This is a genomic window from Streptomyces sp. NPDC054757 (assembly GCF_053612185.1).
Map to the genome: position 1 here is coordinate 1 of NZ_JBSHBW010000027.1, position 106,740 is coordinate 106,740.

A 106,740-nucleotide genomic window follows, 5' to 3' on the forward strand; every position below is an offset into this window, starting at 1 on the left:
CGGGGGCCGCCCGCTTGCGGCCGGCCCCGCGGGGGCCTTCCGACCGAAGCCGTCCCCACGCCGGCCGCGCGCCCCCGCCCGGTCGCGGGCGGGGGCGCGGCCGTCAGCCCGGCAGGCCCGGCGGGGTCTTCGCCGGGGTCTCCTCCAGGGCGGCGAGCGCGATCCTGACCGCCTCGTCCAGCTGCGGGTCGCGCCCCGCCGCGTGGTCCTGCGGTGCCTGGACCACCTCGACGTCCGGGTCGACCCCGTGGTTCTCCACGCCCCAGCCGTAACCCTCCAGCCAGAAGGCGTACTTGGGCTGGGTCACCAGGGTCCCGTCGACCAGCCGGTACCGGCTGTCGATCCCGATGACGCCGCCCCAGGTGCGGGTGCCGACCACGGGTCCGATCCGCAGTGCCTTGATCGCCGCGTTCACGATGTCGCCGTCCGAGCCGGAGAACTCGTTGGCGACGGCCACCACAGGGCCGCGCGGGGCGTCCTGCGGATAGCTGGACGGCCGCATCCCCCGCGGCAGGTCCCAGCCGACGATACGGCGGGCCAGCTTCTCCACCACCAGCTGCGAGGTGTGGCCGCCGCGGTTCTCCCGTACGTCGACGACCAGGCCCTCCCTGGCCACTTCGACCCGCAGGTCGCGGTGGAGCTGCGCCCAGCCGGAGCCGACCATGTCGGGGACGTGCAGATAGCCGAGCCGGCCCCCGGACCGCTCATGGACATAGGCCCGGCGGTCGGCCACCCACGCGTGGTAGCGCAGCGCCTCCTCGTCCCCGGTCGGTACGACCACCACATGGCGGGGGTCGCCCCCGTCCGCGGGTGAGACGGTGAGCTCGACGGGCTTGCCCGCCGAGCCGGTGAGCAGCGGTGCGGGGCCGGTGAGCGGGTCGACCGGCTGGCCGTCGACGGCGAGCACGGTGTCACCCGCGCGGACCGCGACGCCCGGCGCGGCGAGCGGTGAGCGTGCCGCGGGGTCGGAGGTCTCCGAAGGCAGCACCCGGTCGATACGCCAACGGCCGTCCTCCGTACGGGAGATGTCGGCGCCGAGCAACCCCTGCCGGGTGGTGTCGTCGCGCCAGCCGCCGAGCGGTGTCACATAGGCGTGCGAGGTGCCCAGCTCGCCCTGGACCTCCCAGAGCAGGTCGACCAGGTCGTCGTGGGTGGCGATGCGGTCGAGGACCGGCCGGTACCGGTCCAGGACCCCGTCCCAGTCCACACCGGACATGTCGGGGCGCCAGAAGTTGTCCCGCATGATGCGCCCGGCCTCCTCGTACATCTGCCGCCACTCGGCGGCCGGGTCGAGGGTCCGGCGGATCCGGGAGAGGTCGACGGAGACACTGCGCTCGCTGTCCTCGTCCGCCTCGGGCTTGGAGACCCGGCTGTCCGAGGGGACGACGCGCAGCTTGCCGTCCGTGTGCAGCACCAGCCGCTTGCCGTCGCCGCTGACCTCGAAGTGGTCTACGTCCGGGGCGAGTTCCTCCTCGCGCAGCTTCTCCAGGTCGTACCGCTCCAGGACGGTACCGGGCCAGGGGGCGTCGGGGGTGGCCCCGCTCGTGCCGAGGACCCCGCGCAGCGGATGGCGCAGCCAGAGCAGTCCGTCCCTGGCGGCGCGCAGCGTCGAGTAGCTGCCGGCCTCGACGGGCAGCGGAACGATCCGGTCGGCGAGACCTTCGAGGTCGATCCGGGTGACGGGCAGCGCGGTGGGTGCGTCGTGCTCGTCGGCCTCCTTGTCCTTCTCGGTCGCGCGGCCGTGCCGCTGCGGCCCGAAAGGGGACGGTGTGGTCGCGGCGAGCGTCAGCAGATGCGGGCGGCAGGTGCCGATGAACGCCATGTCGAAGACGTGCGCGTCGTAGACCGGGTCGAAGGCGCGCTCGGAGAGGAAGGCGAGGTGCTTGCCGTCGGCCGTGAAGGCCGGGGCGAAGTCCCGGAAGCGCAGCGGGGTGGCATCGGCGACGGAGAGGTCGGCGAGGTGCGCGAGCTTGAGCTGGCGCAGCGGCTCCGGGCCGGGGTGCGACCAGGCGAGCCAGGCGGAGTCGGGTGAGAAGACCAGGCCCGACACGTCACCGTCGGCGCTGCGGTCCACCTCGTGCACATCGCCGGACTCGCGCTCGACGACCAGCAGCCGTCCGTCGTGTGCGGCGACGGCGAACCGGCTGCCGTCCGGGGCCGCGGCGAGCCCGAGCACCCGGCCGATACGGCCCTGGGCGATACGGCGCGGGGCGGCGGCCGGGCCTGCCCCGGTCGCGGGCGCGCACTCCAGGGCGTCCTCGCCCTCCGCGTCGGTGACCCAGACGACCTGCTCGGCGCCGTCCGCACGGAAGGTGCGGGGCAGTCTGGCCCGTACGCCCGGTTCGGCGGCCAGCGCGCGGACCGGGCCCTCGCGGTGGGTGACCCAGTGCACGGCGCCGCGCGACTCGACGGCGCTTCCGCGTCCGGTGCGGTCGGGGGAGACCGTGCCGATGTGGTGCCCGGCGCGCACGGAGTGCGGCTGGAGGTCGGTGCGCTGGCCGCCGAGGCGGACCTCGATCCGGCGGGGTCCGGCGCCTTCGAGGTCGTCGACGATCCACAGTTCACCGGCCGCCATGTAGACGACCCGGGTGCCGTCGGTGGCGGCCTGGCGGGCGTAGAACCCGTCGATGGGGGTGTGCCTGCGCAGCTCCGAGCCGTCCGGGAGCGAGGAGTAGAGCGCCCCGGTGCCCTCGTGGTCGGAGAGGAAGGCCACCCGGCCGCCCACCCAGAGCGGACACTCGATGTTGCCGTCCAGTCCGGCGTGCAGCCGTACGAAGTCGCCGCCGGTCTCACCGGTCCACAGCTTGCCCGCGGTGCCACCCCGGTACCGCTTCCAGCTGGCGGCCTCGCGGCCCATCGTCGCGGAGAGGAGCAGTACCCGCCCCTCCGGGCCGTACGCGAGGGAGCCGACCGGCCCGTACGGCAGGGTCCGTGCCGGGCCGCCGTCGACCGGGACGGCCCGCGCCCAGCTGCGCCGCAGCGAGACCTGGCCCTGGGTGCTGATGGCGAGCACCTCGCCGTCCGGGGTCCAGCCCCGGACCGACGTCCGGGCGTCGCCCCAGTACGTCAGACGCCTGGAGGGGCCGCCGTCGGACGGGGCGATATGCACCTCGGGTGCGCCGTCCCTGGTGGAGGTCCAGGCGATCCAGTGGCCGTCGGGCGATATCCGTGGATGGCTGACGGGGCTGTTGTCGGCGCTGACACGCCAGGCACGGCCGCCGTCGAGCGGGGCCATCCAGACGTCGTCCTCTGCGGTGAAGGCGATCAGATCGCCCTGGACATGCGGAAACCGGAGATAGGAAGGCTGTGTCACAGGGATCACCCTAGGCTGTCGCCCAGTCCGGCGAGCCTGAGTTGTCCGTACTCCCGGTGCGCCAGCGGCAGCCGGTAGGTCCCGCCGCGCTGCGCGAGCACCACCGACGAACTCACCAGCGAGGCGAGCGAGGATCCGTCCGGGAAGACCGTGCGGACCTGCTCGGCGGTGAAGGGTCCGGTGAACGCCGACAGCCGGGCCCAGAGCAGCCGTTCGGCCCTGCTGCACAGCTCGTGGCTCCACTCGACGGTCTCCAGGAGCGTGCGGTGCCTGGCCGGGTCGCCGGGGCCGTCGGTGAGGACGGCGAAGCGCCCGCCGGGCGAGCGGAGCACTTCGTACAGCTCCTTGGCGGGCATCTGCCGCAGGCTCCGGGCGGCGAGGAGGGTGGAGAGCGGATCGCCGTCGAGCTGCCCGGCCAGCCGCCCGGCCCAGCAGTCCGGCAGCTCCACACCGTATGAGGCGGCGTGCTCCCTGAGCAGTCCGGCGGTCTGTTCGCGGGACAGCGGCGCGACCTCCACCAGGTCCTCGCCCGGTACGCCGAGCGGTCTGCGGCTGGTGGTCAGGATCCGCAGCTCAGGACAGCTGTCGTGCAGCCGGCCGACGAGGTACGCGCAGCCCGTCAGCACATGTTCACAGGTGTCGAGGAGGAGCAGCCCCCGGCTGTCGGCGAGCAGGTCGAGCACCGCGCGCACCGGGTCGGTGCCGGGGGCGGGCGCGGTGTGCAGCGCGGTGGCCACCAGGTACGGGACGAGCGCCGCGTCCGGGCAGCCGGAGAGGTCGACCCGGTGCACGGGCGCACCGGTGCGCGGGGCGGCGTCGCTGACTCTGCCGGCCAGCCGTGACTTGCCGACGCCGCCGGGGCCCGTGAGGGTCACCAGACGGGTGGCGGCGAGGCGTTCGGAGAGCGCACCGAGCTCCGGCTCGGGCAGGACGTCCGGTTCGGGAAGTGCAGCCATGGCCCCACTCTGACCGGCGAAAGCCCGCCGCGCGCGGGAGTGGGGCGAAGATCCGTACACCTAAATCCGCGGGCGGGATACCTAGACGGGATACCTAAGTGCCGGCCGGGCGGTGGCTACTTGCCCGGGTACTGGGTGACGGTGGCGGTCACCGTCACCGTGGGATGTGCCCCGCCGCCGCCGTGGTCCGAGGCGCGCGGCGCTGTGGCGGTGTCGTGGTGCGGGGCCGCGCAGTTGCCAAGGAGGGTGGCCCTGAAGGCCAGTTGCCCGCCGACCGTGCTGGTCAGGCTGCCGCCCACACAGCGTCCGTCGACGCTCCTGGTCACCCGGCCCTTGACCGTGATGTCCTTCTTGTCCTTGGTCCTGCCCTGGCAGTCGACCTCTGCCACGCGGTGCTTGGCGGTGGAGGACGCGGGCGAGGCGCCGCCCTCGGCGTCCGCGGTGCAGGAGAGCCAGGTGACGCCGACGCCGTGGTGCTCAAGGGCGCTGGTGGCGGTGGTGTCGGTGGTGTAGGCGATGGATGCGGTGTTCAGCCCGTCGACCGGATCGCAGGCCGTGAGGCCCGACACGGCCGCGCAGACGGCGCCGAACGCCACGAGAACCGACCGGTATCGCACATGCCTCGATGCCCCCATACGGAGCAGGGTCCCACTCAACGGGCCCGAAGTGCAGCCTCTCTTCGGCCACTTCACTCTCGCGGGTGGCTTGACCACTCCGGCGGATGGCGGGCCACTCGCGGGTTTCGCGCCGCTCCCGCGGGTGGCGGACCGCTCGTAGCTTTCGCGCCGCCTCCGCGGGTGGCGGACCGGACCACTCCCCCTGCCGGACGGCTCAGCTCCAGCGTCCCGTCCTGGCCAGCAGCAGCGCCGCCGCGGCCGTCCCCGCCGTGGAGGTCCGCAGCACACTGCGCCCCAGCCGGTACACCCCGGCCCCGGCCGCCGTGAACGCCGCGAGCTCCTCCGGTGACACTCCCCCTTCGGGGCCGACCACCAGCACGATCCCGCCCCGGGCGGGCAGTTCGGCCGCGGCCAGCGGCTCGCTGCCGTACTCCTGGTCCTCGTGCAGCACCCCCGCCAGGTCGGCGTCGGCGAGGAGCGCGGCGACCTGCTTGGTGCTCAGCGCTTCGGTGACCTCGGGAAAGCGGGTCCGCCGGGACTGCTTGCCCGACTCCCGTGCCGTACTGCGCCATTTGGCGAGGGACTTGGCGCCCCGGTCGCCGCGCCACTGGGTGATGCAGCGCGACGCCTGCCAGGGCACGATCACGTCGACGCCGGTCTCGGTCATGGTCTCGACGGCGACCTCGCCGCGGTCGCCCTTGGGCAGCGCTTGTACGACGGTGATCCGCGGGACCGGTGACGCGTCCTCGGTGCAGGCGTCCACCCGGAGCTCCAGCCGGTCCTTGCCCTCGGCCGCCAGGACCACGCACTGCGCCCAGCGGCCCGCGCCGTCGGTCAGTACGACGTCCTCGCCCGCCCGCAGCCGCTTCACGGAGACCGCGTGCCGGCCCTCGGGGCCGTCCAGGAGGAAGGTGGCGCCGGATGCCGTACCCGGTCCTGGGACCGTCTCGACGACGAAGACCGGGGCGGTCATGACGCGTCGCCCCCGGCCAACACCGCGCGGGCGGCTGCCAGTTCGGAGATCAGCACCTCGACCAGCTGTCCCGCGGGCAGTTCCCGGGCGAGGCGGTGGCCCTGCCCGGCCCAGAGCGCCATGCCCTGGGCGTCGCCCACCCCGGCGGCGGCCTTGCGCAGTCCGGCGGTGAGGTAGTGCACCTGGGGGTAGGCGGCGGGGGCGTACGGGCCGTGCTCGCGCATGAAGCGGTTGACGAGGCCGCGCGCTGGGCGCCCGCTGAACGCGCGGGTGAGATCCGTGCGGACGAAGAGCGGATTGGTCATGGCCTGCTTGTGCAGCCTGTTCGCCCCGGACTCGGGGCACACCAGGAAGGCCGTACCGAGCTGGGCCGCGTCCGCGCCCGCCGCGAGCACCGCGGCGATCTGGGCGCCGCGCATCAGCCCGCCGGCCGCCACGACCGGCAGCTGCACGGTCTCCCTGACCTGCGTGATGAGCGACAGCACCCCGATGCCCGTGCCGTCGTTCTGCGGGTCGTCGCGGTGGGTGCCCTGGTGGCCGCCCGCCTCGATGCCCTGCACACAGACCGCGTCGGCACCGCACCACTGGGCGGTCTGCGCCTCCTCGGGAGTGGTGACGGTGACGATGGTGAAGGTGCCGGCCCGGTCGAAGGCGTCGAGCACGTCACGGGAGGGGCAGCCGAAGGTGAAGGAGACGGCCGGGACCGGGTTGTCGAGCAGTACGGCCAGCTTGGCCTCGTACCCGTCGTCCGTGCTGCCGTGGACATCGCCGAGGGGCGTCTCGTACCAGGTGGACTCACCGGCGAGCTGGTGGCTGTAGACCTCGACGGCGGCCGGGTCGGGGTTGCTCTCGGACTGCGGCATGAAGAGGTTCACGCCGAAGGGCAGCGAGGTCAGCCCGCGCAGCTGTTTGATCTCCTCGTACATGCCGTCCGCGGTCTTGTACCCGGCGGCGAGGAACCCGAGACCGCCGGCCTCGGAGACGGCTGCGGCGAGCTGCGGGCCTGAAGCACCGCCCGCCATGGGGGCCTGCACGATCGGATATCGGCAGAGATCGGCGAGTACGGAGGACATGACCGCATCGTGCCACGTCCTCCGCACCGCACCGAATCGGTGGCGGCCCGAAGACGACCGCCGGGGCGTCGGCCCCCGGGTGCCCGGGCCCCCGGCAGAAGAACAACCGCGGGCTACCTCCCGTTGAACGCGTCCTTCAACCGGGAGAACAACCCCTGCTGCCCCGGCCGACCGCATCCCCCGGGGGACGACCCCCGGACCCCCGGCAGAAGAACAACCCCCGCCTACCGCCCGTTGAACGCGTCCTTCAGCCGGGAGAACAGCCCCTGCTGCCCCGGCTGGAACTGGCCGGTCGGGCGTTCCTCGCCGCGCATCTTGGCGAAGTCCCGCAGCAGCCGCTCCTGTTCGGCGTCCATCTTCGTCGGGGTGAGCACCTCGACATGCACGATCAGGTCGCCACGGCCACCGCCGCGCAGATGCGTGATGCCGCGCTGGTGCATCGGGATCGACTGGCCGGACTGCGTGCCCGGCCGGATGTCGACCTCCTCCAGCGCGTCCAGCGTCTCCAGCGGCACCTTCGTGCCCAGCGCCGCCGCCGTCATCGGGACCGTCACCGTGCAGTGCAGATCGTCGCCGCGCCGCTGGAAGACCGCGTGCGGCAGCTCGTGGATCTCGACGTACAGATCACCGGCGGGGCCGCCGCCGGGGCCGACCTCGCCCTCGCCCGCGAGCTGGATCCGGGTGCCGTTGTCGACACCGGCCGGGATCTTCACCGTCAGGGTGCGGCGGGAGCGGATGCGCCCGTCGCCCGCGCACTCGGGGCACGGGGTCGGCACGACCGTACCGAAGCCCTGGCACTGCGGGCAGGGCCGCGATGTCATGACCTGACCCAGGAAGGACCGGGTGACCTGTGAGACCTCGCCACGGCCGCGGCACATGTCGCAGGTCTGGGCCGAGGTGCCGGGGGCGGCGCCCTCGCCGCTGCAGGTCGTGCAGACCACAGCGGTGTCGACCTGGATGTCCTTCGTGGTGCCGAAGGCCGACTCGTTGAGGTCGATCTCCAGCCGGATCATCGCGTCCTGGCCGCGCCGCGTACGCGACCTCGGCCCGCGCTGGGACGACGTACCGAAGAACGCGTCCATGATGTCCGAGAAGTTGCCGAAGCCGCCCTGGCCGAAGCCGCCGGCTCCGCCGCCGCCCGCCTGCGAGAGCGGGTCGCCCCCGAGGTCGTAGACCTGCTTCTTCTGCGGGTCCGACAGCACCTCGTAGGCGGCGTTGATCTCCTTGAAGCGTTCCTGCGTCTTGGGATCGGGATTGACGTCCGGGTGGAGCTCGCGCGCCAATCGCCGGAATGCCTTCTTGATCTCGTCCTGGGAAGCGTCGCGGCGCACGCCGAGAACGGCGTAATAGTCCGTGGCCACTTACGACTCCGCCAGGATCTGTCCGACGTAACGTGCCACTGCGCGTACCGCTCCCATCGTTCCGGGGTAGTCCATGCGGGTCGGTCCGACCACGCCGAGTTTGGCGACTGCCTCGTCGCCCGAACCGTAGCCGACGGCGACGACCGATGTGGACGTCAGGCCCTCGTGGGCATTCTCATGCCCGATGCGTACGGTCATGCCCGAGTCCTCACCGAGCAGCTTGAGCAGCACGACCTGCTCCTCAAGCGCTTCCAGCACCGGCCTGATGGTCAGTGGGAAGTCATGTCCGAATCGCGTCAGATTGGCGGTTCCGCCGATCATCAGCCGTTCCTCGGTCTCCTCGACCAGCGTTTCGAGCAAGGTCGCGAGCACCGTGGAAACCGTACCCCGGTCCTCCTGTTCGAAGGACTCGGGCAGGTCCTGCACCAATTGTGGGACGTCCGCGAAGCGCCGCCCCACCACCCTGCTGTTGAGCCGGGCGCGGAGGTCCGCGAGAGAAGTCTCACCGAACGGCGCCGGGCAGTCGATCATGCGCTGTTCGACCCGTCCGGTGTCCGTGATCAGTACGAGCATCAGCCGGGCCGGGGCCAGCGCGAGCAGTTCCACGTGCCGCACCGTGGAACGGGTCAGCGACGGGTACTGCACCACGGCGACCTGCCGGGTGAGCTGGGCCAGCAGCCGTACGGTCCTGGCCACCACGTCGTCGAGGTCGACGGCGCCGTCCATGAAGTTCTGGATGGCGCGCCGCTCGGGCGACGAGAGGGGCTTGACCCCCGCGAGCCGGTCGACGAACAGCCGGTACCCCTTGTCCGTGGGGATGCGGCCCGCGCTCGTGTGCGGCTGGGCGATGAATCCCTCGTCCTCCAGGGCCGCCATGTCATTGCGGACGGTGGCCGGTGAGACACCGAGCCGGTGCCGCTCGGTGAGCGCCTTGGAACCGACCGGCTCCTCGGTGCCCACATAGTCCTGGACGATGGCGCGCAACACTTCGAGTCTGCGTTCGCTGAGCACCCGCGCACACCTCCAGCTGTCGATCCGGACCTTCCTGGCACTCGGAATGTTCGAGTGCCAGCAGCGTCCCAGTGTACGGCGGAGGGGTTCACCGCTGGCAAGGGCGGCCTGTCGCGCGGTCGCGCCGGTCTCCGCCGGGCGGGGATAACGTCGGGGTATGGACGCCACTGACCCCTCTTGGACAATCTCCTCCTGGGAAAACTCCGGCTGGGAGCATCTGGCGCCCGGCGTGGGCCGGTGCCGGCTCCCGCGCTGGGACGCCACGGCCGGGCTGGTGGCGGGCCGCTACGGCGCGCTGCTCTTCGACACGGGCGCGACCCTGCGCGAGGGCCGGGAGGTCCGGCTGCGCGCGGAGGCGGCGCTGGGCCGCCGGGTGACCCATGTCGCGCTGAGCCATCCGCACTTCGACCATGTGCTGGGCACGGCCGCGTTCGCAGGCGTCCAGGTGTACGGGGCGGTGGGGACGGAGGCGCTGCTCACCCGGGGCTCGCGCGGCGCCGACGCACTGCGCGAGGACGCGGTACGGCACGGGGTCCCGGCGGCCGAGGCCGCCGAGGCGGTGGCGCATCTGGTCGCCCCGCACCATCCCGTCTCCGGGGAGCTGACCCTCGACCTGGGCGGCCGGAGGGTCACCCTGGTGAACTGCGGCCCCGGCCACACCGGCCACGACCTGGCGCTGCTCGTCCCGGGCGGGAGCGGAGGGCCGGGCCACGGCGAGTCGGGTGGGTACGGCGGGCCGGGTGGGCACGGCGGACCGGGCGGGAGGCCCGAGGGGGCGCCGGGCGGCCGTACCGTCGTCTTCTGCGGTGATCTGGTCGAGGAGTCGGGCGAGCCTCAGGCGGGCCCGGACGCGATGCCGGGGCGCTGGCCCGCCGCGCTGGACCGGCTGCTGGCGCTGGGCGGCGAGGACGCCCTGTACGTACCGGGGCACGGGGCCGTGGTCGACGCCGCGTTCGTCCGTGCTCAGCGGCGGATGCTGGCAGCGCGCCCCGGGGTGTCGTAGCGTCTGCGGAATGCGCAGCTACAGCCCCGACTTCACGCCGCCGTGGAAGAAGCAGACACCCGCCCGCGAGGTCGCGGCCGAGCCGGATCTGGTGGTCGAGGAGATCGCCACCGGTTTCTGCGGTGCGGTGATCAGGTGCGAGAAGACGGCCGAGGGTCCGACGGTCACCCTGGAGGACCGCTTCGGCAAGCACCGGGTGTTCCCGATGGGGCCGCGCGCCTTCCTTCTGGAGGGCCGCCCGGTCACACTCGTACGCCCCACCGCGGCGCCCCGGCGCAGCGACCGGACCGCGTCCGGTTCGCTGGCGGTGCCGGGCGCGCGGGCGCGGGTGGCGCGGGCCGGGCGGATCTATGTCGAGGGGCGCCACGACGCGGAGCTGGTCGAGCGGGTGTGGGGCGACGATCTGCGGATCGAGGGGGTCGTGGTCGAGTATCTGGGGGGCATCGACGATCTGCCCGGGATCGTCGCGGAGTTCGCCCCGGCGGCGGACGCGCGGCTGGGGGTGCTGGTCGACCACCTGGTCCCCGGTTCGAAGGAGTCCCGGATCGCGGCGGAGGTCTCCAGTGACCATGCGCTGGTGGTGGGGCACCCCTACATCGATGTCTGGGAGGCGGTGAAGCCGTCGTCCGTGGGGATCGCGGGGTGGCCGTCCGTACCGCGCGGACAGGACTGGAAGACGGGGGTGTGCCGGGAGCTGGGCTGGCCCGAGAACACCGGCGCCGCCTGGCAGCGCATCCTCGCGAACGTACGGTCCTACCGCGATCTGGAGCCCGCGCTGCTGGGCCGCGTCGAGGAACTGATCGACTTCGTGACGGCACCGGAGGACTGACGCCCCTCCTGGGGGCGCCTCCCAGCGGTAGCTGGGGGAGATTGAGGAGCGGGGTCCGGGGCGGGAGCCCCGAGTGGGCGGCGCCGGCCCTCAGTCCACCAGGTCCCGCACCACCGCGTCGGCCAGCAACCGCCCCCGCAGGGTGAGCACCGCCCGCCCCGCCTCGTAGGCCCCCGCATCGAGCAGCCCGTCCCCCAGGGCGCGCCGGGAAGCGGCGAGCCCCGCCGGGGCCAGGATGTCCAGCGGGCAGCCGTCGCGCAGCCGCAGTTCCAGCAGGATGCGCTCCACCCGGCGGTCCTCGGCCGGCAGGATCTCCCGGCCCGCGCCGGGTGACTTCCCGGCCGCCAGGGCCGCCGCGTACGCGCCGGGGTGCTTGACGTTCCACCAGCGCACGCCGCCGATGTGGCTGTGCGCGCCGGGGCCCGCGCCCCACCAGTCCGCACCGCGCCAGTACAGCTCGTTGTGCAGACAGCGGCCCGCATCGGTGGTGGACCAGTTGGAGACCTCGTACCAGGAGAACCCCGCGTCGGCCAGTACCGAGTCCGCGATCAGATAGCGGTCCGCGTGTTCGTCGTCGTCGGTCATCGGCACCTCGCCGCGGCGGATCCGGCGGGCCAGCTGGGTGCCCTCCTCGACGATGAGCGCGTAGGCGGAGATGTGGTCGGGCCCGGCGCCGACCGCCGCCGAGAGCGACGCCCGCCAGTCGTCGTCGGACTCCCCCGGCGTGCCGTAGATCAGGTCCAGATTGACGTGCTCGAAGCCCGCCGCGCGCGCCTCGGCGACACACGCCTCGGGCCTGCCCGGGGTGTGGGTGCGGTCGAGGATCTTCAGGACGTGCTGCCGCGCGCTCTGCATCCCGAACGAGATCCGGTTGAACCCCCCGGCCCGCAGCTCCGCCAGATACTCCGGGCCGACGGACTCGGGGTTGGCCTCGGTGGTGATCTCGGCGTCCTCGGCGAGGCCGAACTCGTCCCGGACCGCCGCGAGCATCCGTACCAGGTCCGCCGCGTCGAGCAGGGTCGGTGTGCCACCGCCGACGAAGACCGTGCTCACCGGCCGCGGGTCGTCGCCGAGCACCTTGCGGGCCAGCCGGACCTCCTCGGTGAGGGTCGTGGCGTAGTTGTCCTGCGAGGCCAGCACACCGCCCGAACCGCGCAGCTCGGTCGCGGTGTAGGTGTTGAAGTCGCAGTACCCGCAGCGCGTCGCGCAGTAGGGCACATGCAGATAGAACCCGAGCGGCCGCTCACCCGCACCCTTCAGGGCATGACCGGGCAGCGCCCCGTCATCGGGCATGGGCTCACCATCGGGCAGTACGGAAGGCATGCCCCCATTGTCCCCCGGCCCCGGGACTACTCCGCCCGCAGCACCAGGAGCGCCATGTCGTCGTCCAGCGGCTCCACGCCGAACGCGTAGACCGCCTGCTTGATCCGCTCGGCGACGCCCTCGGCGGTCAGCCCCGCGCAGCCCGCGAGCTCGGCCGAGAGTCCGTCGCCGTCGTCGAACATGCGCGGGCCGGCCCGCCGCTCGGTGACGCCGTCGGTGACACAGAGCAGTGTGTCGCCCGGCAGCAGGTCGAAGGTCTCGCTCTCGTACGCGACGCCCTCGACCACACCCAGCAGCATCTGGGGCGCGGCGGCGGCCCGTACGGTCCCGTCGGGGCTCAGCAGGAGGGGCAGCGGGTGGCCCGCGCTGGCCAGGGTGCACCGCACTCCGGCGCCGCCGGGCAGCGGCACCAGCTCGCCGTAGAGCAGGGAGAGGAACCGGGACTGGGGGTCCTCGTGCAGCTCCTGGCCGCCCGCCACCGCGACCATCCGGGCCGCCGCCTCGGCGGTCTCCATCGCGTCGTCGAGCAGCAGCTTGTTGAGCCGGTCCAGCACCTCGGAGACCTGGTAGCCCTCGCGGGCGAGCAGCCGCAGCCAGGGGCGCGCGAGCCCGGTGACGACAGCCGCCTCCGGGCCGCTGCCCTGGACATCACCGAGCGCGAAGCACCAGCGGCCACCCGCGCTCTCGCCGGGGAAGACGTCGTAGAAGTCGCCGCCCGCGACGCCCTCACCGCGCGGCTCGTAGACAAGGGCGCTGTCCACGCCGGGGATCTCGGCGACGCTGCTGGGCAGCAGTCCGCGCTGCAGGACCCGGCTGATGGTGGCCTGCCGGGTGTACTGGCGGGCGGCGCTGACCGCCAGCGCGACCCGGCGCGCGAAGTCGCCCACCAGGGCGGTCACTTCCTCGTGGGCGCGGCGCCCGGCGTTGCGGCCGAGGAGCAGGGTGCCCAGCGGGCGGCCCGCGGTGAGCAGCCGGTAGCCGAGCACCGTGCCGTCGGCGCCTGCCGCACCGTCGGCGAGTGGCCACTCCAGGGGTACGGCGCCGCCGCGCGCCGAATCGGGCAGCTGCGGCGGGTCCTTCTCCAGTACGGCCCGCAGCTCGTCGATCCGGTTCTCGTGGGCGTGCCAGACCCGCGACAGCCTCGGTCTGCGCCCGGGGCCGCCGGCCTCCGGGTCCAGCCAGACGGCGCACCAGTCGCCGAGCCTGGGCACCAGGAGCTGTCCGGCCAGGGCGGCGATCATGTCCTCGTCGAACTGCCCGGCGAGCAGTTCGGATGCCTCGGCGAGGAAGCTGAGCGCCCCGCTGCTGCTCCACTCGCGTTCGCCGCCCTGTGCGCGCCGGGGCGCGGGGGCCAGGATCTCGGCGGCGCGCAGTCCGCGCCGGAGGCTGCCGCTGCCGGGGGCGGGCCGCGGATCGCCGCCGTCGAGCGGCAGCCGGGTCCAGACCGTCTTGAGTCCGGTCCGGTAGGTGATGCCCCAGGCCTCGGCCAGGGAGGAGACGAGCCGCAGCCCGCGGCCGTACTCCGGCATGCCGTCGTGCTGGTCCTCCGGTTCGTTGCGCACCTCCCGGGACGGGTGGTGGTCGGACACCTCGATCACCAGGGCGGGCGCCTCGTCGCCCGCCGCGCCTTCCAGCCGTACGAGCACCTCGACCGTGGTGCCGGCGTGCACGACGGCGTTGGTGACGAGTTCACTGACGATCAGGACGGAGTCCTCGGCCAGCTGGTCGGTGAACCCGGTGGTGGCGGGCAGCCCGAGCGCGGTCCAGTCGGCCAGCGCGGCCCGGACGAATCTGCGGGCGGCCGACGGGGACAGCGGGTTGCCGGGCAGGCTGGTGCGGACCACCGACGACACGCCGTCCGCCGGACCTGAGGGGCGCACGGCGGGGCCCGCTGTCTCCCTCTGTACGGGAATGGACCCCACTCGGTGGCTCCCTGACCGGATCTGGCGTTGCGCGACGACGACAACGACAGAGTGACAGACCGGGCCCGCCCATATGCGTCGAGTTACTCAAATGGGCCGTGTCGAATGGAGAAGGCACTGGTCGGCGGGGTGGCGGAGACTGGGATTCCGGTACGGCGACGGCCCCGGCCGGGATCCTGCCGCCGTCCGGAGGTGTCCCTCGGACGAGGGAACGGGAGAGGCGGGGCACGGCGTGCGGGGCGGGGCACGGCGGTGGCCCGCGGAACAGGACCGGCGGCTGAGCCTGCCACCGGTCCTGTTCCGCGCCCGTCCCGTGCGCCCCCTATGCCCCGTGCGCCCCCCTGGGCTGTGTCCGCTGGGCCGTGTCCGCTGAGCCGTGTCCGCTGAGCCGTGTCCGCTGAGCCGTCTCCGCTGAGCCGTCTCCGCGAAGTGCCGACAGGCCCTGACGCCCCGCGCTGCCGCTATGCCTCGCGCGTCCCCGCGTACATCTCCTCGATGAGCCCCTTGTACTCGCGCTCGACGACCGGCCGCTTCAGCTTGAGGCTGGGGGTCAGCTCGCCGTGCTCGATGTCCAGATCGCGGGGCAGCAGCCGGAACTTCTTGACGGTCTGCCAGCGCTGGAGCCCCTCGTTGAGCCGCTGCACATAGCCGTCGATCAGCGACTCGACCTCCTTGGACGCCACCACGTCGGCGTAGCTCCGGCCGCCCAGGCCGTTCTCCTCGGCCCAGCCCAGGATGGTCGGCTCGTCCAGGGCGATCAGGGCCGTACAGAAGTTACGGTCCGCGCCGTGCACCAGGATGTTGGAGACGAACGGGCAGACCGCCTTGAACTGGCCCTCGACCTCGGCCGGTGCGATGTACTTGCCGCCGGACGTCTTGATCAGGTCCTTCTTGCGGTCGGTGATCCGCAGATAGCCGTCGGACGACAGCTCACCGATGTCGCCGGTGTGGAACCAGCCGTCGGACTCCAGCACTTCGGCGGTCTTCTCCGGCTGCCGGTGGTAGCCCGCCATGATGCCGGGCCCGCGCAGCATGACCTCGCCGTCGTCGGCGATCCGGACCTCGGTGCCGGGCAGCGGCTTGCCGACGGTGCCGGTGCGGTAGGCCTCGCCGGGGTTGACGAAGGAGGCGGCGCTGGACTCGGTGAGGCCGTACCCCTCCAGGATGTGGATGCCCGCCCCGGCGAAGAAGAGCCCGATGTCGGGGGCGAGCGCGGCCGAGCCCGAGACACAGGCACGCAGCCGCCCGCCGAAGGCCTCGCGGATCTTGGCGTACACCAGGGCGTCCGCGGCCTTGTGCTTCGCGGAGAGCGCGAACGGCGCCGAAGCGGAGCCCGTGTGCCGGAAGTTGTCCTGAGTGACCTTCGCGTACTCGCGCGCCACGTCGGCGGCCCACTGGAAGATCTTGTACTTGGCCGCGCCGCCGGCCCGCGCCTTGGCCGCGACCCCGTTGTAGACCTTCTCGAAGATCCTGGGGACGGCTGCCATATAGGTCGGCTGGACGACCGGAAGGTTCTCGATGATCTTGTCAACCCGGCCGTCGACCGCGGTGACATGGCCGACCTCGATCTGGCCGGATGTGAGCACCTTGCCGAAGACGTGCGCGAGCGGCAGCCAGAGGTACTGGACGTCATCCTTGGTGATCAGCCCGGTGCTCACGGTGGCCTTGGCCATGTACGACCAGTTGTCGTGCGGCAGCCGGACCCCCTTGGGCCTGCCGGTGGTGCCCGACGTGTAGATCAGGGTGGCGAGCTGGTCGGCGGTGATGGCACCGATCCGCTCCTTGACCGCCCCGGGGTTCGCCGCCAGGTACGCGGCCCCGCGGGCCTCCAGATCGGCGAGCGACAGGACCCAGTCGGCCTCGTCCGTCGGGTCGGGCTCCAGGCCCGCGCTGTCGATCACCACGACATGACGGAGGTCGGGCAGCTCGGCACGGCGTTCCCGCGCCTTGGCCAGCTGCGCGGCGTCCTCGGCGATCAGCACCCGGCTCTCGGAGTCGGAGAGGATGTACGCGGATTCCTCGGTATTGGTCGACGGGTAGATCGTCGTCGTCGCGGCTCCCGCGCACATCACGCCGAGGTCGGCCAGGATCCACTCCACCCGGGTCGACGAGGCGAGCGCGACGCGCTCCTCGGGCCGCACGCCGAGTTCGACGAGACCGGCGGCGATGGCGTACACCCGCTCGGCCGCCTGGCCCCAGCTCAGGGACTTCCACTCGTCGGGCCCCTCGCCGGAGGCCGCGGGCACCGGATAGCGGTACGCCTCGGCATCGGGCGTCTCGGCAACCCGCTGGGTGAAAAGGGTCGCCACGGAGGGCGGCCGGGTCTCGATCAAAGTCTGTGTGTCGCTCACGACGTCGTCCTCCGGGCCTGCGGGCAGCTCTGCGCGACTGGCTGGTGGCTGTTATTAAACTGGCGAGTAACTAGTGATCAGAGTAGAGCGCCGCTGTCCCCCAACGTAAGAGGGAACGGCCGTGTGCTTCATAACGAACGGGCCCCCGTGCCGTAGCGCGGGGGCCCGTCTGCCGACTGCCGTTCCGGTTGCCGCCGTTTCCCGACGGTTCCTGGCGTTCTCGTACCGGTCTCGTACCGTTCTCGTACCGGCTACTTCTTCTTGCTCTCGCCGGACTCGTCGGTCGACAGCACCGCGATGAAGGCCTCCTGCGGGACCTCCACATTGCCGACCATCTTCATCCGCTTCTTGCCTTCCTTCTGCTTCTCCAGCAGCTTCCGCTTACGGGAGATGTCACCGCCGTAGCACTTGGCGAGCACGTCCTTGCGGATGGCGCGGACGGTCTCACGGGCGATGACACGGGCGCCGATGGCCGCCTGGATCGGCACCTCGAAGTTCTGCCGCGGGATCAGCTTCTGCAGCTTGGCGACGAGCCGCACCCCGTACGCGTACGCCTTGTCCTTGTGCGTGACGGCGGAGAACGCGTCGACCTTGTCGCCGTGCAGCAGGATGTCGACCTTGACGAGCTGGGCCGCCTGCTCGCCGGTGGGCTCGTAGTCGAGCGAGGCGTAGCCGCGGGTCTTTGACTTCAGCTGGTCGAAGAAGTCGAAGACGATCTCGGCGAGGGGCAGGGTGTAGCGGATCTCGACCCGGTCCTCGGAGAGGTAGTCCATGCCGAGCAGGGTGCCGCGGCGGTTCTGGCACAGCTCCATGATCGCGCCGATGAACTCGCTGGGGGCCAGCACCGTGGCGCGTACGACCGGCTCGTGCACCTTGTCGATCTTCCCCTCGGGGAATTCGCTCGGGTTGGTGACGGTGTGCTCGGTGCCGTCCTCCATGTCCACGCGGTAGACCACGTTGGGCGCGGTGGCGATGAGCTCCAGATTGAACTCGCGCTCCAGCCGCTCCCGGACCACATCGAGGTGGAGCAGGCCGAGGAAGCCGACCCGGAAACCGAAGCCGAGTGCCGCCGAGGTCTCCGGCTCGTACACCAGGGCGGCGTCGTTGAGCTGGAGCTTCTCCAGGGCCTCGCGGAGGTCCGGGTAGTCCGAGCCGTCCAGCGGGTAGAGCCCGGAGAACACCATCGGCTTGGGGTCCTTGTAGCCGCCGAGCGGCTCGGTGGCGCCCTTCTGCAGCGAGGTGATGGTGTCACCGACCTTCGACTGCCTGACGTCCTTCACCCCGGTGATGATGTAGCCGACCTCGCCGACGCCCAGACCATCAGAAGGGGTCATCTCCGGCGAGGAGACGCCGATCTCCAGGAGCTCGTGGGTGGCGTTGGTGGACATCATCCGGATGCGCTCACGCTTGTTCAGCGAGCCGTCGACGACCCGGACGTACGTGACGACGCCCCGGTACGAGTCGTAGACCGAGTCGAAGATCATCGCGCGGGCGGGGGCGTCGGCCACCCCGACCGGGGCCGGGACGTCCTTGACGACCCGGTCGAGCAGCGCGTCCACCCCGACGCCGGTCTTCGCGGAAACCTTGAGCACGTCCTCGGGCTGGCAGCCGATGAGGTTCGCCAGCTCCTCGGAGAACTTCTCGGGCTGCGCGGCCGGCAGGTCGATCTTGTTGAGCACCGGAACGATCGTGAGGTCGTTCTCCATCGCCAGATAGAGGTTGGCGAGGGTCTGCGCCTCGATGCCCTGGGCCGCGTCGACCAGCAGGATCGTGCCCTCACAAGCGGCGAGGGAACGGGAGACCTCATAGGTGAAGTCCACGTGACCAGGGGTGTCGATCATGTTCAGGACATGGGTGGTGCCCAGGTCCCCGCCCGTGGTGGGCGCCCAGGGCAGCCGCACCGCCTGGGACTTGATCGTGATGCCGCGCTCGCGCTCGATGTCCATACGGTCGAGGTACTGGGCGCGCATCTGCCGCTGGTCGACCACCCCGGTCAGCTGGAGCATCCGGTCGGCAAGGGTCGACTTGCCGTGGTCGATGTGCGCGATGATGCAGAAATTGCGGATCAGCGCCGGGTCGGTACGGCTCGGCTCGGGCACGTGGGTAGGAGTCGCGGGCACGCAGGGTCCTGATTCTTGAGACGCCGGGCGTCTCGTCTCGGGCGATGGCGGATCGATACGTAGGCTCCATGGTCCCATGACCGGGGGGCCGATCCCGTTTTGGGCCGGTGGAGGGCGGGCTGGTACCGTGGTCAGCTGTGCCTCCTGGGCCTTCCGGTCGAACGCTCCACACGGTTCGTACCGGCCCGCGCGGAGGCATCGGAATGCTCGGAAATCATCGAACCTGAAAAGGCTTTTCGTGGCGAACATCAAGTCCCAGATCAAGCGGAACAAGACCAACGAGAAGGCGCGCCTGCGCAACAAGGCCGTCAAGTCGTCGCTCAAGACCGCGATCCGCAAGTCCCGTGAGGCCGCTGCCGCGGGCGACGTCGAGAAGGCCACCGCGGCCGCCCGGCTGGCCTCGCAGCAGCTCGACAAGGCCGTCAGCAAGGGCGTCATCCACAAGAACTCGGCGGCCAACAAGAAGTCGGCGATCGCCAAGCGCGTCGCCGCCATCTCCGCCTGAAGCTGACCGATCCGGTCCGGCCGCACGGCTGACCGCTTTCGAGTGACTTCGCTACGGGGCCTTTCCAGGCCCCACCCCGTCGTCCCGGGCCCAGCGGCCCCTCTACCGCTCCGGTACGACACCCCGCGCCGCACACGGCCTGCGTTCGCCACGCGGGTGCGGCGCACCAACGCTTGAGCCGGGGCCCCGCCTCTGTCCTTCCCCAGGATGGAGGCGGGGCCTTCGGTGTGGGGAGCCTTGGGGGCCCCACCGGGGTTGCCCGCCTTAGGCGCTTACGGCCTCCGGCGTCACGGCGCCGCCAGTCTCGGCGCCCCCGCGCTCTTCGGTGTCGGCAGACCCGGCATCCGCACTTGCGACGCCGGCCCGCTCAGCGGCGCATCCGGGCGGCGCGTGCCACCATGACCACGGCCCGTTCCAGCTCGTACTCCGGGTCGTCACCGCCGCCCTTGACCCCGGCGTCCGCCTGCGCGACCGCGCGCAGTGCCACCGCAAGCCCGTCGGGTGTCCAGCCGCGCATCTGCTGCCGTACCCGGTCGATCTTCCACGGCGGCATACCCAGCTCACGCGCGAGGTCGGCGGGGCGCCCGCCACGCGCCGACGAGAGCTTGCCGATGGCCCGGACCCCCTGCGCCAGAGCGCTGGTGATCAGTACCGGAGCGACCCCGGTCGACAGCGACCAGCGCAACGCCTCCAGCGCCTCGGCCGCACGCCCTTCGACGGCCCGGTCGGCGATCGTGAAACTGGAGGCCTCGGCGCGCCCCGTGTAGTACCGCCCGACGACCGCCTCGTCGATCGTGCCCTCGACGTCCGCGACGAGCTGCGAGACCGCGCTCGCGAGCTCCCGCAGATCACTGCCGATGGAGTCGACCAGCGCCTGGCACGCCTCGGGGGTCGCGGAACGGCCCAGGGCGCGGAACTCCGACCGTACGAAGGAGAGCCGCTCGGCCGGTTTGGTCGTCTTCGGACAGGCGATCTCGCGTGCGCCGGCCTTGCGTGCGGCGTCCAGCAGCCCCTTGCCCTTGGCGCCCCCGGCGTGGAGGAGCACCAGGGTGATCTCGTCGGCCGGGGCGCCGAGATAGCTCTTCACGTCCTTGATCGTGTCGGCGGAGAGGTCCTGTGCGTTCCGCACGATGACGACCTTGCGCTCCGCGAAGAGCGAGGGGCTGGTCAGCTCGGCGAGCGTGCCGGGCTGGAGCTGGTCGGACGTGAGATCGCGGACATCCGTGTCGGCGTCGGCCGCGCGGGCGGCGGCGACCACCTGCTGCACGGCGCGGTCGAGCAGCAGGTCCTCCTGGCCCACGGCGAGGGTGAGCGGCACGAGCGGGTCGTCCGCGGAGTTCCGCTGACTCTGTTGACTCTGTTTCCGGATCATCGCGGTCCAGCATCCCATGGGGCACTGACAAGCCCTGCGGACCTCCGTGGTGCCGGGGCCCCGGCCGAGCCGCCGCCCGCCGCACCGGGGCTCCGGCCGTGCCCGAGAATGGTCCGGTGAGCGATGTGAGAGATGCGGATGTGAGACACGTATTGGTACTGCCCGACCGCGACGCCGCCGAAGAGGTGGCCGGCGAGGTGGCCGACCGCTTCGGGGTGACCGACGAGCCCCAGCTGGTCCGGGACGCGCTGGCCGGGGAGGACGACGCCGAGGACGCGCAGTGGCTGGTCGTCGTCGAGGACCCGCAGCGGCGGCTGGACCCCCGGGCACTGGACGCGTTCGCGGCCGAGTACGAGGGGTGGCTGGAGGCCCCTTAGGAGGTGTGGGGATGCGGGGGTGTGGGGATGCGGGGGTGTGGGGCTGGCCTGGACCCCTCGCCCGGAGGCGAGGGGGGGACGACAGTCCGGGGCCGGGAAGCCGGGGGGCGTCCGGCCCAGGGTCGCTACTTCTTCACGATCTGGACGTCCAGGTCGATGGTGATGCTGTTGCCGACCACCGCGATGCCGCGGGCCAGCATGGTCTGCCAGCTGACGGTGAAGTCGTCACGGCGCAGCTCGGTGGTGGCACGGCAGGCGGCGCGCACCTCCCCCTCCATGCCGTTGCCGATGCCGAGGTACTGCGCGTCGAGCGTGACGGTGCGGCTGACGCCGTGCAGGGTGAGCGCGCCGGTCACGGCCCAGCGACTGCCACCGCGGTGCACGAAGCGGTCGCTGTAGAACTCAAGCGTCGGGAAGTGCGCCACGTCCAGGAAGTCTCCCGAGCGCAGATGGTCATCGCGCATCTGGACGTTGGTGTCGATGGACGCCGCGTCGATGATGACGTGCATCGCGGAGTCCTCCATGTGGTCCGCGATCCTGACCGCGCCCGCGAAGGTGTTGAACCGGCCGTGGATACGGGCCAGTCCGATATGGCGGGCGGTGAAGCTGATCTGCGAGTGCATCGGCTCGATCTCCCACTCGCCCGGTTCCGGCAGCGAGGGCGGCTGGGCGATCTGGAGCGTGACATCGCCGAGCGCGGAGTGGCCGCCCTCGGTGACGTTGGCGCTGCCGTGGAAGGGCGTGAACCCCTCGGCGGTGACGGCCAGCCGGTACTCGCCCGGGGGAACGGTGGCGAAAAGGGAGCCGTACGGGTCGGTCTCGCCGCCGAAGGTCCTGCGGCCCATGGTGTCGGTGAGGACGAACTCCGCCTGCGGGACAGCACCGTTGACGGGGTCGAGCACCCGGCAGCTGACCATCCCCGCGTGGGCGGGCAGGGACAGTCCGCCAAGAGGGCCACCACCGCGTCCCGCGCCGGTCTTCGACCGGTTACCAAACCAACGGCTGAACACTTCTCAGAACCCCCCGTGCATCGGGCCGACCTCGGTCGCGCGCGTGGAGGACGTCATTGTCGGGGCGGCGACCCGCTGACGAATAGGCATTCGATCACTGTTGGCACGTTCTGGGCAAACGGCGCTGGTCGTGGGGGTTGACGGTCAGCTGTCACGAGTTGCGCTCTCTCGGGCGCTCACTCGCGCCTACCCGCGCCGACTCAGACACTTACTCAGAAGTAATGTCCTTCCGTACCGGCACCCGGTCGAATTCCAGCCCGAAGTGGTCGCGATAGGCGGCGAGAACGGCAGCGTCGCTTCCCAACTCCCGCTCATGCCGCTCGCCGTGCGTGGTGGTGATCAGTTTGTCGCCGCTGAGCGTGATCCGGCCGTGGTCGCTGAGCCGGGAGCAGATGAGTGACCGGGTGAAGTGGGAGGCGGGCGAGGTCCGGTGGTACCAGGCCGCCGCCTCGAAGTCGGCCAGCTCACGCGGGCGCCGCTCCAGCCGGTACTGGGGTGTTCCGTCCCGTACGACATCGAGGTCGCCGTCGTCCGCGTCCATGCCCGCCTCGGCGATCCGGAACGTGCCGCCGGGATCCCGCTGGTCGCCCCGCACACCGAACGCCAGCGGGTGGTGGCTGTGGTCGCCGAACCCGACGTCGGCGAGCCAGGGTCCGGTGCCATCGGCCGTCCCGACCCGCAGGGCGAGGTGGTCGTATGGGATGCCCAGGCCGCCGCCTGGGCTGTGCACCCGGGCCTGGAGAAGCGTCACCGGGAAGCCCAGAGCCCGCAGCAGCGCCGCGAAGGCGCCGTTGAGCTCGTAGCAGATGCCGCCGCGCCGGGCGCCGACGATCTTGTCGACGAGCGGTGCGTCCGCGAGCACGATGTCCTCATCCCGGTGAATGGACAGGTTCTCGAACGGCACCGTGCGCAGATGCCGCAGCTGCAGCTCACGGAGGGCCGACGCGTCGGGTGCGGTGGGACGTTCGGCCCCGATGCGCCGGAGATACGCGGCCACCCACGCGGGCTCGGGCGCCGTCTCCGGTGAGCCGGCTGACGGCCTGTCCAGTGATCCGCCCTGCGATCCGTCCAGCGATCTGCTCTGCGATCCGCCCTGCGATCCGTCCAGCGGTGTGCCCGGCGATCTGTCCATGCGGTCAAGTCTCGCTCCCCGCACGGACTCGCGCCATGCACCGGAACGCCTGCGGCAGACCTGCCGGGACCTGCCGGGACCTGCCGGGACCTGCCGGGACCTGCTGTAGACCTATTGAGACCTCCCCGGCCATGGGAGTCCTAGGGCCGGGCGACTAGGCCCTCAGCACGATCCCCCGGCGGCGTTTCGCCACTAGCGTGGTCGGCCATGACGAACCCGGAACCGGCGCGCAGTCGGCAGCAGCGACGGCAGGACACCATGGGCCGGCTGGAGCAGGACGTCGACTGCTGGGTGGCCACAGCCGGCGCGGACGGCGAACCCTGCCTCGTGCCCCTGTCGTTCGTATGGCACGAGGGCAGCGTGGTGATCTGCACCCGCCGCACCAATCCGACCGGCGCCAACCTGGTGCGGGCCGGACGTGCCAGGGTCACGCTCGGCCACACCAGGGACGTGGTGCTCATCGAGGGCGAGGGCGAACAGCTGACGGGCGACAGCCGCACCGCGGCGGCCGACGCCTTCGCGGCGAAGCTCACCTGGGATCCGCGTGCCGAGAAGGGGTATGTGTATCTGCGGATCACCCCGAAAGCGGTCCAGGCCTGGCGCGAGGTGAACGAGATCGCCGGCCGCGATCTGATGCGCGACGGCACCTGGCTCGACGACTGACTGCACCGGGCCACCGGCCGCGGTCGCCCCGCCCGCGGTCGCCCCGCCCGCGGTCGCCCCGCCCGCGTCCCGCGGCTGGTGGCCCGGTGACCGCGGACTCACCGGCCCGCCGGTATCGCCCGCAGCTCCGGCCCCGTGCCCGTCACCGCGATGGAGCCGTCCTTGTCCGTGCGCAGCACCGTCGCACCGCCCGCCCGGAGCGCGGCGACCGTACGCGGTGCGGGGTGGCCGTACGGGTTGTCCTGGCCGCAGGAGATCAGGGCGAGCCGGGGCCGTACGGCGTGCAGCAGGGCCGGGTCCTGGTAGGCCGAGCCGTGGTGGGCGACCTTGAGCACATCCACCGGGGGGAGCGCCGGGTAGGCCCGCAACAGCGCCTGCTGGGCCGGGGGTTCGAGGTCGCCGGGCAGCAGCAGGGTGAGGCCCGCGGTGCGGACCAGCAGGGTGACGCTGGCGTCGTTGGGCCCGTCGGCGACGGGCTCCGGGGCCGCTGACGGCCACAGCACCTCCCAGCTCAGCCCTCCGATACGGCGCCGCTCACCCGGGCCCGCCCGGACGACCGGGATCCGCGCCCCCGCCGCCTCCCGTCGTACGGACGCGCTCTGGTCCGGTGGATCCTGGAGGCCCGTCGTCTCGATCGCGCCGACCGTCCGGCCGCGCAGCACTCCGGGCAGACCGGCCACATGGTCGGCGTGGAAGTGGGTGAGCAGAAGCAGCGGGATACGGGTCACGCCGAGGGCCCGGAGGCAGCGGTCGACGAGGCGGGGATCGGGGCCCGTGTCGATCACGACGGCCGTGCCCGCACCGGCCGCGAGGACGGTCGCGTCGCCCTGCCCCACGTCGCACATCGCGTACTTCCACCCCGGCGGCGGCCAGCCCGTGACAACCCGGGTGAGCGGGGCCGGCCGGACGACCGCGAGCAGCAGCAGGAGGACGCAGCCCACGCAGACCCATGGATGGCGGCGCGCTCTGCGGGCAGCCACCGCGAGGACGACGGTGACCACGGCGAGCAGCAGCGCGCCGGACCATCCGCCGGGCCAGTCGATCTCGGCGCCGGGCAGCGCGGCACCGTGCCTGGCCACGGCGGCGATCCAGCCGGCCGGCCACCCGGCGCAGTGGGCCAGTACGGTGGCCGCCGCACCGGACAGCGGGGCCACGCCGAGGGCGGCGAAGCCGAGTACCGTCGCGGGGCCTACCGCGAGTTCGGCCAGGAGATTGCAGGGGACGGCGATCAGCCCGACCCGGGACGCCAGCAGAACGATCACGGGAGCGCAGACCGCCTGGGCGGCGGCAGCGGCGGCGATGACCTCCGCGAGCCTCGGCGGCACCCCGCGCCGCCGCAGTGCGGCGCTCCAGCACGGGCCGATCGTGAGCAGGGCACTCGTGGCGAGGACCGAGAGCAGAAAGCCGTAACTCCGGGCCAGCCAGGGGTCGTACAGCACCAGCAGCAGTACCGCGGTGGCCAGCGCCGGGATCAGTGATCTGCGGCGGCCGGTACCGATCGCGAGCAGGGTGACCAGCCCGCAGGCCGCTGCCCGCAGCACACTCGGGTCCGGTCTGCACACGACCACGAAGGCCAGCGTGAGGGCCCCGCCGAGCATGGCCGTCGCCCGCAGCGGAATCCCGAGCCGGGGCGCGAGTCCGCCCCGCTCCGCCCGCAGCGCGGTGCCCGGCGGGCCGATCAGCAAGGCCAGGACGAGAGTGAGGTTACTGCCGGACACCGCGAGCAGATGGGTCAGATCGGTGGTCCTGAAGGCATCCGACAGGTCGGGCGTGACCCGGGAGGTGTCGCCCACCACCAGACCGGGCAGCAGCGCCCGCGCGTCCGGGGCGAGCCCTTCGCTCGCTTCGCGCAGTCCGGTACGCAGCCGCCCGGCCAGCCGCTGCGCCCCGGTCGGCCCGCCGATGACCTGGGGTGGCCTGCTGCCCTCCGCACTGAGGACGGCAGCGATGTGGGGGTCTCCGGAGAGCGGCGGCTGGGGGCGGGCGTTCAACCGCAGCCGTGTGGTCGGCAGCAGCCCCTGCCATCCGGCCGCGTGAGCGATCACGAGGACCGGCGTACGCACGGTGGATGTCGTCCCGTCCGGGGCCCGCACCCGTGTCACATCGGCGTCGAGGACGAAGGACGCTCGGGTCGCGTGGTCGCCGCGGATCCGGGGGCGCGTCGGGCGGGGATCGGATGTGACGGTCAACTCCACCGTGACCCGGGCCGACTGACGCGCCAGCTGCGGCAGGGGCCCGCGCCGGACGTCGGCGGCGTGCAGCCCGCCGGACGCGGCGCCCGCAGCGGCGCACAGCAGGACGGCGGCCACCGCCGTGGCGTTCGGCCGCCGGCCCGGCCGGGCTCCTCCATCCCGGGAGGGGACCCGCCCACGCCGCCCCCGTACGGACGCGAACGCCACCGCTGCCGTGCCGAGACAGACCACGGTGAGGTAGAACACCCACCACCCCGGCACCGCGACGGACGTCGCCGCCGCGGCCCAGACGGCCAGGGCGGGCACCACAAGGCGCAGGTCTGCAGGGCCCTCCTGGCGGGGATCGGCAGCGCCGAGCCGATGCCCCGATGCCGTATGAACTGCCGCGCGCGTCATGGCCGTACGAGAGGCTGGAGGTCGGAGAACCGCCGGTCACCGATGCCGGTGACCTGCCGGAGCTCATCGACGGATGTGAACCCGCCGTGCTCGGTGCGGTAGTCGACGATGTGCCGCGCCAGCACCGGACCGACACCGGGCAGGGTGTCCAGCTGCTCCACGGTTGCGGTACTGAGGCTGACCGGCCCCGCCGTGGACGGTCCCCCAGCTGCTGGCCCTCCCGTGGACGGGCCGGACCCGCCCGTACCGCCGCCGTCGGGACCTGCCCCTGCGATGGCCGCCTGGCCTGCCGGGGAGCCGACGACCACCTGTTCACCGTCGGTGAGTACCCGCGCCTGGTTGAGCCCCGAAGTGTCCGTACCGTCCTTCACGCCTCCCGCCGCCGCCAGCGCGTCGGTCACCCGCGATCCGGCGGGCAGCCGCTGGATCCCGGGCCTGCGGACCTTGCCGCTCACGTCGACGACGATCCGGGCGGCGGTCGCCCCGGCCTGCCCGGGGCCCGCCCCCGGTGGCGGCAGAGCATCCCCGGACTGCGGCGGCCCCGGGCTCGGGCGCGGCCCGGACGGCAGGTGGTCCCCAACGGCGTTGCTTGATCCGGAGGTTGGCAGACCGGCGCTGACCACGTCGGGCGCCGGAACGGACTGCGGGCGCCCGGTCCAGAAGTGCTGGGCGGCGAGCGCAGCGGCCACGACGAGCACGACCGCGAGCGCGCCGAGCGTCCTGGGGGTGAGACCACAGCGCGCCTGCACCCAGAGCGGCAGCCGCTCCCGCAGCGCCTCCCCCGCCCGGGCCACCAACGCTCCGACACGACCGGAAGCCGCCGTCCCGCCGCCCGGCGCGTCACCATCCGGGACGTCCTCGTCCTTCGGGCCACTGACCGGCACCCCCTCGTCCTTCGCACCACCGGCCGCACCACCAGCAGACGCGGCGCCAGTCTTCGCGCCACCAGCCGGCGTGGTACCGGCCCGAGCACCGCTTCCCTCGCCCTCACCCCTGTCCCGGCCAGCCCCCGCGCGGGCCGCACCTGCCCCCGTCCCCCGCTCTGCCGGGAGACCGGGGCCGCCCGGCGCTACCGGAACGGCGGCCGACCGCGCGGGGAAGAGCGCCTCCGCACGGAGGCGCAGCTCTTCATCCGGGTCCCTGTGCCGATGCCTGAGGCGGGCGTGACGACGCGAACCGGTGGTGCGGGTGCGGCCGTCGGACGACGGAGCCCGGCCGGGGCCGCTGGTCGCGGAACGTGACGTGATGATCGTGCGGGAAGCGTGGGAAGCGTGGAGAGTCATGCCACGAGACAGTAAGGACGTCCGCGGAACCGTGCTGATCAAGGTCAATAACGGTGGAAATACCGGGTCTTGTGGATAACACGGCCACCCGAACGAGCGCGTCCACTCCCCCGGCCCGCTGCCCGCCCCGCGCCCCGGCCCGCTCCCTGGCCCATCCCCCCGACCGCCTCAGCGGGGCGAGACCACAACCGCCAGCAGCCCCGGTCCCGTGTGTGCCCCGATGACCGCTCCGACCTCGCTGACATGCAGGTCCACCAGGCCCGGCACACGCTCCCTCAGCCGCTCGGCGAGCGCCGCCGCCCGCTCGGGCGCTGCCAGATGGTGTACCGCGATGTCCACCTGGCCGTCCCCCGCCCGGTCGGCGGCGATCTCCTCCAGCCGGGCGATGGCCTTCGAGGCCGTCCGTACCTTCTCCAGCATCTCGATACGGCCGCCGTCGAGTTGCAGCAGTGGCTTCACCGCGAGGGCCGAGCCGAGCAGGGCCTGTGCGGCACCGATCCTGCCCCCTCGGCGCAGATAGTCGAGTGTGTCCACGTAGAAGTACGCGGACATCCCTCCGGCGCACTTCTCCGCCGCCGCCACCGCATCGTCCAGCGAGCCGTCCGAGCCGGCCGTCTCGGCCGCGGAGAGCGCGCAGAAGCCCAGCGCCATCGCGACCATGCCGGTGTCGACCACGCGGACCGGGACGGGTGCCTCCCGCGCCGCCAGCACGGCCGCGTCGTACGTACCGGAGAACTCGGACGACAGATGGAGGGAGACGATTCCGCTCGCTCCAGCGGCGGCAGCCGCCCGGTAGGTCTCGGCGAACACCTCAGGGGCGGGCCGGGACGTGGTCACCGAGCGCCGCTTCTGCAGGGCCGCCGCCAGGGCGCGGGCCGAGGTCTCCGTACCGTCCTCCAGAGCGCGGTCCCCCAGGACCACCGTCAGCGGCACCGCTGTGATGTGGTGCCGTGCCAGCGTCTGCGGCGGCAGGTAGGCCGTGGAATCGGTCACGATCGCGACATGGCGGGACATGAGCCGGAGATTACCCGCCGACGCGGTGGCGAAGTCGTGCGACCCCTCGTCGGCGGGACCGCAAGCGTCCGCGCCCGTGCCGGATACCCCCGTGCCGGACACCCCGGTACCGGATGCCCCAGCGCCGGACGCCCCGGTGCCGGATGTCTCCATGCCGGATGTCCCCATGCCCGGCACCCCCAGGCCGACGGCCCACGCGCCCGCTGCCGATTCGCCGACGCCCGTCACTCAGGTCGTGCTCTCCGGTCGTGCGGTCTTCTGCCACGGGTACCGCTGCTGCCGGTCAGGGTCCCTGGCCGTGATCGCGTCGGGCCCGGCCCGATGCGCACCACTCCCGCCCGCGGCCCCTCCATCGGAGGACGGCCAGGGCTTCTCATCAGCCGTCGAACCCGAACCGGCCCCTTGCCGCACCCCGCGTCCCTGCCCCCGCACATCCCCGCCGGCCGCACGCCCGCCGGCCGCGCCGTCAGCCGTACGACCATCCTCCGCCGGTGTCGTCCAGTGCCGCAGCGCGCCCGCTTCCACATCGATCTGCTCGTTCAGCGCGATCAGATCGTCGTCGGCGAACTTCCGGGCCCGGTCCCGGGCCGCCCAGCGCAGCGCGTCGGCCGAGTGTGTGATCTGCTCCGTACGCTCCCGGAGGGCCGGCAGCCGCTGTCCGAGCCCCGACTTGTCCGGCTCGCGCTCCAGCCGCCGCAGCTCCGCGTCCAGCTCCAGGCCGTGTGCGCTCAGCCGGTCGAAGAGGCGCAGCGTCTCGCGCAGTGACTCGTCCTCGGCCACCCCCGCGTGCAGGGCGTCCTGGGTGGCCCGCATCGATGTGCGCAGCGAGAGTCTCAGCTGAGCCAGCTCGCCCGCGGCACCCGGCTGGCCGTAGCTCTTCGCGCGCAGCGCGGTGTCCTCGACGGTCCGCCGGGCCTGCGAGATCGTCCGGTCGACGCTCCGTCTCGCGGCTCCCACCACCTTGACCGCCGCATACGCCCCCACGCCGAGGAAGACGAGGAACAGCAGCACCAGGATCAGGATCACGGATTCCATGGGGGCGTCCCTCGGTCGTCGGACTCTCTCATCTCCACCGTAAACGGAAAGGGCAGGCTGAGGGTTCCACCAGAACCCCCAACCTGCCCGTAGGGGAAACCCCGCGGTCTCCCGTCCGGCTCAGACCGGTCCCGTCCGGCTCAGGCCGGTTCTGTCCGACTCAGGCCGGAACGATGTTCACCAGCTTCGGCGCCCGCACGATCACCTTGCGGATCCCGGCCCCGCCCAGCGCCGCGACCACACCCGGATCCGTCACCGCCAGCTTCTCCAGGTCGTCGTCCGAGATCGAGGGGGAGATCTCCAGCCGCGCCCTGACCTTGCCCTTGACCTGGACGACACAGGTCACGGTCTCGTCCACGACGTACGCCGGGTCCGCCACCGGGAAGTCCTGGTGCACCACGGAGTCGGTGTGGCCCAGCCTGCGCCACAGTTCCTCGGCGATGTGCGGCGCCAGCGGGGCGACCAGCAGCACCAGCTGCTCGGCCACCGTGCGCGGCACCGGGCCGCCCGCCTTGGTCAGGTAGTTGTTCAGCTCGGTGACCTTGGCGATGGCGGTGTTGAACCGCAGCCCCGCCATGTCGTGGCCGACGCCGTCGATGGCCTTGTGCAGCGCGCGCAGCGTCTCCTCACCGGGCTCCGCGTCGGCGACAGCGGCCTCGCCGGTCTCCTCGTCCACGACATTGCGCCACAGCCGCTGCAGCAGCCGGTACTGGCCGACCACCGCACGGGTGTCCCACGGCCGTGAGACGTCCAGCGGGCCCATGGCCATCTCGTACAGGCGCAGCGTGTCCGCGCCGTACTCCGCGCAGATCTCGTCCGGAGTGACCGCGTTCTTCAGGGACTTGCCCATCTTGCCCAGGACGCGGCTGACCTTCTCGCCCCCGAACCAGAACGCGCCGTCCCGCTCCTCGACCTCGGCGGCGGGCACCGCGATCCCGCGGCTGTCCCGGTAGACGAACGCCTGGATCATGCCCTGGTTGTACAGCTTGTGGAACGGCTCGACCGACGAGATGTGCCCCAGGTCGAACAGCACCTTGGACCAGAACCGCGCGTACAGCAGGTGCAGTACGGCGTGCTCGGCGCCACCGACGTACAGGTCGACGCCGCCGTGCGGCTGGCCCTCGCGCGGGCCCATCCAGTACTGCTCGATGGCCGGGTCGACCAGCTTCTCGCTGTTGTGCGGGTCCAGGTAGCGCAGCTCGTACCAGCAGGAACCGGCCCAGTTCGGCATGGTGTTGGTCTCGCGGCGGTACTTCCTGACACCGTCGCCCAGGCCCAGGTCCAGCTCGACGTTCACCCAGTCCTCGTTGCGGGACAGCGGGGTCTCGGGCGAGGTGTCCGCGTCGTCCGGCTCGAAGGTGCGCGGCGAGTAGTCGTCCACCTCCGGCAGTTCCAGCGGCAGCATCGACTCGGGCAGCGGGTGCGCGATGCCGTCCTCGTCGTAGACGATCGGGAAGGGCTCGCCCCAGTAGCGCTGCCGGCTGAACAGCCAGTCGCGCAGCCGGAAGTTGACGGTGCCCTCACCGGCGCCGCGCTCGGCCAGCCACTCGGTGATCCGCTCCTTGGCGTCGGCGACGCCCAGGCCGTCCAGGGAGATGTCGTCGTGGGTGGAGTTGACCAGCTTCGCCTCGTACGAGCCGAAGGCGTCGTCCCAGGTGGCGGGGTCGGTGCCGCGGTCGTCGGACGGTTCGACGACACAGCGCATGGGCAGCTCGAAGGCGCGCGCGAAGGCGAAGTCACGGCTGTCGTGCGCCGGGACGGCCATGATCGCGCCGGTGCCGTACCCCATCAGCACATAGTCGGCGATGAAGACGGGGACCTGCTCGCCGCTGACCGGGTTGACCGCGTACGCGCCGGTGAAGACGCCGGTCTTCTCCTTGGCGTCGGCCTGCCGCTCGACGTCCGACTTCGAGGCGGCGAGGGCGCGGTAGGCGGCGATGGCCTCGGCCGGAGTGGCGTGGCCGCCGGTCCATACGGAGTGCGTGCCCTCGGGCCAGGCGTCCGGGACGATCGACTTCTCGCCGGAGATCAGCTCGTGCTCGGGCGCCAGCACCATGTAGGTGGCGCCGAACAGGGTGTCCTGGCGGGTGGTGAAGACCGTGATGGCATCGGAGCCCCCGTCGACCGCGAAGTCCACGCGGGCGCCCTCGGAGCGGCCGATCCAGTTCCGCTGCTGGAGCTTGATCGCCTCGGGCCAGTCCAGCGCGTCCAGATCGGAGAGCAGCCGGTCGGCGTAGGCGGTGATACGCATGTTCCACTGGCGCAGCTTCGCCTTGAAGACGGGGAAGTTGCCGCGCTCGGAGCGGCCGTCGGCGGTCACTTCCTCGTTCGCCAGGACGGTGCCCAGACCCGGGCACCAGTTGACCGGGGCGTCCGACGCGTACGCCAGCCGGTACTCGCTCAGCAGGTCGGCCCGCTCCACGGCGGACAGCTCGCCCCAGGCACGGCCGCCGGGGACGGCACGCTCACCACTCTCGAACTGGGCGGCCAGCTCGGCGATCGGGCGGGCCTTCTGCGCGTCCCGGTCGTACCAGGAATTGAAGATCTGGACGAAGATCCACTGGGTCCACTTGTAGTACTCGGGGTCGATCGTCGCGAACGACCTGCGCTTGTCGTGGCCCAGACCCAGCCTTCGCAGCTGGGACTTCATGTTCTCCATATTGGCCTCGGTGGAGGCCCGGGGGTGGGTACCGGTCTGTACGGCGAACTGCTCGGCCGGCAGGCCGAAGGCGTCGAATCCCAGGGTGTGCAGGACGTTGTGGCCGGTCATCCGCTGGTGCCTGGCGTAGACGTCCGTGGCGATGTAGCCCAGCGGGTGGCCCACGTGCAGCCCGGTGCCCGAGGGGTACGGGAACATGTCCATGATGAACTTCTTGGGCCTGGCCACCACGGCCGGGTCGCCCGCCAGCTCGCCGGCCGGGTTCGGTGCGTCGTACGTGCCGTCGGCGTCCCAGAAGTCCTGCCAGCGTGCCTCGATGTCGGCGGCCATGGCAGCGGTGTAACGGTGCGCCGCGGCCACCTCGGATGAGGGCCCTCCCGCGCTTGCGGCAGCGGGGGAAGAATTCGTCTCGGTCATGATCCTCAAAGCTCCATCGGTCGTCTCTGCCCGCGATCCTCATGGCTGTGGCGCCTGTGGCACCAAACGAAAAAGCCCCTCGCACAGGAGGGGGCGCCGCGCTGATGCCGACCGGGGACACTTCGTCGGTCGGGACTGATCAGCGCGGCTCACTAAGCAGGAGGCGTACGGCACGCATGGCGTCAGGGTACCGCAGGCGCCGTACGCTCCGTGCGGACACCTCGTCGCATGCACACGCGGAAGCGGGCCACCCCATCAGGTGACCCGCTTCCGTTTACCTCTTCCGAGGTCTCACTGTGGAGCTAAGGAGAATTGAACTCCTGACCTCCTGCATGCCATGCAGGCGCTCTACCAACTGAGCTATAGCCCCGTGCTCTTTGCCGATTTCCGGGGTGACCCCTTCGGCTCCGCCAACATTACCGGTCCGCCGTTGCTCCGCCAAATCCGTTCCGCACTCAGGCGGTGGCGAAGGAGTAGAACCGCTTGAGCGTGCAGTGCTCCTCCAGGAGCCGGCCGTAGATCGGCTCCCCCTCCAGCTCGCGGTAGGTCTCGATCGGGTCGCCTTTGATGATCAGCGCCCGCGCGCACTCCTCGCACCAGTACTGGTAGTCGCGGTTGACCGGGTCCATGTCCCTGACGATCGGCGTGCCGCTGCCGCACCAGTCGCATTTCCTCCTGTGTGCACCCATCAGTCAGCTCCAGCGGTGGCCGTGGGGCGGGCATACGGGACGGGTAGGGCGGCGGCCGGGGCGGGCCGGACATGCCGACGGCGAGGGGCAGTTGAGCGGAGCCCCGCGGTGGGAGCGGGTACGGGTGTCCGCCCCGCCGGTCAGGGCGTTGACGCGATCGAGCATGCTCGCGGGCATCGCGCTCTCCCCTCCCTCCGGGCCGGCGTCCCTCCGGCGCTCCGATTCTGCCATGACCCCGCAAGAGGGACAGCGGCGTCGGCGGACGCGCGGGCGGAACCGGAGCGAGCGGACGAAAAATCCCGCCCCCTGCTGGGGACGGGATTTCTCCTTGCTCCGGTGTGGAGCTTCCGACTGTGGAGCTAAGGAGAATTGAACTCCTGACCTCCTGCATGCCATGCAGGCGCTCTACCAACTGAGCTATAGCCCCGCTGTTCGCTTCGCTCGCTGCAATCTCTGCTTCCTGCGGCGCGAACAAGAAGAACTTTAGCCTGCGACCAGCCGGAAAGCGAAATCCGCTCGGACGGCCCGTTGCGGGACCCGGCGCGGCTCAGTCGTCGTCGCCGAGTACCGGCTCGGGGAGTGTCCCGGCGTTGTGCTCAAGGAGCCGCCAGCCGCGGGCGCCCTCGCCCAGCACCGACCAGCAGCAGTTGGAGAGCCCGCCCAGGCTCTCCCAGTGGCGCGACTCCAGACCGAGGAGCCGTCCGATGGTGGTGCGGATGGTGCCGCCGTGGCTGACGACGACGAGCGTCCCGCCGTCGGGCAGCGCGTCGGCGTGGCCGAGCACCACAGGGGCGGCCCGGTCGGCGACCTCGGACTCCAGTTCGCCGCCACCGCGCCGCACGGGCTCCCCGCGCTTCCACGCCGCGTACTGCTCGCCGTAGCGGGCCATGATCTCGTCGTGTGTGAGCCCCTGCCAGCTGCCTGCGTACGTCTCGCGCAGGGCGGCGTCGTACGTGATCTCCTGGCCGGTCACGGCGCCGAGCTCACGGGCGGTGGCCGCCGCCCTGCCGAGGTCGGACGCCACGATCGCGTCGGGCTTCATCGAGGCGAGCAGCCGGGCGGCCCTGTGCGCCTGGCCGACGCCGGTCTCGGTCAGCTCGATGTCCGTGGAGCCCTGGAAGCGGCGCTCCAGGTTCCAGGCGGTCTGGCCGTGCCGCCACAGGACGATGCGGCGGCCACGGCCGCCCCCGGTGCTGTTCAGTGCAGCTCACCGTCCAGGCCGGCGTCGGTGCCCTCGGTGCCGTGGAGCCTGGCGTGCTCCTCGGCCTTGCCGCGGGTCTTGACCGCGTCCTCGGGCAGGTCGATCTCGGGGCAGTCCTTCCAGAGGCGCTCCAGCGCGTAGTAGACGCGCTCCTCGCTGTGCTGGACGTGGATGACGATGTCCACGTAGTCGAGAAGGATCCAGCGGGCGTCGCGGTCGCCCTCCCGGCGCACCGGCTTGGCGCCGAGCTGCTTGTTCAGCCGCTCCTCGATCTCGTCGACGATCGACTTGACCTGGCGGTCGTTGGGCGCCGATGCGAGCAGGAAGGCGTCGGTGATCGACAGCACATCGCTGACGTCGTACGCGGTGATGTCGTGCGCGAGCCGGTCGGCGGCCGCCTGCGCGGCGGCGTTGATGAGCTCGATGGAACGGTCCGTGGCGGTCACTGGCAGGCTTTCGTCGGCGGTCGTGGAGTACCCAAGGGTCTCACGGACCGCCGACGGTCCCGCAATTTTTACCGCCGGGCCCGGACGGGACCGTCCGGATGACACGGAGAGTCCCGCCCGGCCGGACGGTAACCGCTAATTGATCTTGTAGTCCTGGCCCAGCACCACGGAGACGTCCGCGTTCGCGGCGGCCTTGCCCTTGCGGACCGCTCCGGCCGGCAGCCCGAGCGTCTTCGCCACCTCATCCGCCTTGGCCTTCTGTGCCGGGTCGCTGTAGCTGACCTGCGACGACGCGGTGACGCTCGCCTTTCCGCCGTCCACGACCGAGTAGCCGCCGTTGACGAGCGCGATCCTGGCGCTCTCGGTGGAGGCCGTCCGGCCACTGGCGTTGCTGACGCCCACGCTCGTGCTGTCGCCCTGGTCGGGCGCCTTCACCGAACCGCCGAGTACGTCCTTGACCACACTGGCGCTCGCCTGCGGGCTGAGCGTGCCGTCGCTCCGCACGGGCAGCAGTTCCGTGGTGTAGTCGCCCTTCTTGGCGTGTGCGGCGAGCTTGGCGAGCGAGGCACCCAGGTCCTTGTCGGACAGGGACGGGTCCAGGATCTGCGCCAGGTTCTTCACGGTGGTCGTCGCGGCCTGCGGGTCGTCCGAGATCTTCTTCAGGACCCCCTGCATGACCTGCCCGAACCGCTCCAGCTGCTTCGCCTCCGGCTCACCGGGCGCCCGGTAGGTGGAGTACGCGACCGCCATCTGACCGCTGAGCGTCTGGTCCTTGCCCCGGTGCACCAGCGGCTCGGCGCCCTTCTTGGTGTCCGGTACGTCGGTGTCGGTGTCGATGTCGATGTTCCCGATCAGCTCGACCAGGTTCTCCAGATACGGGGTGTCCAGCCGCCAGGTGCCGCCGATCTTGGCCCCGAGGAGGGTGTCCAGGGCCTCCCTCGTGCCGTCCGAACCGTCGTCGTCCACGGACTTGCCGAGGGTGGTCGCCGTACCGTCGTCGTTCGACACGGAGAGGGAGTTGGGCAGCAGGAGCGTGGTGCCCTTTCCGGTGGTGACGTTGTCGACGAGCAGCGCGGTGGAGGTGCCGCCGCCCTTCGTGTTGTGCAGATGGACCACGATCGCGTTGCGCTGCTGCGCCCCGGACGCGGTGGCGCCGCCGCCCGCTCCGGAGACCCCGGGCAGCTTGCCCGCGTACCAGAGGTAGCCGACGCCGCCCACGACGACGAGCGCGAGCACGACGACCAGCGATACGACACGGGTACGCCCTCTGCGTCTGGCCTCCTCGCGCCGCTCGGTGCGGCTCTCGGTGAACTTCAGCCAGTCGATGACGTCTTCGGAGTCCTCGTCGGGCTCCTCGATGAAGGAGAACTGCTCGGTCCGGTACTCGTCGTCGCCCTGCGCGGGCCGACGCTGCCCGGGAACGGCCCGCTTCGGCTGCTCCGGGGGCTGTTCGGAGCGCTCGGACTGTACGGGCTGTGCGGACTGCTCACGCTGCGGCTGCTCGGGCCGGCTCTGCTGCGGGATCCACTGCTGGGTGGTGTCCACGGCGGGCTGCTGCCCGGTCTGCCCGGTGTCGTAGCCGTACCCCTGGCCCTGGCTCTGCCCTTGGCCCTGCCCCTGGCCCTGATACGGCGAGGACGCGGGCGGGGGCTGCTGCTGCGCGTACGGGTCGTATCCGTAGCCGGGGGCCTGCTGGTGCTGCTGCGCGTACGGGTCGTAACTCTGCTGGTGGTGCGGCTGTTGGTGGTGCGGAGCCTGGTGTTGCTGAGGCTGTTGTTGCTGATCCTGCGGCGGCTGCACCTGCTGGTACACCGGCTGCCCGTACTCGTCGTACCCGACGAGCTGCATCGGCTGCCCGTACTGGTCGTACTGCACGTACGGGTTCTGTCGGTCGTTCAACGGTGCCCCTCTCCACGGCTCATGCGCCGCGGTACAGCTGGCGCTTGTCGATGTAGCGCACCACACCGTCCGGAACCAGATACCAGACCGGGTCACCCTGCTCGACCCGGGCACGGCAGTCGGTCGACGAGATGGCCAGGGCGGGCACCTCCACCAGGGAGACACCGCCTTCCGGCAGGCCGTCGTCCGTCAGGACATGGCCCGGCCTGGTCACGCCGATGAAATGGGAGAGTGCGAAGAGCTCTTCGGCGTTCCGCCAGGTGAGGATCTGGGAGAGTGCGTCGGCACCGGTGATGAAGAAGAGGTCCGTGTCGGCGTTGAGGTCGTGCAGATCCCGCAGGGTGTCGATGGTGTACGTCGGCCCGCCGCGGTCGATGTCGATGCGGCTGACCGAGAACTGCGGGTTGGAGGCGGTCGCGATGACCGTCATCAGGTAGCGGTCCTCGGCCGGGGAGACCACCTTGTGGCTCTTCTGCCACGGCTGCCCGGTCGGTACGAACACGACCTCGTCCAGCCGGAACTGGGAGGCCACCTCACTGGCGGCCACCAGGTGTCCGTGGTGGACCGGGTCGAAAGTCCCGCCCATCACGCCGAGACGCCTCTTCTGCTCTCCCATGCGTGCAGACCCTACTGGGCCGCCATCCACCCGTCAGCGCCGCGGGTCAGCGGTCGCGGTTGAAGCGGGTGGTGATCCACAGCAGCAGCAGGAGCGCGAAGAGCGCGCCGCCACCGGTGAGGTACGGGCTGAGGCTGGGGTGGTTACCGCCGTGTCCGCTCTCGGAGGCGAGAGTGGCGAGGTGGGCGGTGGTGGTGTGGAGGCTCATGGTCAGCAGGACCTATCCGGGAGTCGGAGCGGGGGCTTCGCGGACATCGTATGCGGGGCCCCGGGGCACGCTCACGCCGACTCAGTCGTTGTCGCGATATCCGCGCAGGAGGAACCAGGCGAGCAGGACAGCCCCGACCAGCAGGACGACCAGCAGGACCCGCAGGGTGTCGCCCGGCCCCTGCTGGTTCGAGGCAGCGGCGAGCAGTGTGGTCGCGTCCGGCATGACGGGTTCGCTCCTTCTCGGTGTTGGACCCCCGCCACACGGTAGCCCCACCGCATACGCTGGGGGCCGTCAGGGGGACGGGCAGGGCTCGACGAGGACAGAAGGCAGGGGGACATCCATGACGGACGGCGATTACGGGAGCGGTCGGGGAAGCCGCGACGGGGAAGGTCACGAGAACGTGCCCGGCAGGCGGCGCAGGCGCTTCCAGGGCATCTCCTCACGGGCGTACGAACATCCGGCGGACCGGTCGGCCCTGGTGGCGCTGCGCAGGCTCACCGGTTTCGACACCGTCCTCAAGGCGCTCAGCGGGCTGCTGCCCGAGCGCAGCCTGCGGCTGCTCTTCCTCTCCGACTCGGTGCGGGTGAGCGACGCCCAGTTCGCGCACCTCCACGTGATGCTGCGCGACGCCTGCTACATCCTGGACCTGGAGAAGGTCCCCGCCCTGTACGTCACGCAGGACCCCCGGCCCAACGCGATGTGCATCGGCCTGGACGAGCCGATCATCGTGGTCACCACGGGTCTCGTCGAGCTCCTCGACGAGGAGGAGATGCGTGCGGTCGTCGGCCATGAGGTGGGGCACGCGCTCTCCGGCCACGCGGTGTACCGCACGCTCCTGCTCTTCCTCACGAGCGTCGCGCTGAAGGTCGCCTGGATCCCGCTGGGCAATGTGGCGGTCATGGCGCTGGTGACGGCGCTGCGCGAGTGGTTCCGCAAGTCGGAGCTCTCCGCCGACCGGGCGGGGCTGCTGGTCGGCCAGGACCTCCGGGCGTCGATGCGCGGTCTGATGAAGATCGCCGGTGGCAACCATCTGCACGAGATGAACGTGGACGCGTTCCTGGAGCAGGCCGAGGAGTACGAGGCGGGCGGCGACCTGCGGGACTCGGTGCTCAAGATCCTGAACGTACTGCCGCGCAGCCACCCCTTCACCACCGTGCGCGCCGCCGAGCTGAAGAAGTGGGCGGAGAGCCGGGACTTCCAGCGGATCATGGACGGGCACTATCCCCGGCGCGACGAGGACAAGGACACATCGGTCGGCGACTCCTTCCGCGAATCCGCTTCGCACTACGCCGACACGGTGCGCACCAGCAAGGACCCGCTGATGAAGCTGGTGGGCGACATCGCGGGCGGCGCCGGTGACCTGGGCGGAAAGCTGCGCGGGAAGTTCACGGGCGGAGCGGGCGGCGGCGCCAGGGGCGGTACGGGGAAGGACGGCGGTGCCACGGACGGCGGGTCCGGCGACGACTCCACCGGTCCTGGCGGCTCCGCCGGTCCTGGCGGCTCCGCCGGTCCTGGCGGCTCCGCCGGTCCTGACAGCCCTGGCGGCCCCGCCGGTCCTACGGAAGGACCGGCTGCGACCTAGCGGCGAGCGTCCCGCACAGGGAGGTGGCCGGCTGCCCGGTGGCGTACGGATCGGTGCCGGCCGGGCCGCCGTTTGACGCGCGCTCCCCGGCGAGCAGCGGGCGCAGCCGGTTCGCCACGTCGGCCGTGCAGCTCTGCGGCCCGGCCTGCACATCGGCGACGGTGACCTCCGCCTGGCGCAGCCGCAGGTCCTCGGCGGCGAAACGGAAGTGCACCTCGCGGCGGACGGTGAAGAGCGAGGCGCCGTCCGCCGTCGCCGACCCGGTCCTCCCGGCCCGGGGCCCGGCCGGCCTGAGCGGATAGACGAAGGTGTGGTCGGCGACCACCTCCAGCGTCCGGTCCGCCGACTCCTCGTACCGCATGACGCCCGCCACCCGTACATCCGGGCCGGCCAGCGCCACCCGTGCGGGATCGAAGCGGACCAGCCAGCCGGTCGCCGCGTGGCGGCCGTCCGCCGACGGCGCGGCCAGACTCCGGTCGAACTGCGGGTACTGGTCGGGGGCGATCAGGTCCCTGACCTTCTGTGCCGGGCCGCCCATCAGCACGGCGGGGTCCAGCGAGGACGCCACGACGTACTGCCGGGCGATCTTCAGCGCGGCCAGTACCTCGCTGTACGCGAAGTGCGCGGTGCTCCGGGCCCCCGGCGGGTTCACCCCGTCGGCGCCGGTGCGGAAGGCGGCGGCCGGGCTGTGCGCGAAGAGGTCGGCCGGTGTGCCGCCCGGCACCGTGCCGCGCGGCGCGAGCGGGACGACCGTGGTGCGCAAGGGCTGGGCCCGGGGCACCTGCGGCGGCCGGTACGGGTGGTGGATGCCCATGAAGACGGCGGTGCCGAAGGCCACCACCAGGAGCGCCAGTGCGACGAGCAGGCGTCCGGGGCCTCTGCGCGGCCAGCCGGAGCGGCTGCGGACGGCCCGCGCGTGCCGGCCCATCCGCTCCTGCGCGGAGAACTCCTGGAGCCGGGCAGCCCGGATGAACGATTCGTCGAAGACGACGGACCGGTACTCGTCGTCGCCACCGCTGGGCAGGCCCTCGGGTGACCCCTCGGGTGGCTCATCGCGCCCCGCCATACCTTGAGACTAGGTCGTGGCGGGGCTGCCTAAACGCCCCGGTACGGGCCAACTTCGGCGCCGGTCGCGCCCCTCCGGCGCGTGGAGGCCCGCAGGGCCGTGGCCGGGGCGGGTCCCGGCGGCCGGGTGGCCCGGTCAGGGCGTGCGGGGAAGGGCGGGGACAGGTGGGGCCGAATGGCTCAGCGAGCGGTCGTCGCAGTGCCCGCCGACCGGTTCGCGGAGTGCCCGGCGGACTCGCTCGCGGAGTGCCCGGAGGGTGACGGCGATGACCGGGTGACGCTCGCGCCGCCCGGCACCGCGCCGACCCCGGTCGTCACGGGCGCCGGCACCTGGTCCTGCCGGCTGGCCGACGCTCCCCGGTAGACCGCGGCGAAGGCCAGGGCCACCATGCCGATCCCCATGACGAGGGCCAGCAGCCAGGCCACCGGCCGGTGCCAGCGCGCCCTGCCGCGGTACGGGCGCAGGGTGCCGCCGTGCAGACCGTAGGGACCGCTCTCGCCGTCGTCGGGGCCCACGCCGTACGCACCGGGGCCGCCGGGCCCGTAGAACAGGCCGTGGTCCGCGGCGTTCTCGCGGAGGAACTCGTCGTACTCGTCGAAGTAGTCGTCATCGCCGCCCGGGCCGCCCGCGCGCGCCCTTGCGGCCTCGGCCTCCGCGCGCGCCTCGGCGGCGGCCAGCAGCCGCTCGACCGCGGTCGGCTCATGGATGGTGGCGGCCCTGACGAAGTCCTCGCCGAAGACCACGGAGGCGAATTCCTCGTCCGCTCCTCCGCGGTCGTCGTCAGGCTCCCAGCCGTCCTGGAACGGCCTGCCCCCCACGTCGTCAGGCACGCCCTCAGAGTAGACCCGGTGGGGCGATTTGGGCAGGGAGAGTGCGAAGCCGACCGGTCAGGGGGTTACCGAGTGTGACCGTCTCCTGTCACGATGTACTTGGTCGAGGTCAGCTCGGGCAGCCCCATCGGGCCCCGGGCGTGCAGCTTCTGTGTGGAGATGCCGATCTCGGCGCCGAATCCGAACTGGCTGCCGTCGGTGAATCGGGTGGACGCGTTCACAGCGACCGTCGTGGAATCGACCAGCTGGGTGAAGCGGCGGGCCGCGGCCTGCGATGTGGTGACGATCGCCTCGGTGTGGCCGGATGTCCACAGCCTGATGTGCGCGACGGCGGCGTCCAGCGAGTCGACGACGGCTGCCGCGATGTCGTACGAGAGGTACTCGGCCTCCCAGTCGTCGGCGGTCGCCTCCACGACCGTGGCCTTCGTACCGGCGGCGTACCCGAGCACCCGCTCGTCGCCGTGCACGGTCACGCCCGCCTCCGCGAGCGCGTCGAGTGCCTTCGGCAGGAAGGCGTCCGCGATGTCCCGGTGGACCAGGAGGGTCTCGGCCGCGTTGCAGACGGAGGGCCGCTGCGCCTTGGAGTTGACGAGGATGGCGACGGCCATGTCGATATCGGCCTGGGCGTCCACGTACACATGGCAGTTGCCGGTGCCGGTCTCGATGACCGGCACGGTGGACTGCTCGACGACCGTGCGGATCAGGGACGCACCGCCGCGCGGGATCAGCACGTCGACCATGCCGCGGGCGCGCATCAGCTCCCGCACGGACTCGCGGGACTCGCCCGGCACCAGCTGGACGGCGTCGGCCGGCAGCCCGGAGCCGCCGACCGCGTCGCGCAGCACCCGGACGAGCGCGGTGTTGGAGGCGTACGCGGAGGCCGAGCCGCGCAGCAGTACCGCGTTGCCCGACTTCAGGCAGAGCGCGGCGGCGTCCACGGTCACATTGGGCCTGGCCTCGTAGATGATCCCGACGACGCCGAGCGGCACCCGCACCTGGCGCAGGTCGATGCCGTTGGGCAGCGTCGAGCCGCGTACGACCTCGCCGACCGGGTCGGGCAGGGCCGCGACGTCCCGTACGTCACCGGCGATGGCGCGGATGCGCTCGGGGGTGAGGGTGAGGCGGTCGATGACCGTCTCGGCCGCGCCGTCGGCCCTGGCCCTCGCGACATCCTCGGCGTTGGCCTCGACGATCTCGGACGTACGCACCTCAAGCGCGTCGGCGATCGCCAGCAGCGCGTCGTCCTTGGCCGCACGCGGCAGCGGCGCGAGGTCGGCCGCGGCGGCGCGGGACCGGTAGGCGGCCTGGATGACCGGGGACTGGTCGGAGAGCGGGGAGAGCGAGGTCATGCCCGCAGACTAATGGGCGGTCTGCGGGCGTCCGTCCGTCATCCCACGCTCCGAGACGGCGGAGGCCGTCATAAGGGATGCAGTCAGAAGGGATGCACCCCCACGGGCGCCGCGGGCGGCGGGCCGTACCCCTCGGCGATCCGCAGGTGGTAGGTCTCCCGGTCGATGACCTCCAGACCCACGATCTCCCACGGCGGCAGCCGGGACGTGGAACGGTGCTCGCCCCAGAGGCGCAGGGCCACGGCTGCGGCGTCGTGCAGGTCCCGTGCCTCCTCCCAGTAACGGATCTCCGCGTGGTCGTCGGCGTACCGGCTGGTCAGCAGGAAGGGGTGGTCGTGGGCGAGCTGTTCGAGACCGCGTCTGACCTCCTTGATCGGGGCGGGGCGGCCCGAGACGCTCAGGGTGATGTGCCAGAGCTTCGACAGGGCGGGGTTCTCGCCGGGCCGCTGCGGGCGCTGTTCTCCGTCCGCGTCCCCTTCCGGACGTTCGTCGAAGCCGGCCCCCGCGCCGACACTCGTCAGGGTCCGCTCCCCGGTTCCTCGGGGCGGCGCCCCGGGGCGGGCTCGTCTCACCGGCGGCCTCCTGTGTGCGTTGCGGCGTCTGTCCCGCGGCGAGGGGCCGGGGCAGCGGTCGGGAGGGGGCTCCCGGACAAAGTTGACCAGCCCGGCGCCCGGCGCGTGACGGTTTTCAGGAAGGTCCCTGCTGAAAGGCTGGTCTTTCAGCCGTTTCAGGGGGCCATGACAACGAGATCGTCCCTGTGTACGACTTCACGTTCGTAGGCCGGGCCGAGTTCACGGGCCAGATCTCGGGTGGAGCGGCCGAGGAGCTGCGGGAGTTCCTTGGCGTCGAAGTTGACCAGACCGCGGGCGACGGTGCGGCCCGCCGTGTCCCGCAGCTCCACCGGGTCGCCGGCGCTGAACTCGCCCTCGACCGCGGCGATTCCGGCGGGCAGCAGCGAGGAGTTCCGCTCCACCACCGCCCGTACGGCTCCGTCGTCCAGGGTGAGCGCGCCCCGGGGCGTCGACGCGTGCTGGAGCCAGAGCAGCCGGTCGGCCGAGCGGCGGCCGGTGCGGTGGAAGTACGTGCCGGTGTCCCGGCCCGCGAGGGCGTCGGCGGCCCGGGAGGCCGAGGTCAGCACGACCGGCACGGAGGCCGCTGCGGCGATCCGGGCCGCCTCGACCTTGGTGACCATGCCGCCGGTGCCGACGCCCGCCTTTCCCGCCGAGCCGATGGAGACGTGTGCGATGTCCTCGGGGCCCGCCACCTCCGCGATCCGGTGGGTGCCGGGCTTCGCGGGGTCGCCGTCGTACAGGCCGTCGACGTCCGAGAGCAGGACGAGCAGATCGGCCCGTACGAGATGGGCCACGAGGGCGGCCAGCCGGTCGTTGTCCCCGAAGCGGATCTCGTCCGTGGCGACGGTGTCGTTCTCGTTGACGACCGGCAGTGCGCCCATGGCGAGGAGCTGGTCCAGGGTCCGGTAGGCGTTGCGGTAGTGGGCCCGGCGGCTGGTGTCGTCGGAGGTCAGCAGCACCTGGCCGACCCGGACGCCGTAGCGCGCGAAGGAGGCGGTGTACCGGGCGACCAGCAGCCCCTGGCCGACGCTGGCGGCGGCCTGCTGCCTGGCCAGGTCCTTGGGGCGGCGGGCCAGTCCCAGCGGGGCGAGCCCGGCGGCGATGGCGCCGCTGGAGACCAGCACGATCTCCTTCTCGCCACCGCTCCTGACCTTCGCCAGTACGTCGACGAGGGCGTCCACCCGGTCCGCGTCGAGGCCGCCGGCCGCGGTCGTGAGGGAGGAGGATCCGACCTTCACGACGATCCTGCGTGCGTCCGCTACGAGTTGCCTTGCCTCTTGCCTTGCCTCTGTCACACGACCGAATCTATGTCAGCCCTGTCCGCCCGCGCGCGGGTATTCCACGCGCTGGACAGGGCGGGCCGAGGCCCACTTGCGCAGCCTGCGGATCCGGGTGCGGCCGGCCGCGGGCAGCCGCCGCCAGACCGGCGGGCAGGGCATGGCGTAGACGTAGTCGGGGATCCCGGCCAAGGGGTCCCTGAAGTACGGAAGGGCGAGGTGGTACGTGCCGTTGAGGCCCCGGCCGACCCGCTCGGGCTGCTTGTTCTTCTTGAGCTGGTTGAGCGCGCCGATGAGGAGGTCCGTCCGGCCGAGCGCGACGCAGTGCAGCCGCAGCCTCTCGGCCGGCTTGAGTCTCCCGGCCACGCCCGGGTTCCAGTACTCGGCCATCAGCGGCGCCGCGAGCTCCATCCGCTTCTGCTGGACCTCGGCCGTCTGCTTGAGGAAGCCGGGGCCGAACTGCGGGAGCAGCGTGACCACGAAGGGGCGCACCATGAGCTTGTCGCGCTTCACACCCGGCGGGAGGCAGCGGCCGACCAGCCCCATCAGGGCCCGCGCCGAGTCGAAGCGCAGCACGTAACTGCCGCTCTTCGTCACATGCTTGCCGTCGTCGCGCCCCACCAGGTAGTAGCAGGTGTAGTCGGAGATGACGGAAACCCCGTCACCGCGCAGATACGTCTCCAGCGTGAAGAGCGCGTCCTCGCCCGTCTTGAGGCTCTCGTCGAAGGTGAGCGCGAGGCGTTCGAGCAGGGAGCGCCGGAAGAGCTTCTGGGCGCTCAGGGTGAACTTGATCTGTGAGTCGAAGACGTCCGCGCGCTCGACGGTCTCCCTCCACATGGACTTGGGGGCGCCGCGGTTGACGCCGACGACCTTCCCCAGTACCACGTCCGTACCCGCGCGGTCGCCCATCGCGACCATGCGCTCCAGCGCCTCCTCGCCGAAGTAGTCGTCGGCGTCGAGGAAGAAGACATACCGCCCGCGAGCGAGCCCGAGCCCGACGTTGCGCGGTCCGCTGGGGCCTCCGGAGTTCTTCTGCCGGACGACTGTCGTACGTATCGCGGACCTGGCCGCGAACTCCTCAAGGTACTCCCCCGTGCCGTCCGTCGATCCGTCGTCCACGGCGACGATCTCGATCCGCTCGGCGCCCAGGGTCTGAGCCTCCACGGACTCCAGGCACTTGACGAGGTACGGCATCGCTTCATAGGCCCCGACGACCACGGTCACATCGGGCTCACTGGTGCTCATCACAACAGTGAGATGGCCGAGGACGGCATTTAGTTGCCTCACAGGCCGTACTTATATCCGCCCACTTCAAACAAGGTGCGGTCATATCACACCCGCCGGCGGGACCGGCACCCGGCCTTGGTTTCGAAATTTCCCATTCCTTCCACGGCGGGGCCAGCCGGCCGGAGCCGCGGCGCACTCGATAGGATCACCGCCCGGCGGACGGCTCTCCGGCAGGAAGCGGCACAGCGGGAAGCGGTACGGCACGAAGCGGCACCGCGCGGTCGCACGCAGTACGGAGCGGCGCGGAGCAGCACGGCACCGTACGGAGCCACGCCGGGAGAGACGGTCGAGAGGGACCGGTGAGAGGCGGGCAGCGCATTGCGGGCCCGCGGGAATTCCCCCGTCCAGCCCCTGTGGAAATCCCACAGATTCCAGATGTCCCGACAGCGGAAATGCAGACAAGGACGTGATCTGATGCGGCAGCTCGCCATCGAGGGAGCCTGGGTGCATGAGCCGAAGGTCTTCCCGGACAGCCGCGGCGGTTTCCACGAATGGTTCAGGGAGTCCGATCTGTCCGAGGCGGCCGGTCACAGCCTGCGGCTCGCCCAGGCCAACTGCTCGGTCTCCCGCAGGGGCACGCTCCGCGGAATTCACTTCGCCGATGTGCCGCCGAGCCAGGCCAAGTACGTCAAGTGCGTACGCGGCGCCGTGCTCGACGTCGTCGTGGACATCCGGGTCGGCTCACCCACGTACCGGAAGTGGGAGGCCGTCCGGCTCGACGACGTGGACCACCGCTCCGTCTATCTCTCCGAAGGGCTCGGCCACGCCTTCCTCGCGCTGACCGACGACGCCACCGTGATCTACCTCTGCTCCGCGGGATACGCCCCGCAGCGCGAGCACGGCATCCATCCGCTCGACCCGGAGCTGGCCGTCGAGTGGCCGGCGGACGTCACGCCGCTGCTCTCCGAGAAGGACGCGGCGGCGCCGACGCTCGCCGAGGCCGAGGCCCAGGGGCTGTTGCCCTCGTACGCGGACTGTGTCGCGTACACCGAGGAACTGCGGGACTGACCGCGGCGGCCCGGACGGGACGGTGAACGACGGGACGGTGAACGACGGGACGGTGAACGACTGGACGGTGAACGCCGCGTCTCCTCCGGGGGGCGGCGTTCGCGGTTCGGGGGCACTGCGATCACCGTGCGGCGCGGGGCGCGGCATCCACCGTCGGGGCGGGGCGGTCAGCCCGTGACGCGTTCGATCTGCCGACGCAGACCGGTGAAGGCCGAGCGCGGGCGGTTGAGGTTGCGGGCACGGATCAGCGCGGGCCAGAAGCCGGCGCCGAGCAGCGCCTCGGGGGCCACCGCGCGCTTGCGGCCCAGCACCTCCGCGGGGACGTCCTGCGGGTCCTCGGTGACGTACTTAGCGAGGATCGCGTCGTAGTTCTGCTTCAGTACGGTGCTCGAAGGGTCGGCGCCGAAGACGGCGACCACCCCGGTCGGCTTGGTGTCCACCTCGACCACCAGCAGGTCCGGGCGGAACCTGCGCAGCACTTCGGCGACCTTGTAGACATCGCCCGTCCACGCCCCGGTGTGCCGGTCGCGGGCCGCCTCGTCGATGTTGCGCGGCAGCATGTCGTCCAGGACGATCACGCTGTTCCAGCGGGCGTGCTTCTCGACGTTCATGAAGTCGCGCAGGGCGAACTCGAAGAGGTGCATGCCGTCGATGAAGGAGAATTCGAGCCGGGGTTCGGCGCCCAGCAGGCCCAGCGGGTCCCGGCGGGCGAGGGCCCGGAAGGGGTTGCGCCCGGTCCGCAGGTGCAGCAGCGGGTCCTTCCTGGCGAAGAACGCGTCACTCGTCTGCTTGACCAGATGCACATCGCAGCTGATCGACGTCACGACCTTGAACGCCGGGTCGACGGCGATCGAAGGCACCCGGGAAAGCGCCAGACTGCGACCGTCATTGACCCCGATCTCCAGATAGGTGCGGGGACGGTATGTGCGGTGGATGCCGCGCAGGAATTCATGACGGTTCACTGGGGAGCGCCCTTCGTCGAAATAACGACTGGTCCGATCCCCGGCGAAGCTACATCATCGGGGCGGGCCGTGAAAGGTCGGTGCTCGATTTAAACATCCATTAAATAGAGGGACTCCAGGTCACCGGAAACATCTGGTCCCCGGAAACATCGGAACAGGGTGACAGAACATTTACCGAATCGCCGCACACAGCCCCGTTCCGGCAGCTCAGGAGCGTTCGGCGGCGACCAGGGCCGGGAACGCGTCGGCCAGCGCGAGCCGCCAGTCGCGGAGCGGTTCGATGCCCGCCGCAGCCCAGCGGTCGTGCCCGAGCACGCTGTACGCGGGGCGGGGCGCGGGCCGCACGAACGCCTCGCTGGTCGTGGGCCGCACCCGCGCCGGGTCGGCCGCCAGCAGCCGGAAGATCTCCCGGGCGAGCCCGAACCAGGTCGTCGCACCGCCGCTGGTGCCGTGGTAGACACCGGCGGGCGCGGTACCGGCGAGGGCGCCCGCGCCGAGCCGCACCAGCAGATCCGCCAGATCGGCGGTCCAGGTGGGCTGGCCGCGCTGGTCGTCCACGACGTCCAGGGTGTCCTTGACGCCTTCGAGGCGGACCATCGTCCGGACGAAGTTGCCGCCGCCCGCTCCGTACAGCCAGGCCGTACGGACCACGTATCCGCGTTCGGGCAGCACGTTCAGCACGGCCCGCTCCCCGGCCAGCTTGGTCCGGCCGTACGCGCTGCGCGGGGCGACCGGGGCGTCCTCGGCGTACGGCTCGGTGCCCTCACCGGCGAACACGTAGTCCGTGGAGATCTGGAGCAGTACGGCGCCGCTCTCCCGGCACGCCTCGGCCAGCACCCGGGGGCCCGTGCCATTGACGGCGAGCGCCTGGTCCTCCTTGGCCTCGGCGTCGTCCACGGCGGTCCAGGCCGCGCAGTTCACGACGACCGCAGGGCGGTGCTCCGCCAGCGCGCCACGGACGGCCGCCGGGTCGGTGATGTCGAGCGCCGCACGGTCCAGGCCGACCGCCGGGGTGTCCTCGTCCGCCAGCCGCGCGAGGAGGTCCCAGGCGAGCATGCCGCCCGCCCCGGTGACCAGCCAACTGCCGCTCATGTTCCACCTGTTCTCTGCGTCGGTCGCGTCCGGCGGAGCCCGTCGGGGTCCGGCAGGGTCCGCCACGGTCCGACGGACGCGGCCGACGCTACCCGAGGTGCTGTCCGAACGCGGCCTTGGCCGCCGGTGCCCCGGCGCCGACCGGTCCGGCCACCGCGGCGGCGTCGGTCACCAGCCCTTCGGGGCGGCCCCGCAGCACCCAGACCGCACCGTTCCCGCCGTCCTCGTTCACCGCGGCGGACGCCAGATCGGCGTAGCCGTTGCCATTGATGTCGAGCAGCCGGACCGCGCTGCTGAACCGGTCGTCCGCCTCGGCCGTGCCAGGAACGCCCGCGGTGTCCTGGCTGAACGCCTGCGCGCCCCGGCCGGTCGGCCCGGCGGCGCTGCCGGGCAGCAGGGTCACATAGCCGGCGTCCCGGGTGGTGCCCAGATCCTCGTAGGGGGCGCCGACCGCGATGTCGTCGATACCGTCGCCGTTCACGTCCCCGGCCGACAGCGCGGCGCCGAAACCGTCGCCCGGCTCGGCGCTGCCCGGGACCCCCGGGGTGTCCTGCGTGAGGGTGGTCCACTCCCGCTCGGGGCTGAGGCCGGTGGGCGCGCCGTAGGCGACCGTCACCTCTCCGGCGTCGCCGCCGGTGTTCCCGAGGACCAGGTCGCCGCGGCCGTCGCCGTTGACATCGCCGATGGTCACGGCCGCGTGCGCGTCCGCCGCGGCCTTCACGGGGGTGCCGCGGTCGCCCGGCCCGGCGGCGCCGCTGAGGAAGAGCGCGGTGCCGAAGCCGCCGTCCCCGGTGTACTCGGTGAACGCGAGGTCGTCGCGCCCGTCGCCGTTCACATCGCCGGACGCGGCCGCGTACAGGTCGTGGTACTGCTCCCCGGTGAAGTGCGAGCTGGACGCCGGGGCTCCGGCCCGGCTGACCGGGCCGTTCCAGACCAGCCCGTCGGAGCCGGTCGGGTCGTCGCCCGCCGGGACGCCGGTACGGAGCGCCATCAGGTCGGGGTGGCCGTCGCCGTTGTAGTCGCCGGTCTGCACCAGGTTGCCGTGGCCGGGGACCGCGGTGCCGCCGGTCAGGCCGTCCGGGCCGCCCCAGACGATGACCGCGTCGGCGGCGAGCGGCCCGCCGACGGCCAGGTCGGTGTAGCCGTCGCCGTCCAGGTCGGCCGCCGCGGTGCCGGCGCCGAAGCCCTGCCCGGCGGCCGGGTCGCCCGGGACACCGGGGGTGGCCCGGCTGACGGTGAGGTGGGAGGCGGCCGATACACCGTGCGCAGAGCCGTAGAGGACAGTGACGTACCCGGCCTTCGCCCGGCCGCCGACCGTGCCGCCCGGGGCGCCGACCACCAGATCCTGGTAACCGTCACCGTTGAAGTCCTGGTGTGGAGCCGTGGCGGCCGGGGCAGCGGCCACCGCGGCGGGAGGACCGGTCAGGCCGGCGACGGCGAGCGCCGCGGCGAGCCCGGGTGCGGTCAGGAGTACGGAGCGGAGACGGGGTGCGTGCATCGCGAGCGGCCTTCCGACGGCTTGGGTTGCTCACGATGACCGGCGGGGGCTGCAGTTGGTTGTACGCCGGTTGGGTGCGGCGGCGGCCGGCCGGCCGCCGGTGAGGGCGCGTCAGACGAGCGCCGCACGCTCCTTCAGCGGCTCCCACCAGGCGCGGTTGTCGCGGTACCACCGCACGGTCTCCGCGAGCCCGTCGGCGAACTCCCGGCGGGGCTCGTACCCCAGCTCCGTGCGGATCTTGGCGCAGTCCACCGAGTACCGCCGGTCGTGGCCCTTGCGGTCGGCGACGTACTCGACGCTGGTCTCCCAGTCGGCCCCGCATGCCTTCAGCAGCAGCCCGGTGAGCTCCTTGTTGGAGAGCTCGGTGCCGCCGCCGATGTTGTACACCTCGCCCGCCCGGCCCTTCGTACGGACCAGCTCGATGCCCTGCACATGGTCGTCGATGTGCAGCCAGTCGCGGACGTTGCCGCCGTCACCGTAGAGCGGGACGGACTTGCCGTCCAGCAGGTTGGTGATGAAGAGCGGGATGACCTTCTCCGGGAAGTGGTGGTGCCCGTAGTTGTTGGAGCAGCGGGTCACCCGTACGTCCAGACCGTGGGTGCGGTGGTAGGAGAGCGCGATCAGATCGCTGGACGCCTTGGCCGACGAGTACGGCGAGTTGGGTTCGAGCGGGTGGGTCTCGGGCCAGGAGCCCTCGTCGATCGAGCCGTACACCTCGTCGGTGGAGATGTGCACGAAGGTGCCGATACCGGCCCGGTGCGCCGCGTCGACCAGGGTGTGGGTGCCGACCACATTGGTCCGTACGAATTCGGCGCCGCCGTCGATGGACCGGTCCACATGGGACTCGGCGGCGAAGTGCACCACCTGGTCGTGGTCCGCCATCACCCTGTCCACCAGCGCGGGATCGCAGATGTCCCCCTGCACGAAGGAGAATCCGGGGTGCTCCCTGACCTCGTCGAGGTTGGCCGGGTTGCCCGCGTAGGTGAGCTTGTCGAGCACGGTGACCGTGACATCGCCGGGGCCCTGCGGGCCGAGGAGCGTACGGACGTAGTGCGAGCCGATGAAGCCGGCGCCGCCGGTCACCAGAATCCTGTTCGTCATGAAGAGATCTGCACCTTGCTGTGGTCGCCGAGGACAAGTCGGTGGGCTGCCGGGCTGCGGGGAGAGGGCGTCACCTCGACGCCCCGGCCGATCAGCGAGGCCGCGATCCTGCGGACCCCGGTGATCGAGGAACCGCGCAGGACGATGGAGTACTCGATCTCGCTGTCCTCGATCCGGCACCCCTCGGAGACCGAGGTGTACGGACCGACATACGCGTCCCTGATCACCGTGGACGCGCCGATGATCGCGGGCCCCACGATACGGCTGCGGACGACCTGGGCGCCCTTCTCGATCATGACCCGCCCGATGATCTCGCTGGCCTCGTCGGCCGTGCCCTCCTCGCAGGGGTCGACGGTCTCCAGGACCGCGCGGTTGACCTCCAGCATGTCGGTGACGTTGCCGGTGTCCTTCCAGTAACCGGAGATCGTCGTGGAGTGCACGTCCTTGCGCTGGTCGATCAGCCACTGGATGGCGTGGGTGATCTCCAGCTCGCCGCGCCGGGACGGGCCGATGGAGCGGACGGCCTCGTGCACGGCCGGGGTGAAGAGATAGACGCCGACGAGTGCGAGATCGCTCTTGGGGACCTCCGGCTTCTCCTCAAGCCCGACGACGCGGCCTTCGCCGTCCAGCTCGGCCACACCGAACGCTGTCGGGTCGGGGACCTTGGTGAGCAGGATCTGGGCGTCGGGGCGCTCGGCGCGGAAGCCGTCGACCAGACCCGTGATCCCCCCGACGATGAAGTTGTCCCCGAGGTACATCACGAAGTCGTCGTCGCCGAGGAAATCACGCGAGATGAGGACGGCGTGGGCCAGACCGCGCGGTGCCTCCTGCGGGATGTAGGTGACCTTGATCCCGAAGCGGGATCCGTCCCCGACTGCCTCGCGGATCTCCTCTGCCGTGTCGCCCACGACGATGCCGACATCGGTGATGCCCGCGTCGGCGATGGCTTCGAGTCCGTAGAACAGCACCGGCTTGTTGGCCACCGGTACGAGCTGTTTGGCCGAGGTGTGAGTGATGGGGCGCAGGCGCGTGCCCGCACCGCCGGAAAGGACGAGAGCCTTCACGTGATGGTCCCTTGCGAGAAGTCGGTCTGGCTTGATCCGTCCTGTGAGATTTTATCCATTGTTGCGTTGCGGAACCGTAAGGAGAACGTCGTACGGCCGTCCGCGCGGGGTGCGCGAACGGCCGTACGAAGGGTTCTGGCCAGAGACCTGTCAGTCGCCCACGGCCGAGTCGACGCGGGTGGCGCCCGAGTCGTTCAGACCGGGAGCGCCCTCCGGTTCGGTCCCGGCCATGCGCTGGGCCACGGCCGCGTTGCGCGCGTCGGCCTTGGCCGTGAGCGCCCGTACCGCGGCGTTGAACTGCTCCATCGAGGTCGGCTCGTCGGGGCCGAGGAGGTACTCCTTCAGCTCCCGCCTGTCGTCGGCCAGCGGGTCGGTGGACGAGTCGGTGATCGCCGCGAGCAGCTGGTCGATCTCCTTGGCCTTGTTGGAGAGGATCACCGCAGCACGTACGGCGGTGTTCTGCCTCTTGAATTCCTCGGCGCCCAGTTCGGCCGAGTCGGTGACGGCGTAGGGCTTTCCGCTCGCGATGAAGTCGGAGACGACGCTGGAGATGTCCGAGACCATGCCGTCCGACTCGTTGAAGCAGTCGTAGAGATGCGGCTCGCCTCCGGTGATCACCCGGTGCTCCCAGTAGCCGAAGCTCCGCCAGTAGGCGCGGTTCCACTCGGCGCGCAGGGCGGCGGTCTCGTCCTCGCGCTCCGGGTCGGCCAGCGAGACCCGGGACTCCTCGGACTCGTCGGCGCCCGTCCGGCCGCGTTCGGCCAGCTCGGCGAGGGCGGCCCCGATGCGGGCCAGCTCGGCCTCGGCCCTGGCCCGGTCGGCCGCGCCTGCCGCCGCCTGCTCGCTCCAGCGGGGCTCGGCGGCGCGGTCGGCCGCCGCCTTCTCGACCATGGCCGTGATCCGCAGGTGCGCCGCCTTGGCCTGCGCACTGCGGGTGCCGGTGAAGGGGTGCGGCTTGTAGAGCACCCGGACCGGCTGCTCGGCGGCGAGCAGCCGCTTGACGATGTTCTCGCCGGCCAGCAGCAGCGAGGTGTTGCCCGGGTTGTCGTCCCAGCCCTCCCAGGTGGGGGCGTACAGCACCGTCGGGACGGGCTGCTTCGGGGTGCCGGTCCAGCTCTCGATGGGGGCCAGCTGGGGGCGCCCCACCTCGACGATGTCCTCGTCGCGCACCCCGACGTCGGCCAGCGCGTAACGGTCGCGGCCGGCCCGGCCCGCGGTCCACACCTCGTCGTAGGCCTTGCTGTACGGGTTGACGCTGGCGAGCTTGTCGCTGTCGCCGTGCCCGATGAAGACGTGCTTGATGGTCGGGACGCGGAGCATGTGGATGTTCTTGCCGACGTTCGCCGCGTACAGCGCGACGCGCACGGTGGAGAGGTCCATGTTCATCAGGTGCACACCGCCGGGCACGCAGATCACGGGCACCGATGTGGACGCGAGCTGCGACACGATGGCGCGCTCACGCAGGATGATCAGCGGGCGCCCCTCGGTCTGGGCCATGGTCTCCAGCCACATGTTCACCTGGTAGGCGGAGTCCCTGGAGCCCGAGAAGTAGAGGACGACGCTCGGCCGGTACTGGCGCAGCCAGCCGTCGAGCCCCGCGAGCACCGTGGCGGCCGACGGGACCCGGCGGCCCTTCAGGATGAACGGCACGAGGACGGCGATGTAGAGGATGCCGAGGGCCAGCGTGATCAGGATGCCGAGGTAGCCGTAGTCGTCGGTGCCGGTCTTGGCGGCGATCAGCAGGCCGGTCATCGCGAAGGCGTCCAGGTGGAGCATCTTCTCGGCGGCCCGGTTCAGCAGCCGGCGCGGCGGAGGCCCGGGGATCGGGATGGCGCCGAGGTCGACATTGCGGGTGACCACCGGCATGACGCGGCGGAGCCGGATGAGAGTGGTCAGCGTGCCGTGCGCGGCCTGCAGACCGTAGAAGAGCAGGAAACACGCGACGGCGGCGTAGTAGACCCTCTGCTCGGCGAGCTGAAGGCGGGCGAGCAGCAGAATAAGCAGCAGTTCGCGCAGGAGGAAGCGGATCGACAGGCCGGCGCGGACCTTGGCCAGGCGGTTGATGAGGTAGCTGCGGCGCTGGTGCAGGAACCAGTCGGACACATAGGTCACAAAGGTGGCAGCGGCGAAGAACCAGATATTGGGGATCAGCGCTGCGATCATCACGCACGGGTAGCTGAGCCCCATGAAGGCTGCGGCGATCAGCTCGGACCGGCTGCCTACGCGCGCCAGCCGAATGGCGGTCGAAATCACGAAGAACCTGCTCCAGGGGGTGCCGGTTTATTCTGGGGGTTTCTGCGGTTATTGATTCGATGGACGGGATCCGGGGATTTCACCGGATGCCTTATTTGGGGAAATTGTGAAGGCGGGACCTCACGCATTCGGGCCTCTGCGATTCGCGCGACGCGATCACAGAGGCCCGAAAAGAAACGTCTAGTTTACCAGCGAAGTATTACACATCTTCCTGACGATCCAGCACGGAGGCCAGCGCCTGCTCGAACCCGGACGCCTCCGCGCTGGCGTCGCGCGTCGGGTCCTGCTGGCGTACGTCGATGACATGGCCGGTCAGCTCGGAGAGCAGCACGTCGAGCGAGGTGCGCGCGACAGCCTCCGACGAGAGCAGGCTGCCCTCGGGCTCCTGGCCGAACGCCTTGGTGCGCATCGGGGTCGCCGTACGCTCCGGGTTGACACAGTTGACCCGGACACCGTCGCCGGCCCACTCGTCCGAGAGCGCCTGGGTGAGATTCACCATGGCCGCCTTGGTGGAGGAGTACAGGCTGTACTCGGCGCGACCGCGGGTGTAGCTGCTGGAGGTGTAGAGCAGCAGCTGCCCCTTGGTCTCCGCCAGGTACTTGTACGAAGCGCGCGCGATCTGCACCGGCGCCAGGTAGTTGACGTTCAGCGCTTCCTGGATGGTCGTGTTGTCCGTCTCGGCCAGCTTGCCGATGCGCAGCACGCCCGCGGTGTTGATCACGTAGTCGATCCGGCCGGTCTCCGAGTACGCCTTGGAGAGCGCGTCGTCGACATGCTCCGGGTTCTCGACGTGGGTACCGGTGGTGGAGCGGCCCAGCGCGTACACCTTCGCGCCGTAGGACTCGGCGATGGCGGCGATGTCCGCGCCGATGCCGTACGAACCGCCGAAGACCACCAGGGTCTTGCCGGTCAGCAGCTCGCGGTAGGCGGCCTCGTCGGCCTGGCGCGGGGCGGCGGTGGAGGCCAGCTGGAACAGCTTGTCGGTGATGAAGACATCGACGGGCTGGGTGACCTTCATGTTGTACTCGTCACCCGCGACGACGTAGATCGGCACGTCCGGCAGGTACTTGAGCACGACCGAGCAGTCGTCGGTGGCCTGGAAGTTCGGGTCGCCCTTGGCGACGTCGTACGCCCTGCGGATGGTGGAGAGCTTGAAGGCCTGCGGGGTCTGCCCGCGGCGCAGCCGGGAGCGGTCCGGGACCTCGGTGATGAACTCGCCGTCCTCACCGTGCGTACGGGTCACGATGATCGTGTCCGCGGACGGGATGGCGACGTCGACGGCCTGGTAGCGGTCCAGGGCGTCCACACAGTCCTTGATCACGCGCTGCGAGAGCAGCGGGCGCACGGCGTCGTGGAAGAGGACGTTGCGGTCCTCACCCTCGGCCAGCCCCTCACCGAGGGCCGCGATGGCGCGCTCGGTGGTCTCGTTACGGGTGGAACCGCCCTCGATGATCCGGGTGACCTTGGTGAGACCGGACTTGGCGACGATCTTCTCGATGTCCGGTACGTATCCCGGGGCCATCAGCACGATGATGTCGTCGATGGAGTCGGCCTGCTGGAAGATCGTCAGGGTGTGCTCGATGACAGCCTTCCCGGCGATCTTCAGCAGTTGCTTGGGGATCGACAGACCCACGCGCTGGCCGGTACCACCGGCGAGAACGACTGCTGTAGTCCGGGGCTTGGTTGCTTTGTGCTGCACAGACACAGACGACCTACCTTGCGATGACGAGGGAACGGTGTGATGGTCGCACTCTCCGTGACCGTCTCGCAAGGTGGACGCCAAGCCTCCACAACCCTTGCGATACCGCCTGTTCACCCTAAGGGCAGGAGGGTGACTTGGATCCCCCCAGCCACTGTGAGTGACCGACACCACAGGTTGCGAGGGTAACTCATGCCCGGCCGTCCGCCATGGCGAGGGCCGGTTCACAGTCCGGAGCGGGGTACGGCAGCGCCCCGGCCGTCCCCAACGGGGCGCCGTGGAAGCCGAGTCGGCCGCCGTCAACCCGCACCGCGCACATCGGGCCAGGCGGCCGCAGAAACGAGCAGGGGCCCGGGAACGCGTCGGCGTTCCCGGGCCCCTGCCCAGCCCGTCCTGAGCAGTTCGGACAGAGCCCGAGCGGCTCCGCTAGAACGGCTTGAACTCGTCGTACTCCTTGTCCGACTCGTCCCGCTCGGCCTCGCGGTCCCGGCGCTTCTGTGCCGCGGGCCGGGGCGCGTCGAGACGGTGGTCCTCGCCACGGCGGCCGAGCATCTCGGCGCCCGCCATCACGGTCGGCTCCCAGTCGAAGACGACCGCGTTGTCCTCGGCGCCGATGGCCACGCCGTCACCGGCACGGGCACCGGCCTTCATCAGCTGCTCCTCGACACCGAGGCGGCTCAGCCGGTCGGCGAGGTAGCCCACGGCCTCGTCGTTGCTGAAGTCGGTCTGGCGGACCCAGCGTTCGGGCTTCTCGCCCCGTACGCGGTAGACGCCCTCCTCCTCCTCGAAGCTGACCGTGAAGCCCGCGTCGTCGACGGCCTTCGGCCGGATGACGACCCGGGTCGCCTCCTCCGCGGGCTTCGCCGCACGCGCCTCGGCGATGATGCCGGCCAGCGCGAACGACAGCTCCTTCAGGCCCAGATGGGCCACCGCCGAAACCTCGAAGACCTGGTAGCCGCGCGCCTCCAGATCCGGGCGGATCATGTCGGCGAGGTCCTGGCCGTCGGGGATGTCCACCTTGTTGAGGGCGACGATCCGGGGCCGGTTCTCCAGGCCGCCGTACAGCTTGAGCTCCTCCTCGATCCGGTCGAGGTCGGAGAGCGGGTCACGGTCGGACTCCAGGGTCGCCGTGTCCAGTACGTGCACGAGCACCGAGCAGCGCTCGACATGGCGCAGGAACTCCAGACCGAGCCCCTTGCCCTGGCTGGCGCCGGGGATCAGCCCGGGGACGTCCGCGATGGTGTAGACGGTCGAACCGGCCGTCACCACACCGAGGTTGGGGACGAGCGTGGTGAACGGGTAGTCCGCGATCTTCGGCTTGGCCGCGCTCAGCACCGAGATCAGCGAGGACTTGCCGGCGCTCGGATAGCCGACGAGCGCCACATCGGCGACGGTCTTGAGCTCCAGGACGATGTCCCGGGCCTCCCCCGGCTCACCGAGCAGCGCGAAGCCGGGCGCCTTGCGGCGGGCCGAGGCCAGCGCGTGGTTCCCGAGGCCGCCGCGGCCGCCCTGGCCCGCGACGAAGGTGGTGCCCTGGCCGACCAGGTCGGCGAGGACGTTCCCCTGCTTGTCCAGGACGACGGTGCCGTCCGGCACGGGCAGCACGAGGTCGTGCCCGTCCTTGCCGGATCGGTTGTCGCCGGCGCCGGGCTGGCCGTTGGTGGCCTTGCGGTGCGGGCTGTGGTGGTAGTCGAGCAGCGTGGTCACCGCCTGCTCGACGACGAGGATGACGTCGCCGCCCCGCCCGCCGTTGCCGCCGTCGGGTCCGCCGAGCGGCTTGAACTTCTCACGGTGTACGGAGGCGCAGCCGTGGCCTCCGTTACCCGCGGCAGCATGCAGCTCGACGCGGTCCACGAAGGTGGTCATGGGTGTGCCTCCTGGGGGTCCCCCCACGCCTTCAGGGCAGAGGGGGCGTACGGAATTGTCTGCGATCGGGTCTTATCTGTTAACACGCGAAAGGCGGACCGGCTTCCCGTAAGCAACGGGAAACCTGGTCCGCCCTCGACAGATCGCTCTACGGCAGCCTTCGGCTGAGCCTGTCCGAAAGGATCAGGCGACCGGAACGATGTTGACGACCTTGCGGCCGCGGTGCGTGCCGAACTCGACCGAACCCGGGTTCAGCGCGAACAGCGTGTCGTCGCCGCCGCGGCCGACGCCGGTGCCGGGGTGGAAGTGGGTGCCGCGCTGGCGGACCAGGATCTCACCGGCGCTGACGACCTGACCGCCGAAGCGCTTCACGCCGAGCCGCTGAGCATTGGAATCGCGCCCGTTCCGAGTGGACGATGCGCCCTTCTTGTGTGCCATGTCTCCTCAGTCCCTTACTTCGCAGCCGCGGGGATACCGGTGACCTTGATCGCCGTGTACTGCTGGCGGTGACCCTGGCGACGGCGGTAGCCGGTCTTGTTCTTGTAGCGAAGGATGTCGATCTTCGCGCCCTTGTGGTGATCCACGACCTCGGCCTGGACCTTGATACCGGCAAGCACCCACGGGTCGCTGGTGACCGCGTCACCGTCGACCACGAGCAGGGTCGAGAGCTCGACCGTGTCGCCAACCTTGGCGGTGGGAATCTTGTCAACCTCAACGATGTCGTCGACAGCAACCTTGTGCTGGCGACCACCGCTGCGCACGATGGCGTACACGCGGATCTCTCTTTCGCTCGGAATCGGCCCTCTGATGCCAGCCGCTCACACGGGTCCGGGGACCCATGACGATCCGGAATGGACGAGCGGCCTCTCCCGGCGGAGCCAGGAGGGAGTTGCTCAGAGGTGTGGCGCTCAGGAAACACGCCGAGGGGTAAGGCTACGGGTCGGGCTCCGGGGGGTCAAACCGGGCCCTGGGGAGTCAGCGCGGTGACAGGCCGCACAGACAGCTGCGGCCCTCCCGGAGGAGGGCCGCACCTTGTGCCCGGCGGTACCGGCGCGGGTCAGTCCTCGGTGGAGGCCGTGACCCCGGACGCCGGCTGCTCCTCGGCGGCGACGGTCTTCTTCGTCGTCTTCTTGGCCGCCGTCTTCTTCGCCGCGGTGGTCTTCTTCGCCGCGGTCTTCTTGGCGGCCGCCTTCTTCGCGGGCGCCTTCTTGGCCGTCTTGCGCGCGGCCGTCTTCTTGGCCGGTGCCTCCGCGTCGGCGGCGGGGGCCTCGTCCGCCGGGGACTCGACCACGACGACCGCCGCGTCGGCCGCGCCCGCGGGGGCGGTGGCCTTACGGGTGGCGCGGCGGCGGGCCCGGGGCGGCGCGGCGTCGGCGGCCGGCTCGGCGGGAGCCTGCTCCTCCGCCACCACGGGAGCGGGGGCGGGAGCCTCCTCGACCACGATCTCCGCGGTCTCGTCGGCCGCCTTGGGCGCGCCGGCCGGGGCCGTGGCCTTGCGGGTCGCCCGGCGGCGCCCACGGGCCGGAGCGGCCTCCTGGACGGGCTCGGGCTCCGTGACCGGCTCGGCGGCAGGCTCCGGTGCGGTGGGCTGCTCGGCGACCGGCTGCTCCGGTTCCGCCACAGCAGTCTCCGGCTCCGGCTGGGCACCCTTCGGGGCGCCGGCCGGGGCCGACACCTTGCGGGTGGCCCGGCGGCGGCCACGGCTGCGCGTGGCGGCCGCCTCCGCCTCGGCGGGGCTGCTGTACAGCTCCTCGTCCGGTACAAAGCTCTCCGGCTCGTCCGCGACGGGGACCACGTCGACGTACTCGGTGTCCGCCTCGTGGTCGTGCGCCTCGTCGTGGCCCTGGTCCTGCGTGTGCTCGTGGTCGGCCGTGTGCTCGTGGTCGCCCGAGCCGCCACGCCCGCGCTTCTTGGAGCGCTTGCCGCCGCCACCGGAGGAGGTCGGCTGCTCCATGTGCACGATCACGCCGCGCCCGTTGCAGTGGACACACGTCTCGGAGAAGGACTCCAGAAGCCCCTGCCCGACCCGCTTGCGTGTCATCTGGACCAGGCCGAGCGAGGTGACCTCGGCGACCTGGTGCTTCGTACGGTCGCGGCCCAGGCACTCCAGGAGGCGCCGCAGCACCAGGTCCCTGTTGGACTCAAGGACCATGTCGATGAAGTCCACGACGACGATGCCGCCGAGGTCGCGCAGCCGCAGCTGGCGGACGATCTCCTCGGCCGCCTCCAGGTTGTTCTTGGTGACCGTCTCTTCCAGGTTGCCGCCCTGGCCGGTGAACTTGCCGGTGTTGACGTCGACCACGACCATCGCCTCGGTCTTGTCGATCACCAGCGATCCGCCGCTGGGCAGATAGACCTTGCGGTCCAGCGCCTTCATCAGCTGCTCGTCGATGCGGTACGTCGCGAAGACGTCGACCTCGGAGGTCCAGCGCGAGAGCCGGTCGGCCAGGTCGGGGGCGACGTGGGCGACATAGCCGTGGATGGTGTCCCAGGCTTCGTCACCGCTGACGATGACCTTCGAGAAGTCCTCGTTGAAGATGTCGCGGACGACCCGGACGGTCATGTCCGGCTCGCCGTAGAGCAGCGTCGGGGCGTTGCTGCTGCCGCCGCTCTTCGCCTTCTTCTCGATGTCCTCCCACTGCGCCTGGAGCCGCTCGACGTCACGGCGCAGCTCGTCCTCGCTGGCCCCCTCGGCAGCGGTGCGCACGATGACACCCGCGTCCTCGGGGACGATCTTCTTGAGGATGGTCTTGAGCCGGGACCGCTCGGTGTCGGGCAGCTTGCGGCTGATACCGGTCATCGAGCCCTCGGGCACGTACACCAGATAGCGGCCGGGCAGCGAGACCTGGCTGGTCAGCCGGGCGCCCTTGTGGCCGATCGGGTCCTTCGTCACCTGGACGAGTACCGACTGGCCCGACTTGAGCGCGGTCTCGATCCGGCGCGGCCCGTGGGCCATGCCGAGCGCCTCGAAGTTGACCTCACCGGCGTACAGGACGGCGTTGCGGCCCTTGCCGATGTCGACGAACGCGGCCTCCATGGACGGCAGTACGTTCTGGACCTTGCCCAGGTAGACGTTGCCGACGTAGCTGGTGGCCTGCTCCTTGTTGACGTAATGCTCGACCAGGACGTTGTCCTCAAGGACACCGATCTGGGTGCGCTCGCCGTGCTGGCGCACCACCATCACCCGCTCGACGGCTTCGCGGCGCGCCAGGAACTCCGCCTCGGTGATGATCGGGACCCGGCGGCGGCCCTGCTCGCGTCCCTCGCGGCGGCGCTGCTTCTTCGCCTCCATCCGGGTGGAACCCTTGATGGACTGGACCTCGTCGAAGCCGGTGCCGGGCTCGCGCTCCGCTTCCTTCTTGCGCGGCTCCCGGACCTTGACGACCGTACGCTCCGGGTCGTCGGCCACGGCGTCGGCGTCCGTGCCCGCGTCACCGCTGCGACGGCGGCGGCGCCGGCGACGGCGGCTGCTGCTGGATCCGGAGGCGGCGTGGTCGTCGTCCTCCTCGTCCGTGCCCGCGGCGGCGGAGGCTTCGCGGGTATCGGTCTCGTCCGCGCCCTCCGCCTCTTCGTCGTGGTGGTCGTTGCCCTCGTTGCTGTCGTTGTCGTCCGTGTCGCCGGCCTCACCACGACGGCGGCGGCGGCCACCCCGGCGGCGGCGGCGCGAGGGCCGGTCACCGTACTCGTCGGACTCGTCGCCCTGCTGTGCTTCCTCGGCGGGCTGCTCGTCGGGCTCGTCGGCCCCGGGCTGCTCGGCGACGGGCGCGGGCTGCTGCTCGGGAGCCTTCTCCGCCTCGGCGGCCTCGCCCCGGCGACGGCGGCGACGGCCGCGCGTGCCGCCCTGCGGCGCGGACTCGGCCGGCTCGGGCGCCTTCGCGCTCTGCGCTGCGGCTGCCGTCTCCTCTTCCTCCTCGTCGAGGGGCTCGGCGGGCCGGGCGGCGGCGGCCGCGGCAGCGGTCTCCGGCGTCTGGAACATCGGCTCGGCGAAGACGGGGGCCTGGAACACGGCCACGGCGGGACGCTGCGCACGGCGGCGCGAACGTCCGGGCTCCGACGCGTCGGCGGCGGGGCGCTGCGCCTTCTCCTTCTCGGCGCCGCCGGTGAACTGCGGGGACTCGGCCCTGCGGCGCTTGCGGCCACGCGGTGCGGCCTCGGTCTCATCGGCGAGCGCCTCGGCCACGGCCTCGGGCAGGCTCTCCCCCGCGGCCTCGGGCTGGGCCGCATCGGCGGCTTCGGGCTGCGGGCTGGTGGCGGGCGCGGTGGCACGGCGGCGGGTACGGCCGCGCGGCGCATCGGCTGCGGGAGCCACGTCGGCGGGCGCTTCGGCCTCGGCCTGCGGTGCCTGCGCGGCCGCGGGCTGCTCGGCCGTGGCGGGCGTGGTGGCCTTACGGGTCGCACGGCGGCGGGTACGCGCCGGGGCAGCGTCCTGCGACGTGCCGGACCCGCCCTGCTCACCGGCGTCGGCGGCCGGGGCGGGCTCCGCGGCGGCCGGGGCCTCCGGGGTCTGCGTCTCGGCCGGGGATCCGGAACTCTTCGGTGCGCCGGCGGGCGCGGTGGCCTTACGGGTGGCGCGGCGGCGGGTCCGCGCGGGGGCGGCGTCCTGCGCGGCGGACTCGTCCGACCCGGCGTTCCGCACGGTCTCCTCAGCCACAGCGGCCTCCGGCTCAGCGGCCACGACGGCCTGGTTGGTCTGCGACTCGTCCACGGGGGCGCCCGTGGACCGGGTGGCGCGGCGGCGGGTACGCGCGGGCGCCGCGTCCGCGGCAGGTGCCGCATCCGCGGTCTCCCCGGTCGCGGTACCGGCGGCATCGGCCTGCGGCGCGCCCGCGGGGGCGGAGGCGCGGCGGCGGGTACGGCCGCGCGGCGCCTCGGTGGCCGCGGCATCGGCGGCGGGCTCCTCGCTCACCGTCTCCGCTGCCCCGGCGGGGCCGGCGGGTGCGGTCGCCTTACGGGTGGCGCGGCGGCGGGCGGGCGGCGCCGCCTCACCGGCAGCGGAGCCGGTGGCGGTACCTTCCGCGGCCGGTATGGCCGGCGTCACGGTCTCGGCCGCTTCGGCGGTGGCGTTCCGCTCACCGGCCGGCGGGCCCGCGGGGCGGGATGCGGCCCTGCGCCGACGGCGCGGGGGCAGCGTGTCGCTGGGACTGGTCTCTTCGTTCGCTCCGGCGGTACCGGAGTCGTTCGGCGTCTGCATGCGGGCGGTTCTCCCGTCACGCTCCCGGGCGCCGCGTCTGTGTCCGGTCCGGCAGGTCCGCGTCAGATACGCGGTTCCGCTCGTCCGGGGCGCGGTCGCCGCACGGGAGCTGATGTCTGGCTCGCCGGTTCCCTACGCGATGTACGTACGGCCTGGCGAAAGTCTTCTGGTCAGTGCGCTGCCCGACCCAGGTGGCTCCCGGATACGAGGGCGGCGCTACGACGACTGGTCCTGAGGCGGCGGGACCGCCTCCGAGGCCCGGGGGCCGTGGAGGTCCTTCTCACAACACCGTCGCGGGTGCCCCGTCGGCGGGAAGCCGGTGGGTGGCGGCTCCGGCGGCCGTGGGTGGAGCGGCCGGGGCTGCCTCGCGGTCGGGCGAGAGCGGGTCGGTCACCGTGCCGGACTCCTCGTCGAAGAGCCCCTGTGCCAGCCTGGTCACCGCTGCGGGGACCGTTCCCCAAGCTCTCGGCTGCGCTCGACCAGGGGAGTCCCCAATCGCGAGGTCGGCCACAACGTGGAGACCGGACAGGACGTCGTCGGGTCGCACAGCAGGTGTCACGTGCCGCACAACCAGCCGCAGTATCGCACAGCGCTCACCGCCCGGCCTATTGACCGGCTCGGCACTGTCGGCTCCGGTGGCTCCGCCGTCAGCGCCGGGCTCGCAGCGGACGGCCCGCAGGTCGACCACCGCGCTGCGGGCGTCGAAGGTCCGTACGCCGTTCTTGGTGCGGCGCTGGACCTCGACCGTCCCGGCGGCGTTGAACGCGGCCACGGCCCGCTCCACCTCATCGAACTCCACGCCGTCCAGGCGCAGTTCCCAGATCGAAGCGGTCAGCCGGTCGGCCAGGCCCGAGGTGTGCGCCTCGACCGCGTCGGTGATGTCGAGCCCGTCGGGGAGCGACTCGTCGAGCAGCTTCCGCAGGGTCTCGGGGTCACGCGCCTCACTGAGGGCGATCTCCAGGAACTCGGCCTCACTGCCGGTGCCGGTGGGCGCGGCATTGGCGTACGACACCTTCGGGTGCGGCGTGAAGCCTGCCGAGTACGCCATCGGTACCTCGGCTCTGCGCAGTGCGCGCTCAAAGGCGCGCTGGAAGTCACGGTGGCTGGTGAACCGGAGGCGGCCGCGCTTGGTGTAGCGCAGTCGGATGCGCTGCACCGCCGGTGCGGGCGGCGGGCCTTCGGGCTGTCGCTTGCCCAGTGGTTCTTCTCCTCGGTGCGGGGCTGGCGCGGGGGGCGCGCCGCCCTACGGCGGGGTCCCGGGGCATCCGGCCGGCTCACCCCCGTCCGGCGCCGTGCGGGCCGCGCGGGGAGATCTCTGGTCCGGGTGCCGCTTCGGGCACAGTCGTTTGTACTACCCAGAGTACGCGCAAGGGGCACCACAGGTTCCCGGACCTCGGCCGGACGTGCACGGGCCGCCCCTCGTGGCCCGGTGGAACCCGGCCCCGGACGCGCGGAGAGGCCCTGTCCTGCGACAGGGCCTCTCCGGGTGTCTCCCTATGTCCCGGTACGTACCGGTGTTTCTCGATGCGCGTACGGCTATTTGTTGACGACCGTCAGGGGCAGCAGCTTCTTGCCCGTCGGCCCGATCTGGATGTCGAGGTCGAGCTGGGGGCAGACCCCGCAGTCGAAGCACGGCGTCCAGCGGCAGTCCTCGACCTCGGTCTCGTCGAGCGCGTCCTGCCAGTCCTCCCAGAGCCAGTCCTTGTCCAGACCCGAGTCCAGGTGGTCCCAGGGCAGGACCTCCTCGTACGTGCGCTCACGGGTCGTGTACCAGTCGACGTCCACGCCGAAGCCGGGGAGCGTCAGCTCGGCGGCCTTCATCCAGCGGTCGTAGCTGAAGTACTCGCGCCAGCCGTCGAACCGGCCGCCGCCCTCGTACACCGCGCGGATGACCGAGCCGACCCGGCGGTCGCCGCGCGAGAGCAGGCCCTCGACGATGCCGGGCTTGCCGTCGTGGTAGCGGAAACCGATCGAGCGGCCGTACTTCTTGTCCCCGCGGATCTTGTCGCGCAGCTTGGTGAGCCGGGCGTCGGTGTCCTCGGCCGAGAGCTGCGGCGCCCACTGGAAGGGGGTGTGCGGCTTGGGCACGAAACCGCCGATGGAGACGGTGCAGCGGATGTCGTTCTGGCCGGACACCCGACGCCCCTCGGCGATGACGTTGACCGCCATGTCGCCGATCTGCAGGACGTCCTCGTCCGTCTCGGTGGGCAGGCCGCACATGAAGTACAGCTTCACCTGGCGCCAGCCGTTGCCGTACGCGGTGGAGACCGTACGGATCAGGTCCTCCTCCGAGACCATCTTGTTGATGACCTTGCGGATGCGCTCGGATCCGCCCTCGGGGGCGAAGGTCAGACCGGACCTGCGGCCGTTCCTGGTCAGCTCGTTGGCGAGGTCGATGTTGAAGGCGTCCACCCGGGTCGAGGGCAGCGAGAGGCCGACCTTGTCCTCGGTGTACCGGTCGGCGAGGCCCTTGGCGATGTCGCCGATCTCGGTGTGGTCGGCTGACGACAGCGACAGCAGGCCGACCTCTTCGAAGCCGGTCGCCTTGAGGCCCTTCTCCACCATGTCGCCGATGCCGGTGATGCTTCGCTCCCGCACGGGGCGCGTGATCATGCCGGCCTGGCAGAAACGGCAGCCGCGGGTGCAGCCGCGGAAGATCTCGACGGACATCCGCTCGTGGACGGTCTCGGCGAGCGGGACGAGCGGCTGCTTGGGGTAGGGCCACTCGTCGAGGTCCATCACGGTGTGCTTGGAGACCCGCCACGGCACGCCCGACCTGTTGGGCACGACCCGGCCGATCCGCCCGTCGGGCAGGTACTCGACGTCGTAGAAGCGCGGGACGTAGACGCCACCCGTCTTCGAGAGCCGGAAGAGCACCTCGTCGCGCCCGCCGGGGCGGCCCTCGGCCTTCCAGGCCCGGACGATCTCGGTGATCTCCAGGACCGCCTGCTCGCCGTCGCCGATGACGGCGCAGTCGATGAAGTCGGCGATCGGCTCGGGGTTGAAGGCCGCGTGGCCGCCCGCGACCACGATCGGGTCGTCGAGGGTGCGGTCCTCGGAGTCCAGCGGGATGCCCGCGAGATCCAGGGCGGTCAGCATGTTGGTGTAGCCGAGCTCGGTGGAGAAGGAGAGCCCGAACACGTCGAAGGCGCGCACCGGGCGGTGGGCGTCGACCGTGAACTGCGGCACCCGGTGCTCACGCATCAGCTCTTCGAGGTCCGGCCAGACGCTGTACGTACGCTCGGCGAGCACTCCCTCGCGCTCGTTGAGCACCTCGTAGAGGATCATGACGCCCTGGTTGGGCAGCCCGACCTCGTAGGCGTCCGGGTACATCAGCGCCCAGCGGACGTCGCAGCTCTCCCACGGCTTGACGGTGGAGTTCAGCTCTCCGCCCACGTACTGGATGGGCTTCTGGACGTGCGGGAGAAGCGCTTCCAGTCGCGGGAAGACCGACTCGACCGACTCGACAGGCATGGTGGTGTCTCTCATGAGCGGACAGGGATGACCATCCAGCGTACCCCGGCGGCGGAGCCCCGCCGCCCGCCCGGGAACAGCAGGGCGCCCGGGTGCCGGGATCGCTCCCCCGGCACCCGGGCGCCACCCGGCCGGACCGGCCGGTCAGGCCGACAGGGGCCGCTGCACCCTGATCGACTGGAGCAGCCCGACCGCTATCCACACGGCGAACATCGAGGAGCCTCCGTACGAGACGAACGGCAGCGGAAGCCCCGCCACCGGCATGATGCCGAGGGTCATCCCGATGTTCTCGAACGCCTGGAAGGCGAACCAGGCGATGATCCCGGCCGCGACGATCGTGCCGTACAGCTCGGTCGCGTCCCGGGCGATCCGGCAGGCGCGCCAGAGCACGATGCCGAGGAGGACCAGGATCAGTCCGGCGCCCACGAAGCCGAGTTCCTCGCCCGCGACGGTGAAGACGAAGTCCGTCTGCTGCTCGGGGACGAACTGTCCGGTGGTCTGCGAGCCGTGGAAGAGGCCCGTTCCGTGCAGGCCGCCCGAACCGATCGCGATACGCGCCTGGTTGGTGTTGTAGCCGACGCCCGCCGGATCGAGCGCGGGGTTGGCGAAGGCGGCGAAGCGGGCGATCTGGTAGTCGTCGAGCAGCCCGGCCTTCCAGATCCCGATGGCGCCGGCCACTCCGGCGCCGATCAGTCCGACCACCCAGCGGTTGGAGGCGCCGGAGGCCAGCAGCACCCCGAGGACGATCATCACGATCACCATGACCGAGCCGAGGTCGGGCATCAGCATGATGATCAGGATCGGGAGCGCGGCCACCCCGAGCGACTTGGCGACCGTGCGGTGGTCGGGGTGGTCCTGGTCGCCCGCGTCGACCCGCGAGGCGAGGATCATCGCCATCCCGAGAATGATCGTGATCTTGGTGAACTCGGACGGCTGGAGGGAGAATCCGCCGCCGATGACGATCCAGGCGTGCGCACCGTTCACGGTCTGCCCGAGCGGTGAGAGGACCGCGAGGATCATCAGGACGGAGAGGCCGTACAGGATCGGGACGGCGCCGCGCAGGGTCCGGTGGCCGAGCCAGATGGTGCCGATCATCAGCGCCACCCCGACGCCGGTGTTCATGGCGTGGCGCAGCAGGAAGTAGTACGGGTCGCCGTGGGTCAGGGAGTTGCGGCCGCGGGTGGCCGAGTAGACCAGCAGCATGCCGATGAACGACATCGCGAGCGACGCCACCATCAGCGGCCAGTCCAGCCTGCGCACCAGGGAGTCGCGGGCGGTCATCTTGGACCAGGCGCCCTGCTCGGGGGCGTACCGCGCTACGGAGAATCCGCCCATGTCCTAGTCCCTCCTGCCCGGTCCGGCCGCGATCTGCGTTCCGCCGGACGACGAAGGCGAGGGAGGCGCCGGCGGCGACGATGAGGAGTCCGGCTTGGCGGGCGTGATCTTGGGCGAAATGATCGCACCGTCCTTGTCGATCTTCGGCAACGCCGTCTGCGGCTTCGGCAGGAGCGCCTTCTTGGGGTCCTGCTTGCCGTCCTTGCCGAGGCCGTACATCGCTTCGTAGATCTTGCGGACCGCGGGACCCGCGGCGCCGGAACCGGTACCACCCTGGGAGATCGTCATCACGATCGCGTAGTCCTTGGTGTACGTGGACAGCCACCCGGTGGTCTGCTTGCCCGCGACCTCGGCGGTGCCGGTCTTGGCGTGCAGCGGGATCTTGTCCTGCGGCCAGCCGCCAAACTGCCAGGCGGCCGTACCGCTGGTGACGACGCCTTCCAGGGCCTTGTTGATGTACGAGACGGTCGACTTCTTGTCGGGGAGCCTGCCGATGCGCTTCGGCTTGATCGGCTGCACCGTCTTACCGTCGGCGCTGATGACCGCCTTGCCCACGCTCGGCTGGTACATCGTGCCGCCGTTGGCGAGGGCCGAGTAGATCATCGCCTCCTGGACCGGGGTGAGGAGCGTGTCGCCCTGGCCGATGGCGTAGTTGACCGAGTCACCGGCGCGGATCTGCTTGCCGTCGGTGCAGTTCTCGTACTCGATCTGTTCGACGTAGGTGCCGTTCTTCTTGCCCTGCTTGCACCAGAGGTCCTTGTTCGCCTCCCAGTAGGCCTTCTTCCACTCGCGGTCCGGGACCCGGCCCGCCAGCTCGTTGGGGAGGTCGATGCCGGTCTTCTTGCCGAGCCCGAACTCGCGGGCGGTCTTGAAGAACCAGTCCTTCGGGTGCTTGGGGTTGTTGCCGCCGTCCTTCTTCCACTGGTCGTACGCCACGTGGTAGAAGACCGTGTCGCAGGAGACCTCCAGGGCCTTGCCCAGGCTGATGTCCCCGTAGTTCTCGCCCTCGAAGTTCTTGAACTCGCGGTTGCCGATGGTCATCGACGAGGTGCAGGGGTAGCCGCCGTCCGGGGCGTATCCGGCGTTGATGGCGGCGCTGGTGGAGATGACCTTGAAGGTGGAGCCGGGCGCCGACTGTCCCTGGATGGCGCGGTTCAGCAGCGGATAGTTGGAGGACGTCTTCGTGAGCCTGGAGTAGTTCTTGGCCGAGATGCCGCCGCCCCAGACGTTGGGGTCGTACGTCGGGGCGCTGGCCATCGCGATGACCTGGCCCGTGTGCACGTCCATCACCACGGCCGCGCCCGAGTCGGCCTTGTAGTTGGTGTGGGTGACCGAGTCATAGGTCTTGCGGAGGGCCTTCATCGTCGCGTCCAGCTCCTTCTCGGTCAGCGCCTGGACCCGGGAGTCGATGCTGGTGACGAGGGAGCTGCCGGGCTGTGAAGCCGTCTGGCCGGCCTTGCCGATGACCCGGCCGAGGTTGTCCACCTCGTAGCGGGTGACACCTGACTTGCCGCGCAGCTGCTGGTCGTACGTGGACTCAAGTCCGGCCCGGCCGACCTGGTCGGAGCGGAGCAGCGGGTTGTTCGTCTTGTTGGACGCGGCGACTTCCTTGTCGGTGACCGGGCCGAGGTAGCCCAGCACCTGGGCGGCGTTGAGCCCGCCCTTGCCGGGGTAGTCGCGGACGGCGGTCGGCTCGGCGGTGATGCCGGGGAAGTCCTCGGTGCGCTCCCGGATCTGGAGCACCTGCTGGGTGGTGGCCTTCTCGGTGACGGGGATCGGCTGGTACGGCGAACCGTTCCAGCACGGCTTGGGGGTCTTCGCGTCACAGAGCCTGATCTTCGCGATGACGTCGGCGGGCTTCATCCCGAGGACACCGGCCAGCCGGGTGAGGACGGCTTTGCCGTCGTCCTTCATCTTCAGCAGGGCGGTCCGGTTGGCGGAGACGACGAGCTTTGTCTCGTTGTCGGCGATCGGCACCCCGCGCGCGTCGTAGATGGAGCCCCGCACGGCGGGCTGGACGACCTGCTGTACGTGGTTGTTCCTGGCCTCCGCGCTGTACTCCTGGCCGTTGCGGATCTGGAGGTACCAGAGCCGGCCGCCGAGGGTGAGGAGGAGGGAGAAGACAAGGACCTGGATGACGACGAGCCGGATCCGGACCCGTGAGGTCCGTCCGGTCTCGGGAATATTGCTCACAGCCGCGCCCCACTGATCGTCCGGCCGGGGTCCGACGGCCGTGCCCCCGCGTGTCGCAGTCTCACAGCCTCTTGACCCCCTTGATACGTCCGGCCTTCGCCGCGCGTGACTTGGCCGCCTTCATCCGCAGACCGCCGCGCTGGCTGCCGATCTTCAGTCCGGTGCCGGTCGCCAGCCAGCCGGTGGCGACATCGCTCGTCACACCGCCGGTGTCGCGGCCCTCGGCGAGCGGGTCGTTCTCGGCCCGTCTCGCCAGCGCCATGATGAACGGGACGGTGAAGGGCGCGAGCAGCAGGTCGTAGACGGCGGCGCTGAACAGCAGCCCGAGCAGACCCACATGGCGGGCGGCGGTGTCCCCCACCAGAGAGCCCACCCCGGCGTAGAGCAGCGTGGAGCCGATCGCGGCGGCGACCACCACGACCATCGGACCGGTGACGGACCTGAGGCGCCCGTTCTCCGGCTTGGCGAGCCCCGCGGCGTAACCGATGACGCAGAGCACCAGGGCGTACCGCCCCGCTGCGTGGTCGGCGGGCGGGGCCAGATCGGCCAGCAGACCGGCGCCGAACCCGATGAAGGCGCCGCCCACATGGCCGTACACCAGGGCGAGGCCCACCACCGTGAGGAGCAGCAGGTCCGGCACGGCGCCGGGGAGTTGCAGTCGGGCGAGCACGCTCACCTGGATCACCAGGGCGACCACCACCAGCGTGGCCGAGAGCAGCATCCGGTTGAGACGCATACGGATCAGCTCCTACTACTGGGGGGCGTTGGGGTCGTTGCCGGGGCCGGTGTTGTCGCCGGAGTCGCTGTTGGCGCTGTTGTCGCCCGCCCCGGTGTTGTCGCTGTTGTCGCCCGCGCCGGAGTTGTTGTCCCCGGCACCGGTGTTGGCGTTGTTGCCGCCGCCGGGTGAGGGCGTGACGGTGACCGTGACGGTGGGGGCGGGCTTCGCCTTGGCGGGCTTGGCCGGCAGGACCGTGTCGCGCGGGTTGCTGCGCGGCGGCTCCACGACGACGCCGACCAGGTCGAGCTTGGTGAAGCTGACGTACGGACGGACGTAGACCGTACGGGTGAGGTCGCCGCCCGAGGGGTCGACGCGGACGACCCGGCCGACGGGCACACCGGGCACGAAGGGCTTGTCGTTGCTGGAGCCGAAGGTGACGAGCCGGTCGCCCTTCTTGACGTCGGCCTTGCCGTTGAGGAACTGCACGGAGAGCGGACGGTCGCCGCGGCCGGTGGCGAAGCCGACCTCGTCGCTGCGCTCCATCCGGGTGCCCACGGTGAAGTCGGGGTCGTTGGCGAGCAGCACGGTGGCGGTGTGGGGGCCGACGGTGGTGACCCGGCCCACGAGTCCGTCCCCGTTGAGCACGGTCATGTCCCGCTTGATGCCGTCGGCGGTCCCGGTGTCGATGGTGATCGTCCAGGAGAAGCCCTGGGCCGCTCCTATGGCGATGACCTGGGCTCCCTTGATTCCGTACTGGCCCGCGCCCGCGGTCTTGAGCATGCTGTCGAGCTGGCGGACGCGGCTGCGGTTGCGGTCGCTGCTGCCGAGCTGCTGCTTCAGAGCGGTGTTCTCACGCTCCAGCGCGCTGATTCGGCTGTGCCGGTCGCCGGAGTCCCGTACTGCGCCGATGGCGTTGCCGACCGGATTCACGGCGCCCGCGACACCGTTCTCGACCGGTCCGAACACGGTGGCGGCGGCGTGCCGGGCACCAGCCACCGGTGACGATTCACCGCCGCGGATGTCCACCGTGATCAGTGCGAACGCAATAGCGATCAGCAGCACCAGGAGCAGCCGGCTCTCTCGTGTGTCCCTCACGTGCGGAGGCCGTGCCTTCCTCGTCGGAATTCATATGCGTTTGTGGAGTTCTGCCTGGAGTCCTGCGTGGGTGAAGACCGACTGGAACGCGGCCGGACTCCTTGCTTCAACGATCCGCCGTACGGGGCGGACATGCCCCGTACGGCGGAAGAGCGTGTTCCGTCACCGGCGGGGCTGGGCGTCCAGTACCTGCTGAAGAGCCTCGAACTCCTCGACGCACTTGCCCGATCCGAGGGCGACGGAGTCCAGCGGGTCCTCGGCGATATGGATGGGCATCCCCGTCTCGTCGCGCAGCCGCTCGTCAAGACCGCGGAGCAGCGCCCCGCCGCCGGTGAGCACGATGCCGCGGTCCATGACATCCCCGGAGAGCTCCGGCGGGCACTTGTCGAGCGTCGTCTTGACCGCGTCGACAATGGCGTTGACCGGCTCCTCGATGGCCTTGCGGACCTCGGCCGCGGAGATGACCACGGTCTTGGGCAGCCCGGACACGAGGTCACGGCCGCGGATCTCGGTGTGCTCGTCCTTCTCCAGATTGAACGCGGAGCCGATGGTGATCTTGATCTGCTCGGCGGTGCGCTCCCCGAGGAGGAGGGAGTACTCCTTCTTGATGTGCTGGATGATCGCGTTGTCCAGCTCGTCGCCCGCGACCCGGATCGACTGGGCCGTGACGATGCCGCCCAGCGAGATCACCGCGACCTCGGTGGTGCCGCCGCCGATGTCGACCACCATGTTGCCGGTGGCCTCGTGGACGGGCAGGCCCGAGCCGATGGCGGCCGCCATGGGCTCTTCGATGATGTGCACCTGGCGGGCGCCCGCCTGGGTGGACGCCTCGATGACGGCGCGGCGCTCGACCCCTGTGATGCCCGAGGGAACACAGACGACGACACGCGGCCGGGCCAGATAACGGCGCTTGTGGATCTTCAGAATGAAGTAGCGGAGCATCCGCTCGGTGATTTCGAAGTCGGCGATCACGCCGTCCTTCAGCGGCCGTACGGCAACGATGTTGCCCGGCGTACGGCCGATCATCTTCTTGGCCTCGGCGCCAACGGCGAGGATCCCGCCGGTGTTGGTGTTGATCGCGACGACGGAGGGTTCGTTGAGGACGATTCCTCGACCCCTGACGTACACCAGCGTGTTGGCAGTCCCGAGGTCGATAGCCATGTCACGGCCGATGAACGACATTGAGTTCCCCTTGTTCCCCATGAGGATGCGTCGGGCCTTCCCAAGTGGAGCGATTGGCTTTTTTGGTAGGCGAAGTGAGCGCTGTGGGTGTGAAGACTTCCATCGTAATGCCGCCTGCACGATCGCCGCGCGAGGGTCCTCCGCCATGTGGGCGGAAGTTGTGCCCGCCTCAACCATGGTGACGTCACGTCGGGGCGATGCGTTCCCGAAATCGCCCGGCATATGCCGAAGGGCGACCGAATTAATTCGGTCGCCCGAGGCTGTGAGCGCTATTCGGCTGACCTGGCGTCAGGATACGCCCGGGAAGAAAATCTTCAATTCTCGCTCCGCGGACTCCTCCGAGTCCGAGGCGTGGATGAGGTTCTCCCGGACGATGGTGCCGAAATCGCCACGAATGGATCCGGGCGCTGCGGCAATCGGGTCAGTCGGACCCGCCAGAGCGCGTACGCCCTCGATGACCCGCTCGCCCTCGACGATCAGCGCGAGGACCGGACCGGAGGCCATGAACTCGACCAGCGGCTCGTAGAAGGGCTTGCCCTTGTGCTCGCCGTAGTGCTGCTCCAGCGTGTCCTGGTCGAGTGTCCGCAGCTCCATCGCCGAGATGGTCCAGTCCGCCTTGCGCTCGATGCGGCCGACGACCTCGCCGACCAGCCGGCGGCGTACGGTGTCGGGCTTGAGCAGAACGAGCGTGCGCTGGCTCACTGTGCGGACTCCTTCAGTACGGGCGTTACGGGATACGGGGTACGGCTCGGAAGGGCTCAGGCTACAGGGCCCTGCCGTGCACCTATTACGCAGCGTCAGGCCCTGCGGATGCCTGCTCCGCCCAGCGGGCCTTTGCCGCGTCGATGATCCGCCCGTAGTGGACCGACGCCCACCACAGCCCCGCGAACGCCACCCCGAGGATGAACATCACCGGTACGAAGAAACCGCTGGCGATCAGTGCGATCTGGAGCGCCCAGCCGATCTGGACCGCACCCGGACGGCTCAGCATTCCGCACAGCAGCACCGAGAGCAGCATGCCGATACCGCACACGGTCCAGACCGTGGTCTCCGACAGATCGCCCTTCATGGCGACCAGACCGGCGAAACCGATCACGAAGAACTCACCGATCAGGGTGGACGCGCAGAGCGTGCGCATAGGTCAGCGCCTTCCCAGGAGCAGCCGGGCCTCGCCGACCGTGATCACGGAACCGGTGACGAGAACGCCCGCTCCGGCGTACTCGCCCTCCTCCTCGGCGAGCGTGATCGCCGCCTCCAGAGCGTCGTCGAGGCGGGGCTCGACCACCACACGTTCGTCGCCGAAGACCTCGACGGCGATCGCGGCCAGAGCGTCGGCGGTCATCGCCCGGGGGGTGGAGTTCTGGGTGACGACGATCTCCGCGAAGATCGGCTCGAACGCTTCGAGCAGCCCGCGTACATCCTTGTCGCCACTCGCCCCGACCACCCCGATCAGCCGCGAGAAGCTGAACGCCTCGGTGACGCCTGCGGCGGTCGCCACCGCGCCCCCGGGGTTGTGCGCCGCGTCCAGGACGACCGTCGGAGAGCTGCGTACGACCTCAAGACGGCCCGGTGAGGTGACCGAGGCGAAGGCCTTGCGGACCACATCGCTGTCGAGTCGCTGCGCCTGCTGCGCACCGACCCCGAAGAACGCCTCGACGGCGGCGAGGGCCACCGCCGCGTTGTGCGCCTGGTGGGCGCCGTACAGCGGGAGGAAGATGTCCTCGTAGTCACCGCCGAGGCCGCGCAGCGTCAGCAGCTGGCCGCCCACGGCGATCTCCCTGCTGCCGACACCGAACTCCATGCCTTCGCGGGCGACCGTGGCGTCCATCCCGACGGCCTTCTTCAGCATCACCTGGGCGGCGTCGACCGGCTGCTGCGCCAGGATGACCGTCGCGCCCTGCTTGATGATCCCGGCCTTCTCACCGGCGATCGCGGCGGGCGTGGAGCCGAGGCGGTCCGTGTGGTCCAGCGAGATCGGGGTGACGACGGAGACGGGCGCCTCGATGACGTTCGTCGCGTCCCAGCTCCCGCCCATCCCGACCTCGACGACCGCGACGTCCACCGGCGCGTCGGCGAAGGCCGCGTAGGCCATTCCGGTGAGCACCTCGAAGAACGAGAGCCGGTGCTCCTGCTGCGCGTCGACCATGCCGATGAACGGCTTGATCTCCTCGTACGTCTCGATGAACCGCTCGGCCGTGATCGGCTCACCGTTGAGGCTGATGCGCTCGGTGATCGACTGGACGTGCGGCGATGTGTACCGCCCGGTGCGCAGTTCGAGGGCGCCGAGCAGCGCCTCGATCATGCGCGCCGTCGATGTCTTGCCGTTGGTGCCGGTGATGTGGATCGAGGGGTACGCACGGTGCGGATCGCCCAGGACGTCGAGCAGCGCCTCCATCCGTACGAGCGAAGGGTCGAGCCGGGTCTCGGGCCAGCGGCCGATCAGCTCCTGCTCCACCGCGCGCAGCGCCCTGTCCACCTCCGGGTCGGCGGGCCTGGCCGGCACCCCGTCGCCCGGCGGAGGTCCGCCGTGGGTGCGCAGGGTGCGGCTGCCGGCCTCGATCACCGCCTGGTCGGGGGAGGACGGCGTCTCCCCCGCCGGTACCGCGTCGTCGGCTGGAAGGTCGGTCGCTGCGTCGACGATTTCGTCGAAAGGGTCGGACTCGCTCACAGGACCAGTCTACGGAGGTCCCGGCGTGCCCGGACCTCACCCGTCCCCTGTACGCCGGGACCCCCGGTTCGGAGCACTCCGGCGCGCGGAACACCCCCATAAGAGACCAGACTTACCAATTATGGACATAGGCATTGATCTCGGAACGGCGAACACTCTCCTCTACGTCCGCGGCAAGGGCATCGTGCTCAACGAGCCCTCCGTGGTGGCGGTGCGCGACGGCGGCCGCGCCGCCCCGGCCATCGGTGACGAGGCACGCGAGAGCCTCGGGCGCACCCCGGACTCGGTCAGCGCGCTCCGCCCGATGCGGGAGGGCGTCATCGGCGACTACGACGCCGCCACGGAAATGATCAGATACTTCGTGCGCAAGGCCCTCCAGGGCCGGCGGACGCGCACCCGGATGGTGGTCTGCATGCCGACCGGGGTGACCCCGGTGGAGCTGCGGGCGATCGTGCAGGCCGCGCAGGACGCGGGCGGCCGGACCGTCCACCTGCTCGACGAGTCGATGGCGGCGGCGATGGGCGCGGGGCTGCCGGTGGACGAACCGCGCGGTTCGATGGTCGTCGACATCGGCGGCGGTACGACGGAGGTCGCCGTGATCTCCATGGGCGGCATCGTCACATCGAAGTCGCTGCGGCTCGGCGGCGACCGGATGAGCGCCGCGATCAGCGACTACATCCGCCAGGAGCGCAGCCTGCTGATCGGGGAGCGGACCGCCGATGAGGTCAAGCTGGAGATCGGTTCGGCCTGGCCGGCCCCGGACGAGCAGGGGCAGGAGGGCCGCACCTGCACGGTCCGGGGGCGCGAGAAGACCAACGGGGTGCCGACCGCGCTCATCCTCACCGCCGAGGAGATCCGCACCGCGCTGGACGAGCCGGTCGAGGCCGTCATCGCCACGGTGCAGTCGGTCCTGGCGGAGTGCCCGCCGGAGCTGGCGGCCGACGTCATGAAGCACGGGATCGTGCTGACGGGCGGCGGCTCGCTCCTTCCCGGCCTGGATCTGCGGATCGCGTCGGCCACCGGCATCGATGTGACGGTGGCCGCATCGCCGCTGGAGTGTGTGGCGCTGGGAACGGGCAAGTGCGTCGAGGAGTTCGACTCGGTGACCGCCAAGGTCCTGACGCCCGCCACCTGACCGCCCGTACGACGGAGAAGACCCCCGGCGGACCTGCCGGGGGTCTTCTGCGTACGGGTGTGGGCCCGGCCTACGGGTGTGGACCCGGCCTACGCCTGCGGCAGTCCGTCGAGCTGGGCCTGGATCCGCTCCAGGTCCGACTCGGCCTTGGCGAGACGGGTGCGGATCTTGTCGACCACGTTGTCCGGGGCCTTCGCCAGGAACGCCTCGTTGCCGAGCTTCCCCAGCGCCTGCGCCTTCTCCTTCTCGGCGGCGCCCAGGTCCTTGGCCAGCCGCTTGCGCTCGGCCGCCACATCGATCGTCCCCGACAGGTCGAGCGCGACCCTGGCGCCCGCGACCGGCAGCGAGGCGGTGGCGTGGAAGCCCTCCCCCGCGGGCTGGAGCCGCAGCACCTGGCGGATGGACGCCTCGTGGGGCGCCAGCGCCGTGCCGTCCAGGTCGAGCTGGGCCGGGACCTTCTGGCCCGGCTGGAGCCCCTGGTCCGAGCGGAAGCGGCGGACCTCGGTGATGACCTGCTGGACCAGCGTGATCTCCTGCTCGGCCGCGCTGTCCCGGAAGCCGGAGTCCTTCGGCCAGTCGGCCACGACGACCGACTCCTTGCCGGTGAGCGTGGTCCACAGCGTTTCGGTGACGAACGGGACGATCGGGTGGAGCAGCCGCAGCATCACGTCGAGGACCTCGCCGAGGACCCGCGCCGAGACCTGCGCCGCATCGCCGCCCGCGAAGAACGTCGTCTTCGACAGCTCGACGTACCAGTCGAAGACCTCGTCCCACGCGAAGTGGTAGAGGGTGTCGGCGAGTTTGGCGAACTGGTAGTCGTCGTAGTACGCGTCCGCCTCGGCGACGACCGCATTCAGCCGCGACAGGATCCACCGGTCGTTGGCCGACTGCTTCTCGACGGGGGGCAGTTCGCCCTCGACGGTGGCGCCGTTCATCAGCGCGAAGCGGGTCGCGTTCCAGATCTTGTTGGCGAAGTTGCGCGACGCCTTGACCCAGTCCTCGCCGATCGGCACGTCCGCACCGGGGTTGGCGCCGTTGGCGAGGGTGAAACGGACGGCGTCGGAGCCGTACTCGTCCATCCAGTCCAGCGGGTCGACCACGTTGCCGAAGGACTTGGACATCTTCTTGCCGTGCTCGTCGCGAACGAGGCCGTGCAGCGCGATGGTCTTGAACGGGGCCTTCCCGTCCATCGCGTAGAGACCGAACATCATCATCCGGGCGACCCAGAAGAAGATGATGTCGTGCCCGGTGACCAGCACATCGGTCGAGTAGAACTTCTCCAGGTCCGGGGTCTGCTCCGGCCAGCCGAGCGTGGAGAACGGCCACAGGCCCGAGGAGAACCAGGTGTCGAGGACATCCTCGTCCTGGTGCCAGCCCTCACCCGTCGGCGGCTCCTCGTCCGGTCCGACGCAGACAACCTCGCCCTCCGGTCCGTACCAGACGGGGATCCGGTGGCCCCACCACAACTGGCGCGAGATGCACCAGTCGTTGAGGTTGTCGACCCAGTCGAAGTAGCGCTTCTCCATCTCCTTGGGGTGGATCGTGACGCGCCCGTCGCGGACGGCGTCGCCCGCCTCCTTGGCGAGCGTCTCGACCTTGACCCACCACTGGAGCGAGAGCCGCGGCTCGACGGTCGTCTTGCAGCGCGAGCAGTGGCCCACGGAGTGGACGTACGGGCGCTTCTCCGCCACGACCCGGCCCTGTTCCCGCATGGCCTCGACGATCGTGGCGCGCGCCTCGAACCGGTCGAGCCCGTGGAACGGGCCGGGCACGGTGATGACACCGCGCTCATCCATGATCGTCATGGACTCCAGGCCGTGCCGCTGTCCGATGGCGAAGTCGTTCGGGTCATGAGCGGGCGTCACCTTGACGGCACCGGTGCCGAACTCGGGGTCGACATGCGCGTCGGCGACAACCGGGATGGTCCGGTCGGTCAGCGGCAGCTTGATCCGCTTGCCGATGAGGTGCGCGTACCGCGCGTCGTCGGGGTGAACGGCGATCGCGGTGTCACCGAGCATCGTCTCGACCCGGGTGGTCGCGACGACCAGGGTCTCGTCGCCCTCGCCGTACTTCAGCGAGACCAGCTCGCCGTCGTCGTCCTGGTAGTCGACCTCGATGTCGGAGATCGCGGTCAGACAGCGCGGGCACCAGTTGATGATGCGTTCGGCGCGGTAGATCAGCTCGTCGTCGTAGAGCTTCTTGAAGATCGTCTGGACGGCCTGGGACAGGCCCTCGTCCATGGTGAACCGCTCACGGGACCAGTCGACCCCGTCCCCGAGGCGGCGCATCTGCCCGAGGATCTTGCCGCCGTACTGCTCCTTCCACTGCCAGACACGCGCGGTGAACTCCTCACGCCCCAGGTCCTGGCGGGACTTGCCCTCCTCGGCGAGCTGCTGCTCCACCTTGTTCTGGGTGGCGATCCCCGCGTGGTCCATCCCGGGCAGCCACAGCGCCTCGTACCCCTGCATCCGCTTACGGCGGGTGAGGGCGTCCATCAGCGTGTGCTGGAAGGCGTGGCCCAGGTGGAGGGCGCCCGTGACGTTCGGCGGCGGGATGACGATGGTGAAGGGGGTCTTGTCGCTCTTGGCGTCGGCCTCGAAGTAACCGCGCTCCACCCAGCGCTCGTACAGCTTCCCCTCTACCTCGGCCGGCGCGTACTGGGTCGGCAGTTCGGTGGTGGGCGCTGGAGTCTGCGAAGAGTTCTCGGTCACGGGCCTAGTTTAAGGGCGTCACGGTCCCGTACTGAAACGGGAATCTTTGGTGAGACTGTGGCCCCCGTCTCCCCGGTGTGCGGACGCGTCCGTCAGGATGTCGGCATCAGGTAAGGATTCAGAGGGGGACCCAGTCCATGAGCTACAACCAGCCGGGGCCGTACGGACAGCAGCCGCCACAGCAGCCCGGCCCGTACGGGCAGCAGCCGCCGCAGCCCGGCCCGTACGGACAGCAGCCGCAGCAGCCAGGACCGTACGGGCAGCCGCCGCAGCCCCAGCAGCAGCCCGGCAACCCGTACGGACAGCCCGGCGGCCAGCCGCAGCCCGGCTACGGCTATCCGCAGCAGCCCCCGCAGGGCGTTCCGCCGCAGCAGGGATACGGCTACCCGCAGCAGCCGGGCCAGCCGAACCCGTACGGACAGCAGCCTCAGCAGCCGCCTTACGGCCAGCAGCCCGGGTACGGCCAGGTGCCGCCGCCCCCGCAGGCCCCGAAGAAGAAGACCGGGCTGATCATCGGCGCGGTGATCGTGGCGGTCGCGGTGATCGGCGGCGGGGTCTATCTGCTGACCTCGAAGAGTGGCGGCAACGGCGATGTCGCCGACAGCACCAAGGGGTACAGGATCGCGGCACCGGCCTCGATCGGTGAGTACCAGAAGCAGCAGGGCGGCGACACCTCGGCATGGGGCAAGGACGGCAAGCAGAAGGCCGAGGCCGTGGGCGTCAAGAACCCGTCGAAGACGGGCGCCGCCTACAAGACCGGCACGGGCCTGACCGAGAAGGATCTCAACCTCTCCGGTCTCTGGGGCACCATCGACAACCCGCAGCAGGCCATCGACAGCGCCTTCGCGCTCTCCAAGGCGAACATCGCCGAGAAGGCGTCCAACGGCGTCAAGGTGGAGCTGCAGGACAGCCCCAGGTCGGTCAAGCCCACGGGTTTCAGCGGCGCTCTCATGAAGTGCCAGAACGCCAAGGTCACGAACACCAGCAGCAGCAGCGGCAGCAGCGACCCGACCGCGCAGGTGCCGAAGACCTTCGTCCTGCCCATCTGCATCTGGGCCGACTACAGCACCCTCGGGATCGTGCAGAACACCGATGTCGCGCTGATCCTCACGCATAAGTCGCTCTCGCTGGACGAGGCGGCGGCGCTCACCGCGAAGGTGTACAACTCCTCCCGCGTCAAGCAGTAACAGCCGTCAGCACAGCGCGAAGGGGCGCCGCCGGTCTCCACGGACCGGTCGGCGCCCCTTCGTCGTGCGCTCGCGTCGTCTCTGCTCGCGTCGCTGCGGCTACGCGGACTTCTCGTGCCGCCCGTCGTTGCCGACGATCCGCGGCTCGCGCGGGACCAGCGTCGGGTTCACGTTGTCGCGGACGACATCGGCCGTGATGACGACCCGGGCGACGTCCTTGCGGGACGGCACCTCGTACATCACCGACTGGAGGACCTCCTCCATGATGGCGCGCAGTCCGCGCGCCCCGGTGCCGCGCAGGATCGCCTGGTCGGCGATGGCCTCCAGTGCGGGACGGTCGAAGTCCAGCTCCACACCGTCGAGTTCGAAGAGGCGCTGGTACTGCTTCACCAGGGCGTTCCGCGGCTCGACCAGGATCTGCAGCAGCGCCTCGCGGTCCAGGTTGTGCACCGAGGTCAGGACGGGGAGGCGGCCGATGAACTCGGGGATCATCCCGAACTTCACCAGGTCCTCCGGCATGACCTCCTGGAACTGGTCGCTCGCCTCGATCTCCCGCTTGGAGCGGATGGTGGCACCGAAGCCGATGCCCTTCGCGCCCGCGCGGGACTCGATGATCCGCTCCAGACCGGAGAACGCGCCGCCCACGATGAACAGCACGTTTGTGGTGTCGATCTGGATGAACTCCTGGTGCGGGTGCTTGCGGCCACCCTGCGGAGGCACCGATGCGGTGGTGCCCTCCAGGATCTTCAGCAGGGCCTGCTGGACGCCCTCGCCGGAGACATCACGCGTGATCGACGGGTTCTCGCTCTTGCGGGCGACCTTGTCGATCTCATCGATGTAGATGATGCCGGTCTCGGCCTTCTTGACGTCGTAGTCCGCGGCCTGGATCAGCTTCAGCAGGATGTTCTCGACGTCCTCGCCGACATAGCCTGCCTCGGTGAGCGCGGTCGCGTCCGCGATCGCGAACGGGACGTTGAGCATCCGGGCCAGCGTCTGGGCGAGCAGCGTCTTGCCGGAGCCGGTGGGGCCCAGCAGCAGGATGTTGGACTTGGCGAGTTCGATCGCGTCCTCACGGCCCGAGCCGCCGCCGTTCTCACCGGCCTGGACGCGCTTGTAGTGGTTGTAGACCGCTACCGAGAGGGCCTTCTTCGCGGGCTCCTGCCCGACGACGTACCCCTCAAGGAACTCATAGATCTCACGCGGTTTGGGCAGTTCCTCCCACCGCACCTCGGAGGTCTCCGCGAGCTCTTCCTCAATGATCTCGTTGCAGAGATCAATGCACTCGTCGCAGATGTACACCCCGGGGCCTGCGATGAGCTTCTTCACCTGCTTCTGGCTCTTCCCGCAGAACGAGCACTTGAGCAGGTCGCCGCCATCACCGATGCGTGCCACGAGGTGCTTCCCCTTCGCCTGGGAGGCGCCACGTTCAGCGTCTCCTGGTGCCTCATATTCGACGGTACCTTGCCGGGCCCCTCGTTCGGGCCCCCCTTGGCACGGTTCACTTTGACGTGCACCGTGCCAGGGGACGGAAGGTAAATCAAACGGCCATCAGGTGGACATCATCCCCACGGAGCCCTTGCGGGTCGAAACGATCTGGTCGACCAGGCCGTACGCCAGGGCGTCCTCGGCCGTCAGGATCTTGTCGCGCTCGATGTCGTCGCGGATCTTCTCCACCGGCGTGGTGGAGTGCTTGGCCAGCAGATCTTCCAACTGGGTCCGCATACGCAGGATTTCGTTGGCCGCGATCTCCAGGTCGGAGAGCTGCTCACGGCCGGTCTGCGAGGAGGGCTGGTGGATCAGCACACGGGCGTTCGGAAGTGCCATGCGCTTTCCGGGGGTGCCGGCGGCCAGCAGGACGGCGGCGGCGGACGCGGCCTGGCCCATGCAGACCGTCTGGATGTCCGGCTTCACGAACTGCATCGTGTCGTAGATCGCGGTCAGCGCGGTGAACGAGCCACCGGGGCTGTTGATGTAGATGGAGATGTCCCGGTCCGGGTCCATCGACTCCAGGCAGAGGAGCTGCGCCATAACGTCGTTGGCGGAGGCGTCGTCGATCTGCACACCGAGGAAGATCACGCGCTCCTCGAACAGCTTCGCGTACGGGTCGTACTCACGCACGCCCTGCGAGGTGCGCTCGACGAAGCGCGGAACGATGTAGCGGTTGTCGACCTGCGGGCCGGTGTAGAGGCCGCTGGCGGAGGCGGAGAAGTCGTTCATGCTGGTGTTCACCATCCTGGTGGCGTTCAGTGGTCGGCCGGGTTCGGAGACAGGGGTCCGGGGCGTCAGTTGGCCCCGGTGCCGCCGCCGCCCGGAACGCCCGATGCGGAGGAGATGATCTCGTCGATGAGGCCGTACTCCTTGGCCTCGTCCGCCGTGTACCAGCGGTCGCGGTCACCGTCGCGGATGATCGCGTCGACGGTCTGGCCGGAGTGCCGGGCGGTGATCTCCGCCATGCGCTTCTTCGTACGGAGCAGCTGCTCGGCCTGGATCTTGATGTCCGACGCGGTGCCGCCGAGACCGGCCGAGCCCTGGTGCATCAGGATGTCGGTGTTGGGGAGCGCGAAGCGCTTGCCCGCGGTGCCGCCGGTCAGCAGGAACTGGCCCATCGAGGCCGCGAGGCCCATACCGATAGTGACCACGTCGTTCGGGATGTACTGCATGGTGTCGTAGACCGCCATGCCCGCCGTCACCGAGCCGCCGGGGCTGTTGATGTAAAGGAAGATGTCCTTGTCCGGGTCGGCGGCAAGGAGGAGCAGCTGCGCGGTGATCTTGTTGGCGATCTCGTCGTCGACCTGCTGGCCGAGGAAGATGATCCGCTCACCGAGCAGTCGGTTGTAGACCTGGTCGCCGAGGCCGCCACCGATGTTGGGCTCGCCGGCGGCGTAGGGCATCAGATTCGTCACGTATCCACCTGCTCGTCTCTGACGGCTCCGGCCGTCTCAGCGTCTTCGTACAGCAGGAGTCCGGGGGTGGTCGTCTACTCCCGGAGTCTCCTCTTCATGGACCCTAACGCGCAGGTGGGACAACGCCATCCCGCTTCCCGAACTGTTCGCTGGGAGCGCAAGGTAGGGCCTGACCCGAACGGCGGGGCCCCGGGCCCGGCGCGCCCCGGCGGTGAGGCGTCCGGCGCGTGCGGACGACGAAGGGTCCGGACGTGCAGCACGCCCGGACCCTTCGTTCGAGAGCAGAACCGGCCGGGCCGCGGAACGGCCCGGCCGGGACCGGTGGAGGCTCAGGCCTCCGGCTTGGCCTCGGTCTCCTCTTCGGACGCCTCGGCGGTCTCGGTGACCGCCGTCTCCTCGGCGGCCTCGTCCTCGTCGTCGCTCAGGTCGACGACCTCACCGTTGGTGTCCTTGACCTTGACGGCCTCGACGACGACCGCGAGGGCCTTTCCGCGGGCCACCTCGCCGACGAGCATCGGGACCTGGCCGCCCTCGACGACCGCCTGGGCGAACTGGTCGGGGCTCATGCCGGAGGACTGCGCACGCCGCATGAGGTGCTCGGTGAGCTCCTCCTGGTTGACGTTCAGCTTCTCCTTGTTGACCAGCTCGTCGAGGATGAACTGGGTCTTGATGCCCTTCTCGGCCTGCTCCTTGGTCTCGGCCGTGAACTCTTCCTCGGTCTTGCCCTGGATCTCCAGGTACTTGGCGAGGTCGAGACCCATCTGGCCGAGCTGGTGGTGCTCCAGGTTGTGCTTGCGGGTGTTGATCTCGTCCTCAAGAAGCTTCTCGGGGATCGGGACCTCCGCGAGCCTCAGCAGCTCGTCCAGGACGCGCTCCTGGGCCTGGGTGGCCTGCTCGTACTGCTTGGTGCTCTCCAGGCGCTTGCGGCTGTCGGCCTTCAGCTCGTCCAGCGTGTCGAACTCGCTCGCCAGCTGGGCGAAGTCGTCGTCCAGGGCCGGAAGTTCACGAGCGGCGACCGCGGTGACCTTGACGGTGACCTCGGCGGCCTTGCCCTCGGCGGAGCCGCCCTTGAGCTCGGAGGTGAAGGTGGCCTCGCCACCGGCCTCCAGACCGGTCACGGCCTCGTCGATACCGTCGAGCAGCTCACCGGAGCCGATGGTGTACGAGACACCCTCGGCCACGCCGTCCTCCAGCACCTCGCCGTCGACCTTGGCCTCCAGGTCGATGGTGACGACGTCACCATCGGCGGCGGCGCGCTCGACGGGGTTGGTGGACGCGAAGCGGCCACGCAGCTCCTCGACGGCCTTGTCGACGTCCTCGTCGCTGACGTCGACCGCGTCGACCTCGACCTCGATGCCGGAGTAGTCCGGGATCTCGATCTCGGGCCGGACGTCGACCTCGGCGGTGAAGGAGAGCAGCTCGCCGTCCTTGAGCTCCGTGATGTCGACCTCGGGCTGGCCGAGGACATTCAGCTCACCCTCGTTGACGGCCTCGGTGTAGAACTTCGGGAGGGCGTCGTTGACGGCCTCCTCCAGCACCGCACCGCGGCCGAAGCGCTGGTCGATCACGCGGTTCGGGATCTTGCCCTTGCGGAAGCCCTTCACCGTGACCTGCTCGTTGATCTTCTTGTACGCCGCGTCGAGGCTGTCCTTGAGCTCCTCGAAGGGCACCTCGATGCTGAGCCGAACCCGGGTCGGGTTCAGGGTCTCCACGGCGCTCTTCACGGTTCGGTCTCCTTGGGGGCTGACTTCAGAATCTCTGCCCGGTTGAGAGACACGCGGGCACACAGCTTGCATAGTAACGGCAAGCAGGAGGAGACCCACAATGCGATCTTGCTGCTGGTCGGGGTGGCCGGATTCGAACCGACGACCTTCCGCTCCCAAAGCGGACGCGCTACCAAGCTGCGCCACACCCCGTCGGTGCGAGACGTAGGGTACATGGCCGCCTGACGCGCCGTGGCGGCATGACACCGTTCCAGGCCGTACGGGACGGGTGTGCGCGGACCGGCTCCGACCCGCTACGATGCTTCTCGTGCCGCGGTCGCTCCGACCGGCGGCGCCTGCGGGCGTAGCTCAATGGTAGAGTCCTAGTCTTCCAAACTAGCTACGCGGGTTCGATTCCCGTCGCCCGCTCCGCACAGCACACGGCCCGGCCGGTGAGTACCTTCACCGGCCGGGCCGTTGCCCTTTCCAGCGCCCCTGCTGTTTCCCGGCGGGGCCCCGCTCCCGTCACGCGCCCTGTCCGGCGCCGTTGGGACGGAGCCGGACAGGGGGAGCGGCGGGGCCTGCCGCGGCAGCGCTAGAACTTGATCTGGTTGATCGTGTCGGCTATCGAGTTGAGGAACCTGTTGATCGACGGGGCCATACCCGTCGACGCCAGGAAGAAGCCGAAGAGCATGGCGACGATCGCCGGACCGGCCTTGATGGATCCACCGCGGATCAACACCACAAGGACGATCGCCAACAGCAGCACCACTGACAGTGAAATGGCCACAACTGATCACAACCCTTGGTCGGTCCGCCTTGCCGGCCGGGAACGATGCCGCTCCAGCACTTCTTCCGCGGCTCCATGGTGCCACCAACAGCCCTGTGGTTGTTGCCCGGTGACGAAACGGCGCCGATCGGATCGCGCCATCCCGCACCCCTCGCGCGCCGGGCCACGACGCCGGGCGCGCGGGCGCCGCCGGGGCGTGCGACGGCAATTTCCGGACGGTGCGGCCCGCCACTCCCGGAGAGAAATCCGAATCGATCGTTTCACTGCCCACACATACCGTTCACAGATGATTGCGATAACGGTGAATCACGCTTGAAGCAGACCCGGCACAGCCCCACAAGCCGGTCGTTATGCACCATTTAAGTGGGATCAAGTACCCCATATGCATACATAAGATCAGGGTAGTAAAGGTAAGCCCCGGGGGTACACGTACTGCGAATATCACAGACATCCCACAGACATCCGAGAGGGTTTTACGTATTCCCTCACGCGACGCTAGGGTTCCTCGAATGGTTCATGCTCCACACGAATATCAGCGGGCCCCACTCCCCCTGGCGCGGGAGACGGAACCCGAAACCTCCACGGACGCACAGGCGCCGCCCAGACCTGGCGCAGCGCACACACAGGCGCCCGCCCCCGGCGCCAAGAAGCAGCGCAACGCGCTCTTCGACAACGCGAAGTTCCTGGCCATCGTGCTCGTGGCCATGGCCCACGCGTGGGAACCGATCATGGACGGCAGCCGCACCACCCGGGCGCTCTACATGTTCGTCTACACGTTCCACATGCCCGCTTTCATCATTATCTCGGGATATTTCTCCCGCAGTTTTGACATGCGTCCCGACCGGCTGCGCCGGCTGGTGACGGGTGTCGTCGTTCCTTACGTGATCTTCGAGACCACTTACTCGCTGTACGAGAAGTGGGGGAACAACGACCCCGGTCACGAGATCAGCCTGCTCGACCCGTACTTCCTGACGTGGTTCCTCATCGCCCTCTTCATCTGGCGGCTCACCACGCCGATCTGGCTCAATCTGCGCTATCCGCTGACCCTCTCACTCGTCATCGCTCTTCTCGCATCGGTCACGCCCAACATCGGTGACGACCTCGATCTGCAGCGTGTGCTCCAGTTCCTGCCGTTCTTCGTGCTCGGTCTGAAGCTCAGGCCCGAGCACTTCCAGTGGGTGCAGCGGCGCGGTGCGCGGCCGGTGGCCGTGGTGATCATGCTGGCCACGGTGGTGTTCGCCTACTGGGCCGCGCCCAGGATGACGCTCAACTGGTTCTACCGGGGCACCAGCGCCCAGCAGCTCGGCGTCGACTGGTGGGAGGGCATCGTGATGACCCTCGGCCTGACCGCGTGCGGGCTGGTGCTGACCGCCTGCTTCCTGGCCCTGGTACCGCGTAACAGGACCTGGTTCACCGGGCTCGGCGCCGGCACGCTCTGCGGTTATCTGCTGCACGGTCTGCTGATCAAGACCATCGAGTACACCGGCCTGATCGACGACTACGGCTGGCTGAAGAGCCCGCTGGGCGAGGTGTTCGCGACCCTCTTCATGGCGGCTGCCGTGACGCTGTTCTGCACCCCGCCGGTGCGGCGCGTGATGCGCTTCGCCACGGAGCCGGAGATGAAGTGGGCGTTCCGTTCCGACCCGGTGCAGAACGCCCGGGAGCGGGAGCGCGAGCGCGAGAAGGTTCCGGCCTAGCGTCGGCCCGGCAGACCCGGTCCCCGAGCTGAACCAGCAGTACGAGAAGTGGCGCCCCGTCCGGCGGAGAACCGGGCGGGGCGCGGCTCTGCGACGGGGGGCACAGCCCCGGACCCGCCCCCCCTACAGCACCGGCCCCGCATCGCTGTCGCGGCAGATCAGCAGCAGCGCCCTGTCGTCGTTCACGTCCTTGGCGACCGCCTCGATGAGATGCCAGGCCGCGCCCTCGAAGGTGCTGGCCACATAGCGGTCGGCCTCCCCCGTCAGCCGGTCGATCCCCTCGCTGATGTCCCGGCCGGGCGCCTCGACCAGGCCGTCCGTGAAGAGCATCAGGACATCGCCGGGTCCGAGCGACCCCTTGGCCGCGTCGAACTGGGCACCGTCGTAGACGCCGAGCAGCGGGCCTTCGCCCGACTTCTCCTCCCAGAGGCCGCTGCCCGCGTGGAGTTGGAGCGCGGGGAGGTGGCCGGCCGAGAGGAGTTCGTAGTCGCCGGTGTCCAGGTCGAGGACCAGATGGATCGAGGTGGCGAACCCCTCGTCCCAGTCCTGGCGCAGCAGATAGCCGTTGGCCGCGTGCAAGAAGTCATGGGGCGGCAGCGAGCCGAGGAGCCCGCCGAAGGCTCCCGAGAGCAGCAGGGCGCGGGAGCCCGCATCCATCCCCTTGCCCGAGACATCGGTGAGGACGACCTCCAGGACGCGTCCGCCGCTGGTGCGCGCGGCGACCACGAAGTCTCCCGAGAAGGACTGCCCGCCGGCCGGCCGCAGCGCCATCTCGTGGTGCCAGCCCTGCGGCAGCCGGGGCAGCTGGCTCTGGACGCGGATCCGTTCGCGCAGGTCGAAGAGCATGGTCCCGCCGCGCCGCCAGGGCACCCCGACCCGGCTGCGGAACTGCGCGATGAGCAGGCCGAAGAGCCCGCAGGCGGCCACCGTGAGGACCATGCCGGGGGTGACCGGCGCGGTGCCGTCGGTGTACGGGCCGAGCTTGACCGACTCGACGATGAGGGCCGCGGCCGCGGCGGCGTACAGGCCCAGCAGGCTCGCCGGCCGGAGCAGCAGTCCGCCGGCCACGATGGGCAGGACCAGCGTCGAGGGTGAGCACCAGTCCGGGGTGAGGATGGTCGCCCAGGCCAGTGCGGGGACGGTCAGCAGGAGGGTGGCGAGGGCGAGTCCTTCGGAACCGTCGCCGCGGAAGTAGTCGACCCCGGACCGGCGCAGCACGGTTCTGGCCCGGTGCACCGACTTCCGCATCCGGGCCGTGAACGCTTCTTCTCCGACGCGACCGGCCATGGCTCGGACCTTATCCACCCGCGCGGCTCCCGCGCAGGGGGACCCTGTGACCTCGCGTTCGAAATTGGCTCGCCCGGTGGGGGACCCGCTGGTAGGGATGGCGCATGGACACAGAGCTGCGAGTGCTGCGCCGCGAGGAGATGGACACCTGGTACGAGGGGCTGATCCGGGCCTTCGGCGGAGTGGACGAATCGCCCGAGGAGCGGGCACTCTGGGACGAACTCACCGAATACGAACGGTCGATCGCCGCCTGGGAGGGCGACCAGTGCGTGGGCACGGCGGGGGCGTTCAGCTTCTCGCTCTCGGTGCCGGGCGGCGGATATCTGCCGACGGCGGGCGTGACCATGGTCAGCGTCGCTGCGACGCACCGGCGGCGCGGGATCCTGACGTCCATGATGCGGCGGCAGTTGGACCACGTACGGGCGCTCGGTGAGCCGCTGGCCGTACTGACCGTGTCGGAGCCCGCGATCTACGGCCGGTTCGGATACGGCGTCGCCACCCGGCAGTTGACGGCCGAGATCGACACCTCGCGGGTGACGCTCGCGGTCCCGCCGGGGACCGATGCCGTACGGCTGCGGTACGTGCCGGTCCTGGAGGCGGCCGCGCGCTGCGAGGAGCTGTACGTACGCTCCATCGGTTCGCGCCCCGGGATGCCCCGGCGGGCGCCCGGCTGGGAGCGGCTGCCGCTGCTCGACCCGCCGTCCGAGCGTGAGGGCGGTTCGCCGCTCCAGTGTGTGATCGCCGAGCGGGACGGCGAGTTGGTGGGGTACGCGCGTTTCCACACAAAGCCCGAATCGGATGCGGCGGGCCCCAGGGGCTCGGTGCGGCTGCGTCATCTCGAAGCGGTGGACCCGGCGGCGGGCGCCGCTCTGTGGCGTTTTCTGTTCGGTATCGATCTGACGTCGACGCTGCATGTCCGCAACCGGCCCCTGGACGACTCCTGGCAGTATCTGGTGTCGGACATCCGCAGGTGCCGGGTCCAGGTGCGCGATGTGCTGCATCTGCGGCTGGTGGATGTGGGGGCGGCGCTCGGCGGCCGGACCTACCGGGCCCCGGTGGACGTGGTGTTCGGCGTCCAGGACGACTTCTGCCCCTGGAACAGCGGGAATTGGCGGCTGACCGGGGACGCCAAGGGCGCCACCTGTGTACGGACCGACGACCCGGCCGATCTCGAACTGTCCGTACGGGAGTTGGGCGCCGCCTATCTGGGCGGTACGCCGCTCACCGCGCTGGCGGGGGCCGGTCTGGTGCGGGAGCTGCGGCCGGGGTCACTGGCCGGGGCGTCGCTCGCCTTCGGTTCGGACATCGCGCCCTGGCTGCCGCACGGCTTCTGACCCCACGGGGGCCGGTCGCGACCGCCTCCGGCCACACGGGTGCCGCCCGCGCCGCCTCCGGCCGCGGACCCGCCGGGACGGCTAACGCCGCTGGCAGTCCGGGCACCAGAAGAGGTTGCGGGCGGCCAGGGGCGCGGTGCGGATCTCGGCGCCGCAGAGATGGCAGTCCATCCCGGCCCGGCGGTAGACGTACACCTCACCGCCGTGGTCGTCGACCCTCGGCGCCCGGCCGGTCGCCTCGGGCATGTGCTCGGGGCGGACGGTGTCGATGCGGTTGTTCCGTACGCCCTCGCGCATCAGGAGGACCAGATCGGCCCAGACCGCGTCCCATTCGGCGCGGGTCAGGTCCCTCCCCGTGCGGTAGGGGTCGATGCCGTGCCGGAAGAGGACCTCGGCGCGGTAGACGTTGCCGACGCCCGCGATCACCTTCTGGTCCATGAGCAGCGCTGCCACGGAGGTACGGGAACGGGAGATCCGCGACCAGGCCCGGTCCGGGGAGTCGCCGGGCCTCAGCGGGTCCGGTCCGAGCCGGTCGTGTATGGCCTGCTTCTCGCCGTCCGTGATCAGCGCGCAGGTGGTCGGGCCGCGCAGGTCGGCGTAGGCCTCGTCGTTGACCAGGCGCAGCCGGACGGTGTCGGTGGGCGGCGCCGCGGGCGCGGTGCCGAAGCCGAGCTTCCCGAACAGGCCGAGGTGGATATGGATCCACCCGCCCGAACCGAAGCCCAGGAAGAGATGCTTCCCGTGCGCCTCGGCCGTCTCCAGGATGTGGCGGTCGATGAGCGCCGCGCTGCCGGAGAACCTGCCCTGCGGGCTGGAGGCACGCACAGGCCGGCCGCCGAACCTCTCGAAGTGGTCGGCGGCCAGTCGGTGGATCGTGTGACCCTCGGGCACCGGGGCGGTCAGTCCTTCTGCGGGTGGTGGGCCGGGACGGGCGGGAGTTCGCCGGTCGCCTCGTACGCGGTGAGCATGTCGATCCGGCGCTGGTGGCGCTCCTCGCCGGAGTACGGGGTGGCGAGGAAGACCTCGACGAACTTCACCGCCTCCTCCTGCGTGTGCATCCGGCCGCCGACCGAGATGACGTTGGCGTTGTTGTGCTCACGGCCGAGCGCCGCGGTCTGCTCGCTCCAGGCGAGCACCGCCCGTACGCCCTTGACCTTGTTGGCCGCGATCTGCTCGCCGTTGCCGGAACCGCCGATGACGATCCCGAGGCTGTCGGGGTCCCCCGCCGTCTTCACGGCGGCCCGGAGGCAGAACGGCGGGTAGTCGTCCACGGCGTCATAGATGTGGGGGCCGCAGTCCACGGGCTCATGGCCGTGGGCGGTGAGCCAGTCGACGAGGTGGTTCTTGAGTTCGTATCCGGCATGATCGGAACCGAGGTACACGCGCATGCTTCGAGTGTGGCACGACGGGTAGGTGGGACGCCTGGTCGGGGCACGTAAGACGGGCCCCGTTCGCGACAATTAAGGACAGAGAGCATGAGTGCTGCACCTCCTTCGCGAGTCGCCGACAGATCGCCCGACGGCGATTCCCCCGACGGACTTCAGGCCGGTCTGAAGAACCGCCACCTCTCGATGATCGCCATTGGCGGCGTGATCGGTGCGGGACTCTTCGTCGGCTCGGGGGCCGGAATCAACGCCGCGGGCCCCGGCATTCTGCTCTCCTACGCGCTGACCGGGCTGCTCGTCGTCCTGGTGATGCGGATGCTGGGCGAGATGGCCGCGGCCGACCCGGTCTCCGGTTCCTTCTCCACCTACGCCGACCGGGCGCTCGGCCGGTGGGCCGGTTTCACCATCGGCTGGCTCTACTGGTTCTTCTGGGCCGTGGTACTCGCCGTGGAGGCGACAGCGGCCGCGTCGATCCTCACCGGGTGGGTGCCGGCGATACCCCAGTGGGCGTGGGCGCTCCTGGTGATGCTGGTGCTGACCGGCACCAATCTGATCTCGGTCGGGTCGTTCGGCGAATTCGAATTCTGGTTCGCCGGGATCAAGGTCGTCTCGATCATTGCCTTCATCGTGATCGGGCTGCTCGCCGTCTTCGGTCTGCCGCCGGGCGGCGACCCGGCCGGGATGAGCAATCTGACCGGGCACGGGGGCTTCCTGCCGAACGGTCCCGGCGCGATCCTCTCCGGGATGCTGCTGGTCGTCTTCTCCTTCATGGGTTCGGAGATCGTGACGCTGGCCGCCGCCGAGTCGCCCAACCCGGTGGTGGCCGTCCGCAAGGCGGTCAACAGTGTGATCTGGCGGATCGCGCTCTTCTACATCGGCTCGATCTTCGTCATCGTCACGCTGCTGCCGTGGGACTCCAAAGCGGTCACGGCCAGCCCGTACGTGGCCGTGCTCGACTCGCTGGACATCCCGGGCGCCGGCACGATCATGGACATCGTGGTGCTGACCGCGGTGCTCTCCTGTCTCAACTCCGGTCTGTACACGGCCTCCAGGATGGCCTTCTCGCTCGGACAGCGCGGTGACGCCCCGAAGGCGTTCGCCACGGTCAACCGGGGCGGCGTGCCCGCCGTTGCGATCTGGGCGTCGGTCGCGTTCGGATTCGTCGCGGTGTTCTTCAACTACATCGCGCAGGACACCGTCTTCCAGTTCCTGCTGAACTCGTCGGGCGCGGTGGCCCTCTTCGTCTGGCTGGTGATCTGCTTCTCGCAGCTGCGGATGCGGCGCAGGATCGAGCGCGAGAACCCGGAGCTGCTGACCGTACGGATGTGGCTGTACCCGTATCTGACCTGGGCGACGATCGGCCTGATCCTCTTCGTGGTCGGCTACATGCTGTACGACACCGACGGGCGCAAGCAGATGCTGCTCTCGGTGCTCGCAGCCGTGGTGGTGCTGGTGGTCGCGGTGGTACGGGACCGCCGGCGGAAGGCCGTCGCGCCGGTGGACCCGGCCGCGACCGGCGGCTGATCCGACAGCGCCGCCCCCATGCGGGAGGGGCCGCCCCCGGTTCGCCGGGTGCGGCCCCTCCGTATGTCGGTATGTGTCTGTATCTCTGTGCGCCGCCCGCGGGTCAGCCGCGGCGGCCCGCCAGCTTCCAGGCGCTCGGCAGCGCGCCCATCGCGAGGGCTGCCTTCAGCGCGTCGCCGATGAGGAACGGGACGAGACCGGCGGCGATGGCGGCGGACGCGGACATCCCGGTGGTCAGCGCCAGGTACGGGACGCCGACCGCGTAGATGATGGCCGAGCCGAGGACCATGGTGCCGGCGGTGCGCAGCACGGAGCGGTCGCCGCCGCGCCGGGCCAGGGCGCCGACCGTGGCCGATGCCAGCAGCATGCCCAGGACGTAGCCGAAGGTTGCGCCGCCGGCGCCCGACGCGCCGTTCGCGAACCACGGCATGCCCGCCATGCCCACCAGCGCGTACACCGCGAGCGAGAGGAAACCGCGGCGCGCGCCGAGCGAGGCGCCCACCAGGAGCGCGGCGAAGGTCTGGCCGGTGACCGGGACCGGGGAGCCGGGGACCGGCACGGCGATCTGCGCCGCGATGCCGGTGAGCGCGGCGCCGCCGAGCACGAGCGCGATGTCGCGCGTACGGGTGGCCGGCAGCAGATCGGCGAGGACCGCTCCGGGGCGGGTGGTGGCGGCAGCAGTGCTCATCGGGACTCCGCGGGTGAGGGCAGGTGGGGACAGGCTGACGTTAGCGCGGCGGCCCGCCCGGGAACACCATCAGCGGCCCACAAAGCGGAGGTTGGGCCTTTGGTTGGTTTCATACAAAGGGTGCGGTTCAACCGTCTTCGCGCGTGATGCTCGTCACTGGAGGTCCTGGCAGGTAGATCTCCGTTGCGGAACGGGTGACCCCTTGGGGACACTGTGGGATCTCACCAAAACGTCCGTCCCCGTCGTCCAGAGCATCGCGAGCGTCCAGCACCATGTCCGAACCCCTCCGGGCGGAGCCTCTCTCCGCCGGGCTGAAGCAGCGCCATCTGACCATGCTCGGCCTGGGCGGGGTGATCGGCGCCGGGCTCTTCGTGGGCTCGGGCGCGGGCATCGCGGTCGCGGGCCCCGGCATCGTCGTCTCCTATCTGATCGCGGGGGTACTCGCGACGCTCGTGATGCGGATGCTCGGCGAGATGTCGTCGGCACTGCCCGCCTCCGGTTCGTTCTCGGTGCACGCGGAGCGGGCGCTGGGGCGCTGGGCCGGGTTCACGGTGGGGTGGCTGTACTGGTTCCTGCTGGTGGTCGTCCTCGCGGTGGAGGCGACGGCCGCGGCGCAGATCGCCAACGGCTGGGTGCCCGGCGTACCGCAGTGGGCCTGGGTGCTGGTCTTCATGGTGGTCTTCACCGTCGCCAACCTCGCGGCCGTACGGAACTTCGGTGAGTTCGAGTTCTGGTTCGCGGCGCTGAAGATCGGCGCGATCGTCCTCTTCCTGGTGCTGGGACTGCTCGCGGTCTTCGGAGTGCTCCCGGACACCGACCCGGTCGGGCTGACCCATCTCACCGGACAGGGCGGCTTCCTCCCGCACGGCTGGCACGGAGTGATTTCCGGTGTGCTCGCGGTCGTCTTCGCCTTCGGCGGTCTGGAGGTCGTGACGATCGCCGCGGCGGAGACCGAGAACCCGGTGCGCGCGGTGGGCCGGGCGGTGCGCAGTGCGGTGTTCCGGATCCTCTTCTTCTACGTCGGGTCGATGCTGGTCATCGTGACGGTGCTGCCCTGGAGTGCGCAGCGGGCAGGGCTCTCGCCCTATGTGACGGTGCTCGACTCGATCGGCGTACCGTCCGCCGGGACCATCATGAACATCGTCGTCTTCGTGGCGATGCTCTCCGCACTGAACGCCAATCTCTACGGCTCGTCCCGGATGATCTTCTCGCTGGCCGAGCGGGGCGAGGCACCGCGCGGACTGCTCAAGGTCACCGGCAGCGTGCCGCGCCGGGCGGTTCTCGCCTCGGTCGCCTTCGGCTTCGTGTCGGTCCTGCTCAATCTGGAGTGGCCCGACTCGGTCTTCCTCTACATGCTCAACGCGGTCGGCGCGGTCCTGCTGTTCGTCTGGGCGCTGATCGCCGCCTCCCAGCTGAGGCTGCGCCGCAGGATCGAGCGGGAGACCCCGGAGCTGCTGCAGCTGAGGATGTGGGGCTTCCCGTGGCTGAGCTGGGCCACGCTGGCCGGTCTTGCGGTGGTCTTCGTCCTGATGCTGACCGACGCCACGGCCCGCCCGCAGCTGCTGTGGTCACTGGGTGCCACGGCCGTGGTGCTGGCGGCCGCAGGCGTACGGGAGTTGAGCGCGCGACGCCGACCTGCCGCCGCCCGGGGCTGACGGCCGGGGCCCATACGACCAGGAGTACAGGAGTACCGGAAGGGCGGGCGCCGTACAGGGCGCCCCCCCCTCCCGCGGGTAACCCCAATCGGCACTCGCCCGTGCGGCGGGGCCTCCCGCGCCCTATCTGCACCTGCTGCTAGCCTGCACTTGCATACAGCTTGCAATAAGCAGTCGGAGGGCTCGGACGACATGGCGACTTACACACTTCCTGAACTTCCGTACGACTACGCGGCGCTGGAGCCGGTGATCAATCCCCAGATCATCGAGCTGCACCACGACAAGCACCACGCGGCGTATGTGAAGGGCGCGAACGACACGCTGGAGCAGTTGGCGGAGGCGCGTGACAAGGACCAGTGGGGCGCGGTGAACGGGCTGGAGAAGAACCTCGCGTTCCACCTCTCCGGTCACATCCTGCACAGCATCTACTGGCACAACATGACCGGCGACGGCGGCGGCGAGCCCCTCGACAAGGACGGCGTCGGTGACCTCGCCGGGGCCATCGCCGAGTCCTTCGGCTCCTTCGCCAAGTTCAAGGCCCAGCTGACCAAGGCCGCCGCGACCACCCAGGGTTCCGGCTGGGGCGTCCTCGCGTACGAGCCGGTCAGCGGTCGGCTCATCGTCGAGCAGATCTACGACCACCAGGGCAACGTCGGCCAGGGTTCGGTGCCGGTCCTGGTCTTCGACGCCTGGGAGCACGCCTTCTACCTGCAGTACAAGAACCAGAAGGTGGACTTCATCGAGGCGATGTGGAAGGTCGTCAACTGGCAGGATGTGGCGAAGCGTTACGCCGCGGCCAAGGAGCGCGCCGACGTACTGCTGCTCGCGCCCTGACGGGGCGGTGTTGCTGATGGCGCGGTGTTCCTGACGGCGCGGCGCTTCGGATGTCCCGCTCATGACGTCCTGCTCGTGATCGTCTTCTCAACCTTCACCTGCAGGCGGATGAAAACAGCCGGCCCCCGCGAGGACGTGACTCGCGGGGGTCGGCTGCGGGCGTATCGGCGCCCGCTTCCCTCTCGGACGCCCAGCGCCACGCTCGGCAGGTATGCCGGATCGGAGAGGATCAGCGAAGAGCTCGTGAACAGCGGCACCACCGGGTCGACGGCGGCGTCGGCCCCTGCGAGATAGAGCTATGCCGTGCGCCCCTCACCTGGCGGCTGTCCGAAGACGGCACCGTCGATGGCTGCGGAGCCGGGACGGATCTCCTCGGCGGTGACCGCTGCGCGGCATGAAGCCGGGGGCAAGACGGTCAATGGCTGCCTTCGGCAAAACGCGGCGTGGTGTGTTCCTCATCAACATGGTCTGCTGCCGGGGAGCAGCAACGGCGGAGGACTCGGCACCTGGCTCGGGCACGCCGGTCGCCGACAGGGCAAAGGTTTCCTGCCGCGTGTTGGCCCTTCATGGCGAGACCGGGAACACGGCTGTGGCATTGCTGATCCCGGCAGCTCGTCTCACGCACAAGCCGCGTCATGGGTACCGTGCTGGAGACGAACTCTGTACGGACGGACCGGCGATCGCGCCGGATCGTCCGGCGGCCGGGAGGTGTCCTGATGCTGGAGGAAGCCGAGGAGATCGGCAAGCGCGTTCGCAGGGCGAGGCTGCGGCTGGGGATGCCGCAGGCCGATCTGGCGACGGCCCTGGGAAAGTCGCAGGGCTGGGTGTCGAAAATGGAACGTGGCCTGATCGAGCTGGACCGGGTCGGGCTGCTCAACCAATTGGCCGCAGAGTTGCACGTCCATCCGAACGACCTGATCGGGCGCCCGTACAGCAGCTCCCCCGACGACAACCAGTGGCAGGTTGCCGCCTCGTCGATCCTGCGCGAGCTGCGCCGCTATGACCTCGTCCCCGTCTTCGACGGGGCTCCGCGGCCCGCATCACAGCTGTGGCGTGAGGTGACGCGGCTGCACCGCCTGCGGGACACCGCTTCCAACGTGGCGATTCTCCGGGTTCTCCCAGACCTGTTCCGCGAGGCGCGCGCCCTGGCAGAGGAGTCGGAGGGGCACGAGCGGGAGGAGGCGTATGCCATCTACGCCGTGTGCTGCAAGTTCGCGCACACCGCCGCCCACGCCCTCGGGCATCCCGAACTGGTCGCCATGGCGTGCGAGCGGGCCGCGTGGTCGGCCAGGCTGTCGGGGGACCCCGTGTTGCCCGCCGTCGCCGACTGGATGCGGGTCTGGGACATGTGGGCGACGGCGGACTGGACCGACGCCCTGACGCTCTCGGACAAGGCGATCGCCTCGGTGGAGCAGGAGTACGACCGTGGCGAACCGCTGGCCGTACGAGCCTGGGGCACGCTGCAACTGCGAGCTGCGGTCTCCGCTGCCCGAGCCGGCCGCGCCTCGGAGGCCGAGGACCGGATCGGTCACGCGAAAGCTGCTGCCGAACGCATGGACGCGTACGTCGGAGCGCCGGTGTACGACCGGCACTCGCTGACGTTCTCCGCCGGGAACGTGCAGATCCACGCGATCAGCGTGGCTCTGGAGATGGGTAAGCAGGGCAAGGCCCTTGAGATAAACCGTCGTACCAGCCCAGACCTGGTCGGGTCGTTGCCCAACTCCCGTCAGGTGCATCACCACATGGATGTCGCGCGTGCCTGGCTGTGGGACGGGAACCGGATAAAGGCCCTGGCCGAGCTGGAGGCAGCCGAGCGGATCGCGCCCCAGCTCGTGCGGAATCATCCCATCGCCCGTTCGACGCTACGCAGCATCGTCTACGCGGAACGAGCAGTGACGCGGGAGAAGTTGCGGCGCATGTCCGACCATTTCCACCTGGACGGATAGGGGTCGTATTCCTCCGGCTCATATTCGAGGGTCGTCGTGTCCCTAACTTCAGAGCATGACGCGACAACCCTCTCCTCATCTCCCTTCGCAGGGAGCCGAGTTAGGTACGGCATCCCCCTTCGTTCCACGGCTCGGCGACCTCGCCACCGACAGCGCCCGTGAAGGTCGTGTCGGTGTCGTGGTCGCCCTCCCCGGTGAGGGCTCCGCCACGACCTACCACTTGCGCCCGCCCGGAGGCGGAACCCAGTGGTCCGCGCCCGCCGACAGGACGACGCTCAGGCCCGTGCCGGCGAAGGCCACGCACGCGACGCTGGCCGGCCGGGACGCGGTCTACGACCGGAGGGCCCGGCAAGGCTCGGTCCCCGTCGAGTTCCACTTCGACGACGGCTCGACCCTTGACGGCGCACTCATCCTCACCACGGCGGAGCTGGAGCGGCTGTACGCGCAGACCAGCCGCCTCCTGGATGCGCACGAACGCAGTCTCGGCGGCATCCCGTGACCGGGGCTCGACACCGCCGCGCCCGAAGCGCCGCATCCATCACCCCTAGGCCCGACGGCGGAGACCGGCTCGCGCTCTTGTTCCTGGCCGTCGTTGGCCTGGTCGGTCCGGCCTGGGCAATGCACGAGCAGGCCACTCCGCTTCTCAACGGCGTCGGCCACCGACCCTCTGCCATCGCAGCGGACGCGAGTCCGTCCTCGGACCGCTGAGGCCGCTCCGGATCCAGCGCGATCCGTCTGCCGCGCAGCCGCACCCTGTCAGCCATCTGGAACATCCACGCGTGATTCTTCAGGGAGGAATCGTGGACATCCCGTACATCGTCATCGACCAGCTCGTCCCCGAGCAGCAGCGAGTCTGGAACACCTACTTCGGTGACGCCGACCGCCCCCGCTACATCGAAGAGGGCATCTGGCGCCGCACCCAGGAGAAGGACACCGCCGGCCAGTCCGGCTGGGCAACCTCCGACGACGCCCGGCGGCGGATCATTCACTACCGTTACCGGTACGGCCTGGTGCCCACCACAGCGGCACCGGCCATCGGCTTGACCGACCTGTACCTCTACCACTCCACGTCCGCCCCGGCCGACGAGATCGACGCGCACCATGACGCGCTCCTGGACTCGCTCGCCGCCGGCGGTTGGAGAGAAGCACCTGGCGGCTTCTTATGGACCCGCCGGGACCTGAAGTGCCGCATCACCGAGCACGACGTCCATCCCCAGGACGCGGCTGTCGGCCGCGCGCTGCCCCCTGGCTACCAGAGTCTGGATGTGCAGATCGCCTCAGTGGCCTATGCCCCTCCGCCCTCGGTCCGGCAACTTCCGTGGAACGTGCTGTCCACCGGCATCCGGCGCAAAGACCGCCCAGGCACGCCGACGCGCATCACGGATCTGTCCGTGCTGGCGGACCTGCGACCGTTCCAGGTGGAGATCGGCTGCGGTACGTCGGTGGAGGCGGGCATCCCGCCCCTGCACCGGCTCCACGAGATCTACCGGGTCACCGACCGCCAGGGGCACGAACCGCGGGAACACCGCTTCACACTCTCGCCGACGGCTGACACGCTCCTCCACGAGGTACTGACCGAGCCTGAGGAGAAGGCGGCGGAGTTCGTCGAGATGTTCCGCGCCTGCTTCCTCGCCGAGCCCACCCCAGCGATGCGGGCGCTCAAGGAGCTGAAGGACGCCGGCCACCTCGTCGGGCCGGTCATCACCAACAACTTCGATGTCCTGGCCGCCCGCGCCGGGCTCGACGAGTGCTTCATGCGTCGGTACGACCAGGCCGTGCCCGATGTCGAATGGGGCGACGGCGCCAAGGCCCTCCTCGTCATCGGTCTGCATGCCGACCGACGCAAGGTGCAGGCTCGCGCCCGCGAGCGGGGCATGCAGGTTGTCTACCTCGACCCGGAGGGCTTCTGGCACGACGGCGAGTTCATGCCGTACCCGCTGGAAGGGCCCCAGGACGGGGACCTGGTGTGCCGGGCCACCGCCGCCGAAGCGCTGCCCGCTCTCGTCAACGTCCTGAAGCAGCAGCGAGGTTGACCCACCTGCACGAAGAGGGTCGCGCCGGGTGCGGGCGCTAGCGTGGCGCACCCGGCCGGCCCGGACTCACCGGGCGGGCGAGTACAGGGAAAGGAGCGTCGACCATGCGCGTATCCGTCATCGGCTGCGGTCACCTGGGCATCCCCCACGCCGCTGCCATGGCCGAGATCGGCCACGAGGTCATCGGCGTGGACCTGGACCAGGCGAAGATCGACCGCCTCAACGCCGGCGAGTGCCCCATCTACGAGGAGGGCCTGCCGGAACTCCTGGCTACGCACACCGCGTCCGGGCAGCTGCGGTTCACCACCAGCCTCGCCGAGGCGGGTGAATTCGCGGACGTCCACTTCCTCGCGGTGGGCACGCCGATCGACGCGGACGGGCGGAGCTACGACACCGGCCAGGTCTTCGGCGCCGCCCGCGCACTGGCCCCGCACCTGACCCGCCCGACGGTGATCATCGGCAAGTCCACGGTCACCGTCGGCACCTCCCGCGATCTCGGCGCACTTCTCTCGCGCCTCTCTCCAGCTGGTGAGGACGTGGAGGTCGTCTGGAACCCGGAGTTCCTGCGCGAGGGTCACGCCATCGATGACACCCTGCGACCCGACCGGATCGTGGTCGGCGTCCCCTCGACCCGCGCGGAGGACGTCGTACGCCAGGTGTACGCGCCGCTCCTGGCCGACGGCATCCCGCTGTTCGTCACCGATCCGGCCACGGCCGAGCTGATCAAGGGCGCGGCGAACGCGTACCTCGGTATGAAGATCTCGTTCATCAACGGCGTCGCCGACATGTGCGCTGCGGCGGGGGCCGACGTCCAGCAGCTGACCGAGGCCATCGGCGTGGACCCGCGCATCGGCCGCGGCGGCCTGAACGCCGGCCCCGGGTACGGCGGCGGCTGCCTCCCCAAGGACGTCCGCGCCTTCACCGCTTCCGCCCGTACCTTGGGCGCCACGGAGGCTGCGACCATGCTGCGCGCGGCGGAGGAGGTCAACGAATCACGCCCCACCGCCGCGCTGAAGCTCATCGAGCAGACCCTTGGCCGCCCGGTGGACGGCGTATGCGTGACCGTCTGGGGCGCGTCCTTCAAGGCCGGCACCAACGACGTACGCGAATCCCCGGCTCTGGCGATCGCCGCGCTGATGCACCAGCGCGGCGCGACGGTCACCGTCCACGACCCGCACGCCGTACCCAGTGCGCTGCGCCGCAACCCCGAACTCGACTACGCCGACACCCTCGACGCCTCCGCCCAGGGCGCCGAACTGATCGTCCTGGCCACGGAATGGCCCCACTTCCACGAGGCCGATCCCAAGGCCCTCGCCCCACTGGTCGCGGCCCCGGTCCTCGTCGACCTCCGCAACCTCATCGACGCCGACGCTTGGCGCATGGCCGGATGGACCGTACGCCAGCTCGGACGCCCCGCACAGGAATAACCGAACCCATCGATCGGAGGTCCGACGTGGACACCCTGTGGGACAACATCGACAAGCTCTCCGCCGTCTGCCGTGCGGCAGGCGCCCATCTCCCCGACGAGGAACTCAAAGCCCTCCAGGTCGGCAAGGTTGCTGAGGAAGCCGGCGAGGCCATGCACGCCCTACACGGTCTGAAGGGCCTCACCACCTGCGACGACGACCACACCTGGGCCGAGGTCCAGAACGACCTGGTCGGCGCCGTCATCGCGGCCCTCCTGGCGATGCACTACATCGACCCCACAGGCGCCCGCGCCACCTTCGACGAGATCCTCCACCGCCGGACGCGAAGGGGCCGCGAGGCCGCTGCGGCGGCATGACAGCCTCCAAACACACCGTCGGCCGCCCACCAGGCGCGGCCGACGGCCACGCTCAGGTGCGAGTATCGGCAGCCATCTGCTGCCAGGGCGGAAAACCCTTCCCCACAGCACCAGGGCATCCGGCTCCAGCTCTCCGCAGAGGAAAGCGCAAGCTCACGGCTTCAAACAGCCTCTGCGGGAGCACTCGTCCATCTTGGATAGGAGGGACACCGCTCGTGGGTGTCGGCCGAACCGTGGGGAGCGGTTCCCATCCCGGGCACCTCGTTCCAAGCAGGGCAGAGCATTCCCGGCCAGGGGCGCCAAGGTCGCTCGTACAACGGCGCGCTCCACCTTGGTTCCCTGCCCACGCCCGATCCACAGAGTGCGGGCTGAAGGCAAACGGAATAGGAGCCAGCGTAGACGGTAGGACATAATGTGAGAATCACCTACAACCAAGGCGGTTGCCATCCCGCCTCGCGATACAGGCCCTCGAAAGGCTTATCCATATTCGAAAACATTGAATGCGAGTAGACGTCGGTAATTCGAGAACCCAAGATCTCCTTTCGAGTGCTACTCGTATCTGGGTATCCCATATCGCGGCGAGTTGCCAGGGCAAAATCAGCATAGAGCCTCATGAACACAACGGGAGGCGTTGGGGGTTAAAGCTCCCCTGCATGAAATTATGAAAGGACCTAACCGCTTCATCGGAACCGAAAATAGCGACCCAGGTGGCAAATTCGGAGATTTCAGCACGGAAAGTTTCTTCATTCACCGCACGACGATCTAGCATATCTTTTAGCGTGTTCATCATAGGTTTGTACGTGTCATACTTTTTCTCGGGGATCCTCGATGCCCAGCAGAGCCGACAACAGCGGTCAGATACGGCTCTCAGAGACAGAGGCCCATCCACCACCGCTGCAAAACCCCAGTTCAAGGCTCCTCTGGCAGCCCAAGCACCGCTGATTCCCAAGCTCAGCGCGCAAGTTCGATTCTCGTCACCCGCTCCACATGAAAGCCCCGAGCCAACGGCTCAGGGCTTCTTTGTTGTCAACGACGCGAATCACGCCTTCGCTGCCACTCTGGCGGTAAGCAGGTCGAGTGCTTCCTCCCAGTGAAATCGGTCTGTCTCGCCGCCCGCCTTCGGGCCGGTGGGGTTCGTAGGAGCCGATCAAACTGCCCACCGGGCGCAGTTTCCGCAGGCTCTCGGCGTAGGCGGGGTGGGCGGGTCTGGGCAGAGTTCACGTAGGGCAGGGCGGTGGCGGGGTGCCGAGGCAGTAGGACTCGCAGAGGATGCCCAGGGCCAAGATGTCGGAGATGCCTGTCGCCCACTTGTTGATCGTGTTGAACGTCCGGGGCCGGGAGGGGCTGGGGGAGCGTTATGCGGAACGGATCGGGTAGCCAGTCAGTGCCTCGATGGCCTCGGCGCCGATGAAATTCGGGCCCTGCGGGGTCGCGACGACGCCCAGGCCCCAACCGGCTTCCAGGGCCGCACCGATCAGCTGGCCGACATCACCGGCAATGCCCGACCCGCACAAGACGACATAGAGAAGGGGCTTCATGGCCTGCCGACCGGGCGGCGAACGTCCTGCGCCACGCAATTCTCGGCAATGCGGAGCGCCCGGTACCCCTGGTTGATCCAGAGAGCAGCCCGTCGCCCGAGGCTGGAATGTGCCGTCGCATGAGGGCGCGCGGCCTTCAGGGCAGGCCCGGCGTCGCTGAAGGCCACCGCGGCGCCCACCCCGTACAGACTGACTTTCGTCGGGCAGAAGTTGACCCAGAGGTCGGACCGGTCGAACGTGACAAAAGCGAGAACTCCCATTCCTTCGGCGACCGCAGGCAACACCAGGTCATGCGGCACGTACCGCCAGGCGCACCCCCCATGTGCGTACAGCGCCGTGCCCAAGACAAACACGGCGCAAGAACTACAGCGACTGGTCCATTCGCCGCGGATGCAGCGGCACGACCACCTGCCAGTGAGCGACCGTCGACGGATGCTCAGGTGCAGGCTCGCAGAGACAGACCGCACGCCACGCCCCTCGCAAGAGAAGGCGCACCAGTGGGGGATCCACGTTTCCAAACTCGAAGCACGCTTCTGGTGCCCCACCATCGCCCCTCCGACGAAGGCCCAGGTCGGCGTCTAGGTGTTCTGTCTCGGGAGGTTGTGGACGGGTGAGCCAGGTCTCAGCTGAGGGATCTTAAACAGGCGAGGGCCTTCGGTTCCGTGTGGATTGCGACATCTACACCAACAGAAAGGCCCTCGTGCCCCACCGTAATGCACCCCTGACCGAGACCGGCCGTCTGCGGCTGGCCCGCTGCGTGGTCGAGGACGGCTGGCCCTTGCGCCGAGCCGCCGAGCGCTTCCAGGTCTCACCCACCACAGCCCAGCGGTGGGCCGGCCGCTACCGCGCGCACGGCGAGGCCGGGATGGCCGACCTCTCCTCCCGCCCCCGCACCAGACCAAACGCAGGATCGTCAAGGTCCACTGCCGCGCCGATGGGGACCGGCCCGCATCGCGGGCCTGCTACGACTCGTTCCCTCGACGGTCCACCGCGTACTCACCCGCTTCGGCCTGGCATGCCTGACCCATGTGGACCGGGCCACCGGCCGGGCGATACGCCGCTACGAACGCCCCCGGCCAGGCGAACTGGTGCGCGTGGACATCAAGAAGCTCGGCAACATCCCCGACGGCGGCGGACACAAGGTCCTGGGCCGCAAGGCCGGCCGCAAGACCCGCTCCAACGCCGGCTACAGCTACACCGCCGTCGACGACCACTCCCGCCTGGCCTACAGCGAGATCCTCACCGACGAGAAGAAGGAGACCGCCACCGCCTTCTGGGCCCGCGCCCACACGTTCTTCACCAACTGCGGCATCACCGTCGAGCGGGTCCTGACAGACAACGGCGCCTGCTACAAGTCGCACACCTGGCGCGATGCGCTCACAGCAGCCGGCATCACGCACAAACGCACCAGGCCCTACCGACCGCAGACGAACGGCAAGGTCGAACGCCTCAACCGCACGCTCCTGGACGAGTGGGCCTACGCCCGCCCGTACCGCTCAGAGGCCGAGCGCCGCGAGGCATTCCCCGGATGGCTGCACACCTACAATCACCACCGCGGACACACCGCACTGAAGGGCCAACCACCCGCCAGCCGCGTCCCCAACCTCTCAGGGCAATACGTCTAGCCTCGGGGTTTCATGAGGTGGGCTGTCCAAAGCGGGATCGAAAACGCGAGAAGTGCTACTGACCTGCAACGATAGGACTTGTCGAGGGTCCAGATCGTGCCGTGGAAAGAAGCACTTCTCAGGTGAAGAAGCGTATCGGGTTGTACCCGCGTGTCCGCATCGAGGACGGTGGCCGGGCCGTGGTGTCCCAGGCCGGGGGCGTGCTGCTGGTCGAGACCGCCCGCAAGGCCGGGCTGGACACCGCGGTATCCGCGGCGCTGGCGCCGTGGCGGAAGGCTCGGGCGGTGGACGATCCAGGCAAGATTCTGCTGGATGTGGCCCTGGCCGTCGCCCTCGGCGGAGACTGCCTGGCCGACGTCGGCATGCTGCGGGCCGAGCCGGTGGCCTCCGACCCGACCGTTTCCCCCCTCGTCGACACCCTGGCCGCGTCCGGCCCGAAGGCCCTGAACGCGATCCCGTCAGCGAGAGCCGAAGTACGCGAGCGAATAAAGAAGTTGGCTGGAGCCTCGTCGCCGGACGCCTCCGGGCAGGTGATCGTGGACCTGGACCTGGACGTGGTGCTGGTACTGGCCCACTCCGACAAGGAGGACGCAGCCGCGACCTGGAAGAAGACCTTCGGACATCACCCGCTGATGGGGTTCGTCGATCACG

At 70.4% G+C, this 106,740-nt stretch carries 84 protein-coding genes, 4 tRNA genes and 2 pseudogenes; 22 read left to right on the forward strand and 68 right to left on the reverse strand.

Annotation, left to right across the window (positions count from 1 at the left end):
- Window positions 1-103 precede the first annotated feature (103 nt).
- From ACWGKJ_RS27005 to hrcA, 7 genes are all read right to left on the reverse strand, one after another.
- Complete coding sequence (locus ACWGKJ_RS27005; RefSeq protein ID WP_385024987.1) at window positions 104-3,313, reverse strand: S41 family peptidase; 3,210 nt, start codon at window positions 3,311-3,313, stop codon at window positions 104-106.
- A gap of 5 nt (window positions 3,314-3,318) precedes the next feature.
- On the reverse strand, window positions 3,319-4,269 hold the full coding sequence (locus ACWGKJ_RS27010; protein ID WP_385024984.1) for an ATP-binding protein: 951 nt from the start codon (window positions 4,267-4,269) through the stop codon (window positions 3,319-3,321).
- A gap of 116 nt (window positions 4,270-4,385) precedes the next feature.
- Window positions 4,386-4,904, reverse strand: a complete 519-nt coding sequence (locus ACWGKJ_RS27015) for a hypothetical protein (RefSeq protein WP_385024980.1) — start codon at window positions 4,902-4,904, stop codon at window positions 4,386-4,388.
- A gap of 196 nt (window positions 4,905-5,100) precedes the next feature.
- A complete protein-coding gene (locus tag ACWGKJ_RS27020; RefSeq protein WP_385024978.1) occupies window positions 5,101-5,859 on the reverse strand; it encodes a 16S rRNA (uracil(1498)-N(3))-methyltransferase in 759 nt (252 codons plus the stop codon).
- Entirely contained in the window at window positions 5,856-6,932 is a 1,077-nt protein-coding gene (locus ACWGKJ_RS27025; RefSeq protein ID WP_385024975.1) for a nitronate monooxygenase, read from the reverse strand. Before ACWGKJ_RS27025 ends, ACWGKJ_RS27020 begins: the two co-directional genes overlap by 4 nt.
- A gap of 224 nt (window positions 6,933-7,156) precedes the next feature.
- Complete coding sequence (gene dnaJ / locus ACWGKJ_RS27030; protein ID WP_385024972.1) at window positions 7,157-8,293, reverse strand: molecular chaperone DnaJ; 1,137 nt, start codon at window positions 8,291-8,293, stop codon at window positions 7,157-7,159.
- Window positions 8,294-9,304 carry a heat-inducible transcriptional repressor HrcA gene (gene hrcA / locus ACWGKJ_RS27035; protein ID WP_385024969.1) on the reverse strand — a complete coding sequence of 337 codons (1,011 nt, stop codon included), beginning with the start codon at window positions 9,302-9,304 and terminating at the stop codon, window positions 8,294-8,296.
- A gap of 157 nt (window positions 9,305-9,461) precedes the next feature.
- Between hrcA and ACWGKJ_RS27040 the strand changes: the two genes are divergently transcribed.
- Window positions 9,462-10,307 carry an MBL fold metallo-hydrolase gene (locus ACWGKJ_RS27040; RefSeq protein WP_385024966.1) on the forward strand — a complete coding sequence of 282 codons (846 nt, stop codon included), beginning with the start codon at window positions 9,462-9,464 and terminating at the stop codon, window positions 10,305-10,307.
- A 10-nt stretch (window positions 10,308-10,317) separates the two neighbouring features.
- Window positions 10,318-11,136, forward strand: coding sequence for a DUF3097 domain-containing protein (locus tag ACWGKJ_RS27045; RefSeq protein WP_385024963.1), 819 nt, complete (start codon window positions 10,318-10,320; stop codon window positions 11,134-11,136).
- 90 nt (window positions 11,137-11,226) lie between these two features.
- Here the strand turns inward: ACWGKJ_RS27045 and hemW are convergent, their stop codons facing one another.
- From hemW to lepA, 4 genes are all read right to left on the reverse strand, one after another.
- Window positions 11,227-12,429 carry a radical SAM family heme chaperone HemW gene (gene hemW, locus ACWGKJ_RS27050; protein ID WP_385024993.1) on the reverse strand — a complete coding sequence of 401 codons (1,203 nt, stop codon included), beginning with the start codon at window positions 12,427-12,429 and terminating at the stop codon, window positions 11,227-11,229.
- A gap of 56 nt (window positions 12,430-12,485) precedes the next feature.
- Complete coding sequence (locus tag ACWGKJ_RS27055; RefSeq protein WP_385024960.1) at window positions 12,486-14,381, reverse strand: SpoIIE family protein phosphatase; 1,896 nt, start codon at window positions 14,379-14,381, stop codon at window positions 12,486-12,488.
- Between the two features lie 461 nt (window positions 14,382-14,842).
- Window positions 14,843-16,732, reverse strand: a complete 1,890-nt coding sequence (locus ACWGKJ_RS27060) for an AMP-dependent synthetase/ligase (protein WP_385024957.1) — start codon at window positions 16,730-16,732, stop codon at window positions 14,843-14,845.
- Window positions 16,733-16,983: 251 nt separating this feature from the next.
- Entirely contained in the window at window positions 16,984-18,852 is a 1,869-nt protein-coding gene (gene lepA, locus ACWGKJ_RS27065; protein ID WP_385024954.1) for a translation elongation factor 4, read from the reverse strand.
- Between the two features lie 238 nt (window positions 18,853-19,090).
- On the opposite strand from lepA, the gene rpsT reads away from it, so the two are divergent.
- Window positions 19,091-19,357, forward strand: a complete 267-nt coding sequence (gene rpsT / locus ACWGKJ_RS27070) for a 30S ribosomal protein S20 (protein ID WP_385024951.1) — start codon at window positions 19,091-19,093, stop codon at window positions 19,355-19,357.
- Window positions 19,358-19,724: 367 nt separating this feature from the next.
- Here rpsT and holA read toward each other — a convergent pair whose 3' ends face one another.
- Window positions 19,725-20,729, reverse strand: coding sequence for a DNA polymerase III subunit delta (holA, locus tag ACWGKJ_RS27075; RefSeq protein ID WP_385024948.1), 1,005 nt, complete (start codon window positions 20,727-20,729; stop codon window positions 19,725-19,727).
- A 140-nt stretch (window positions 20,730-20,869) separates the two neighbouring features.
- Here holA and ACWGKJ_RS27080 point away from each other — a divergent pair, with 140 nt between their 5' ends.
- Window positions 20,870-21,106: a hypothetical protein gene (locus ACWGKJ_RS27080; RefSeq protein WP_385024945.1), complete on the forward strand. Its 237-nt coding sequence runs from the start codon at window positions 20,870-20,872 to the stop codon at window positions 21,104-21,106.
- A gap of 125 nt (window positions 21,107-21,231) precedes the next feature.
- Here ACWGKJ_RS27080 and ACWGKJ_RS27085 read toward each other — a convergent pair whose 3' ends face one another.
- The gene (locus ACWGKJ_RS27085) at window positions 21,232-22,116 is read right to left on the reverse strand and encodes a YceI family protein (protein ID WP_385024942.1); all 885 of its coding nucleotides are present in this window, start codon (window positions 22,114-22,116) and stop codon (window positions 21,232-21,234) included.
- Window positions 22,117-22,324: 208 nt separating this feature from the next.
- The gene (locus ACWGKJ_RS27090) at window positions 22,325-23,248 is read right to left on the reverse strand and encodes an arylamine N-acetyltransferase family protein (protein ID WP_385024939.1); all 924 of its coding nucleotides are present in this window, start codon (window positions 23,246-23,248) and stop codon (window positions 22,325-22,327) included.
- Window positions 23,249-23,455: 207 nt separating this feature from the next.
- On the opposite strand from ACWGKJ_RS27090, the gene ACWGKJ_RS27095 reads away from it, so the two are divergent.
- On the forward strand, window positions 23,456-23,911 hold the full coding sequence (locus tag ACWGKJ_RS27095) for a pyridoxamine 5'-phosphate oxidase family protein (protein ID WP_385024936.1): 456 nt from the start codon (window positions 23,456-23,458) through the stop codon (window positions 23,909-23,911).
- Window positions 23,912-24,009: 98 nt separating this feature from the next.
- Here the strand turns inward: ACWGKJ_RS27095 and ACWGKJ_RS27100 are convergent, their stop codons facing one another.
- The 14 genes from ACWGKJ_RS27100 to ACWGKJ_RS27165 all read right to left on the reverse strand — a co-directional run bounded on the left by ACWGKJ_RS27100 (window position 24,010) and on the right by ACWGKJ_RS27165 (window position 38,191).
- Window positions 24,010-26,499, reverse strand: a complete 2,490-nt coding sequence (locus ACWGKJ_RS27100; RefSeq protein WP_385024933.1) for a ComEC/Rec2 family competence protein — start codon at window positions 26,497-26,499, stop codon at window positions 24,010-24,012.
- Entirely contained in the window at window positions 26,496-27,383 is an 888-nt protein-coding gene (locus tag ACWGKJ_RS27105; protein ID WP_385024930.1) for a helix-hairpin-helix domain-containing protein, read from the reverse strand. The genes ACWGKJ_RS27100 and ACWGKJ_RS27105 overlap by 4 nt, the downstream gene beginning before the upstream one ends.
- Window positions 27,384-27,950: 567 nt before the next feature.
- Window positions 27,951-28,796, reverse strand: coding sequence for a DegV family protein (locus ACWGKJ_RS27110; RefSeq protein ID WP_385024927.1), 846 nt, complete (start codon window positions 28,794-28,796; stop codon window positions 27,951-27,953).
- A gap of 228 nt (window positions 28,797-29,024) precedes the next feature.
- Window positions 29,025-29,831 carry a hypothetical protein gene (locus tag ACWGKJ_RS27115; protein ID WP_385024924.1) on the reverse strand — a complete coding sequence of 269 codons (807 nt, stop codon included), beginning with the start codon at window positions 29,829-29,831 and terminating at the stop codon, window positions 29,025-29,027.
- 160 nt (window positions 29,832-29,991) lie between these two features.
- A complete protein-coding gene (gene leuS / locus ACWGKJ_RS27120; RefSeq protein ID WP_385024921.1) occupies window positions 29,992-32,907 on the reverse strand; it encodes a leucine--tRNA ligase in 2,916 nt (971 codons plus the stop codon).
- Between the two features lie 297 nt (window positions 32,908-33,204).
- Window positions 33,205-33,277: transfer RNA gene (locus tag ACWGKJ_RS27125), tRNA-Ala, on the reverse strand.
- A gap of 85 nt (window positions 33,278-33,362) precedes the next feature.
- Window positions 33,363-33,596 (reverse strand): hypothetical protein, encoded by a 234-nt coding sequence (locus tag ACWGKJ_RS27130; protein WP_385024918.1) that lies wholly within the window; start codon window positions 33,594-33,596, stop codon window positions 33,363-33,365.
- A 354-nt stretch (window positions 33,597-33,950) separates the two neighbouring features.
- Window positions 33,951-34,023 (reverse strand) — tRNA-Ala (locus ACWGKJ_RS27135).
- Between the two features lie 120 nt (window positions 34,024-34,143).
- Entirely contained in the window at window positions 34,144-34,797 is a 654-nt protein-coding gene (locus tag ACWGKJ_RS27140; RefSeq protein ID WP_385024990.1) for a histidine phosphatase family protein, read from the reverse strand.
- Complete coding sequence (rsfS, locus tag ACWGKJ_RS27145; protein WP_385024915.1) at window positions 34,794-35,243, reverse strand: ribosome silencing factor; 450 nt, start codon at window positions 35,241-35,243, stop codon at window positions 34,794-34,796. The genes ACWGKJ_RS27140 and rsfS overlap by 4 nt, the downstream gene beginning before the upstream one ends.
- Before the next feature lie 135 nt (window positions 35,244-35,378).
- A complete protein-coding gene (locus tag ACWGKJ_RS27150) occupies window positions 35,379-37,142 on the reverse strand; it encodes an LCP family protein (protein WP_385024912.1) in 1,764 nt (587 codons plus the stop codon).
- Between the two features lie 19 nt (window positions 37,143-37,161).
- Complete coding sequence (gene nadD, locus ACWGKJ_RS27155) at window positions 37,162-37,758, reverse strand: nicotinate-nucleotide adenylyltransferase (RefSeq protein WP_385024909.1); 597 nt, start codon at window positions 37,756-37,758, stop codon at window positions 37,162-37,164.
- 46 nt (window positions 37,759-37,804) lie between these two features.
- Window positions 37,805-37,966 (reverse strand): hypothetical protein, encoded by a 162-nt coding sequence (locus tag ACWGKJ_RS27160; RefSeq protein WP_385024906.1) that lies wholly within the window; start codon window positions 37,964-37,966, stop codon window positions 37,805-37,807.
- Between the two features lie 81 nt (window positions 37,967-38,047).
- Window positions 38,048-38,191: a hypothetical protein gene (locus ACWGKJ_RS27165; protein WP_266857081.1), complete on the reverse strand. Its 144-nt coding sequence runs from the start codon at window positions 38,189-38,191 to the stop codon at window positions 38,048-38,050.
- A gap of 118 nt (window positions 38,192-38,309) precedes the next feature.
- Between ACWGKJ_RS27165 and ACWGKJ_RS27170 the strand changes: the two genes are divergently transcribed.
- The gene (locus ACWGKJ_RS27170; RefSeq protein ID WP_385024902.1) at window positions 38,310-39,551 is read left to right on the forward strand and encodes a M48 family metallopeptidase; all 1,242 of its coding nucleotides are present in this window, start codon (window positions 38,310-38,312) and stop codon (window positions 39,549-39,551) included.
- On the opposite strand, the gene ACWGKJ_RS27175 is transcribed toward ACWGKJ_RS27170, so the two are convergent.
- From ACWGKJ_RS27175 to ACWGKJ_RS27200, 6 genes are all read right to left on the reverse strand, one after another.
- Window positions 39,526-40,617: an SCO2583 family membrane protein gene (locus ACWGKJ_RS27175; RefSeq protein ID WP_385024899.1), complete on the reverse strand. Its 1,092-nt coding sequence runs from the start codon at window positions 40,615-40,617 to the stop codon at window positions 39,526-39,528. The two genes, ACWGKJ_RS27170 and ACWGKJ_RS27175, sit on opposite strands and share 26 nt — an antisense overlap.
- Before the next feature lie 179 nt (window positions 40,618-40,796).
- Entirely contained in the window at window positions 40,797-41,447 is a 651-nt protein-coding gene (locus ACWGKJ_RS27180) for an SCO2584 family spore wall biosynthesis protein (protein WP_385024896.1), read from the reverse strand.
- Between the two features lie 65 nt (window positions 41,448-41,512).
- A complete protein-coding gene (locus ACWGKJ_RS27185; RefSeq protein ID WP_385024893.1) occupies window positions 41,513-42,796 on the reverse strand; it encodes a glutamate-5-semialdehyde dehydrogenase in 1,284 nt (427 codons plus the stop codon).
- A gap of 83 nt (window positions 42,797-42,879) precedes the next feature.
- Window positions 42,880-43,368 carry a hypothetical protein gene (locus ACWGKJ_RS27190; RefSeq protein ID WP_385024890.1) on the reverse strand — a complete coding sequence of 163 codons (489 nt, stop codon included), beginning with the start codon at window positions 43,366-43,368 and terminating at the stop codon, window positions 42,880-42,882.
- 155 nt (window positions 43,369-43,523) lie between these two features.
- Complete coding sequence (gene proB / locus ACWGKJ_RS27195) at window positions 43,524-44,663, reverse strand: glutamate 5-kinase (protein ID WP_385024887.1); 1,140 nt, start codon at window positions 44,661-44,663, stop codon at window positions 43,524-43,526.
- A 15-nt stretch (window positions 44,664-44,678) separates the two neighbouring features.
- The gene (locus ACWGKJ_RS27200; RefSeq protein ID WP_385024883.1) at window positions 44,679-45,890 is read right to left on the reverse strand and encodes a glycosyltransferase family 2 protein; all 1,212 of its coding nucleotides are present in this window, start codon (window positions 45,888-45,890) and stop codon (window positions 44,679-44,681) included.
- Window positions 45,891-46,346: 456 nt separating this feature from the next.
- On the opposite strand from ACWGKJ_RS27200, the gene rfbC reads away from it, so the two are divergent.
- Window positions 46,347-46,940: a dTDP-4-dehydrorhamnose 3,5-epimerase gene (gene rfbC, locus ACWGKJ_RS27205; RefSeq protein WP_385024880.1), complete on the forward strand. Its 594-nt coding sequence runs from the start codon at window positions 46,347-46,349 to the stop codon at window positions 46,938-46,940.
- Between the two features lie 167 nt (window positions 46,941-47,107).
- Here rfbC and ACWGKJ_RS27210 read toward each other — a convergent pair whose 3' ends face one another.
- The 21 genes from ACWGKJ_RS27210 to folC all read right to left on the reverse strand — a co-directional run bounded on the left by ACWGKJ_RS27210 (window position 47,108) and on the right by folC (window position 76,304).
- On the reverse strand, window positions 47,108-47,902 hold the full coding sequence (locus ACWGKJ_RS27210; RefSeq protein WP_385024877.1) for a class I SAM-dependent methyltransferase: 795 nt from the start codon (window positions 47,900-47,902) through the stop codon (window positions 47,108-47,110).
- 207 nt (window positions 47,903-48,109) lie between these two features.
- Window positions 48,110-48,994 (reverse strand): dTDP-4-dehydrorhamnose reductase, encoded by an 885-nt coding sequence (gene rfbD, locus ACWGKJ_RS27215; RefSeq protein WP_385024874.1) that lies wholly within the window; start codon window positions 48,992-48,994, stop codon window positions 48,110-48,112.
- Window positions 48,995-49,082: 88 nt separating this feature from the next.
- Window positions 49,083-50,492, reverse strand: a complete 1,410-nt coding sequence (locus ACWGKJ_RS27220; protein ID WP_453315836.1) for an FG-GAP-like repeat-containing protein — start codon at window positions 50,490-50,492, stop codon at window positions 49,083-49,085.
- Between the two features lie 111 nt (window positions 50,493-50,603).
- Entirely contained in the window at window positions 50,604-51,593 is a 990-nt protein-coding gene (gene rfbB, locus ACWGKJ_RS27225) for a dTDP-glucose 4,6-dehydratase (RefSeq protein WP_385024868.1), read from the reverse strand.
- Complete coding sequence (locus ACWGKJ_RS27230; RefSeq protein ID WP_385024865.1) at window positions 51,590-52,657, reverse strand: glucose-1-phosphate thymidylyltransferase; 1,068 nt, start codon at window positions 52,655-52,657, stop codon at window positions 51,590-51,592. Before ACWGKJ_RS27230 ends, rfbB begins: the two co-directional genes overlap by 4 nt.
- A 150-nt stretch (window positions 52,658-52,807) precedes the next feature.
- Window positions 52,808-54,910 carry a hypothetical protein gene (locus ACWGKJ_RS27235; protein ID WP_385024862.1) on the reverse strand — a complete coding sequence of 701 codons (2,103 nt, stop codon included), beginning with the start codon at window positions 54,908-54,910 and terminating at the stop codon, window positions 52,808-52,810.
- A gap of 199 nt (window positions 54,911-55,109) precedes the next feature.
- Window positions 55,110-56,615 (reverse strand): SDR family NAD(P)-dependent oxidoreductase, encoded by a 1,506-nt coding sequence (locus ACWGKJ_RS27240; protein WP_385024859.1) that lies wholly within the window; start codon window positions 56,613-56,615, stop codon window positions 55,110-55,112.
- 420 nt (window positions 56,616-57,035) lie between these two features.
- Window positions 57,036-58,475: a GTPase ObgE gene (obgE, locus tag ACWGKJ_RS27245; RefSeq protein WP_453315837.1), complete on the reverse strand. Its 1,440-nt coding sequence runs from the start codon at window positions 58,473-58,475 to the stop codon at window positions 57,036-57,038.
- A 183-nt stretch (window positions 58,476-58,658) separates the two neighbouring features.
- The gene (rpmA, locus tag ACWGKJ_RS27250; RefSeq protein WP_385033625.1) at window positions 58,659-58,913 is read right to left on the reverse strand and encodes a 50S ribosomal protein L27; all 255 of its coding nucleotides are present in this window, start codon (window positions 58,911-58,913) and stop codon (window positions 58,659-58,661) included.
- A 14-nt stretch (window positions 58,914-58,927) separates the two neighbouring features.
- Window positions 58,928-59,248, reverse strand: a complete 321-nt coding sequence (gene rplU / locus ACWGKJ_RS27255) for a 50S ribosomal protein L21 (protein WP_164265538.1) — start codon at window positions 59,246-59,248, stop codon at window positions 58,928-58,930.
- 284 nt (window positions 59,249-59,532) lie between these two features.
- Entirely contained in the window at window positions 59,533-63,666 is a 4,134-nt protein-coding gene (locus ACWGKJ_RS27260) for an Rne/Rng family ribonuclease (protein WP_385033629.1), read from the reverse strand.
- 280 nt (window positions 63,667-63,946) lie between these two features.
- Window positions 63,947-64,822: a TIGR03936 family radical SAM-associated protein gene (locus tag ACWGKJ_RS27265; protein WP_385033632.1), complete on the reverse strand. Its 876-nt coding sequence runs from the start codon at window positions 64,820-64,822 to the stop codon at window positions 63,947-63,949.
- A 380-nt stretch (window positions 64,823-65,202) separates the two neighbouring features.
- Entirely contained in the window at window positions 65,203-67,155 is a 1,953-nt protein-coding gene (locus ACWGKJ_RS27270) for a TIGR03960 family B12-binding radical SAM protein (RefSeq protein ID WP_385033635.1), read from the reverse strand.
- 129 nt (window positions 67,156-67,284) lie between these two features.
- Window positions 67,285-68,475 carry a rod shape-determining protein RodA gene (rodA, locus tag ACWGKJ_RS27275; RefSeq protein WP_453315838.1) on the reverse strand — a complete coding sequence of 397 codons (1,191 nt, stop codon included), beginning with the start codon at window positions 68,473-68,475 and terminating at the stop codon, window positions 67,285-67,287.
- Between the two features lie 3 nt (window positions 68,476-68,478).
- Window positions 68,479-70,668 (reverse strand): penicillin-binding protein 2, encoded by a 2,190-nt coding sequence (gene mrdA, locus ACWGKJ_RS27280; protein WP_385032833.1) that lies wholly within the window; start codon window positions 70,666-70,668, stop codon window positions 68,479-68,481.
- A gap of 61 nt (window positions 70,669-70,729) precedes the next feature.
- Window positions 70,730-71,404 (reverse strand): rod shape-determining protein MreD, encoded by a 675-nt coding sequence (gene mreD / locus ACWGKJ_RS27285; protein ID WP_385032836.1) that lies wholly within the window; start codon window positions 71,402-71,404, stop codon window positions 70,730-70,732.
- Between the two features lie 15 nt (window positions 71,405-71,419).
- Window positions 71,420-72,481, reverse strand: coding sequence for a rod shape-determining protein MreC (gene mreC, locus ACWGKJ_RS27290; RefSeq protein WP_385032839.1), 1,062 nt, complete (start codon window positions 72,479-72,481; stop codon window positions 71,420-71,422).
- A gap of 162 nt (window positions 72,482-72,643) precedes the next feature.
- Entirely contained in the window at window positions 72,644-73,663 is a 1,020-nt protein-coding gene (locus ACWGKJ_RS27295) for a rod shape-determining protein (RefSeq protein ID WP_385032842.1), read from the reverse strand.
- Window positions 73,664-73,951: 288 nt separating this feature from the next.
- The gene (ndk, locus tag ACWGKJ_RS27300) at window positions 73,952-74,365 is read right to left on the reverse strand and encodes a nucleoside-diphosphate kinase (protein WP_385032845.1); all 414 of its coding nucleotides are present in this window, start codon (window positions 74,363-74,365) and stop codon (window positions 73,952-73,954) included.
- An 85-nt stretch (window positions 74,366-74,450) separates the two neighbouring features.
- A complete protein-coding gene (locus tag ACWGKJ_RS27305) occupies window positions 74,451-74,801 on the reverse strand; it encodes a DUF4233 domain-containing protein (RefSeq protein WP_385032848.1) in 351 nt (116 codons plus the stop codon).
- A 3-nt stretch (window positions 74,802-74,804) separates the two neighbouring features.
- Window positions 74,805-76,304 (reverse strand): bifunctional tetrahydrofolate synthase/dihydrofolate synthase, encoded by a 1,500-nt coding sequence (gene folC / locus ACWGKJ_RS27310; protein WP_385032869.1) that lies wholly within the window; start codon window positions 76,302-76,304, stop codon window positions 74,805-74,807.
- Between the two features lie 148 nt (window positions 76,305-76,452).
- Between folC and mreB the strand changes: the two genes are divergently transcribed.
- Window positions 76,453-77,466, forward strand: coding sequence for a rod shape-determining protein (gene mreB / locus ACWGKJ_RS27315; protein ID WP_385032851.1), 1,014 nt, complete (start codon window positions 76,453-76,455; stop codon window positions 77,464-77,466).
- An 89-nt stretch (window positions 77,467-77,555) separates the two neighbouring features.
- On the opposite strand, the gene ACWGKJ_RS27320 is transcribed toward mreB, so the two are convergent.
- Window positions 77,556-80,177 carry a valine--tRNA ligase gene (locus ACWGKJ_RS27320; RefSeq protein ID WP_385032854.1) on the reverse strand — a complete coding sequence of 874 codons (2,622 nt, stop codon included), beginning with the start codon at window positions 80,175-80,177 and terminating at the stop codon, window positions 77,556-77,558.
- A gap of 137 nt (window positions 80,178-80,314) precedes the next feature.
- Here ACWGKJ_RS27320 and ACWGKJ_RS27325 point away from each other — a divergent pair, with 137 nt between their 5' ends.
- Entirely contained in the window at window positions 80,315-81,364 is a 1,050-nt protein-coding gene (locus ACWGKJ_RS27325; RefSeq protein WP_385032857.1) for a hypothetical protein, read from the forward strand.
- A gap of 99 nt (window positions 81,365-81,463) precedes the next feature.
- On the opposite strand, the gene clpX is transcribed toward ACWGKJ_RS27325, so the two are convergent.
- The 5 genes from clpX to ACWGKJ_RS27350 form a co-directional block, all read right to left on the reverse strand.
- Window positions 81,464-82,756 (reverse strand): ATP-dependent Clp protease ATP-binding subunit ClpX, encoded by a 1,293-nt coding sequence (gene clpX, locus ACWGKJ_RS27330; RefSeq protein WP_385032860.1) that lies wholly within the window; start codon window positions 82,754-82,756, stop codon window positions 81,464-81,466.
- A 156-nt stretch (window positions 82,757-82,912) separates the two neighbouring features.
- Window positions 82,913-83,596 (reverse strand): ATP-dependent Clp protease proteolytic subunit, encoded by a 684-nt coding sequence (locus ACWGKJ_RS27335; RefSeq protein ID WP_385032863.1) that lies wholly within the window; start codon window positions 83,594-83,596, stop codon window positions 82,913-82,915.
- Window positions 83,597-83,646: 50 nt separating this feature from the next.
- Window positions 83,647-84,267, reverse strand: coding sequence for an ATP-dependent Clp protease proteolytic subunit (locus tag ACWGKJ_RS27340; protein ID WP_385032866.1), 621 nt, complete (start codon window positions 84,265-84,267; stop codon window positions 83,647-83,649).
- A gap of 329 nt (window positions 84,268-84,596) precedes the next feature.
- Complete coding sequence (tig, locus tag ACWGKJ_RS27345; RefSeq protein WP_453315839.1) at window positions 84,597-85,991, reverse strand: trigger factor; 1,395 nt, start codon at window positions 85,989-85,991, stop codon at window positions 84,597-84,599.
- 115 nt (window positions 85,992-86,106) lie between these two features.
- Window positions 86,107-86,183 (reverse strand) — tRNA-Pro (locus ACWGKJ_RS27350).
- A gap of 145 nt (window positions 86,184-86,328) precedes the next feature.
- Here ACWGKJ_RS27350 and ACWGKJ_RS27355 point away from each other — a divergent pair.
- Window positions 86,329-86,399: transfer RNA gene (locus tag ACWGKJ_RS27355), tRNA-Gly, on the forward strand.
- A gap of 166 nt (window positions 86,400-86,565) precedes the next feature.
- Here ACWGKJ_RS27355 and ACWGKJ_RS27360 read toward each other — a convergent pair.
- Window positions 86,566-86,760, reverse strand: a complete 195-nt coding sequence (locus ACWGKJ_RS27360) for a hypothetical protein (protein WP_164261160.1) — start codon at window positions 86,758-86,760, stop codon at window positions 86,566-86,568.
- Between the two features lie 509 nt (window positions 86,761-87,269).
- Here ACWGKJ_RS27360 and ACWGKJ_RS27365 point away from each other — a divergent pair.
- Complete coding sequence (locus ACWGKJ_RS27365) at window positions 87,270-88,457, forward strand: acyltransferase family protein (RefSeq protein WP_385031994.1); 1,188 nt, start codon at window positions 87,270-87,272, stop codon at window positions 88,455-88,457.
- Window positions 88,458-88,580: 123 nt separating this feature from the next.
- On the opposite strand, the gene ACWGKJ_RS27370 is transcribed toward ACWGKJ_RS27365, so the two are convergent.
- Entirely contained in the window at window positions 88,581-89,744 is a 1,164-nt protein-coding gene (locus tag ACWGKJ_RS27370; protein ID WP_385031991.1) for a PP2C family protein-serine/threonine phosphatase, read from the reverse strand.
- A 104-nt stretch (window positions 89,745-89,848) separates the two neighbouring features.
- Here ACWGKJ_RS27370 and ACWGKJ_RS27375 point away from each other — a divergent pair, with 104 nt between their 5' ends.
- Window positions 89,849-91,078, forward strand: coding sequence for a GNAT family N-acetyltransferase (locus tag ACWGKJ_RS27375; protein WP_385031988.1), 1,230 nt, complete (start codon window positions 89,849-89,851; stop codon window positions 91,076-91,078).
- A gap of 81 nt (window positions 91,079-91,159) precedes the next feature.
- On the opposite strand, the gene ACWGKJ_RS27380 is transcribed toward ACWGKJ_RS27375, so the two are convergent.
- Together ACWGKJ_RS27380 and ACWGKJ_RS27385 are read right to left on the reverse strand one after the other, a co-directional pair.
- On the reverse strand, window positions 91,160-91,969 hold the full coding sequence (locus tag ACWGKJ_RS27380; RefSeq protein ID WP_385031985.1) for an Fpg/Nei family DNA glycosylase: 810 nt from the start codon (window positions 91,967-91,969) through the stop codon (window positions 91,160-91,162).
- 8 nt (window positions 91,970-91,977) lie between these two features.
- On the reverse strand, window positions 91,978-92,466 hold the full coding sequence (locus ACWGKJ_RS27385) for a ribose-5-phosphate isomerase (RefSeq protein WP_385031982.1): 489 nt from the start codon (window positions 92,464-92,466) through the stop codon (window positions 91,978-91,980).
- Window positions 92,467-92,553: 87 nt separating this feature from the next.
- Between ACWGKJ_RS27385 and ACWGKJ_RS27390 the strand changes: the two genes are divergently transcribed.
- Entirely contained in the window at window positions 92,554-93,987 is a 1,434-nt protein-coding gene (locus ACWGKJ_RS27390) for an amino acid permease (RefSeq protein WP_385031980.1), read from the forward strand.
- Between the two features lie 103 nt (window positions 93,988-94,090).
- Here ACWGKJ_RS27390 and ACWGKJ_RS27395 read toward each other — a convergent pair whose 3' ends face one another.
- Window positions 94,091-94,675 carry a biotin transporter BioY gene (locus ACWGKJ_RS27395; RefSeq protein WP_385031977.1) on the reverse strand — a complete coding sequence of 195 codons (585 nt, stop codon included), beginning with the start codon at window positions 94,673-94,675 and terminating at the stop codon, window positions 94,091-94,093.
- Between the two features lie 272 nt (window positions 94,676-94,947).
- Here ACWGKJ_RS27395 and ACWGKJ_RS27400 point away from each other — a divergent pair, with 272 nt between their 5' ends.
- The 7 genes from ACWGKJ_RS27400 to ACWGKJ_RS27430 all read left to right on the forward strand — a co-directional run bounded on the left by ACWGKJ_RS27400 (window position 94,948) and on the right by ACWGKJ_RS27430 (window position 102,926).
- A complete protein-coding gene (locus ACWGKJ_RS27400; RefSeq protein ID WP_385031974.1) occupies window positions 94,948-96,330 on the forward strand; it encodes an amino acid permease in 1,383 nt (460 codons plus the stop codon).
- 192 nt (window positions 96,331-96,522) lie between these two features.
- The gene (locus ACWGKJ_RS27405) at window positions 96,523-97,164 is read left to right on the forward strand and encodes a superoxide dismutase (RefSeq protein ID WP_356825844.1); all 642 of its coding nucleotides are present in this window, start codon (window positions 96,523-96,525) and stop codon (window positions 97,162-97,164) included.
- 716 nt (window positions 97,165-97,880) lie between these two features.
- A complete protein-coding gene (locus ACWGKJ_RS27410; RefSeq protein ID WP_385032006.1) occupies window positions 97,881-99,110 on the forward strand; it encodes a helix-turn-helix domain-containing protein in 1,230 nt (409 codons plus the stop codon).
- A gap of 178 nt (window positions 99,111-99,288) precedes the next feature.
- The gene (locus ACWGKJ_RS27415) at window positions 99,289-99,609 is read left to right on the forward strand and encodes a hypothetical protein (RefSeq protein ID WP_453315840.1); all 321 of its coding nucleotides are present in this window, start codon (window positions 99,289-99,291) and stop codon (window positions 99,607-99,609) included.
- 301 nt (window positions 99,610-99,910) lie between these two features.
- Window positions 99,911-101,143: an SIR2 family protein gene (locus ACWGKJ_RS27420; protein WP_385032003.1), complete on the forward strand. Its 1,233-nt coding sequence runs from the start codon at window positions 99,911-99,913 to the stop codon at window positions 101,141-101,143.
- A 104-nt stretch (window positions 101,144-101,247) separates the two neighbouring features.
- Window positions 101,248-102,570: a UDP-glucose dehydrogenase family protein gene (locus ACWGKJ_RS27425; RefSeq protein WP_385031968.1), complete on the forward strand. Its 1,323-nt coding sequence runs from the start codon at window positions 101,248-101,250 to the stop codon at window positions 102,568-102,570.
- A 26-nt stretch (window positions 102,571-102,596) separates the two neighbouring features.
- Window positions 102,597-102,926, forward strand: a complete 330-nt coding sequence (locus ACWGKJ_RS27430) for a MazG-like family protein (protein ID WP_385031965.1) — start codon at window positions 102,597-102,599, stop codon at window positions 102,924-102,926.
- A gap of 1,039 nt (window positions 102,927-103,965) precedes the next feature.
- Here ACWGKJ_RS27430 and ACWGKJ_RS27435 read toward each other — a convergent pair.
- Window positions 103,966-104,464 (reverse strand): annotated as a pseudogene (locus ACWGKJ_RS27435) (flavoprotein).
- Window positions 104,461-104,763 carry a hypothetical protein gene (locus tag ACWGKJ_RS27440; RefSeq protein WP_385031962.1) on the reverse strand — a complete coding sequence of 101 codons (303 nt, stop codon included), beginning with the start codon at window positions 104,761-104,763 and terminating at the stop codon, window positions 104,461-104,463. The pseudogene ACWGKJ_RS27435 and the gene ACWGKJ_RS27440 overlap by 4 nt, the downstream one beginning before the upstream one ends.
- A 401-nt stretch (window positions 104,764-105,164) precedes the next feature.
- Between ACWGKJ_RS27440 and ACWGKJ_RS27445 the strand changes: the two are divergent.
- Both ACWGKJ_RS27445 and ACWGKJ_RS27450 read left to right on the forward strand, forming a co-directional pair.
- Window positions 105,165-106,089, forward strand: a pseudogene (locus tag ACWGKJ_RS27445) (IS481 family transposase).
- A gap of 122 nt (window positions 106,090-106,211) precedes the next feature.
- Window positions 106,212-106,740: transposase (locus ACWGKJ_RS27450; protein ID WP_385031960.1), on the forward strand; the 529-nt coding region annotated here is incomplete at its 3' end.

Coding starts and splice junctions, on each gene's coding strand:
- ACWGKJ_RS27410 (WP_385032006.1), top strand. CDS start 97,881: ATGCTGGAGGAAGCCGAGGAGATCGGCAAGCGCGTTCGCAGGGCGAGG.
- ACWGKJ_RS27370 (WP_385031991.1), bottom strand. CDS start 89,744: ATGGCCGGTCGCGTCGGAGAAGAAGCGTTCACGGCCCGGATGCGGAAG.
- ACWGKJ_RS27390 (WP_385031980.1), top strand. CDS start 92,554: ATGAGTGCTGCACCTCCTTCGCGAGTCGCCGACAGATCGCCCGACGGC.
- ACWGKJ_RS27405 (WP_356825844.1), top strand. CDS start 96,523: ATGGCGACTTACACACTTCCTGAACTTCCGTACGACTACGCGGCGCTG.
- ACWGKJ_RS27090 (WP_385024939.1), bottom strand. CDS start 23,248: ATGGACAGATCGCCGGGCACACCGCTGGACGGATCGCAGGGCGGATCG.
- ACWGKJ_RS27395 (WP_385031977.1), bottom strand. CDS start 94,675: ATGAGCACTGCTGCCGCCACCACCCGCCCCGGAGCGGTCCTCGCCGAT.
- rfbC (WP_385024880.1), top strand. CDS start 46,347: ATGCGGCAGCTCGCCATCGAGGGAGCCTGGGTGCATGAGCCGAAGGTC.
- ACWGKJ_RS27305 (WP_385032848.1), bottom strand. CDS start 74,801: ATGCGCACGCTCTGCGCGTCCACCCTGATCGGTGAGTTCTTCGTGATC.
- ACWGKJ_RS27095 (WP_385024936.1), top strand. CDS start 23,456: ATGACGAACCCGGAACCGGCGCGCAGTCGGCAGCAGCGACGGCAGGAC.
- mreD (WP_385032836.1), bottom strand. CDS start 71,404: ATGCGTCTCAACCGGATGCTGCTCTCGGCCACGCTGGTGGTGGTCGCC.
- nadD (WP_385024909.1), bottom strand. CDS start 37,758: ATGGGAGAGCAGAAGAGGCGTCTCGGCGTGATGGGCGGGACTTTCGAC.
- ACWGKJ_RS27170 (WP_385024902.1), top strand. CDS start 38,310: ATGACGGACGGCGATTACGGGAGCGGTCGGGGAAGCCGCGACGGGGAA.
- ACWGKJ_RS27295 (WP_385032842.1), bottom strand. CDS start 73,663: ATGTCGTTCATCGGCCGTGACATGGCTATCGACCTCGGGACTGCCAAC.
- ACWGKJ_RS27015 (WP_385024980.1), bottom strand. CDS start 4,904: ATGGGGGCATCGAGGCATGTGCGATACCGGTCGGTTCTCGTGGCGTTC.
- ACWGKJ_RS27025 (WP_385024975.1), bottom strand. CDS start 6,932: ATGTCCTCCGTACTCGCCGATCTCTGCCGATATCCGATCGTGCAGGCC.
- holA (WP_385024948.1), bottom strand. CDS start 20,729: ATGATCCGGAAACAGAGTCAACAGAGTCAGCGGAACTCCGCGGACGAC.
- ACWGKJ_RS27130 (WP_385024918.1), bottom strand. CDS start 33,596: ATGGGTGCACACAGGAGGAAATGCGACTGGTGCGGCAGCGGCACGCCG.
- ACWGKJ_RS27200 (WP_385024883.1), bottom strand. CDS start 45,890: ATGAGCACCAGTGAGCCCGATGTGACCGTGGTCGTCGGGGCCTATGAA.
- rpmA (WP_385033625.1), bottom strand. CDS start 58,913: ATGGCACACAAGAAGGGCGCATCGTCCACTCGGAACGGGCGCGATTCC.
- ACWGKJ_RS27375 (WP_385031988.1), top strand. CDS start 89,849: ATGGACACAGAGCTGCGAGTGCTGCGCCGCGAGGAGATGGACACCTGG.
- ACWGKJ_RS27115 (WP_385024924.1), bottom strand. CDS start 29,831: ATGGAATCCGTGATCCTGATCCTGGTGCTGCTGTTCCTCGTCTTCCTC.
- ACWGKJ_RS27400 (WP_385031974.1), top strand. CDS start 94,948: ATGTCCGAACCCCTCCGGGCGGAGCCTCTCTCCGCCGGGCTGAAGCAG.
- ACWGKJ_RS27260 (WP_385033629.1), bottom strand. CDS start 63,666: ATGCAGACGCCGAACGACTCCGGTACCGCCGGAGCGAACGAAGAGACC.
- ACWGKJ_RS27185 (WP_385024893.1), bottom strand. CDS start 42,796: ATGACCTCGCTCTCCCCGCTCTCCGACCAGTCCCCGGTCATCCAGGCC.
- rodA (WP_453315838.1), bottom strand. CDS start 68,475: ATGGGCGGATTCTCCGTAGCGCGGTACGCCCCCGAGCAGGGCGCCTGG.
- obgE (WP_453315837.1), bottom strand. CDS start 58,475: ATGACCACCTTCGTGGACCGCGTCGAGCTGCATGCTGCCGCGGGTAAC.
- ACWGKJ_RS27385 (WP_385031982.1), bottom strand. CDS start 92,466: ATGCGCGTGTACCTCGGTTCCGATCATGCCGGATACGAACTCAAGAAC.
- hemW (WP_385024993.1), bottom strand. CDS start 12,429: ATGCCCGATGACGGGGCGCTGCCCGGTCATGCCCTGAAGGGTGCGGGT.
- ACWGKJ_RS27365 (WP_385031994.1), top strand. CDS start 87,270: ATGGTTCATGCTCCACACGAATATCAGCGGGCCCCACTCCCCCTGGCG.
- ACWGKJ_RS27325 (WP_385032857.1), top strand. CDS start 80,315: ATGAGCTACAACCAGCCGGGGCCGTACGGACAGCAGCCGCCACAGCAG.
- mreB (WP_385032851.1), top strand. CDS start 76,453: ATGGACATAGGCATTGATCTCGGAACGGCGAACACTCTCCTCTACGTC.
- ACWGKJ_RS27175 (WP_385024899.1), bottom strand. CDS start 40,617: ATGGCGGGGCGCGATGAGCCACCCGAGGGGTCACCCGAGGGCCTGCCC.
- ACWGKJ_RS27335 (WP_385032863.1), bottom strand. CDS start 83,596: ATGGTGAACACCAGCATGAACGACTTCTCCGCCTCCGCCAGCGGCCTC.
- ACWGKJ_RS27010 (WP_385024984.1), bottom strand. CDS start 4,269: ATGGCTGCACTTCCCGAACCGGACGTCCTGCCCGAGCCGGAGCTCGGT.
- ACWGKJ_RS27165 (WP_266857081.1), bottom strand. CDS start 38,191: ATGCCGGACGCGACCACACTGCTCGCCGCTGCCTCGAACCAGCAGGGG.
- rfbB (WP_385024868.1), bottom strand. CDS start 51,593: ATGACGAACAGGATTCTGGTGACCGGCGGCGCCGGCTTCATCGGCTCG.
- ACWGKJ_RS27270 (WP_385033635.1), bottom strand. CDS start 67,155: ATGAGAGACACCACCATGCCTGTCGAGTCGGTCGAGTCGGTCTTCCCG.
- rfbD (WP_385024874.1), bottom strand. CDS start 48,994: ATGAGCGGCAGTTGGCTGGTCACCGGGGCGGGCGGCATGCTCGCCTGG.
- ACWGKJ_RS27100 (WP_385024933.1), bottom strand. CDS start 26,499: ATGACGCGCGCGGCAGTTCATACGGCATCGGGGCATCGGCTCGGCGCT.
- leuS (WP_385024921.1), bottom strand. CDS start 32,907: ATGACCGAGACGAATTCTTCCCCCGCTGCCGCAAGCGCGGGAGGGCCC.
- ACWGKJ_RS27110 (WP_385024927.1), bottom strand. CDS start 28,796: ATGTCCCGCCATGTCGCGATCGTGACCGATTCCACGGCCTACCTGCCG.
- ACWGKJ_RS27220 (WP_453315836.1), bottom strand. CDS start 50,492: ATGCACGCACCCCGTCTCCGCTCCGTACTCCTGACCGCACCCGGGCTC.
- ACWGKJ_RS27160 (WP_385024906.1), bottom strand. CDS start 37,966: ATGAGCCTCCACACCACCACCGCCCACCTCGCCACTCTCGCCTCCGAG.
- ACWGKJ_RS27020 (WP_385024978.1), bottom strand. CDS start 5,859: ATGACCGCCCCGGTCTTCGTCGTCGAGACGGTCCCAGGACCGGGTACG.
- ACWGKJ_RS27425 (WP_385031968.1), top strand. CDS start 101,248: ATGCGCGTATCCGTCATCGGCTGCGGTCACCTGGGCATCCCCCACGCC.
- ACWGKJ_RS27045 (WP_385024963.1), top strand. CDS start 10,318: ATGCGCAGCTACAGCCCCGACTTCACGCCGCCGTGGAAGAAGCAGACA.
- ACWGKJ_RS27040 (WP_385024966.1), top strand. CDS start 9,462: ATGGACGCCACTGACCCCTCTTGGACAATCTCCTCCTGGGAAAACTCC.